Here is a 111,179-nt window from a genome sequence, read left to right on the forward strand (position 1 = left end):
GATGGAACAGCGCAAACGAAAGGCTGTGCAGGCCTGCCAGCTGGATCAACAGTTCAGGCGTCACGTCGCGGGTGGTCCGTGGTCCGCAGTACTCAGCGCGTTTCGCGCGCGGGCTTCGGAGACACCCACATGCTGATGCGTGCGCGGAACACAGGCTCGCCCTGCGGATCGCTGACCACCACGTCCATCGGCAGGTCGTAGCCTTCCGCCGATTCGCGGGGTTCGAACGCCGGCGTGGCGACGGCGGACAGAGTGCCCACCGCCTTCTTCAGGTATTCCACCGTCATGCCCTTGGGAATCCAGCGCATCGACCGCGGAATGCTGACGTCGGTGGTCAGCCCGCCGACGAATTCGGCCAGGTTGCACATCGCGATGGCGTGCACGGTGCCCAGGTGGTTGGTGACGGCGCGCCGATGGCGCAGGGTCGCTTCACCGCGGCCGGGTTCCAGCCGCACCATGCGCGGGCCGATGCTGCCGAAGTACGGCGCCTTGAAGCAGATCAGGCGCGAGAACAGCCAGTTGCCCAGCGGTTTCCGGCTCAGGTTGCGGTAGATCTTCAGGACATCCGCGCTCATCGTGGGCTCCTCTCGCGACGACGGCGGGACATGCCCGCCGTCGTCGTGTCAGCTGGTGTGGGCGTCAGGCCGCTTCGCGCGGCTGGCGCTGGTTCTGCGGCAGGTCGTAGTAGCTGGCCGCACGCAACTCGTGCACGTCGAAGTCGTCCACGGTGATGGTCTCCAACGTGATGGCGCGCAGTTCTTCCAGCTGCTTGCGCTCCTCCACGGTGATCCAGCCTTCGCGCACGCCTTCATCCAGCTGCGATGCGTAGTCCAGCGCCTCGATGCCCTTGGTCTTCAAGGCCTTCTGGAACTTTCGCTCCACCGGCTCGGCGGCAATGGCCGCAGCCAGGTAACTGTCGATGCGGCCACCGGGGTTGTTCGCGCACGGGGTGAGGAATACACCCTGCGCCAGGCGGTCGCGCGCTTCGTTGGGCGCCATCAGCAGCGCAGCGACGCGGTGCCCCAGGCGATCGCCAGGCGCTTCGGCACGACGGCCCCACGGGAAGATCAGCGCCCACATCAACCAGCCCACCGGACGGATCGGGAAGTTGCGCAGCGCGGCCGACAGCGCCAGTTCGATCTGGTGCACGCTGTCGTGGAAGGCCCACGCCAGCAGCGGCTGGTCGGCCTGCGGCGCACCTTCGTCGTGGTAGCGCTTGAGCATGGCGCTGGTCATGTAGATATGGCTCAGCACGTCGCCCAGGCGGCCGGACAGCGATTCCTTGAACTTCAGCTTGCCGCCCAGCATCAGCATGGACACGTCGGCCATCAGCGCCAGGTTGGCGGAATAGCGGTCCAGCTTGCGGAAGTAGCGGCGCGTGTAGTCGTCGCCCGGTGCCGCACCGATCTTCGCGCCGGTCAGGCCGAACCAGAACGAACGCACCGCGTTGGAAATCGCGAAGCCGACGTGGCCGAACAGGTTGCGGTCGAACTCTTCCACGCCCGCGTTGAAGTCCGGGTTCTGCGCGGCCTTCATTTCCTTCATCACCCACGGGTGGCAGAGGATCGCGCCCTGGCCGAAGATCAGCAGGCTGCGGGTCATGATGTTGGCGCCTTCCACCGTGATGGCGATGGGCGCGGCCTGCCAGCTGCGGCCGGCGAAGTTGCGCGGCCCCAGGATGATGCCCTTGCCACCCACCACGTCCATCACGTCGCGGATGACTTCGCGGCTCATGTTGGTGCAGTGGTACTTGGCGATAGCCGACGGCACCGAGGGCACGTCGCCGCGGTCGACGGCGGCCGCGGTGGCCTGCGACAGCGCGCTGATGGCATAGGCCTTGCCGCCGATGCGGGCCAGGGCTTCCTCAACGCCTTCGAAGCGGCCGACCGACAGGCCGAACTGCTTGCGGATGCGCGCATACGCACCGGTGACCACGGCGCCGGCCTTGGCACCGCCGCTGGCGGTGGAGGGCAGGGTGATGGAGCGGCCCACGGCCAGGCACTCGTTGAGCATGTTCCAGCCCTTGCCGGCCATTTCCACGCCACCGATCAGCTGGCTCAGCGGGATGAACACCTCGCGGCCATGGATGGGGCCGTTCTGGAACGGCGAGTTGAGCGGGAAGTGGCGACGGCCGATCTCCACGCCGGGCGTGTCGCGCGGCAGCAGCGCCAGCGAGATGCCGATGTCGTTGGTGTCGCCGATCAGGCCGTCCGGGTCGTACATGCGGAAGGCCAGGCCCACCAGCGAGGCGACGGGCGCCAGCGTGATGTAGCGCTTGTCGAACGTCAGCTTCACGCCCAGCACGTTGGCGCCATTCCATTCGCCCTTGCAGACGATGCCGTAGTCCGGGATGGAGGTGGCATCGGAGCCGGCGAACGGACCGGTCAGGCCGAAGCAGGGTACTTCCTGGCCGATGGCCAGCCGCGGCAGGTAGTAGTCCTTCTGTTCCTGCGTGCCGTAATGGTTGAGCAGTTCACCCGGGCCCAGCGAGTTGGGCACGCCGACCGTGGAGCTGACCACGCTGCTGACCGACGCCAGCTTCTGGATCACCTTGTGGTGCGCCAGCGCGCTGAAGCCCAGGCCGCCGTACTGCTTGGGGATGATCATGCCGAAGAACTTGTTCTTCTTGATGTAGTCCCACAGTTCCGGCGGCAGGTCGGCGTGGACGTGGGTGATCTCCCAGTCGTTGACCATCTTGCACAGCTCTTCGACCGGGCCATCAAGGAAGGCCTGCTCTTCCGCGGTCAGCTGCGGCTTGGGGTAGTTGAGCAGCGTGTTCCAGTCCGGGTCGCCGGTGAACAGTTCGCCCTCGAAACCCACCGAGCCGGTCTCCAGCGCGATGCGCTCGGTCTGCGACAGCGGCGGCAATACCTTGCGGAAGAACTTCAGCATCGGCGCGGTGATCAGCGGCTTGCGGATGGCGGGGATCAGCAGCGGCACCGCGATGGCCGCGACGAGCAGCGCCGCGATGATCGTGGCCGTCGGGTTGGCGCCCAGCAGCCAGCACGCGACCAGCACGCTGGCGGTGATGGCGGCCCAGTAGGCGAGCCGCAGGCGGTGATAGGCGGCAAAGGCACCCACCAGCAGGAAGGCGAGGAAGGGGATGGCGATGCTCATGGGGCGGCTCCGGGAACGGATTCGGTTGTTTCGGGTTCGGCGGTGCCTGGCGCGGCGGACAGGCCGGCCAGGTATTCCAGCACGGTGGCGGTAAACGCGTCGTTGTCGTCGCCGGCCACCATGTGCGTGGCCTGCGGCAGATGGACATGACGCGCATGCGGTACCAGTTGCTTGAATTCTTCGACGGTCTTTTCCGAGACCAGGTCGCTGCGCCCGCCGCTGATCAGCAGCACCGGGCACTGCACGCGGCGCGCGGCCTCGGCGATGGCGTCCTGGTGCTGTGCGCTGTCGCGCGCCAGCTCGTCGACCAGGCGCGGGTCCCAGTGCCAGCGCCAGCGACCGTCGTCGCCTTCGCGCAGCAGTTCGCGCAGGTCGTCGGGCGTCTTGCGGGTGCGACGCTGCGGCTGGTAGGCCGCGATCACGTCGGCGGCATGCTCGAGCGACGCGAAGCCGTCCGGGAACGCGGTCATGAAGCCCAGGATGCGCTGCAGCCCCGCCGATTCCCAGCGCGGGGTGATGTCCACCAGCACCATGGCGCGGAACAGCCCGGGCCAGCGCGATTCGGCGATCAGGCCGAACAGCCCGCCCATCGACGCGCCCACCAGCACGGGTGGCTCCGGCTGTTCGCCCGCCACCACGATCAGGTCATCGGCGAACTGGTCGCCCGCATAGGCGATGTCCGCCGGATTGCGATCCGATTCGCCATGGCCGCGCGCGTCGTATGCCAGCCCGCCATACCCGTGTTCGGCCATCCGCTGCGCGGTGCGCGTCCACGCACCGCGCGTCTGGCCGAAGCCATGCGCGTAGATCAGGGCGGGGTCGGCCTGCAGCGTGGCCGGTGAGGCGAAGCGGCTTACCGCCAGCGCGAAATCCGCCTGCCCCGCATAGATGCGGTCGACGGCACGGTCATCCCGTCCGGCGCGCGTGGAAGTGGCAAGGGGGAGGGGGTTCACCATACGGGCTAGTATGGGTTTTCACTTTTAGAGTAGTCAATCGGTTTGACCGTCATTCCTGTCAATGCAAGCGATTGATTTCACTTTATTTCTTGTGCGGCGCAGCAAACGTACCGCAACACACCACGGCGTATGGTTAAATGCGGCACATGACGACGCCCAGCCCTGACGCCCCGCCCGCCGCTCCCGCCCGCAATGCGCGCCTGAGCGCCGACGACTGGGCGCAGGCCGCGCTGGACCTGATCGCCGAGCAGGGCGTGTCCGCGGTCGCGGTGGAGCCCCTGGCCCGCCGGCTGGGCGTGACCAAGGGGAGCTTCTACTGGCATTTCCCGTCGCGCGATGCGCTGCTGCAGGCCGCGCTGGAGCGTTGGGAGGTGGTGGAGCAGGAAAGCGTGTTCGGCAATCTGGAAAAGGTCCCCGATCCGCGTGAACGCCTGCGCGCGCTGTTCCAGCTGGTCGGCCATGAAGTGAAGCCGCACATCATCTACAGCGAGTTGCTGAAGGCGCTGGACCATCCCTCCGTGCAGCCGGTGATCGACCGCGTCTCGCAGCGTCGCCTGGAGTACCTGGTGGCGTCATTCCGCCAGGCCGGGCTGGCGCGCCAGGATGCCCTGCACCGCGCGCGCCTCACTTACGCGGCCTATGTCGGCTTCCTGCAGCTGTCGCTGCAACTGCAGCAGCCACGCATGACCCACGAAGAGTTCGAGGCTTACCTCGAGCACGTCATCTCGACGCTGATCCCGGAGTAAGGGTTCGCGCAGTAGGTTACGACCCGGTCTGCGTGGATGTGGGCGGGGCGGCGCGTTTCAGTTCCGAAAGTCGCACCACCACATACGCCAGCAAGGCCACCGCGAAGAACGCCAGCAGCATCCAGGCGATGCCCTGCAGTGTCTCGATGACGGTGCGGTACACCTCTAGCACCCAGCGCTCGGTCGTCAGCGCGATGATCTCCGTCTTGCCCTTCTCTATCCATTGCGGCGCGGTGATGTAGCGCTCCAGGGCATGGATGCGCACGCCGGAAGACACGCCGACGACGAGGATCGCGAACTTCATGTAGCGCAGCCATGCCTGGCTGATGTCATCGGCGATGATCCGGGTCAGGATCCGCTCGATGGGCTTGGAGAACATCCACGTCACGCCCCAGGCGACGGCGGCGGACAGCAGCAGGGTGATGACAAGCAGGGTCAGGAACATGTCGCTCTCCTCGGAAGATGTCAGGCCGGCCCCATCGCCGCCTGCAGCACGCCACTACGCCACTCCCGCTGCTCGCGCACATGACCGCCGCGTTCCAGCCAGCGGAAGATCGCGCGCACGGTGACCACCGGATAGTGGCCTGACAGTCGCGTGCCGACGGGATGGTCGGTGAAGTCGGTATTGGCGGAAAACAGGCCGCCCAGCACGCGCTTGGAATAGGCGACGTGCACCGTGTCCGGCACGAAGCCGTCGCCCCGCGCGAACGCGTAGGCGCTGCGGCGGTCGTAAATGCCACGGTCGGCCAGCGCCGCCGCCATCACCTCCACGATCCACGCGGTGGAGTTCTGGTAATCCTCGCTGCCGGGTCGTGCGATCAGGTTGTAGCGCGGGTGGTGCAGGCTGTGGCGCGGCATCTGTTGCAGGCGCGCGGCAAGCCGGTTGGCGACGTCGGGGGTGAACCACACGATGCGCAGGTCCTGGTTCACCAGGTCGTCGGCGAAGAAGTTCACCAATCCCTGCGCGTACAGGCCGGAGCGGTCGCTGCCGCATTCATTGAGCAGGTGCACCACCGTCCAGCGGCCGTGCGCGTGGTCGCGCACGGCGAAACCGGCGTGGCTGTAGACCAGGCCCTGCTTGGACAGGTCGGTACCGACGCGTGCCAGCAGCGCCACCGGCGCATCCACTTCGTCGAGTTGCTCCGCGGCCAGCAGCGCGGTGCGGGCTGCTTCCGCCACCTTGTGCGGCGGCATCTCCATTTGCCTGCAGGCATCGCCCGCGCGCGCCGTCCCTGGCAGCGCGAGGACGAAGACGAAACCCAGAATCGCGAGCGCGCGCACCACGCGATCACCCGCCGTAGCGATGGCTGTGGATGTGCGGGCGCGCGGCGTCGTTTGCGATGAAGCACAGCGCTTCACCTGCGGCGCTGAGGATCCATCCCGTCGCCACCACGGTGACGCTGATCGCCGTGCCCACCGCGATGCCCAGGCGCCGGATCGCCTCCACGCTCAGGTAGACCACGAACGACGCCCCCGCCACCACGCCCGCCGCGGCCACGGAGACCGTCACCGCCACGCTGCCGGCGATCACCGCCACGCCGGTGACCACCGCGGACGCGCCATGGCCCAGCGCATGGATCACCGCCACCGGCACCTCGATGGACGCCTCCAGGCTGGCCTGCGACATTCGGCTGGCGCCGTCGGATTGCGGTGCGGCGTGGGTGGGAAGCGCGACGCCGCCGGAAAGCGCGGTGGCCAGGGCCAGGGTCAGTGAGCGGACGATCAGGCGGCGCATGCGGGGTTCCTCCGGGGACGCCGGAGGGTGGGCGCAGGCTTCGCAGGGATTCAAGGATCATCGACAAGGTAAGCTCTGGCGGAACGACAGGTATAGGAATCCGCTACCCATGGCCGTCTCGGTGGACCTGATTGATGCACTGAAGCGTTGCCTGCGCGCGCAGGACATGACCTACCGCGACCTGGCGGCGCGCATCCGCATGAGCGAAGCGGCGGTGAAGCGCATGTTCTCCCGCCGCGCGATGAGCCTGCAGCGGCTGGAGCAGGTCTGCGACGTGCTGGACGTGGGCCTGGCCGAACTCAGCGCCGAAGCCTCGCGCGGGCGCAAGGCGATGGCGCAGTTGAGCGAGGCACAGGAGCAGGCGCTGGTGGACGATCCGCCGCTGCTGATGGCGCTGTTCCTCACCCTCAACCGCTGGCGCGAGGATGACGTGATGGGGCACTTCGGCTTCACCCCCGCGCAGTGGACCGGCCTGCTGGTGAAGCTGGACCGGCTGGGCATCATCGAACTGATGCCCGGCAACCGCGGTCGCGCACTCACCGCGCGCAACTTCCGCTGGCGCGCCGACGGCCCGATGGAACGCTACTTCCGGCTGACCCTGCTGACCGACTACTTCGCCGATCCGTTCGATGGCGAGCAGGACGCGCTGCTCCTGCTCAGCGGCAGTCTGAGCATCGACGGGGTGAAGCAGGTGCGGCAGCGGCTGGAAGAAGTCGCGCGCGAGTTCGATGCGCTGCTGGCGCGTGACGCCACGCTGCCGGCGGAGGATCGCGTCGGCGTCAGCCTGGTGCTGGCGCAGAAGCCCTGGCTGCTGCAGCTGTTCAATCCCTACCGGCGTTCGCGCGAGGGGTGAGCGTCGGCGCGCGGAGGGGGCGCTGACCTGTCGATCGCGCTCTGGACACCGTCGATGGCTTTCCCAGGGCGATCGATGGCTTTCCGGACCCCAGCGATGGCATTCCAGAAGCGATCGATGGCTTTCCGCACCCCGTCGATGGGATTCCGGAAGCGATCGATGGCTTTCCGAGCCCCATCGATGGGATTCCGGGAGCGATCGATGGCTCTCCGGACCCCATCGCCGGCGTTCCAGAAGCGATCCATGGCTCTCCAAGCCCCATCTACAAGGCTCCAAGCCCCGCTCTCCGCTGTTCTCTTGGCTGCGTGAGACTGCGCACCCTTTCCTGCACCGTGGACTGCTCCCTCGCCGTTTACCTGCCGCGGGCTGACCGTCGGGCGGCCCCGGCCGCGTTCTTCTCGTCACGGGGACAGGACATTGGTATCATTTTGGTCTCACTTTTCGAGGGCAGGGCATGAACGCAGCGGTCGATGTTTTCAAACGCAACGATTTTCCGGGCAGTTCGCTGCACGCATTGAATGCCTGGGTTGCCGAGGTCGCCGCGCTCACCCAACCCGACCATATCCACTGGTGCGACGGCAGCGATGCCGAGAACGCGCTGCTGACCAAGCAGATGCTGGCCGACGGCACCCTGCTGCCGCTGAACCCCGAAACCCATCCGCATAGCTGGCTGCACCGCTCCAGCCCGAGCGACGTCGCACGCGTGGAGCACCTGACCTTCGTCTGCACCCCGCAGCAGGAAGACGCCGGTCCCAACAACCACTGGATGGCCCCGGCCGAGGCGCACGCGAAGATGGATGCGCTGTTCGCCGGCTGCATGCGCGGGCGCACGCTGTACGTGATCCCCTACTGCATGGGCCCGATCGATTCGCCGCTGTCGCGCTGCGGCGTGGAGATCACCGATTCGCCGTACGTGGTGGCCAACATGCGCATCATGACCCGCATGGGCGCGCCGGCGCTGGCGCGCATCGAGCGCGAAGGGACGTTCGTGAAGGGCCTGCACTCCACCGGCGAGCTGGATCCGGACCGCCGCTTCATCATGCATTTCCCGGACGAGCTGACCATCAAGAGCTTCGGCTCCGGCTACGGCGGCAACGCGCTGCTGGGCAAGAAGTGCCACGCGCTCCGCATCGCCTCGCACCAGGCGCGCCACGAAGGCTGGCTGGCCGAGCACATGCTGATCGTCGGCATCGAGAACCCGCAGGGCGAAACGCACTACATCGCCGCGGCGTTCCCGTCGGCGTGCGGCAAGACCAACCTGGCCATGCTGATTCCGCCGGAGGGCTACCGCCAGGCCGGCTGGAAGGTGTGGACGGTCGGCGACGACATCTGCTGGATGCGCCCCGGCGCCGACGGCCGCCTGTATGCGATCAACCCGGAAGCCGGCTTCTTCGGCGTGGCGCCGGGCACCTCGGACAGTTCCAACCCGAATGCGCTGGCCACCATCAGCCACCACACCATCTTCACCAATGTCGCCGTCACCGACGACCAGGAGCCGTGGTGGGAAGGCCTGGACAAGCGCACGCCGGCGCTGGACTGGCAGGGCCGTCCGTACGATCCGGCGAATGGCCCGGCCGCGCATCCCAATTCGCGGTTCACCGTGTCCGCGCGCCAGTGCCCCAGCTACTCGGCCAAGGCGGAAGACCCGCAGGGCGTGCCGATTTCCGCCATCGTCTTCGGCGGCCGCCGTGCCTCGCTGGTGCCGCTGGTGTTCGAAGCGCGCGACTGGACGCACGGCGTGCTGGTCGGCGCGGCGATGGGTTCCGAGACCACCGCCGCCGCGACCGGTGCGGTGGGCGTGATGCGTCGCGACCCGATGGCGATGAAGCCGTTCTGCGGCTACAACTTCGCCGACTACTTCGCCCACTGGCTGTCGTTCGGCGAGGCCAGCGCTAAGCTTCCCAAGATCTTCCACGTCAACTGGTTCCGCAAGGGCGGCGACGGCACGTTCCTGTGGCCCGGCTTCGGCGAGAACCTGCGCGTGCTGGAGTGGATGATCCAGCGCGTCGAGGGCAAGGCCGACGCGGTGGAAACGCCGATCGGCCACCTGCCGCGTGCGGAAGACCTCAACCTGGACGGCGTCGCGCTGAGCGACGAGGCCCATGAGCTGCTGTTCGGCTTCGACCGCGCCGGCTGGCAGGCCGAGTTCGCCAGCATCGGCGAGTACCTGGAGGAGTTCGGCGCCCGCACCCCGCAGGCGCTGAAGGACGAGCAGCAGCGCATCGCCGCCCGCCTGGCAGGCTGAAGAACCCCGCCTCGCGCACGGCATTCCTGCGCAGCCCCGCGTGTGTCATCCGCGGGGCTTTTTTATGGGCGGTGTTTTCCGGTGGCGAACAGCATCCAGGGGGTAACCCGGGTGGGGACGGGGTCGTCAGAAATTTTCCCGTCCCTCTAAACCTCCGTGCCCGTCCCGGCATCCTAGTCAGTATGCTGAATGCCGTGATCGAACCCATCGCCGACAGCGTCGCCCCGGAGGCGGCCGCCGCCCAGGACACCGCGCTGGCCCGTTCGGCCGCGGGTGGCGACATGCGGGCCTTCGAGGCGCTGTACCGCCGCCATGCGGGCCGCGTGCATGGCGTCATCCAGCGGCTGGTGGGCGCGCAAGGCGTGCGGGCGGAAGACCTGACGCAGGAAGCGTTCGTGCGAGCCTGGCAGGCGTTGCCGGCGTTCCGCTTCGAAAGCGCCTTCTCCACCTGGCTGCACCGCCTGGCGGTGACCACCGCGCTGATGGAACTGCGCAGCCGTCGCAGCGGTCCGCGTTTCGACGATGACGAGGATGCGCTGGACGACCTGGGCATGGCAGACAGCGCGGGCCATGGCACGGCGCTGTCGCTGGACCTGGAGCGCGCCGTCGCCACGTTGCCGCCACGCGCGCGTGCCGTGCTGGTGCTGTACGACGTGGAAGGCTGGAAGCACGAGGAGATCGCCACCGAGCTGGGCATGGCGGTCGGAAGTTCGAAAGCACAGTTGCACCGTGCGCGGCACCTGCTGCGCGAGCGTTTAGGAGGACACGCATGACCCCCCATGATCCCACCCCCATTTCCGACGACGCACTGCGCTGGCAGCTGCGCGCGCTGCGGCAGGACACGCCGCCGTCGCGAGACCTGTGGCCGGACCTGGCCGCGCGCCTGGCCGCCACGCCGCAGCAGGCCGTGGCACCGCCACGCCGCCGCATGGCGCCGTTCGCCCTGGCCGCCTCCGTGCTGCTCGCGGTCACCGTGACCTGGCAGCTGCAGAAAGCGCCGCAAGGCGATGCGCTGATCCAGCGCGAAGCCGCCGCGCTGACCCGCGACTACACCGGCACGCTGGCGCAACTGGATACGCAGGTGCAGACCGCACCCGAGATCGCCCCGGCGCTGCATGCGCTGGATGAAAGCGCCGCCCAGATCCGCCACGCCATCGCCACCGAACCCAACGCGCACTTCCTGCTGAACCAGTTGCGCCGCACCTATGCACGACGCCTCGCGCTGACCCAGCGCGCGGCCATGACCTGAGGAGCTTCCCCATGCGTACCACCTTCGTTTTCCCGCTGCTGCTGGGCAGCGCACTGCTGGCGCCCACGGCGCTGGCGCAGACCGCCATCAACGAAACCCGGCCACTGGATGCCCGGGGCCGGGTGGACATCAGCAACCTCAAGGGCCGCATCGAAGTGCGCGGCTGGGAGCGCGACGAGGTCAAGATCACCGGCACGCTGGGCAAGGGCGTGGAGCGCCTGGAGGTGGACGGCGGCGGCCCGCACCTGAGCGTGGAAGTCCGCTACCCGAAGAGTAGCGGCTGGGGTGGCAACAAGACCGGACCGACCGACCTGGTGTTGATGGTGCCGCTGCGTGCCGACCTGGACATCGAGTCGGTGGCGGCCGATGTCGACGTCAACGGCGTCGCCCCGTCCGAACTGTCCATCGCCACCGTCAGCGGCAGCGTGGTGGCAGCTGCCGCACCGCGGAAGGCCGGCATCGAAACGGTCAGTGGCAGCGCCAACCTGACGTTGAACAGCGAGGACGTGGACGTGCAGACGGTCAGCGGCGGCATCGTGCTGCGCGGTCGGCTGAACGGCGACATCAGCACCGAGACCGTCTCCGGCCGCATCGAAGTCACCGTCACCGGCGAGCAGGTGCGCGACCTCAGCGCCAGCACCGTCAGCGGCACCGCCAGCGTCAACACCGCGCTGGCGCCCGGTGGCGAGATCAGCATGGAATCGGTCAGCGGCGACCTGCTGCTGCGCCTGCCGAAGGGCGTCTCCGCGCAGGTCAGCGGCGAGAGCTTCAGCGGCGACCTGAAGGCCACCGGCGTCACCATCGAGAAGCAGCGCGGACCCGGTTCCAGTTTCACCACCCGCTACGGCAGCGGCAGCGGCCGGGTGACGGTGGAGACGTTCTCGGGCAGTGCGGAAGTGCGGGTGGAGTAAGCATGCCGACGGCCTGGGCTATGATGACGATGCCCTCCCGGGTCCTGTAAGCACCGTTTTTTCCATGGCGGCGAAGGGTACGCGGGGCAGGGTACGCGCCCTTCCCCGGAAACCTCCATGTCGGTATCGCACCCTGCCTTGTCCGCTGTTTCGCCTGCCACGCTGCGCCAGCTGGACGGACAACTGACTGCAGGGCGCGTCGACGAGGTGATCGTCGCCTGCAGGGACCTGCTGCACGGGCATCCCGATCATGCACCGGTCCTGTTGCTGCTTTCGCGCGCCCTTTCGCGTGGGGGACGGCATCGCCAGGCGCGTGACGCCACATTGCAGGCCTGGGCGACGCGGCCGCGGGACCCTGCCGTGCTGTTCGAGACCGGTCGGCGCCTGCGTTACTTCAACGAGTACGAAGCGGTGGCCACCTGTTATGGCATGCCCGACTTTACGGATCGCGCCCCCGCGCAGGCCCTGACAGAGGCCGCGTTGTCGCTCAGTTCCATCGGCTTGAACGAGCAGGCGCTGGCGCTGTTGGAAAAGGCGATCTCCTCTACCCCCAAGCTGGCCGTCGCGTACTACATGCGCGGCAACATCCGCTCGTTCATGGGGGACTTCGAGGCAGCCGATGCCGACTACGAGCGCAGTCTTGCCGAAGACCCGCGCCTGTTCCAGGCCGCCTGGATGCAGTCGGGCCTGAGGACGCAGACACCCGAGTCCAACCACGTCGAGCGACTGGTCAGGCAATTGCAGGCAGCTACGCCTGGCGGCAAGGGCGAGGTGTACCTGGAATTCGCGCTGCACAAGGAACTGCACGACCTGGGTCGGCACGATGACGCCTGGCGGCACCTGGCGGCGGGTTGCCGCAAGAAGCGTGCGCAGCTCACCTATCGTGCCGATGCCGCAAGGCACCTGTTCTCCCGGTTGAAGAAGGTCTGCACGGCGCGATTCGTCTCCGAATCCGCCTCACCTGTGTCGATGCCCGTGCCGATCTTCGTGGTGGGCATGCATCGCAGCGGCACCACGCTGATCGAGCGCGTACTGGGGGGCCATTCGCAGGTGCGGGATGCGGGCGAGACATATGCCTTCGCGGAAGAAATGAAGCTGGCCACCAACCAGGCCAACAGCCTGGTGCTCGACGCCGCGCTGGTGGATGCCGCCGCCGGGGTGGACTATGCCAAGGTGGCGGCGGGCTACGCAGCGCGCGCCAGATGGCTGGCCCAGGGCAAAGCGTTCTTCACCGAGAAGCTACCCAGCAATTTCCTGCATGCCGGATTCATCGCCAAGGCGTTGCCGGACGCGAAGATCATCCATCTCGCGCGCAATCCGATGGACACCGCATTCTCCAACCTGCGCACCCTGTTCTCCGAGGCGGCTCCGTATTCCTACGATCAAGCCGAACTGGCCGACTACATCGCCGAAAGCCACCGCTTGATGACGTGGTGGCAGGAAGTGGTGGGCGACCGTCTGCTGGTGGTGGACTACGCTCGCCTGGTCGCCGATTTCGACACCGAGGTGCGCCGCATCGCCGCCTTCTGCGGCCTGCCGTTCGAGCCCGCCATGCTGGATGTGGGTCGCGGTGGCGGTGCGGTCACTACGGCCAGCGCCGTGCAGTTGCGTGACGGCCTGCGCAAGGACCGTGGCGCGGCATGGCTGCCTTATGCCGAACCCTTGGCGCCCTTGCGCACGGCGCTGCAGGCCCAGCATGTCCTCCCCGATTGGCTGCATCGAGACCACGTACATGAGCGCTGACATCACCGGAGCATTGCCCCACCATCGGGAAGTGCTGGTGGAAGGAAGGCGCGTCCGCGTCTTCGACGGTTACCTGCCCAATGCCGCGGAGTACGTGGCCGAACTGGCGAAGATGCCCTTTACCCGCACCGAAGTGGCACGTCCTGAGACAGCGGGGTACAAGCACTGGGTCAGTGAACTGCGCATCGAGGCGCTGTTGCGCCAACCCATCATGGCGCTCACCCACCGCGCGGTGAAGGGTTTCGCCGCGCCGGGCACGGCGTACCGTCCGTACCGCGCGTACACCAACGTCGCCGGCTACGGCGACATGCTGTTCACCCACGTGGACTGCCTGCCGGGACAGGGCGAACTGACCGCGCTCTGGTACCTGTGCGATCGCTGGGACCTGGAGTGGGGCGGCGAGACCATGTTCTTCGATGCGCAGGGTGATGCCGTATGCGCGGTGACTCCCAGGCCGGGACGTCTGGTCGTGTTCGACGGCGACATCGTGCATGTCGGGCGACCGCCCAACCGCATCTGCTATGTGCCGCGCTATACCTTCGCGATCAAGCTTGAGCGCATGGCCGCCGCGTGAGCGATCGCGGCCGGCAGCGGTCTCAGCCCTTCCGTCCAAACCAGCAGTTGAACGCGATGGTGATGCGTTCGTCATCGCCGTAGAACGGCAGCACGTCGTGCGACAGCCATGACGGGAAAAGCACCAGCTGGCCCGGCTGCAGCAGCAGGTTCCAGGTGCCGTGGTGGTAGGGGGCCTGCGGGCGCAGGTTGCCCGGATCCAGGAACATGTTGCTGTAGTAATGCGGGTTGTGGAAACGCAATGCGCCCGAATCGGGCCGTTCGGGAACGCTCTGCCCAGGCGACACGCAGTACACGCCCGACCACGACGCCATGGGATGGGTGTGCGCGATGGTGAAACCGCCGCGACGGGTAACGTGGTACCAGGTGTGCGAATAGATCTGCAGTGCCTGCATGTCCTGCGGGCTGTAGCGATTGAGTTCCTGCACAGTGCGCCACAACGAGGCCCAGCAGAACTGCTTCAGTCGCTGGATGCAGTCCTCTTTCCATGAGAACAGTTCGAAATCGCTCTCGAAGACTTCCTTCTGCTGTGTCAGCGACGGGGTGGGATTCGCATGCCGTGCGCCCTCGGCTTCGCGCGCCAGCAGCAGCGCTTTCAGGTCGCGGTTCAGTGCGTCGGGTTCGGGGAAGAAATCCTGTGCCATGGGCACGGCGAACGCCGGATAGATCGCGTACTGACGGGGGTCGTTGTCGGTGGTCATGCCGCCGATTCTGCGGGCTATTCCCGCAAAAAACTACGGCCCCGAAAGGGGCCGTAGCAAGGTTCCAGGGTTCCGGATGGATCAGAACTTCTGGTTGTACTGCAGGTACATGAAGCGACCCGGCACGTCGTACTGCGGATCGAAGCTGTTGGCGAACGTGCTGTAGGACACCGGCGGATCCTTGTCCAGGATGTTGTTCACACCCAGGGTGATCTTGGCGTTCCACGGAGCCTTCCAGTACACGCTGGCGTCGTGATAGGTCGCACCGCCCAAACGGTTCTGGGCAGCGTTGACCGGGCCTTCCGGTGTATCGATGTAGCGGTCCGGATCCGAGCAGAGGTCGGCGTAGCCGTAGTCCACCATGGTCTGGCAGTTCTCGTCCTGCTTGGAGTAGAAGCGAGCGGCCCAGGTAGCGCCCCAGTCGCCCATTTCCCAACGGGTCAGCAGGTTGGAACGGATGCGCCAGTTGTTGGCGGTGTTGGCATCGTCGTATTCGCCAACCTGGTTGTTGCCATCGCCGTTCTCTTCGTAGCTGGCGTAGTACGTGGTATCCCACGAGAACGAGAAGCTGCCCCACGCGGTTTCCGGCAGACGGTAGTTGACCGTCAGGTCATAGCCTTCCGCCTCGATCACATCCAGGTTCAGGCCGGCCGCCAGCAGGGTGTCGATGTTGCCGCCACCGCTGCGGTTGTACAGGCCGCAAGCCTGGGTGTTGTTGTTGCGGATGCAGTCATCCAAGATTTCCTGGCCGGAGAACGCCGTGATGGCGCCTTCGATTTCGATGTTCCACCAGTCCAGCGAGATGTCGAAGCCGCTCAGGAACGTCGGGCTCCACACCATGCCGAAGGTCTTGCTGGTCGAGGTTTCCGGCAGCAGGTTCGGGTTGCCGCCGACGCTGATGCGGATCTGCGAGTTACCCTGGTCGTAGCCGCCGACCGGCACGCCCTGGCCATGGCAGCGGGCGCGCTGATCCGGGGTCAAACCGTTGTAGCCGCCACCGAAGGTGGTGGAGCAGGGATCGGCGATCTGCTGGAACGAATCAGCGACGCCCGAGTACAGCTCGGAGATCGACGGCGCGCGGAAGCCTTCCGCCCAGCTACCACGGACCAACAGCTGATCGAACGGCTTCCACTTGAAGCCGAACTTGCTGTTCAACGTGTCGCCGAAGGTGTCGTAGTCGGAGTAACGGGTGGCGACGCTCAGTTCCAGCTCGCGGGCCAGGAACACGTCACGCAGCAGCGGGGCCGACAGTTCCAGGTAGGCTTCATCCAGCGAGTACTGGCCGCTGGTCGGCGTGCGCGAGTTGCCCGTGGTGTTGCCCGAAGCGATCAGGGCGTCCGGGGAGTCGTAGCCCGATTCCGTGCGGTGTTCCAGGCCGGCCGCGAAGGCCAGCATGCCGCCGGGCAGCTCGAACAGTTCGCCGGACACATTGGCGAACCACTGCTTCATCTCGTACTGGAATTCGTCGTGCGCGACGAAGGTGGAGTACGCCAGCATTTCCGGGGTGATCGAGCCGACGCCACCCAGCAGGTTCAGCGGGACGCAGCCTTCGATGATCGCGCCGGCCGTGCCGCAGCGGGCCACGCCGCCGCCGTCAATGAACGACGGACCGAGGGCATTGCGCAGGGCCAGGATGTTGAATAGGCCGTTGGTGGTGTCGTTCTGGTCGTTGCGGCCGTAGCTGTAGCCCACGTCCCACGAGAAGTAACGGTCGGCGATTTCGAAGTTGCCTTCCAACGCGCCCACGAAGCCGAAGGTATCGACATTCTGGTTAAAGCTGCGGCCACCGGTTTCAACCGCGCGGCGCTGGATGCGAGACACGGTTTGGCCGAACGGGTTGTACACGCTGTTCGGGCTGATGGAGATGGTACGGGCCTGCACGCCAGCGCCCGGGCCGGTACCCAGCACGATCGGCATGGCAGCCAGCAGCTGTTCCGAACGACGGTTGTTGTAGGTGCCGGTGGCGGTGAAGCGCACGTTGTCGGTGATGTCGAACGAAGCTTGGCCGAAGATCGACTTGCGCTCCTGCGGCGTCAGCAAGTAGTTGTCCGGCGCGAAGTTGTAGACGTCGTTGACGCCGGCACCCCACGGGCGCCACTGGGCCGGGGTCTGGCCTTCGTCGTATCCGAACTGGCCGACGACACCGTTGGGACGGGTCTGGTCCACGGAGCAGGCGCCGGAGGTGAAGACACCCGAGCAGAGGGCGAAGCGGCCATTGGGGCTGGTGGTGCTGCCGAAATCCGAACCGGTGTTGAAGATCGGCACCGCGGAAATTTCGCGGTCACCGGCCATGACCGGGTTTTCCTTCACGTAGGCCGCACCGAACATCGCGCTGAAGCGCTCGCCGCTGCTGCCGATGGTGATGTCATAGGACTCACGCGAGCCGTCGCCCTGGCTGAACTGGCCGTAGTAGGCATTCAGTTCGGCACCGTCGAAGTCGGTACGCAGGATCACGTTGACCACACCGGCGATGGCGTCGGAGCCGTAGATCGCCGAGGCGCCGTCCTTCAGCACTTCGATGCGCTCGACCGCGGCGGTCGGGATGGTGTTCAGGTCGGTCGCACCGCCCAGACCGGTACCGGCCACCCAGCGACGGCCATTCACCAGCACCAGGGTGCGGTTGGCGCCGAGGTTGCGCAGGCTGACGCGGGTTTCGCCGTTGCCGCCGTTGTTGAATGTGGCGTTGAGGGTGGAGCCGTTGGCCGTCAGGTTCTGGATGACGTCACCAATGGAGGTCAAGCCCTGTGCCTGGATGTCTTCACGGCTCAGGCTGAACACCGGCTGGGAAGTTTCAACGTCGGTGCGCTTGATGCGCGAACCGGTGACTTCCACCTTGTCCAGCGTGGTGGCTTCCTGTGCGAAAGCGGCGCCGGTGGCAGAGGCACTTACAACGAGCGCGAGGCTAATCGCGTCGCGAAGCTTGCTGGTTTTGCAATTCATTCTCTCTCTCTCCAAAGTGAGGTCGATTCAAGCCCTAGGGACCCTGCTGGCAGACCAAAGGACGGCCACCAAAAAGCGGGGGTAGCCCGATCATAGACGGGCTATCCAAAGAATTAAAGTGTTGTTAAGTCGCAAATCGGGGCAAATCCGTCCGTTCCCATCGGCACAGGCTCCGGACAGGGTCGGCAAGGTCAAGCTGAACAGGGGTGGCCCCCAGGAGGCAGCACGGACAGCCGGTCGGCGGGGGTCGCCCAAAAGAACACGGCCCCTTTCGGGGCCGTGTGTGGTTACTGCCTTCTGACCGTGCGATCAGAACTTCTGCTGGTACTTCATGTACAGGAAGCGGCCCACATCGTACTGGCCGTGGTAGGACACGTTGGCGCTGGGCTGGCTGTAGAACTGGGCACCTTCGCGGTCGAACACGTTGTTCGCACCGATCGCGACGGTGGCATTCCACGGCGAGCTCCAACGCAGCTCGAGGTCGTTGAACGTGATGGAGCCCATCTTGTTGATCGGACGGGTCTGAGCCGGATTGGCAGCAACGAAGCCCGGATCCGTGCACTCCTGCGGGAACAACGAGGCGGACAGGCAGGTTTCCTTCTGCGAGGAGTAGTAACGCGCACCCCACGTCAGGCCCCAGGCGCCCATGTTCCAGGTCACGTTCGCGTTGGAGCGGATGCGATGCGTGCCCAGGAAGCCCGGCGACGTGGCGTAACCGACCAGCTGCTGAGGCAGGGAGGTCGGGCTGGTGTCGGTCTTGATCTCGTCCTTGCTGGTGTAGGTGGTCTGCCAGGTCAGGTTGAACGTGCCGAAACCTTCCGTCGCCAGACGGTAGCTCAGGTCCAGGTCGAAGCCTTCCGTCTCGCGGAAGCCGGCGTTGATGCCGGTGAAGGTCAGGCTGTTGACGTAGCCCTGTGCCGCATCACGCGTGAAGTTCGCGCAGCGGGCAGCGACGCCCAGGATGTAGCAGTCGTTCAGCATCTGGGTCGGGCTGTCGGCCACGATCGTGTCTTCGATACGGATGTTCCACCAGTCCAGGCTCACGTTCAGGCCTTCCAGGAAGCCCGGGCTCCACACCACGCCCAGCGTCTTGGATTCCGAGGTTTCCGGGATCAGGTTTTCGTTGGCGCCCGAGAAGAACGCCACCGGGGTCTGGGCGTTGCCCGAACCCACTGGCGTCAGACCCTGGCCCAACTGGCGGTACGTGTTGGCGATGGCACCCATCGCGGCCACGCAGTTCGCACGCGTGGTCGCATTGGTACGCGAGCTGCCGAAGTTGGTGTCGCAGGGATCGGTGAAGAACGAGAACGTCTGCGAACCGCCGCCGTACAGGTCGGCGATGGTCGGCGCACGGAAGCCCTCGGCGTAGGTGCCGCGGAACAGCAGCGACTCGATCGGGCGCCACTTGAAGCCGAACTTGCTGTTCAGCGTATCGCCGAAGGTGTCGTAGTCCGAGTAACGCGTGGCGACACTGAAGCTCAGTTCCTGCGCGCCCGGCAGGTCGGCCAGCACGGGGATCGCCAACTCGGCGAAGATTTCATCCACCTTGTAGCTGCCATCGGTCGGACCGGCCGACAGCGTGGTGGAATTGCCGGTGACGGCCATGGCGTCGGGGATGAACTCGCCCGATTCCTTGCGGCTTTCCACGCCCACGGCGAAGCCCAGGTCACCACCCGGCAGGGCAAACAGGCTGCCCGACAGGTTGGCGCTGAAGACTTCGGTTTCGGTCTCACCCGAGGAGTTCAGGGTCTGGAACAGGAAATCCTGCAGCGCCTGGTTGCCGGTCAGGCCACCATCGCCCACGCGGCCGAACGGGATGAACGGATTCCACGGCACGCAGCTGGCCAGCGGGATCGGATTGGCAGCCGTGCCGCACTGGACCACGCCCTGCGCATTGAGGAACGACGGACCCACGGCCTGGCCAACGCGCGCGATGTTGAGGTTGCCGTAGTTTTCCTGCGTGACCTTGTTGTTGTTGTACAGGTAGCCCACGTCCCAGTCGAAGATGCGCTCGCCCACGTCGAAGCTGCCTTCCAGACCGGCCGAGAAGCGCCAGTTGGTGGTCGTCGGGCGGTCGACGCGCGGGACTTCCCAGGTGCGACGCCAGTAGTTGACGGCCTGCGGCGTGGCGAAGCCGTGATACGTACCGACCGGGTTGTAGTAGCTGTTGACCGCCATCGTGGTGCCCGGGAAGGCAGTGCTCTGGAACGGATAGCCGGCGACCTGACGCTCGGCATCGCGCTGGCTGTACATCATGTTGCTGCGGAAGCGCACCGAATCGTTGATGTCGAACACGCCATCGACGAACAGCGAGCGGCTTTCCAGCGGCGTACGCAGGTGTGTCTGCTGGTTGGTGTTGCTCTTGTCGACGGTGGAGCCGTTGGGGTCCGCCGCGGTCGTGCCGGTGTTGGTGTTGAGCGCGTGGAAGTTGGTGATGCTGCGCCAGTCAGCGCCCGTGTTGAGCACGCGGTTGCCGCCGAGCGCGGCGGGCAGGTTGATCACGCCCCACTGGCTGACGGTGGTCCAGCCGCGGGTCGGGTGCCACTGGCCCTGCGGGTACGCGGAGTACTCGCGGTCGCCGGACATCACTTCCTCTTCCTTGCGGTATTCCACGGCGGCGGTCACCGAACCCCGGTCACCGGTGAAGCCCATGACGAAATCGGCGCGGGTGGTCTCGCCGTCGCCTTCGTCGTACTGGCCGTAATAGACCTGTGCGGACGCACCTTCGAAGTTGGAGCGGGTGATGATGTTGACCACGCCGGCGATGGCGTCGGAGCCGTAGATCGACGACGCGCCGTCCTTCAGCACTTCGATGCGTTCGACAGCGGCGGTCGGGATCAGCGAGATGTCCTGCAGGCCGCTGGTGCTGATGCCCAGGCGCTTGCCGTTGACGAGGATCAGGGTGCGCGTGGCACCCAGGTTGCGCATGCTGATGAACTGGCCACCGACGTTTTCACCGGCCGACAGCGGCTGTGCGCGGCTGATGGCGGGTGCGCCGACGGCAGAGATGTTCTGCAGGATGTCGGCGACCGACTGGAAGCCCTGCTTCTCGATGTCGGCCCGGGTGATGGTCAGCACCGGGGCGGCGTTCTCGACGTCGACCTGGCGGATGCGCGAACCGGTGACTTCGATGCGGTCCAGCGTGGTGGTTTCAGCTTCCTGGGCAAAGGCAACGCCGGTGCCCAGGGTCGAAATGGTGCCGGCCGCGAGTGCGAAGGTGATCGCGTCGCGCAGCTTGTTCGTCTTGCGGTTCATAAGCTCTCTCTCTCCCATGAGGGGGTGATCCAAGGTGTCCCTCAGCACGATCAAAAATGAAGTGATCGAAAAATAAGGGTGCCCGGATACTAGTCCGCTTCTGACTTGAATTAAACCCATGTCAAAAGTATGGAAAAGAAAAGTAAAGAAAATTACAGGTGCGCACCCGCCTGAACGGGGCGAATTACGTGCGCTGCGTCCCAAAAAAAGTTCACGCCCCGCATGCGGTGCGCCGTTTGTCGGCAGACAAGTGGTGCTCGTCGGTGGGACTCGCGCGCGTCGCGCGCCGTTGCAGGTTAGAGATCCTGCTCGTACCGGACGTAGGGCACGGTGCCCTCGTCTGCGTTTTCGTTGGTCAACGAAAACGGATTCTTGCCGCGGGTGATGACGTTCTCGGCACCCACGGTGAGCTGGCCGCTCCAGGGTGTGCGCCATGTCAGGCCCAGACCCAGGCCTTCCCATTTGCCCGGCTGGCCGGGTACGTCGACCACGCGGCCGACAATGTTGGCGCTGAACGGGCCAAAGCCCCCGCCCACCGTCAGGCTCTTGCTGTTCCAGCGGTCCGCCAGTGCGGGAAGGTCCGACGCGGGCACCAGGCGCGCCTTGGCCACCGCGCCGCCGATGGAAACGAAACCTTCGCGGCCGATGTTCTTTTGGCCGAACACCGCCAGGTCATTCTGTTCGATGCGGCCGCTGGCCGCCTTGCCGCCCGACAGCCACGCGGGCAGGGTGTCGCGGCCGGTACCGGCCGACAGTCCCAGCTTGCCGCCCGGGCGGCTGAGCGCCGCACCTGCCGTGAGGCGCTGGCTGTCGTTGTCGTTCTCGTCGCCGAGGGTGGCCAGCATGCAGTGGCTGGCGAGGTTGCCGATGTTGCCGACGATGCCACTGTTGCGGTTGCAGACCAGGCCCAGGGAGTCCTCGGCATCCAGCCCGAAAGCAGCACTCAGGGTGTTGCGGCCCATGCGCCAGCGGGCGCCGGCGGTGGCTTCGCCCGTGGGCTCCAGCAGCAGCAGGGCTTCGACCTTGCCGTCGTTGTTCCAGATGGGCAGGGCCGTGGCCCGGGATTCTGCGGCAGGCTTGCGCTGCGGCTTGCCCTGCGCATGCGCGTCCGTCGCCACGCCGGACACGGCGAGCAGAAGGGCGAATGACAGTGGCAGGCAACGCAGGTTCATGGCTCGCTTCAGACTCCGTTGGACCGATGGAGTTCCCCTCCCGAAGGGGAACTGATGCTATGCCGTTTATGTTTCTTTAACAAGTCCCCGGGGCGCCCAAGCCCTCGATTTCAGCCTACTGAAGCCTTGCCGGTGCCTCCACTCCGACCGGCGGCAGGACGAAAAGTTCCGCGATCTCTGCCGGCGTGAAGCGGTAGCGCTGGCCACAGAATTCACAACGCACCTCGGCCACCCCATCGGCCAGGGCTGCGGTGGCTTCTTCCTCCCCCAGCGACTGCAGCATGCTCGCAACCCGCTCGTGGGAACAAGAGCAGCCGAAGCGAACTGGGCGCTCTGTCAGGATTTGCGGGGTTTCCTCGTGGAACAGGCGGTGCAGCAGCACCGGGACCGGGGTGGACAGCAGCTCCGCTTCGCCCAGGGTGTCGAACAGGGCGCCGGCGCGGGTCCAGCCGTCGGCATCGCCTTCGTCGCCCGGCAGTTTCTGCAGCATCAGCCCGGCCGCGCGCTGGCCGTCGGCAGCCAGCAGCAGGCGGGTGGGCAGCTGCTCGGACTGACGGAAGTAGTCCTCGAAGGCCTCCGCCAGCCGGCTGGCCTGCAGGCCGACCAGGCTCTGGTAGCGCTGCGGTTCGCGCGGGTCCAGGCCGGGGTTCTCGATGGTGATGGCCAGCAAGGCGTCCTCGCCGAGCTCACGCAGGTCGCGCGGTGCGTCTTCACCTTCGCTGAGCTGGGCGATGCCGCGCACGGTGCCCGCTGCGGTGCATTCGGCGAACAGCGTGCGCAGCGCGCCCTGACTGCGCAGTTGGATGGACAGCCGTCCGTCCACCTTGGTGTGGCCAGTGAACAGCACCGTGGCCGCAGAGGCTTCACCCAGAAGCTCGCGCGCGGAGGGCGGGTACTCGGCGCGCCCCGCCACGGTCTGCCAGGTATCGTCGAGCTGCACGCCGATGCCACGCACGCCGGCGGCGGGCAACAGGAAGCGGGTCAGCGTGTCGTGGGAGGGGTCGTGGCTCACGTGGGTTCCAGGGAATGGGTGCGGGGCGACGCGTCCGCTCGGCATAATGCGGACACGTCAGTCAAGGAAACATCACGATGGGGGCACCGAAGGCCATCCTCAAGACAGGGATGGCGACATGAGCCAGCCTGCCGCCGCGCCGCGCGGACGCTTCCGGCGCTGGTTCCGATGGCTGCTGGCGCTGCCGTTCCTGTTCGCCGCCGCCAGCATCCTGCAGGTGGCGGTGCTGCGCTTCGTCGACCCTCCTTTCAGCGCCTTCATGGTGGCGCGTCAGTTGGAGGGCTTGAGCCAGGGTGACTGGCGCTTCGGCGTGTCCTACGACTGGCGTGACCTGGACCGGATCGCGCCCACGCTTCCGCTGTCGATGGTGGCGGCGGAAGACCAGAACTTCGCCAGCCACCACGGCTTCGACCTGCGCGCCATCGAGAAGGCCCGGGTGCACAACGCCAAGGGCCGCAAGGTGCGGGGTGCGAGCACCATCAGCCAGCAGGTCGCCAAGAACCTCTTCCTGTGGCAGGGGCAGAGTCGCCCGTCCCGTTGGCTCCGCAAGGGCTTCGAGGTCTGGTACACGCTGCTGATCGAGGTGATGTGGCCGAAGGCGCGCATTCTGGAGGTCTACGCCAACGTGGCCGAACTGGGCGACGGCGTCTACGGTGCGCAGGCGGCAGCCCGGCGCTTCTGGGGCAAGGATGCGTCGCGCCTCACCGCGAGCGAGAGCGCCCGCCTGGCGGCGGTGCTGCCGGCCCCCCGCCGTTACAGCGCGCGCAATCCGGGCCCCTACGTGCAGCGCCGTGCACGCTGGATACAGCGCCAGGTCAACCAGATCGGCGGCGCCTCCTACCTGACGACGCTGGACTGAGCGCCGCGATGACAAGACCTGTCCTGACCGTCGTCGTGGCGGCCTTCAACGAAGCTGAGGCCCTGCCGCTGATGCATCCGCGCATCGCTTCGGCCCTGGATGCGCTGGCCGACGTGGAAGGCCGCATCCTGTATGTGGACGATGGCAGTACCGATGCCACGTGGGCGGTGCTGCGCGTGCTGGCGGCATCCGATTCCCGCGTCGCGCTGCTGCGCCTGTCGCGCAACTTCGGCAAGGAAGCGGCGCTGACGGCCGGGCTGGACCGGGTGGACACCGGTGCCGCGCTGATCCTGGATGCGGATGGGCAGGATCCGCCGGAGCTGATCGGGGAATTCGTCCGGCAATGGCAGGCGGGCTACGACAACGTGCATGGCACCCGCATCCAGCGCGAAGGCGAAAGCTGGTTGAAGCGATCCACCGCGCATGCGTTCTACCGCGTGATCGGTCGCCTGTCGAAGACACCGATTCCTGCCGACACCGGCGACTTCCGCCTGCTGTCGCCGCGTGCGCTGGCCGCGTTGCGCGAACTGCGCGAGCGCCATCGTTTCATGAAGGGCCTGTTCGGCTGGGTGGGCTTCAACCAGGTCGCCGTGCCTTACCACCGCGAACCGCGCCTGGCGGGGGAGAGCAACTTCGGTTTCTGGCGGTTGTGGAACTTCGCGCTGGAAGGCATCACCAGTTTCTCCACCGCGCCCCTGCGCGCCGCCACCTACCTGGGTGTGCTGACGGCGCTGCTGGCGTTCGCCTTCGCCATCTGGGTGATGCTGAAGGCGATGCTGTGGGGCGATCCGGTGGCCGGCTGGCCGACCATGATGACGGTCATCCTGTTCCTGGGCGGGGTGCAGCTGATGGCGCTGGGGTTGATCGGCGAGTACCTGGGGCGCCTGTACGAGGAATCCAAGCAGCGTCCGCTCTACCTGATCGATGCGTGGCAACCGGGCGGGGCAGGAGTATCCTTGCCCCAGCCCGATCGACCCTCTCTCCCATCCGGAGGCCGCCATGCGCACGGTTCGTCAGTTGCTGGGGTCCAAGACCCCTGAAGTCTTTTCGGTATCCCCTGATTCCTCGGTCCTCGATGCGATCAAGCTGATGGCGGAGAAAGGCGTGGGTGCGGTCCTGGCCATGCAGGGGCCACGCCTCGCCGGCATCGTGTCCGAGCGCGACTACGCCCGCAAGGTGGTCCTGCAGGGGCGCTCCTCGGCGAATACGCCGGTGCGCGACATCATGACCGCGAAGGTGGTGACGGTGCGGCTGGACGATTCGGTCGACCACTGCATGCAGGTGGTCACCGAGCACCGCATCCGCCACCTGCCGGTCGTGGAGGGCGACAGCGTGGTGGGCGTGGTGTCCATCGGCGACCTGGTCAAGGCGGTCATCGAAGACCAGCAGGTGGAACTGGACCAGTTGCAGCGGTACATCGCCAGCTGATCGCGCATCGCGGTCACTTCGCGTACTGGCCGCCGCAATTGCTGTCTTCGCCCGGGCCGACTTCGATCGTGGCCAGCAGTGCCGCGGGCGGCGCGATGCTTCCCAGTGCAAGGGCGGTCGCGCCACGCAGGCCCAAGCGTTTGAAATCCGGGCGGAAAGACGGGTCCTTGAACGTCCCGCCGACCACCAGGGGTGAACGCAGCGCCAGGATGCTGCGGTCCTTGGGGCGCGGACGCAGCTCCAGATCCAGCGCCTCATCCTTCAGATTGATGGTGCCCTTGCCGACGATGAGCGTGTCGCTGGAATCGAACGCCAGTGCGCGTGCCTGCATCATCCCGTCCTTGACCGCGAAATCGCCGAAGGCGCAACGGATCGGTACCGTGCGGTCCTTCGTCACCAGGAATTTCAGGGCTTCGGCGATATCCAGGCCGGCCAGTTCCATCAACAGGTTGCTGATGCGTCCCTGGCCCATGCCCAGCGCGATGTCGCCATCGGCGCTTCCCAGGATGCCGGCGATGGAGTTGCCGGTACCGGTGATGGTGATGTCGCCGCCCACGCGCCCGACCGCATCGCGCGTCAGCGCCACGTTCGGGAACAACTTGCCCAGGTCCAGCCTGCGGGCAGTGATCCTCGCGCGTGTACGGATGGTGTCTTCCCGCGCGTCCATCTGGATGGTTGAGCGGATGTCGCCATCGGCCACGCCGAAGTTGAGGGGTTCCAGTCGCAGCAGTCCGGCATCCAGCAACAGGTGGGCGTCCATGTCTTCGATCGGCAGCCCCGGCGCATTGATGCGTTGCGCTTTCAGGCGCACGTCCGCATCCATGGCGCGCAGTTTGGTCAGGTCGTAGGGCGTATCCGGCAGCAGCCGCGCATCGGCGGCGAGTTGGGCCGATTCGGCCTTCTGCTCCGGATTGCTGGCTTCCTTCCCACCGGTTTCGGGCGGTGCGCCGATGAAGCCGGACAGGTCATCCAGGTCCAGCCGCTTGGACACCAGGTTCGCCTTCAGCAGGGGTCGCGCGCGCCCCATGGTGACACTGGCCGAACCGCCCAGGTCGCTGTCGCCGACGACGCCAGTGAAGTCGTTGTAGTGCCAGGTGGCGCCATCGCGGCTGAAGCGTCCATCCAGCTTGTAAGGAGGCGTCGACGGGGTTGCCACCCCGATCAGCGGGAAAAGGTCCTCCAGGTCCTGGCCCGCCAGCATCAGGCGCAGGTCGAAGTCGCGCAGTCGGAACGGGTCAAGCAAGGTGCCGCGTGCGTGGGCCCGAGTACGGCCGGCGGTGGCGCGCACGTCGATCCGGTACGGTCGCTCGGTGTCGCGCAGCGCCAGCGGGGTTTCCGCCTGACCGGCCAGCGTGAACGCATTGCCGGCCCAGCGCCCTTTTCCTTTCACGTCCACCACCGGCGTATCGGTCGCGCGCGCAGGGGTGGCGCTGTCCAGTTGCAGGTCGATGTCGGTCTTCCGGCGCGGATCGAGATAGAGCAGCCTGCCGTCTTCTATCCATAGCCGGCGTAGCAGGAGCTTGCCGTCTCCCCCGTCGCCGAACACCCAGTTGCCCACTCCGTCGGGACCGGTTTCCAGCCGCAGACGCGGTTTGTCCAACCGGATCTCGGGGATGCGCGTTTCGCGTTTGAAGAAGAAGGGGAACACTTCCACGCGCAGCTCGGCGCGGTCCGCCGATGCCATGGTGGCCACTTTCGACCACGGGGCATTGCCGAATTCCAGCGCATCGGCACGGATGGTCGTGGTGCGCCCAAGGTCCACGTCCAGGTTGCCGCCGATATGGAACGTGCGACCGGTCTGCGCCTTCACCACGTATTCCACCGGGCGGCGCAGCCAGTTCCATTCGAACAGCAATACGAAGGCCACGATCACCGCCACCACGATGCCCAACACGATGGACGTGGTGCGCGAGAGCGGGCGCAGGGTGAAGCGCGGACGGAGCTTGGCCTGGCTCATGGCGCCCATGGTTGGGAACCACGTGTTCAGGGAATGCGAAGCAAGGCGTCAGGGGTTCATGTTCCGGACATGAACGATTCAGCGCCGGGCCGTGTCAGCCGCCCATGCGTGGCATCAGCACTTGTTCGGTCACCGCGATGAAATGGCACACGCTGCCGGCGATCACGAACAGGTGCCAGATGGCGTGCGAATAGCGAATCGATTCGCGGTGGTAGAAGAACGTGCCCAACGTGTAGAAAACGCCACCGGCCAGCAGCCAGCCCAGCGTCCACGCATCCAGCGACTGCAGCAGCGGCTTGATGGCGACGATCACCAGCCAGCCCATCGCGATGTAGATGATCGTCGACAGCAGCTTGAAGCGGCCCGTGTAGAACAGCTTGAACACCACGCCCGCCACCGCCAGTGTCCAGATCGCGGCGAACAGGCCCCAGCCCCATGGGCCGCGCAGGCCGATCAGCGTGAAGGGCGTGTAGGTACCGGCGATCAGCAGGTAGATGGCACAGTGATCGAATACCTTCAGCCGGCCCTTTGCGACCGGGTGCTGAATGGCGTGGTAAAGCGTGGACGCCGTGTACAGCAGCAACAGCGTGATCCCGAACACGATGGATGCGCCCAGTTGCCACGCATCGCCATGGATCGCCGCCAGCGTGATCAGCACGGCGCCACCGGCCAGCGCGGCGACGGCGCCCAGGCCATGGGTCAGTGCACTGGCGATCTCGTCGCGCATGTCGGCCAGATGGTCGGCGCGCTTGCGCTCGCGCAATGTCCGGAAAGGTGTCGGGTCACTCATGTGCGCACGTTACCGCAACGCAGCATGGCTTGCATCAGGCGCCAGCGGCCCGGTCGAGGCGGGGGCGACCGCCGTGCGCGGATGCCCTCGCATGCATCAACGGCTCAGACCGCGCCGACGCCCGAAAGCGCGGCCATGTCGGGACGGAACACGATGCAGAGCGCCACGCCGACCAGGAACAGGATGAGCGGCACCTTGTTCTCGGCGAAGTTCTTGATGCCGTAATAGATCGTGTAGAAGCGGCAGATGAAGCACAGGATCGCCGCCACTGCGCCATCCTTCTTGGCGGCGTTGACGGTCATCCAGATGGCGCCGACCAGTGCGGCGATCGCTCCCAGAAAATACATGCCCCATTTCCCCATGAGTGGCCGCGAATGCGGCAGGGCAAGCCCAGCCGACGGGTCGCCACGCCGGGAATGGGTGGGTCTGGTCGCCCGGGACGAACGTAACCCGGGAAACGCCGCGCGGGCGCGCGGCGTCGTCAGCCCAGGTCGACGCTGTGCGCGTGCTCGCGCGTGGCCAGGAAGGTCACGCCGGGCGCGCGCTCCTGCGCCAGTTGCAGGTTCACCCGCGTGGGTGCCAGGTAGACCAGCTGGCCGGCCGCGTCCAGCGCCAGGTTCATGGCGTTCTTGTCGCGGAACTCCTCCAGCTTCTTCGCATCGTCGCAGCGGATCCAGCGGGCCGTGGCCACGCTGACGTTCTCGAACGAGGCGTCAACGCCGTACTCGTCCTTCAGCCGGTAGGCAACCACGTCGAACTGCAGCACGCCCACTGCGCCCAGGATCAGGTCGTTGCTCATCAAGGGGCGGAAGAACTGGGTGGCGCCTTCCTCCGACAGCTGGGCCAGGCCCTTCTGCAACTGCTTGAGCTTCAGCGGGTCGCGCAGGCGCGCGCGGCGGAACAGTTCCGGCGCGAAGTTGGGGATGCCGGTGAAGCTGATCGCTTCGCCTTCGCTGAACGTGTCGCCGATGGAAATGGTGCCGTGGTTGTGGATGCCGATGACATCGCCCGGCCACGCTTCGGCGGCGATCTCGCGGTCGCTGGCCATGAAGGTCAGTGCGTTGGCCAGTTTCATTTCCTTGCCGGTGCGCACGTGGAAGGTCTTCATGCCCGCCTCGAAGCGGCCCGAGCACACGCGCATGAAGGCCACGCGGTCGCGGTGCTGCGGATCCATGTTGGCCTGGATCTTGAACACGAAGCCGGTCAGCTTGTTTTCGTCCGGCTGCACTTGGCGGCCGGTGGTGGCGCGCGGCTGCGGCGACGGGGCGTGTTCGACGAAGAAATCCAGCAGCGGCTGCACGCCGAAGTTGTTGACCGCCGAGCCGAAGAACACCGGCGTCTGCCGGCCCTCGCGATAGGCCTGCAGGTCGAACGGATGGCTGGCGCCCTGCACCAGTTCCAGTTCGTCGCGCAGGCCGGACAGCATGTCGGCGCCGATCTTCGCCTCCAGCCCCGGGTCGTCGAGCGACGCGAAGATGGTGGAGTCCTGGCGGGTGAAGTTGCGGCCCGGTTCGTACAGGTGCACCTCGCCGCTGACCAGGTGCACGACGCCCTTCAGGCGGCTGCCCATGCCGATCGGCCACGTCACCGGCGCGCACTGGATGCCCAGCACGCTCTCCACTTCGTCGAGCAGTTCGATGGGCTCGCGGCCCTCGCGGTCCAGCTTGTTGATGAAGGTCATGATGGGCGTGTCGCGCAGGCGGCAGACTTCCATCAGCTTGATCGTGCGTTCTTCCACGCCCTTGGCCACGTCGATGACCATCAGTGCGGAATCGACCGCGGTCAGCACGCGGTAGGTGTCTTCGCCGAAGTCGGCGTGGCCGGGCGTGTCCAGCAGGTTGACGATCTTGTCGTCGTAGGGGAACTGCATCACCGACGAGGTGACCGAGATGCCGCGCTCCTTTTCCAGCGCCATCCAGTCGGACGTCGCGTGGCGCGCGGCCTTGCGGCCCTTCACCGAGCCGGCCATCTGGATCGCGCCGCCGAACAGCAGCAGCTTTTCGGTCAGCGTGGTCTTGCCGGCGTCGGGGTGGGAAATGATGGCGAAGGTGCGGCGGCGCGCGGCTTCACGGGAAACATCGGGCATGGAAACGACGCCCGCGGGGGCGCTGGTCGGCTGGGGAGGGCGGCATTATAGCGGCTGCGGGCAGGGCGGCCGCCTGCGGTGTCAGCGGCTGGAGGGGAACTGCAGCTGCCCCAGCGGCCCGAACATCCTGAACGGCACCGATTCCAGCCGCATGCCACGGTTGGCCTGCACCACGAAGTGCAGGTGCGGCGCAGTGGAGAAGCCGGTATTGCCCGACAGCCCGATGTATTGGCCCTTGCGTACGTACTGGCCCACCCGCACCTGCGCGCCTTCCGGCTGCAGGTGCGCGTACAGCGCCATGCTGCCGTCGCTGTGCAGGATGCGGATGAAATTGGCGCGGCCGCCGTACTTTTCGCGGTTCAGCCCGGCTTTCTCGAAATCCGATTCCACCTGCATCACCAGGCCCTCGCGCGAGGCCACGATCCGCGTGCCTTCGGGCACGGCGAAATCCACCGCATGCAGGTTCTGCGCATCGCTGTGGCTGAAGCGTCCGCCCGGGCCTTGGTCCACGCGCACGCGGCCGTACTCGAACGGCAGGCGGTAGTCGTAGTCCTGCGGCTGGCTGGACGGATCGCCCGGCATGCCATCCAGCGACAGCTCGAAATCGCCGCCGCGCAAGGGGTCGGTCACGCTGATCTCGGCCACCAGCACGCTGCTGCGCGCCGGCACCACCGCGCGTGCGGGCAGGCCGGGCGCGCTGCGGACGTCACGCTGGCGGCGGAAGCCCAGCAGCACTTCCACCGGCCCATGCATCAGATTGTCGGCCCAGGCCTGGTAACGCAGCCCTGCACGCTCCAGGCGCAGGCGGACCAGCGCGCTGGGCGGGTTGCGGAAGCGCATCACGTCCAGGTCGCCGCCGGCCACCTGGTCGGGTTGCGGCGGCTGGTCACCGTATTGCGTGTAGCCCTGCTTGTCCTTCCACCGGTACAGGCGCGCCGCATCGGCAGGCGACGCCACGCACAGCACGAGCAGTGCCATGCAGCCCGCCCGCGCGGCACGCCATGCGTTCACCGGCGGCAGTCTTCCCGTAGGTCCAGCGCGTTGGCGATGTCGCGCAGGTCGAACGCCGCCAGCGACACGTCGTTGTGCAGGGCAAACAGCGCGCCCGCCGGGAAGCGCGGGGTGGGCATGGCGTAGAGGGTTTCGCCATCCGTGTTGGCGGTGACCCGCCCGGAGAACACGCCGCGGGGCGCGAGCGTTTCGCGGTCGAACACGCGGAAGCGCGTCGGCGTCAGCTGGTCCACCGCGACCCAGTAACCGTCGTCGGCGTTGCAGGCCCACAGCGCGATGCCTTCCGCGTCGGCGTCGAACACCGGCAGGCTGTAGCCACGGTAGCCACCGTCCAGACCGTAGTCGCGCAGGGTGGAGCCCACGCGCCGGTCCTCTTCGGCGATCAGCAGGCGCCGATGCGTGGGGTCGCCGGCGATCGATTCCACCATGCGCAGCGCGCCGGCCTCGTCGGTATCGCCGAAGGTGCCGGCCAGTTCCGCCTGCAGCCTGCCCGCGGCATCCAGCTGGACGCGGAAGCGCTTCACCCGGCGGTCCAGTTCGGCCATCGGCGGCAGCTTGCCGGTGCGGAAGTCCGCCATGAAGCTGTCGGTGACGAACACGTCCAGCTGCCCCGGGCCGGTTTCCTGCAGCCACAGGCCATACGGCGCACCCAGCACGTCATCGCCGAACGTGCCGAGCGGGGTGAAGTCGGGCAGCCGGAACGCCTGCACGCGATGGTTGTCGCGCTCTGCCACGAACAGCAGGTCACCGAACACGGCGATGCCGTTGGGGCGGTTGAACTGGCCCGGCGCGGTGCCCTGGCTCCCGACGGTACGCAGGCGCGTGCCGGTGTCGGCGTCGTACAGCGCCAGGTGGTGGGTGGCCTTGGCGGTGGCGATCAGCCAGACCGGACCTTCTTCTGTTGGCCAGGCCACCAGCGAGTCCAGCTCGTCCCCGGCCACCGGCTCGGAGACCCATGCCTCGGCGATCACCGCGTCGGCGGGCGTCTTCGGCGCAGGGGCCGGCGGGGTGGAGGTACGCAGGGGGGCGGCGCTGCAGGCGGCCAGCAGGGCGGCGCAAAGCCCGCCCATCAGGAAATTTCGTGTCATGTGAGGAATTATGCGGCATCGCCGCAGGCGGCGGCGAGGCGGATCCGGTTATTCCATCGCTCTATCCGAATAAAGCGATTGACAAGTGCGGAAACCGGCGGCAGAGTAGCGTCACCATCGAGACCGGCAGAGGGACAGGCCCGAAGAAGCCGGGGCAGCCAGCGACGCGCAAGCGCCGTGTAGGTGCCAAATCCTGCGGGGACCTCAGCGTCTGCCGGAAGATGGTTCGTACCGTGTCCTCGCACGGCGAACGCGAGCTCCGCGAAGCTCGGTGGTGCAGTCCCGTCCCGCAAGGGATCACGCCCACCGGATGCCGCCATGAGCTTCGTCAGTCCTTCGCTCCATCGCCTTGCCGAGCCTTCGTCGCTCGAGGGCCTCCCGCTGTCTTCCACGCAGGACGATGCGCCCCGCGCCCTTCGCGGCGAAGTGGTGGTGGAACTGGCCATGCGCCATGCCGGCACGCGTGCGGTGACGCTGCGTTACGAACTGCAGGGGCCAGTGGGCGCACCGGTGGTCTTCGTGGCCGGCGGCATTTCCGCGCACCGCCACCTGACCGCCAGCCACGTATTCCCTGAAAGTGGCTGGCTGAACGAGCTGGTCGCTGCTGGCCGCGCGCTGGATCCGGCGCAGCGGCAGCTGCTGGCATTCGACTTCATCGGCGCCGACGGCCGCCTCGACGCGCCAATCGACTCCGCCGACCAGGCCGATGCCATCGCCAAGCTGCTGGGCGCACTGGGCATCGCGCGCCTGGAAACCTTCGTCGGTTATTCGTATGGCGCGCTGGTGGGCCTGCAGTTCGCCGCCCGCCATCCCGAACGCGTGAAGAAGCTGGTCGCCGTCAGTGGTGCCCATCGCGCGCATCCGTATGCGGCCGCCTGGCGTGCCCTGCAACGGCGTGCCGTCACGCTGGGCCAGTTGCAGTGCGCCGACGCGCAGGGGCTGTCGCTGGCGCGGCAGTTCGCGATGCTCAGCTACCGCACGCCGGAGGAATTCGGCGAGCGCTTCGACAGCGCGCCCGAGATCGTCAACGGCCGCGTGCGCGTGGCCGCCGAAGACTACCTGGACGCCGCCGGCGCGCAGTACGTCGCGCGCACGCCGGTCATTGCCTACGTGCGCCTGTCCGAGTCCATCGACCTGCACCGCGTCGACCCCGCCGACATCCGCGTGCCCACGCTGGTGGTCGCGGTGGAAGGCGACCGCCTGGTGCCGCTGTCCGATTCCGTGGCGCTGGTGGAAGGCCTCGGCACGCTGGGCCAGCTGCGCGTGCTGCGCTCGCCCTACGGCCATGACGCCTTCCTGAAAGAAACCGACCGCATCGATTCCATCCTCACCTCGGCCCTGCGCGCCGCCGGAGACCTCGCATGAGCAGCTTCATCCCCACCGACGCCGACACCGCCTGTCGTCCCGCCACCGCCGCCGTGCGCGCCGGCATCGACCGCGATAACCGCCTACGGTGCCGTCACGCCGCCCATCGTGCTCTCGTCCAACTTCAGCTTCGCCGGCTTCGCGCAGAAGCGCGAATACGACTACACGCGCAGCGGCAACCCCACGCGCGACCTGCTGGCCGAGGCGCTGTCCGAACTGGAAGGCGGCGCAGGCGCCGTCATCACCGCGACCGGCATGGGTGCGATCACGCTGGTGCTCAACGCGCTGCTGGAGCCGGGCGACCGCCTGGTGGTGCCGCATGACGCGTACGGCGGCAGCTGGCGCCTGTTCAACGCGCTGGCGAAGAAGGGCCACTTCGAACTGATCACCGCCGACCTGACCGATCCGCGCTCGCTGGCCGATGCGCTGGCACAGTCGCCCAAGCTGGTGCTGATCGAAACCCCGTCCAATCCGCTGCTGCGCATCACCGACCTGCGCTTCGTCATCGAAGCCGCACACAAGGCCGGCGCGCGCACGGTGGTGGACAACACCTTCCTGTCGCCCGCGCTGCAGACGCCGATCGAATTCGGCGCCGATGTCGTGCTGCATTCCACCACCAAGTACATCAACGGCCACAGCGACGTGGTCGGTGGCGCGGTGGTGGCGCGCGATGCGGAAACCCACCAGCAGCTGGTCTGGTGGGCGAATGCGCTGGGCCTGACCGGATCGCCGTTCGACAGCTTCCTGACGCTGCGCGGGCTGCGCACGCTGGATGCGCGCCTGCGCGTGCACCAGGAGAATGCCGATGCCATCGCGGCCTTGCTGGATGGGCATCCGGTGGTGTCGAAGGTGTACTTCCCGGGCCTGGCGACGCATCCGGGGCATGCGGTCGCCGCGCGTCAGCAGAAGGGTTTCGGCGCCATGCTGAGCGTCGAGCTGGAGGGCGGCGAAGAAGCCGTGCGCGCCTTCGTCGAAGGCCTGCGTTACTTCACGCTGGCCGAGTCGCTGGGCGGGGTGGAAAGCCTGGTCGCGCATCCGGCGACGATGACGCATGCGGCGATGACCCCGGAAGCGCGCGCCAAGGCCGGCATCTCCGACGGCCTGCTGCGCCTGTCGGTGGGCATCGAATCCACCGATGACCTGCTGGCCGACATCGGTGCCGCCCTGGCGCGCGCCGAAGCCGTGGTGGCGGACTCCAAACGCAGGCTCGCCGACGCATGAGCACCGTCGTCCGGCTGGCGACCGCGCCGCGTGCCGCACCGAAACTGGCGCTGTTGGGCACGGGCGTGGTGGGCAGTGCGTTCGTCGCGCGCTACCAGCGCCTGCAGGAGCGCGCATTGCCGGTGCCCACGCTGGCGTGGCTGGCCAACTCGCGCGCCTTGCAGCCCTGCGACGTATCCGCACGTCAGGCGCTGGACGACGCCAACCAGGCTGCCGCCCGTACAGACGATCTGCCCCCGTGGGCCGAAGGCGAAGCGTTGCGTGCAGGCGATATCGTGGTCGACGCCACCGCCAGCGAAACGGTCGCCGACTGGCATGCGGAGTGGCTGTCGCGGGGCGTGCATGTGGTGACGGCCAACAAGCTGGGAAGCGGCAGCTCGCTGCCGCGCGCGCAGGCCATCGCGCGGGCACGCGCGGATTCCGGCGCGCGCTACGGCGATGCCGCCACCGTCGGCGCGGGACTGCCGCTGCTGCGCAGCCTGCGTGCGCTGGTGGCCGGTGGCGACCGCATCCATCGCGTCGAAGGCGTGCTTTCGGGTTCACTGGCGTGGCTGTTCAACCATTACGACGGCATGCGCGCGTTCTCCGGTTTCGTCCGGCAGGCGCGACAGGCGGGTTTCACGGAGCCCGACCCGCGGCTGGACCTGTCCGGCGAGGACGTGCGGCGCAAGTTGCTGATCCTGGCGCGTGCGGCGGGGTTCCCGTTGCACGCCGAAGATGTGCGCGTGGAATCGCTGGTGCCGGCGGAACTTGCCGCACTGCCGCTAGCGGAACTGGACGCCGCGCTGCCCCAGCTGGATGCGCCGCTGGCGACGCGTTTCAAGGACGCATACCGGAACGGTGCGCGCCTGCGTTTCCTCGGCCGCTTCGATGCCGAACGCGCCAGCGTCGGCCTGCAGGCATTGCCGGCCGATCATCCGCTGTGCGGCGGTGGCGGCACCGACAACCGCGTGGCGATCTACAGCGACCGCTACCCCGAACAGCCGCTGGTGGTGCAGGGTCCGGGCGCCGGCGCGGACGTCACCGCGGCGGCGCTGCTGGATGACGTGCTGGCCATCTCGCGGGCGTAGTCGCTGCGGGACGTGTCAGGGTTTCAAGCCCGCCAGCAACGCCGTGTTAAACCGCTCCGGGGCCTCCACCTGCGGTGAATGCCCCAGATCATCGAATTCGACCAGCGCCGCGCCGGGAATCGCCGTGGCGGCACGCCTGCCAAGCGCAGGGTAGTCGCCCAGCCGCTTCGCCAGCTCGGGCGGCGCCAGATCCTTGCCGATGGCGGTGCGGTCCTTCTGGCCGATGAAGAGGGTCGTCGGTACGTTGATCCGCGGAAATTCGTGGACGACGGGCTGGTTGAACACCATGTCGGACGTCAGTGCCTGGCTCCAGGCCACCGCCGCCTTGCCTTCACCCGCGTACATGCCGCCGAGCATCCGCACCCAGCGCTCGTACTCCGGCTTCCATTCACCGCCGTAATACACGGTGCGCTGGTAATCGCGGATGGTGTCGAACGAGGTCTTCAGTTCGCGCGCGTACCAGGCGTCGATGCTCCGCCATGGCACGCCGCTGGCCTTCCAGTCTTCCAGCCCGATCGGATTGACCAGCACCAACTGCTGCGTGGCCTGCGGATACTGCAACGCGTAGCGGGTGGCCAGCATGCCGCCCATCGAATGTCCGACGATCACCGCGCGCTCGATGCCGAGCCCCGTGAGCAGCGCATGCGTGTTGGCGGCCAGCTGGTCGAACGAGTACTGGTAGCGCGGCGGCTTGGCTGACTTGCAGAACCCGATCTGGTCCGGCGCTATCACGCGATAGCCCGCCGCCGTCAACGCGGTGATCGCCGATGCCCAGGTGGCGGCGCAGAAGTTCTTGCCGTGCAGCAGCACCACGGTCCGGCCGTTGGGGGTTGCCGGTGCGACATCCAGGTAGGCCATCTGCAGCGCCTGGTCCTGCGACGCGAAGTCGAAGTACCGCACCGGATGCGGATAGTCGAATCCTTCCAGTCGTGCGCCGTAGGTCGTGGTGGTGGGCGTCTGTGCGGAGGCGGTGGCCGCCAGCAGCATCAGCGCGATGGCAGGGATCTTCATCGTGGGGTAGACCTGTTGCGGGAAGCCGGCAAGCCTAGCGTGCATGCCGCCCGCGCGTGTCAATACGGCGTTGCCTGGGCGGACGCTGTCTATTGGCCCGGGTGATGCGGCCCGTGCAGTTGCAGGCAGCCCGCGCGCACCAGTTCCGCCGGATCGCGGCGCAGCGTGTCTTCGCCCAGGTCGGGCAGGGGTGCCGTACCGAGGGCGTAGTGCGCCCAACCGTTCCTGCCATCGGCCTTGACCTGGTACAGCGCGCGATCGGCCAAGGAAACCAACTGCTCCCAGCCGAGCAGGTCGGGTGCCTGCGGAAAGGGGGGATAGCCGATCAGTCCCAGCGACGCGGTGACCTTGAGGGTTTCCTGGCCGGTTTCCACCGGGGTGCACGCGATGGTGGTGCAGATGCGCCGCCCCATTGCATGCAGTTCATGGCGCGGCATCGGGCGGAACACCAGCAGGAATTCCTCGCCGCCCCAGCGGATGACGTAATCGCCCTCGCGCGCCAGCGTGCGCAGGCGATGCGCGATGGCCTGCAGGACGCGATCGCCGGCCTGATGGCCGTGGCTGTCGTTGATGGATTTGAAGTGGTCGATGTCCAGCAGCGCGAATGCCAGCACGTCCGCGCCGGCAGCAAAACCGCGGTGCCGCTGGTAGTAGGCGATGTCGATGGGCAACTGCTGGGCCAGGTAGCGCCGGTTGTGCAGCCCGGTCAGCGGATCGGTCAGGCTGATCGCCTGCAGCCGCTGGTTGGCCTGCTGAAGATCCACCGTGCGCTGCTGGACCAGTTTCTCCAGCACCGTGCGCTGCCGCGTATGCCGGCGCAGCAGCCAGCGGTTCCACAGCATCACCAGCCCCGCCAGCACCAGCCCGAGCAGGGCATAGAACCAGGCGCTCTCGAAGAAGCGCGGTGCGATGCTGAAGGGCAGTCTTGCCGATACGCGGCTGGACAGGCCGCTGTTGTTCGTCCCGATGACTTCGAAGACGTACTCGCCCGCCGGCAGGTTGGTGTAGGTCGCGCTGCGCTGATGCGGGTCGTCGAGCAGTTTCCAGTCGGTGTCGTAACCATCCAGGCGGTAGCGGATGTCGATGTGGTCGGCCGCCTGGAAGCTGAGCGTGGTGAACTCGAAACGCAGGTCGCGCGTGGTGCTGGGCAGCGACCAGTCGGCCGCGGTATCGGCCGCCCGCCACTGGCCGGAGACCTGCACGCGTTCGATCACCGATTCCGGCAGGTAGTCGTTGGCCAGGTCCTGGTCGGTCTCCATCACCACCACGCCATCGCGCGTGGGCAGCCACAGGGCGTGGTCGACGAGGAAGCCGCGACTGTTGCCCGCGCCGTTGCAGCAGTCGCCCTTCTGCCCGCCGTGGCGGTCGCCGCGTTCGTTCAACAGGGTCCTGGCCTCGATCCGGAAGGCGGGATCCTCGGCGGCCATCAGCACGTCGGCCACGGCAACCCGGTAGATGCCCCGCAATCCGCCGACCCACAGGAAGCCGTCGTCCTCTTCAGCGAAGAAGAACGGCGCATTGGCGGGAATGCCGCGGCGCTTGTCCAGCCGCGTCCAGCGCTGTCCGTTGAACAGCAGCATCACTTCTTCCGACAGCGCGCCGGCCACCCATTGGCCACCGGCGAGTTCGTGCAGCGCGACGATATGCGGCGCTTCAAGGCCCGATCCGGTCAATGGAATGCGTTGCAGCCGCTCGTCGATGAATTCGTACAGGCCGCTCTGCGTGCCGACCAGCAGCCGTCCATCCCGCGTCTCCATCAGCACGCGCACGCGGATGTCCTGCAGTCCGGCCTCGCCGGCGTAGTGGCGCAGGCGTTCGCCGCCGTCCCAGCGGAACAGGCCCTTGCTGGTGGCGAACCACAACCGTTTCTGCTGGTCGCGCAGCATGCCGTTGATCTGGGCGGCATCCATGGGTGCCAGGAAACCAGGCCGCTGCACGCGGCCGTCGCGGTAGAGCGCGGCACCATCGCGCGTGCCGATCCAGGTCTGGTCCTGTTCGGCCAGCAGCGTGTAGGCGGCAGGGTGGGGCAGGTCCTTGCCCTGCGCCACGCTGCGGAAGCGCCCGCCCTCGAACACACTGACGCCATCGTCGCTGCCCACCCAGGTGCGTCCCTGCGGGTCCTGGGCGATGGACCAGAGCAACGGTTGGGCGAGGCCTTCGGCGCGGCTGAAGCGCCGGGTCCACCCGTTCCACACCCGGCTGGCGCCTTCACTGTTGCTGCCCAGCCAGAGGTTGGATTCGCGGTCCTCGTAGAACACGCGGATCTCGGCGAGTGCACCGCTGGCGCCGATGCGTTCCATCAGTCGCCCACCGCGCATGCGATACAGGGTGTCCTTGGTGCTCGCCCACAGGATGCCGTCGCGGTCCTCGTGCAGGGCCTGCACGCCGCCATTGGTGGCCGGCACGTCGGCCTGGGGCCGCCAATGGTCGCCTTCAAGCACGTAAAGGCCGGTATCGCCGCCGGCCCACCAACGGCCGTCATGCCGGGCCAGCGAAGTGACCGTCGCCGCCTCGGCACCGGCGGGCAGGCGCAGGGCGCGCGCCTCGCGACCTCCGAAGACGTGCACGCGGCCACGCCCGCCCACCCAGAGCTGCTCCGCCTCGTCCACCCGCAACGACAGCGCGCCACCCTCGTCCATGGCATGCAGGGTGCGCAGCGCATCGGCTTCCACGATCATCACGCCGCGGTCGGTGGCCGCCAGCACCCGTCCCTGGGCGTCCAGCTGCAACGCGCGGACGTCGACCACGCCGGCGGCCTCTCCCGCTGCCAGCGGCACGGCCGTGACCTGGTTGCCGCGGCGCACGGCCAACCCCTGCGGCGTGCCGATCCACAGGCGCCCCTGCCGGTCCGACTGCAGCGCCTGGATCCACGTGCTGGGCAGTCCGGGCGTGTTGTCCAGGTCGAAATTGGTGAAGCGCACGCCGTCGAAGCGGCTCAGGCCGGCCTGGGTGCCGAACCACAGGTAGCCGGGCCGGTCCTGCGCAATGGCGATGACGCTCAGCTGGGGCAGGCCCTGTTCCAGGTTCCAGCTGTTGCGCACGTAGTGGTGGAACGATTTCGACGGGTCCAGCGCGTGCGCCGTCGGGCAAAGCGCGGCCATCCCGCCCAGCAGGGGCAGGCACCAGACCGCCAGCCTGCGCCGCCAGGAAGGCCGGTCGAGGCTGGCCTCGTCCGCGTGGCTGGACAGGGCCGTTCTCCGGTAAGCGTGTTTACCAATCTACGGTATCGGCGCGTGCACGCCACGCTAAAGGGGGCGGGCGCTCTTGTGCCACGGTCGGGCACCGCTCACGGGAGGTCGTGCAGGGCGCCGGGGCTGCGCCTCGGTCCTGGGTCTTCGCCGATCTGTCTACCGGGCCGGTGGGGAGGTGTCCCGGCGGGCGCCGGCCCACGGCCCGCCTCGTATCGCCATCGGCGGAGGCCGGAGCCGGCCCGTCAGCACTCGATGACGTTCACCGCCAGTCCGCCGCGACTGGTTTCCTTGTACTTGTCCTGCATGTCGCGGCCGGTGTCGCGCATGGTCTTGATGACCTTGTCCAGGCTCACCTTGTGCTTGCCGTCGCCGCGCATGGCCATGCGGCTGGCGTTGATCGCCTTCACCGCGCCCATCGCGTTGCGCTCGATGCACGGGATCTGCACCAGCCCGCCGATTGGGTCGCAGGTCAGGCCCAGGTTGTGTTCCATGCCGATCTCGGCGGCGTTCTCGATCTGGCTGGGGGTGCCGCCGAGCGCGGCGACCAGGCCGCCGGCAGCCATCGAGCACGCCACGCCTACTTCGCCCTGGCAGCCGACTTCGGCACCGCTGATGCTGGCGTTCTCCTTGTAGAGAATGCCGATGGCGGCGGCGGTCAGCAGGAAGTCGAACACGCGCTGCTCGCTGGCGCCGGGGCAGAAGCGGTCGAAGTAGTGCAGCACCGAGGGAATGATGCCGGCCGCGCCGTTGGTGGGCGCGGTGACCACGCGGCCACCCGCGGCGTTTTCCTCGTTCACCGCCAAGGCGTACAGGTTGACCCAGTCCAGCACCGTCAGCGGGTCGCGCATCGCCGCTTCCGGCTTGCTGGACAGTTCGCGGTGCAGCGCCGGTGCGCGCCTCGACACGTGCAGGCCGCCGGGCAGGGTGCCTTCCTCGCGGATGCCGCGTGCCACGCATGACTGCATGGCGATCCAGATGGCGCGCAGGCCGTCGCGGATCTCTTCCTCGCTGCGCCAGCAGGTTTCGTTCTCGAACATCATCTGGGCGATGCTCAACCCGCTGCGCTGGCACTGGGCCAGCAGTTCGTCGCCGCTCTTGAACGGATAGGGCAGCGGCGTCTCGTCGGCAACGATGCGGTCCGAGGCGGCATCATCCTGGTTCACCACGAAGCCGCCGCCCACCGAGTAGTAGTCGCGCGTGGCGATCACCTCATCCTGCGCGTCGTAGGCGGTGAACCGCATGCCGTTGGTGTGGTAGGGCAGCTTCTGCCGCTTGTTCATCAGCAGGTCGCGCTTCTCGTCGAAGGCGATCGCATGCGTGCCGCCCAGCTGCAGCTGCTTCGCACCGCGGATGCGTTCCAGCGCGGGCGGAATGATGTCGGGGTCGATCTCGTTCGGGTAATGGCCCTCCAGCCCCATCAGCACGGCCTTGTCTGTGCCGTGGCCGCGGCCGGTCAGCGCCAGCGAGCCGAAGACTTCGGCGCGGATGCGGACCACGTCGTGCAGGCGGCCGGGTTCGGCCAGCCAGCGGGCGACAAAACGCGCGGCGGCCCGCATGGGGCCGACCGTGTGGGAGGAACTGGGACCGATGCCGATCTTGAAAAGGTCGAAAGTGCTGACTGCCATGCGGCGTATTCTATGCTGCCGGCGCGGACAACCCTTCCCGCGTCGCAGCAGATGGCCTGGACCGATGACGCCGATGCCCCTGATCCTCTACCAGCGCGACGATTGCCATCTCTGCGACCTCGCGCTGGAAGTACTGGCGCAGGCCCGGGTACCCGAGTTCGACAGCGTGTTCATCGACGGCGATGACGCCCTGGAGGCGCGGTATGGCGTGCGGGTTCCCGTGGTGCGTCGGAGCGACACGGGCATGGAACTCGACTGGCCGTTCGATGCCGATACCGTGCGTGCATTGCTGTAGGGCGAAGCTGTCCCCCCGCGGAACTTGCGACCAGGAGCGTGCCGTGTCGTCCGGCCGTCAGGGTAGGCTCCACCATTTCTGTACCGAGGGTGTCCCCATGCCGAGGATGCGGTGGCGGCTGCTGGCGTTCGTGGTCGTCGTGGCGACCGCACCGGCTGCGATCAGGAGCAATGCGAATGAAGGCAACGCGGCCCTGCTCCGGATGCACGGCGAATTCGTCGATGCCTTTGTGGACAGCCAGGGCTTCGGGATGCGGCGCGTCACGCCGATGATGGCACGCATGCGCCATTATCAGTTCGAAGGGTTTGGCGAGGCCGCCCAATGTGTCTTCGACGTGGAACTGGTGGGCGTTGCGCGGCACGATCCTCCCGTCGTCCATGCTGCGACGTTCATGGGTTTCCAGCACAGTGACGGCGATGCCGGCGCGATGGCGCCATCCCCTTCGGTCCGCGGCTTTCAGGCGTGGGAGCGGAATGGGTTGTCCCGGCTCATGGCCGGCGGAGACATCGTCGTGCAGGCCACCCCCCGTGGTGAGCGCATGATGGGTCCCATCCGCGCACGCCCAGACTGCTTGTCCTGCCACCGCGGCCACCGTGAGGGCGACGTACTGGGTGCCCTCAGCTACGGCCTTGGGCACATCGTGGCATCGCCGGACGATCCTGGCCGGCGTTCCTGTCGCCCGTGAAGGATCAACGTGGCTTGAACACGACCTTCGTGCTGATCGCCACGTCATTCGGCAGGGTCGCGGTGTCGGCCCATTCGCCACCGCCAACGCCGAAATCGAGGCGCTTGACCGTGGCCTTGCCACTGAGCACCGGCTGGGCGCCGGGGGTCCAGGTGAAGGTCAGCGTGACCGGCTTGCTGACGCCGCGTAGGGTCAGCGTGCCGTCGGCGGCGTACTGGTTGCCGCCCAGCGCGCGGAACTTGCTGGCCGTGTAGCGCGCCTGCGCGAACTTGGCGACATTGAAGAAATCGGCGGTCGACAACGTTTCGTCGCGGTCACCGTTGCCGGTCTTGGTGCCGGCAAGCTGGATCACCACATCCAGTCGCGAGGCCGCCAGCTGCTTGGGGTCGAAGTTCGTCGTGGTGGCGAAACTGCCGAACCTGCCGGTGAACGTCTCGCCCTGGTAGTTGCTGGCGAACACCAGCGAAGAGCCGGGCGCCTGCACGTAATCGGCGGCGATCGCCGGCGCGCTGGCCAGCAGCAGGAAGGCAAGCGCGACGCGCGCGCGGTCAGACAGTTTCATCGGGAGCATCCTGGGAGGGGGAAGGAGAAGCCGGTGCCGGCGTGGCCACCGTGCGTCGGGCGGGCAGCATGCGCCGTAGCGTGGCGTCGTTCTGGAACAGGTGGTGGTAGAGCGCGGCCGCGGCATGCGCAAGTACCAGGGCAACCAGCACCCAGAACAGGAATTCGTGCGCACCTTCCGCGGCCTCGTGCACGGCCTCGCTGCGGCCGGTGATCGCCGGCAGGTTGAACAGCTTGAACCACTGCAGCGGATAGCCCGCGGCAGAGTTCAGCACCCAGCCGGACACCGGGATCGCGAACAGCAGCGCGTACAGCAGCCCGTGCGTCACCGACGCGATGCGCTGCTGCCAGGTCGGCGTGCCGGGCACCGGCGCCGGCGCACCTGCATACAGGCGCCACGCCACGCGCAGTGCGACCAGCGCCAGGATGGTCAGTCCGATGGACTTGTGCAGCGCATAGATGTTGATCTTGCGCGGGCCGTTGGGCAGGTCACCCATGGTCAGGCCCAGGTACGCCATCACCAGGATCAACACTACGATCAGCCAATGGAATGCCTGGCTGATCGCGCCCCAGCGCTCGTCGGTGTTCTTGAGGGTCATGGCGTCGGCTCCGGGGTGGCGGGTGGAATGTCTTCGTTGCCGGTCGCGGTTTCTTCCCGGTCGGCCTTGCCGCCGTAGGTGGCTTCGGCTTCGATGCGCAGTTCGACGTCGTCGCCGATCACCGATTTCCAGGCGGTGATGCCGAAGTCCGCGCGGCTGATGCGGGTGGTGGCGGAAAAACCTGCCGTGCGCCGGAAGGGCGGCATCGGGTGGCGCTTGACGGCATTCAGGGTGACGTCGAGCTTCACTTCACGGGACACGCCACGCAGGGTCAACGTGCCATACACCGTGGCGCGGCGCGCATCGACCGGTTCCACACGCGTGGACACGAAGCGCGCAGTGGGGTGTTCTTCCGCGTCCAGCAGCGAACGCGCCAGCGTGGCTTCATTCCATTTGGCATCGCCCAGGTCCACGCGCGCCATCGGTACGGTGGCTTCCAGGCGCGCATGCGTCCAGTCCGCCTCGTCGAACACCAGCGTGCCCGTACTACCTGAGACGGTGCCGAGGGCGCGCGAAAAACCGGCATGCTCCACCGCGAACATCACCCGCGTATGCACCGGGTCCAGCTGGTACTCGGCGGCGCCTTCCGTGCGGGCCAGTGCAGGCAGCGACGAAAACGCCAGCACCAGGCCGCACAGCAGTCGGGCAGCGAAGCCGGTGCGTGGACGAGCGCGACGGGGGGCGGGGAGGGCGAACATGGCGCAGATTCTAGGGGCCGGACCATGAAGATACCCCGCTTGCACATGCAACGGTCCGTTGCGACGATGCCCGAGGGGCGAAGGCCGGGATGGAAGGCGGGGCGGGATGACGATGCGTGCGTGGTGGTTGGTCCTGTGCCTGCTGTGTGCACCGGCATGGGCCACGGTGCCCGAGATCCCGCGGTTCCGCCTGCTGGGTGCGGCCGATGGATTGCCGTCCACGACCATCCCTGCGCTGGCGCGCGACCGTTCCGGCTATCTGTGGATCGCGACCTGGGATGGCCTGGCCCGCTACGACGGCCTGCAGTTCAAGGTGTGGCGCCACGATCCCGCGGACCCCGCTTCGCTGCCGGGCAACGTGGTGCAGGCATTGCACATCGACGCCGCCGATCACGTCTGGGTGGCAACCGAGAATGGCGGCCTCAGCGTGATGGAAAAGGATCGCAAGGGTTTCCGCCACTACCGCCAGGCCGCTCATCCGGAGATGGGCAGCGATGACGTGTTCGCCATCACCAGCCGCGGCACCGACATCTGGTTCGGCACGTTCGGTGGCGGCCTGCACAAGCTCTCGGCCGGGGGGCGCATCACCCGGTTCGCGGCCACGGAAGGGTCCGGCGACGGCCTGCCGTCGGACAACGTGCTGTCGCTGGCGTTCGACGCGCGCGGCGTGTTGTGGATCGGCACGATGGCCGGTCTGGCCCGCCTTGAAGCGGGCGCCGTGCATCGCCATCCGCTGCCGGGTGGTGATGATCTGATCATCTATTCGGTCACCGCCGACGGTAGTGCGCTGTGGGTCGGTGCTTCCGATGGCATGCATCGCTGGCTGCCGGAGGGACGCTGGGTGACGCCAGCGTGGTCGTCGATGTTCGCGCGCCCCAACGCCGTCATCGCGATGGTCAGCGACGGGCGCGGCGAATACTGGCTCGCGAGCCAGGGCGGGTTGTGGCGTACCGAAGGCGAAGGCGCGCCGGCGCCGGTCAACTACGACCAGCAGGGCGTCGGCATCGGTCGTGTGCTGCAGACGGTGCTGATGCTGCCCGACGGCGGATTGTGGGTGCCGGTGCCTACCCGGGGCCTGGCCTATCTGCGCCCGGACTGGCGGCGCATCGCGGCGTTCTCGCCAGCGCAGGGTCTGGGCGGCGGCCTCTACCGCGGCCTGTCGCAGGCGGGGGACCATGCGCTGTGGCTGGCCAGCAGCACCGGCAAGGTGGAGCGGCTGGATACGCGCACCGGTGAGATTTCCCCGTTGGGGCACCACGAAGCGTTGCTGGGCGAAATGCGCCTCACCTCGGCCCTGCAGGACAGCCAGGGCAAACTCTGGATCGGCCATCGCACCGGTCTGCTGCGCATCGATCCTGCCAGCGGCGCATTGCAGCAGTGGTCGCAGCAGGGTGCGGACGCCACGCCCGATGGCACGTCGGTGGACTGGCTGGTCGAAGGGCAGGACGGCAGCCTCTGGCTGGTGACCCAGATGGGCAGCGTGCAGCGCCGCGACCTGCGCACGGGTGCCGTGCTGGACACGTTGCTGCGCGACCCCGAGGACGGCACATCGCTGCCGGCCACCGAGGCCATCGTGCGTGCACCCGATGGCAGCGTGTGGCTGGCGGGCGAAGCCGGCCTGCTGCGCTGGGACAGTGCGACGCACCGCTTCGCCGCGGTACCGGCGATGGGCCGCGAGCGGGTGTTTTCGTTCGCGTTCGAACATGCCGACCGCCTGTGGCTGCATCGCCTGACCGGCGTGGAAGCGTGGCGACGCGATGGCGTGCGCGGCTGGGTGCGCGAACGCCGCATCGGCGTGGACGAGGGACTGCCCGCGGTGGAGTCGACAGGCCTGCAGGTGGATCCGCAGCGCAGGGTCTGGCTGGGTACGCGCCGCGGCGTCTTCCGCATCGATCCCAACCTGCGGGGGTCGCGCGCGCTGCTGCGCAACTTCAGCGTGCGCGACGGCATGATCAGTCAGGAGCTCAACGACCGCGGCCTGCTGATGACGCGCGACGGCCTGCTGGCCGGTACGGCCGCCGACGGCTCGGTGATGCTGATCGATACGCACCTGCCCGATCCCGCCCCGGTCACGCCCAGCCTGGTGCTGGACAACCTGCAGGTGAGCCGCGGCGACGAGGTGATGCACTTCCCCGGCCAAGATGGACTGGAACTGACGCCGCAGGACCACGAACTGCAGGTCAGCATGCGCCTGCTGAGCTACGAAGACCCGCTGGCCAACCGCTACCGCTCGCTGCTGGAAGGCTTCGATTCCGGCTGGGTGGACCAGGGCGCCAGCGGCGAGCGCGTGTTCTCGGCACTCGCGCCAGGTCGTTATCTGCTACGCCTGCAGGCGTTCGACGCGGCCGGCAATGCCTCGCGCGAGATCCACCTGCGCTTCCGCGTGTTGCCGCCCTGGTGGCGCAGCCCGTGGGGCATCGCCCTGTTCTCGCTGCTGGGCGTGCTGCTGCTGCTGGCGCTGGGTGCGGCGTACCGCCGGCGCGTACGCCGTCGCAGCGCGTGGCAGCTGGCGGAACACAAGCGCGAAGTGGCCGAACAGGCTTCGCTGGCGAAGACGCGCTTCCTTGCCACGCTCGGCCACGAGATCCGCACGCCGATGACCGGCGTGCTGGGCATGACCGAACTGCTGCAGTCCACGTCGCTGAACACCCGGCAGCGTGGCTATGCCGACTCCATCCAGCGCGCGGGCACCCACCTGCTGAGGCTGGTCAACGACGCGCTGGACCTGGCGAGGATCGAGGCCGGCAAGCTGGAGTTGCAGCAGATCGACTTCGACCTGCACGTGCTGCTGCATGACGTGGTCGCACTGATGGCACCGGTGGCGGCCAAGCGGGGCCTGGCCTTCCACGACGCCATCGCCGCGGACGTGCCGCAGCGGGTGATCGGGGATCCGTTGCGCGTGCGACAGATCCTGCTGAACCTGCTGGGCAATGCCATCAAGTTCACCGAAGCCGGGCACGTGTCGATGCGGGTGTTCCCGCTGGCGCCTCAGGGCCTGCGCATCGAAGTGGGCGACACTGGGCCGGGCATCAACGCCGAGCAGCAGGCGCGGCTGTTCCAGCGTTTCGAACAGGCCGAAGGCGCGCGCACCACGGCGCGCTACGGCGGCAGCGGCCTGGGGCTGGCGATCTGCCAGGAACTGGCGCTGGCGATGGGGGGGCGCATCAGCGTGGAAAGCGTGCCGGGCAAGGGCACGCGCTTCTTCGTCGACCTGCCGGGACTGGTCGACGTGAAGGGGTCTGCGACCGTGATGCCCAAGGCGGTGCCTGTCGTCGCCTCGCAGCAGGCGCTGCATATCCTGCTGGTGGAAGACGACCCCACGGTCGCCGAGGTCGTCGCGGGTCTGTTGCGCGGACGCGGGCATGCGGTGACGCATGTGCCGCACGGCCTGGCCGCGTTGACCGAAGTGGACCAGGCGAGATTCGATCTGGCGTTCCTCGATCTGGACCTGCCCGGGCTGGATGGCATCGCGCTGGCGGCGCAGTTGCGACAGCGCGGCTTCACCGCGCCGCTGGTGGCGTTGACCGCCCGCACCGATGCCGATGCCGAGCCGCAGGCGCTGAAGGCGGGGTTCGACAGTTTCGTGCGCAAGCCCGTCACCGGCGACATGCTGGTCGAAGCGATCGCGGCGGTGCTGGGCCAATCCCCGTTTCCGTCGCCGCCCGGTGAGGATGCGCGCGGGCGGGAGACGGAGGCCTGACGATGTGGCGGGCATGCGCATTGATGCTATTGGGCGGGTTCGCCACCGCGGCAGCGGCACAGCCGGCGGATACCGATCGCAACCGCAAGCCGGAGTCGGAATCGGCATCGACGAGCACCGACGACGGAGGGGTGCCGTTTCTCGGCGGCTTCCTGACCGAGACACGCATCCTGTATCCGCTGCGCCTGGGTGATTGGCAGGCGCGCGGTGAGCACCGTTACGAGCAGGCCGAACTGGGAGTGTCGGTGCGCTACCAGCACCGCCGCCACCCTGATCGCTGGGTGGACGTGTACTTCTATCCCGGCGGTGTCCTCGAGGACGGGCGGTTGCTGCGCGAAACGCAGGGCACGCTGGAAAGCATCCGGGCGCATGGCGGTTACACCGGCGTCGAGGTCACGCCTCCACACGACTACCGCCTCGGCATCGGCAACGGCAAGCAACGCCGGCAGCTTCCCGCCTATGCCGTGGCGATGTCGCTGCGGCGCGAGGGCAAGGACTACAGTTCGGCCATGGTGCTGCTGGCCAAGGACCTTTATTTCATCAAGGGCCGCTTCAGTGCCGAGGCCGATGTCATGAAGCCGGCGCGGGTCCAGTCGCAGCTGCAGGCGCTGATGGAACAGCTGGTGCGCGAGACCACCGTGCTCAGCACCGGCGCCTGCTGGATGCCGCCGCCGATCGTGCAGGTCGCATCGCTGGATGACAAGGCAGTCGGGGCGCTCATGAGCACGCGGCGCGATGGCGAGTTGCGCGTGGTGGCGCATGCGGATCGCATCGATGCGCTGGAGCCCGACTCACCCGAGGCCAGGGTGATGCAGTTCATGTCGATGACGGCCAGCGGCCGCTGGATACAGGGCTGCAATCCGCCCGAGGACATGACACCCGACGTGCCGCCCACGCACCGGGAAATACGCTTCGAATACCGCGCGCCCGACGGGCGCAGCGACGGCCGCACGCCCCGCCTGCGGGGCAGGCGCCTGGGCGTGGGCTGACCGATCACGGCAGCGGGTGTACTTCCATCACGCCGAACATCGGGTCGTAGTAGAACCAGTCGCTGCCGTTGGTGGAAAGCCAGTCGATCTGCGCGCGGTGCGCCGCAGGCACGTGGCACAGCACGGCATTGCCGTAGTCGTCGCCGGCCGGGGCCGGGGAGGGCGGCGAATCATCGAGGAAGTCCGCGAGCGATGCCGGCTTCTCGCCCCAGGTCAGGCAGTCGGCCTCTGATGCCGTGGCGGCGGGCCACGTCATCCTGTCCCAGAAGCCCGCGCGTCCTTTCGCGTTCAGTCGATGCGCGTCCGCCACCTCGCCGTTGGCCGCCAGGCGCACCTGCCATGCCTCCTGCCGGCGCTCGACGATCCACACCGTGTCATCCTCCAACGCCGTGGCGCCATGTCCGTAGCGACCGGCGAACCGGTCCGCGTCCTGCGCCGCCACACAAGGCAATGCAAGCAGCAGGAGAGTGGCGAGCGTGCCGCGGGCCGCGCGGCGTGTCATGCACTGCATCGGCTCAATCCGCCCACGCTTCGGCATAGAGCGTGCGCTGTGCGTCGTCGGGATCGGGATGGATCCAGATGCCGCTGATGTCATCGGTGGGAAGGAAAAGTCCGGTGCCGGTCACGCTCATCTTGCAGGCGGACGGCGTAGAAGCCGTTTCTTCGCGCAGCCGGCGTTCGCGGCAGGCACCTTCCACGTGCGCCTGCAGTGCCGTCGCGGCCGCGTCGTAGGGGGCCTCGATCACGTACTGGTGGTCGCCCCAGCGCTCGGAATCCATCAGCCGCACTTCCGCCACCGGCAGACCGGCCAGGCGGACGCGTTCGGGCTTCAGCAGGGCGCGCGACGTGATGGCCAGGGTCTCCTCGCCCGCATCGTCCACCGTGGCCGCATCGCAATCCAGCTGCACGCTGGTGACATGCTGGCGCCAGGGCAGCGGCAGCTCATCCAGTCGGCGCGCACGCACCCGGCTGCAATCCGGTGCGGGCGGACGGCCATCCTCGGCATACGCCACATCGGGGGCCAGCGTCAGCACCAGCGCGGGAAAATCGCCGCCCCGGACATGCAGCGCAGGGGGCGGCGTCAGGTCTTCGGCCCGGGCGCGCGCCGCGGCTGCCATCAGCAGGCCGGCGGCGGCAGGGGCAAGCAGGCAGCGGCAATCCATTGCATCACTCCAAGGTGGAAAAACGGATCTGCCGCGCTCAGTCGGCGACAGGCCTCATCTTGCGCTGAATTCGTGCACCGCATCGACCAGCACGCCGACATGATCGGGATTCATGTCGGGCGACATGCCATGGCCCAGGTTGAAGACATGGCCATCGCGATTGCCGTCCGCGCCGGCGGCGTAACTGTCCAGCGTGTGCTTGACCTGGGTGCGTATCGCCTCGGGAGAACCGTAGAGGACAGCCGGGTCCAGGTTGCCCTGCAGCGCGACCTTGCCGCCCGTGCGGCGGCGCGCTTCGGACAGTTCCACCAGCCAGTCCACGCCGACGCCTTCGGCGCCGCTGCCCGCCAGGTCTTCCAGGTAGGCGGCGTTGCCCTTGCCGAACAGGATCAGCGGCGTGCGTTCGTCACCCTCGCCGCGCTCCAGCTCGCGCGCGATGCGCTGCAGGTAGGGCAGGGAGAACTCGCGGTACATCGCCGGGCTCAGCACGCCGCCCCAGGTGTCGAACACCTGCAGCGCCTGCGCGCCGGCCGCGCGCTGCGCGGACAGGTAGGCGATCACGGCATCGGTGTTCAGCGACAGCAGGCGGTGCAGCGTGGCGGGGTCGTTCAGCGCCATCGCCTTGATGCGCGCGAAGTCCTTGCTGCCGCCGCCCTCCACCATGTAGCAGGCCAGCGTCCACGGACTGCCGGAAAAGCCGATCAGCGGCACCTTGCCGTCCAGCTCGCGACGGATCACGCGCACCGCGTCCATCACGTAGCGCAGTTCGGTTTCCATGTCCGGCACGCCCAGCTTGTCGGCGTCGGCGGCGGTGCGCACGGTGCGTTCGAACTTGGGGCCTTCGCCTTCCACGAAGTACAGGCCCAGCCCCATCGCATCCGGGATGGTCAGGATGTCGGAGAACAGGATGGCCGCGTCCAGGTCGAAGCGGCGCAACGGCTGCAGGGTGACTTCGCAGGCCACCTCGGGATTCTTCGCCATGCCCAGGAAGCTGCCGGCTTCCTTGCGGGTGGCGCGGTACTCGGGCAGGTAGCGGCCGGCCTGGCGCATCAGCCACACGGGCGTGCAGTCGACGGGTTGGCGGCGCAGCGCGCGCAGGAGGCGGTCGTTCTTCAGGGCAGTCATGGCAATCCGGGTGAAGGGTTACTTGGGGGCTTCGGCGCCACGCACGAACGTCACCTGGAAGCCGCGCTTCACGTGGCTGTCGCGGGCCTTTTCGAAAGCGGCGGTGGCTTCGTCCTGCAGCAGGTACTGCTCGCGCTTCAGCTGCGCGCGCCCGCCGATCTGGCCGGTTTCGCGCAGCAGCTCCCAGCCACCGAACAGGTCGGGCTGCAGGGTCAGCTGGACGTAGCGGGGCGCTTCGCCCGCGGTGGGGCGTTGCTGGAGGAGGACGCGCATGGCGGCATTTTAGCCGGATGGGCTGTTAGGCGGACAGCACGGCCAGTACGCGCCCCTCGTCCACGTCCGGCACCACCTCGGCCAGGCCGATCCCCCGCCACAGCACCAGCCGCAGGCGGCCGGCCAGGTTCTTCTTGTCCAGGCGCATGCGGCCCAGCAGCGCCTCCGGGGCCAGCCCGGCGGGGATGCGCGTGGGCAGGCCGTACGCCTGCAGCAGGGTTTCCAGTCGCGCCGTGTCGGCGGCGGGCGCCATGCCCAGGTCCGCCGACAGCCGTGCGGCCAGCACCATGCCCACCGCCACCGCTTCGCCGTGGTTGAGGTTGTCGTTGCCCAGGCCGCCGTAGCCCTGCTCGGTCTCGATGGCGTGGCCGAAGGTATGGCCCAGGTTGAGCAGGGCACGCTCGCCTTTTTCCAGCGGGTCGCGCTCGACGATCTCGGCCTTGTGCTCGCAGCTGGCGGCGATGGCCAGCGCCAGCGTGTCCGCATCACCGGCAAGCAGGGCGCCGCGCTCCTGTTCCAGCCACTGGAAGAAGCGCGCGTCGCGGATGGCACCGTACTTGATCACTTCCGCCAGCCCCGCGCGCAGCTCCCGCGCCGGCAGCGTCGCCAGCGTCGTGGTGTCGGCGAACACCGCGCGCGGCGGGTGGAACGCACCCACCAGGTTCTTGCCCTGCGGGATGTCCACCGCCGTCTTGCCGCCCACCGACGAATCCACCATCGACAACAAGGTGGTCGGCAGCTGCACGCAATCCACGCCGCGCATCCAGCACGCAGCGGCAAAGCCGGCCAGGTCGCCGACCACGCCGCCGCCCAGCGCGAACACGCAGGCATCGCGGGTCGCGCCCAGCGTCGCCAGCGCATCGATCGCGCTGCCGAAGTGCGCCAGCGTCTTGGATTCCTCGCCCGCCGGCAGCACGAACGTGCCGATGGCCAGCTCCGGGCGCGCCGCATGCAGGGCTTCGCGCACGGCGGCGGCGTACAGCGGCGCCACCTGCGAATCGCTGACGAGCAGCACGTGGCGGCCGCGCACGTGCCGCGCCAGCGCATCGCCGTCCGCGATCAGGGCCGGGCCGATGGTGATGGTGTAGGGGTGTCCGCCGCCGACTTCGACGGTGCGTGGCTGGGTCATGCGTCTTCTTCGATGGGGCGCCAGCGATGGGCCAGCGACTGGATCAGGCGGGCGGTGGCTTCCGGCGGCGTCAGGCCGTCGGTGTCCAGGGTCAGGTCGGCCACGTCGCGGTAGAGCGGTTCGCGCAGCACGGCCATTTCGTGCAGCACCTGTTCGCGATCCGGCCGCTGCAGCAGCGGGCGATTGGTGCAACGGCCCAGGCGGCGCAGTTGCGCCTCCACGCCGACGCGCAGGTACACCACGTAACCGCGCTGGCGCATGCGGTCGCGGTTGTCCGCATCCAGCACGGACCCGCCGCCGGTCGACAGCAGTTGGCCGGCGCCGGACAACAGGTCGCCCAGCACGGATTTCTCGCGTTCGCGGAAACCGGCTTCGCCCACGTGCTCGAACAGGGCCGGGATGCTTGCGCCCGCGCGGTCCACGATCACCTGGTCCACATCGACGAACACCAGGCCGAAACGCTCGGCCACGCGCTTGCCGATGGAGGTCTTGCCGGCGCCCATCGGGCCGACGAGGATCAGGTTGGGGGCCGGATTCATGGGAAAGGATGCTAGCACTGCGCCCGCGTGGCGTGGCCTTAACGCTGGCGGGACTACGGTGGTCGTCCGGCGCCCTGCCGGGACAACCGAAGAGGAAGGCACCATGTCCGTCGCCAAGATCATCGAGGTCAACGCGTCATCCAAGACCAGCATGGAAGACGCCGTGAAAGTGGGCCTGAAGAAGACCTCCGAGACCGTCAAGAACATCAAGGGCGCCTGGGTCAACGAGATCAAGGTGGTCACCGACGATGGCGGCAACGTCACCGAATGGCGGGTCAACCTGCGGATCAGCTTCGTGGTGGAGTGACGCTTCCCGAGCGCAGCTCCTTGTAGGAGCGAGGTGGGTCGCGACCGCACGCCGCCGGGTCACCAGGCTTTCGAAACCCGGATTGGTACTGCTATACGACACACTTAGGTGTGTCCGTTCCGCGGTCGCGACTGACGTCGCTCCTACAGAAGGGGGGTGCGGGCCTCGTCCAGCACAATGGTCCGCTCGGCAACGGCCGGCAGCGTCGCCAGCAGGTGCCGGCTGGTGCGCTCGTAATGCTGGATGAAGCGGTCCAGCTGCGCGCGATCCATGCCGGTGCGCGACGGATCGCGCGCAACCAGCGCCTGCTCCTGTTGCCAGCGCCAGGTCCGCACGATGTCGAAGCCCGGTGGCTGCAGGAACCACAACGCATCGATGCGTGACCACAAGGCCGGATAGTCGCGGCGCAGCGCCTCGTTGCAATGCCGGCGCCAGGTGCTGTCGGGGTCCTCGTCGCGCTCCAGCGCATTGAGCGGTGCCGACAGCGCGCTGTCGTCTTCCGGCGCGGCTTTCAGGCACCAGCCTTCGAACAGCACCAGGTCCACGCGAGGCCCGGGGTTGAGCCATCCGGTCTCCGGCAGGCGGTCGTCGGCCAGCTTGTCGAACCGGGGCAATGCAACGTCTTCCCCGGCACGCAGCGCATCCAGCACGCGGCAGCCGAGCGCCACGTCATGCGTGCCCGGCGGCCCGCGCGTGGCCAGCAGGGGGTGGACCGTCCCGGCCAGGTGGTGCCGTTGCGCGCGGGTCAGGTACAGGTCATCCAGCGACAGTACCGCGACGCGCAGGCCTTCTGTTTCGGCGCGCGCCGCCACCTGCGCCGCCAGCGTCGATTTGCCACTGCCCTGCAGGCCGGCGATGGCGAACACGGGCGTGCGCACCGGCAGTGCGCGCGCCGCCGCCAGCGCTTCGCTGACGAGAACGTCGGGAAAGCCGTCGGGGTGCGTTGCCTGCCTCATCGCGCGACAATAGCGCATGCCCGCCGGACGGCGGCCCCTGCCGAGTGCCCCATGACCGACCTGTACGCTGAAGCCCTGTCCACCTTCGCCACGCTGTTCGAAGAAGCAAAGGCGGCCGGCACCGAAGCAGAACCCAATGCGATGACGCTGGCCACGGCCACCGCGGATGGACGCCCCTCCGCGCGCACGGTGCTGCTGAAGGCGTTCGATGCCGAAGGCTTCGTGTTCTACACCCACACGCACAGCCAGAAGGGCCGGGAACTCGAGGAGAATCCGCGTGCCGCGCTGCTGTTCCTGTGGCGCACCCTGCGCGATGCCGGCATCCAGGTGCGGGTGGAAGGCGCGGTGCAGCCCGTCAGCGGGGCCGAGGCCGACGCCTACTTCGCCTCGCGTCCGCGCCAGAGCCAGCTGGGTGCCTGGGCGTCCATCCAGTCCGAGACACTCGCTTCCCGCGAGGCCTTCGAGACGCGCATGGCCGAGGTCGAAGCCGAGTTCGCCGGAAGGGACGTGCCACGCCCGGCCGGCTGGAGCGGTTACCGGGTGCGGCCGGAGGCGATCGAGTTCTGGTACGGCGCGCAGTTCCGCCTGCACGAGCGCTGGCGCTACGAAGGCGATGCCGCCGGCACGTGGAGCAAGCGGATGCTGTTCCCTTGAGCGATATCCGTATCGCCAGCGCCACGTCGCACGACGTGATGGCCTGGGCCGACCTGCGCCAGGCGCTGTGGCCGGATGCCGACCTCGCCGGGTTGCGCGAGGAAGCGCGCGCGTGGAATCGCGCCTCGGCCGTCGCGCTGCTGGCGTTCGATGCCAACGGCGGCGCGATCGGCCTTGCCGAGGCCAGCCTGCGCCATGATTACGTCAACGGCACCGACAGCTCGCCGGTAGGCTTCCTGGAAGGCTGGTATGTCGATCCAGCGTGGCGTGGCCGTGGCATCGGGCGCGCGCTGGTCGCCGCGGTCGAAGCCTGGACGCGGGCGCAGGGCTGCACCGAACTGGCATCCGATGCCTTGCTCGACAACACCGGAAGCCATGCCGCGCATGCGGCCTGCGGCTTCGAGGAGACCGAGCGCGTGGTCTACTTCCGCAAGCGGCTGGATGACTGAACCATGGGGCCGCAACGCATCGTCTGCCTCACCGAGGAACCCACCGAGACGCTGTACGCGCTGGGCGAACAGCACCGCATCGTCGGCATCAGCGGTTTCACCGTGCGCCCGCCGCAGGCGCGCAAGGAAAAGCCGAAGGTCAGCGCGTTCACCAGCGCGAAGATCGACGAGATCCTGAAGCTCAAGCCGGACCTGGCCATCGGCTTTTCCGACATCCAGGCCGACATCGCGGCCGAACTGGTGCGTCAGGGCATCGAGGTCTGGATCAGCAACCACCGCAGCGTGGACGGCATCGTCGACTACGTGCGCCGGCTGGGCGCGCTGGTCGGCGCCGCATCGCGCGCCAACGACTACGCCGACGCACTGCAGCGCGGACTGGACGAGGTCCGTGCGCAGGCGGCGCGGCTGCCGCGCCGGCCGACGGTCTACTTCGAGGAATGGGACGAGCCGCAGATCACCGGCATCCGCTGGGTGTCGGAGCTGGTCGGCATCGCCGGCGGCGACGATGTGTTCCCCGAACTGGCGCAGGAATCGCTGGCGAAGCACCGCATCCTGGCCGATGGCGGCGACGTGGTGCGGCGTGCGCCGGACATCATCCTGGGCTCGTGGTGCGGCAAGAAATTCCGCCCCGACAAGGTCGCGGCGCGTCCGGGCTGGGATGCGATCCCCGCCGTGCGCGACGGCGAACTGCACGAGATCAAGTCGCCGCTGATCCTGCAGCCGGGGCCGGCCGCGCTGACGGAGGGCTTGCGCGCGATCGCGGCCATCGTGCAGGCGTGGGCGGTGAGGCGCGGCTGAGCGCTGGATACGCTGTAGGAGCGACGTAAGTCGCGACCGTGAAACGGGCTCCACGTCATCGCTCGAAGGGCGCGGCTCGGCACCATCACCGGATTCGCCACCGGTCAGCTTGATCGGGACGCATGCGGTCGCGACTTACGTCGCTCCTACACCGGTTCCCGGACGCCTCAGAAGTTCCGCTGGAACTTCACCGTCTCGGTGCGCCCGCCGGAGGTCACGACCACCTCGAAGCGATAGGTGTTGCGCGGCGAGATGCGCGCGGTGCCGATATGGTCGGTGTAGTCGCCGGTATCGACGCTGCGCAGGCCGATGGCCTGCCGCGTGCCGGACAGGTCCAGCGCGCTGGCTTTCAGCGTGCCGTCGGCATCGCGTTCTTCCCCGTTCTCCACCTGGCGCAGCGCCACCAGCACCAGCGCGGTGCCGGCATCGCGTTCCACCCCGTACTGCCGGGCGACCTCGGCGCTCAGCGACAGCGTGGGGATCGCGTTGTAGCGCACGCGCAGCGTGCCGAAGTCGCTTTCCGCCGGCGTGGGCGGCACGAACTCCGCCGCCCGTGGCGCTTCGTTGCCGGAGCACGCGGCCAGCAGCAACGGCAACAGCAGGGGCAGGAAGGGACGAAGCAGGCGGTTCTTCACGGCAGCACCAGCGGCAAGGGCGACTGCATCACGATACGCGGAAGCAACCGGCATGGATGCGCGTTCAATCGTTGGCGGCCGACAGTTCGCCGCCACGCACCGTGGCGGCATGGATCGCGCGGGCAACCAGGGCTTCTAAGCCACCGGCCTGGAACGTCTCGATCGCCGCCTGCGTGGTGCCGTTGGGCGAGGTGACGCGGCGACGCAGTTCGTCCGGCGCTTCGCCGGCCTCGGTCAGCATGCGGGCCGCACCCAGCAGCGTCTGGCGTACCAGCGTGGCGGCGGCGTCGGCGGACAGGCCCTCCTCGCGCGCGGCGCGTTCCATCGCTTCGGCCAGCAGGAAGACGTAGGCCGGGCCACTGCCCGACACGCCGGTCACCGCGTCCATCCGCGCTTCGTCCTCGATCCACACGGTGGGGCCGGCACTGGCCAGCACGCTGTCGGCGCGCGTGCGCCCGTCGGCATCCACTTCGCGGCTGGCGCACAGGCCGGTGACGCCGGCGCCCAGCAGGGCCGGGGTGTTGGGCATGCTGCGCACCACCGCCAGGCCACCGCCCAGCCAGCGCTGCATCTGCGCCTGGGTGATGCCCGCGGCGATCGAGATCACCAGCGGACGCTGTGCCTGCGCCATCGCGGACAGGGATTCGCATACCTGGCGCATCACCTGCGGCTTGACCGCGAACAGCCAGGTCTCCGCGCCATGGGTGGCCTCACGCGGTTCGGCGAAGACCTGTACGCCGAACTCCGCCGCCAGCGCGGCGCGCACGGCTTCCACCGGCTCGGCCACGCGGATGCGCGACGGCTCGGCGCCGCGCTTGATCAGGCCGCCGATGAGGCTGCGGGCCATGTTGCCGCCGCCGATGAAGGCGATCGGATGGGCGAGCGTGCTGCGCGTGGACGTCATGGTGGAAAGCCTGGTTCGTGGGTGGGTTGCGCCTCAGCCGGCGGCCGGTGGTGCCGGGCGCGCACCGAACAGCGCCGTGCCGATGCGCACCAGGGTGGCGCCGTGCGCGATGGCCTGCGCGTAGTCGTCGCTCATGCCCATCGACAGCGTGTCGACCTGCGGGTATCTCGCGGCCAGCGCATCGTACAGCGCCTTCATGCGGCTGAATGCGGCGGCGCGCAACGCGATGTCCGGGTGGGGCGCGGGAATGGCCATCAGCCCGCGCAGGCACAGGCGCGGTTCGGCGGCGATGGCGTCGGCCAGCGCCGGCACGTCATCGGGTGCACAGCCATGCTTGCTGGCTTCGTCGTCGATGTTCACCTGAATCAGCACGTTGAGCGGCGGCTGCGTCGCGGCCCGATACCGTGACAGCGCGCCCACTAATTTGTGACGGTCTACCGTTTGCACCCAGTCGAACACGCGTGCCGCCACGTCCGCCTTGTTGGATTGAAGATGGCCGATCAGGTGCCATTCCAGCGACAACGCGCCCAGTTCGGCGATCTTGGCCTGCGCTTCCTGCACGTAGTTCTCGCCGAAGGCGCGCTGTCCGGCCGCGGCCAGTTCGGCGATGGCCGCGACCGGCTGCAGCTTGGACACGGCCAGCAGGGCGGGCGCTGGCCGATGCGCCGCATCCGCTGCGTTTTCAAGACGTTGCAGGGTCTCGCTGAGGGCGTCGGCGAGCATGTGGGTCCCACCATTGGCGAAAGCGGCAAGATCGCTATACTGCCCTCCGGGGAATCAACGTTCCAGTTTTGCAGCCACTTTGGGGAAGCCGCGTCATGGATATCGCCGAACTCTTGGCGTTCTCGGTAAAGAACAAGGCATCGGACCTGCACCTGTCGGCAGGCCTGCCGCCGATGATCCGCGTGGATGGCGATGTACGCCGCATCAACATCCCGGCGCTGGACCACAAGCAGGTGCATGCGCTGGTGTACGACATCATGTCGGACAAGCAGCGCCGCGACTTCGAAGAATTCCTCGAAGTCGACTTCTCGTTCGAGATCCCGTCGCTGGCGCGCTTCCGCGTCAACGCGTTCAACCAGAACCGCGGCGCGGGTGCGGTGTTCCGTACCATTCCGTCGGAAGTGCTGACGCTGGAAGACCTGGGCTGCCCGCCGCTGTTCCGCGAGCTGATCAACCAGCCGCAGGGCCTGATCCTGGTCACCGGCCCGACCGGCTCGGGCAAGTCGACCACGCTGGCGGCGATGATCGACCACATCAACAAGAACGAATACGGCCACATCCTCAGCGTCGAGGACCCGATCGAATTCGTCCACACCTCGCAGAAGTGCCTGATCAACCAGCGCGAAGTGCACCGCGACACGCACGGCTTCAACGAAGCGCTGCGTTCGGCGCTGCGTGAGGATCCCGACTACATCCTGGTCGGCGAGTTGCGCGACCTGGAAACCATCCGCCTGGCGCTGACCGCCGCGGAAACCGGCCACCTGGTGTTCGCCACCCTGCACACCAGCTCGGCGGCCAAGACCATCGACCGCGTGATCGACGTGTTCCCCGCCGGCGAAAAGCCGATGGTGCGCTCGATGCTGTCCGAATCGCTGCGCGCGGTGATCTCGCAGGCGCTGCTGAAGAAGATCGGCGGTGGCCGCACGGCCGCGTGGGAAATCATGGTGGGCACGCCCGCCATCCGCAACCTGATCCGCGAGGACAAGGTGGCGCAGATGTATTCCGCCATCCAGACCGGCCAGCAGAACGGCATGATGACCCTGGACCAGCACCTGCAGGACCTGGTGAAGCGTGCCCTGATCACCCGCCAGCAGGCCAAGGAATACGCGAAGGACAAGCGGTTGTTCGAATAAGCGTGTGCGTGGTGATTCGTGATTAGTGATTCGTGATTTTTCAAACGCCGGGATTCTGATGAAGTGATGGAGTGAATGCGCGGTCGGGACATGCCGTTCCTGCGAATCACTGCTCACGAATCACGAATCACGGCTCCTCCAGGAGCCACCCATGAGCACCATCGACTTCACCTCCTTCCTCAAGCTGATGGCGCACCAGAAGGCGTCGGACCTGTTCATCACCTCCGGCATGCCGCCGTCCATCAAGGTGCACGGCAAGATCTCGCCGATCACGCAGACGCCGTTGACCAGCCAGCAGTCGCGCGACCTGGTGCTGAACGTGATGACGCCGTCGCAGCGCGAGGAGTTCGAAAAGACCCACGAGTGCAACTTCGCCATCGGCGTGGCCGGCGTGGGCCGCTTCCGCGTGAGCTGCTTCTACCAGCGCAACCAGGTGGGCATGGTGCTGCGTCGCATCGAGACGCGCATCCCCACCATCGAAGAGCTGAACCTGCCGCCGGTCATCAAGACGCTGGCCATGACCAAGCGCGGCATCATCATCTTCGTCGGTGCCACGGGTACGGGTAAGTCCACCTCGCTGGCGGCGATGATCGGCTACCGCAACCAGAATTCCACCGGCCACATCATCACCATCGAAGACCCCATCGAGTTCGTGCACAAGCACGAGGGCTGCATCATCACGCAGCGCGAAGTGGGCATCGACACCGACAGCTGGGACGCGGCGCTGAAGAACACCCTGCGCCAGGCGCCCGACGTCATCATGATCGGCGAAGTGCGCACGCGCGAAGGCATGGACCACGCCATCGCCTTCGCCGAAACCGGCCACCTGGTGCTGTGCACGCTGCACGCCAACAACGCCAACCAGGCGATGGACCGCATCATCAACTTCTTCCCGGAAGACCGCCGCACCCAGCTGCTGATGGACCTGTCGCTGAACCTGAAGGGCGTGGTGGCGCAGCAGCTGATCCCCACGCCGGACGGCAAGGCGCGCCGCGTGGCGATGGAAATCCTGCTGGGCACGCCGCTGGTGCAGGACTACATCCGCGACGGCGAAGTGCACAAGCTGAAGGAAGTGATGAAGGAGTCCACCAACCTGGGCATGAAGACTTTCGACCAGGCGCTGTTCGAGCTGTACCAGGCCGGCGAGATCAGCTACGAGGACGCGCTGCGCTTCGCCGACTCGCAGAACGAAGTGCGCCTGCGCATCAAGCTGGCCCAGGGCGGCGACGCCCGCACGCTGGCGCAGGGCCTGGACGGCGTGGAGATCGCGGAAGTCCGCTGACGTCCCGCGCCAGGCATCCTCCGGAAAGGGGCGGGCGACCACCCCTTTTTCGTGGGCGGCTGTCCGCCTTGTCGCCGTGAAGTGCCGGAAGGCGGTGCTGCCGGAGAAATTTTCTCCGTCGGCCGGGAAACTTTCCTCGCCGTCGCACCAGAAAGGTCCGTCGTCGGAGAAATTTTCCTCGTCATCTCACCTTCAAGCCTGGGCGTCGGAGAAATTTTCCTCGTCATCTCACCTTCAAGCCTCGACGTCGAAGAAATTTTCCTCGTCGTCTCACCTTGGAGCCTCGGCGTCGGCGTAGTTTTCTTCGTCATGGCACATGAAAGCCTTGGCGCCGAGGAAAATTTCCTCGTCATGGCACATCAACGCCTCGGCATCGAGGAAAATGGCTTCGTCATCTCACCTCGACGCCCTGCCGCCGCCCCTGGAAGGTGTGTTGCCTGGGTCATGTTCCTCGCTGTCACACGGGGGAGCCACGCGGGCCGGGTGGGCGCAATGCGCCGGAGGGCCGTGCCTGTCATCACCCCGGATCCCGACTGTGGCTCTGGGCCCGGGCGCTACGACCGCGGACTACGCCTGCCTGCGCATCCACGCCGGCTTGTGCCGGGCGGCGCGCTTGAACGCGGGGCAGCCTTCGTGGTGTGCGCCGGGCAGGTAGCCCAGGCTCATCAGGAACTCGTTGGTGATCTCGCCGCCGGTGAAGCGGAAGGTCTTCTTGAACAGCTTGACCCACGCCGCCTTGTCCAGCGGGTGGTGCGCGTCGAGCCATTCCGCGAAGCCGCCGTGGCTCTTCCGCAACTCCCTGATGACCTGTGCGTTGTGGATGGCGGCGTCCACCTTCAAGCGGTTGCGGATGATGCCGGCGTCGGCCATCAGGCGGGCGCGGTCCTTGTCGCCGTAGCGGGCCACCTTGTCCACGTCGAATCCGCTGTAGGCCGCACGGAAGCCATCGCGCTTCCTCAGCATGGTTTCCCAGCTGAGGCCGGCCTGGTTGATTTCCAGCAGCAGGCGTTCGAACAGCACCGACTCCTCGCGCTGCGGGAAGCCGTACTCGTGGTCGTGGTAGGGGCCGTGCAGGGGATGCCCGGGGGCGATATCGCAGTAGGTCGGCATGCGGCGGCGGTGCTCCGGGAAGGCGGCGGCGACGCCGGGCGTCGCATCGAACGCCCAGTGTAGGCCGTGAACGCGGGCAGGTGCTGTCCGCGAGGCCCGGTCCGCGACGGACGTCGGCGGGCTAGAATGGCCGCATGCAAGACGCCCCCACACCCCTTGCCAACCAGCTGTTGATCGCGTCCCCGGCGCTGTCGGACCCCAATTTCGCGCGCAGCGTCACCCTGATCTGCCAGCACGACGACGAGGGGGCGATGGGCGTGGTGGTGAACCGCGCCTCCGAGTACACGCTGGGCGAGGTGCTGCGGCAGATGAACCTGGAAAGCCACGATCCCGGACTGGGTTCCCAGCGGGTGCTCAGTGGCGGCCCGGTGCACCCGGAGCGCGGCTTCGTGCTGCATGACGGCGGCCGCGCCTGGGAATCGACGCTGGAAGTGGCCGACGGCCTCTACCTGACCACCTCGCGCGACATCCTGGAAGCCATGGCCGTGGGCGATGGCCCCACCAACGCGGTGGTCGCGCTGGGCTGCGCCGGCTGGGGTGCCGGGCAGCTGGAATACGAACTGGGCGAGAACAGCTGGCTGACCGCACCGGCCGACGCCGAGCTGCTGTTCGCGCTGCCGCTGGAGCAGCGCTGGCAGGCGGCCGGCCACCGCATCGGCGTGGACATGACCCTGTTGACCGATTACAGCGGCCACGCATGACGCCAACCCCGCCCGGCCTGGATACGCGCCCTGCACGCCGACCGGTGCAGGATCGCGGTGTTCGCCGCGGGAGGCGCTGCGCATGAAGCTGGATGGCACCGTGCTGGGGTTCGACGTGGGCGCGCGCCGCATCGGCGTGGCGGTGGGCAGTGCCTTCGGTACCGGCGCGCGGGCGCTGGCGGTCATCGACGTGCACGCCAACGGGCCGGACTGGCTGGCCATCGACCGGCTGCACGCCGAATGGAAGCCCGACGGCCTGGTGGTCGGCGACCCGATGACGCTGGAAGGCGGCGACCAGCCCATCCGCAAGCGCGCGCATGCCTTCGCCCGCGAACTTCGCACCCGCTACGGCCTGCCGGTGGTGCTGGTGGACGAGCGCACCAGTTCCGTCGAGGCCTCGCAGCGCTTCGCCCTGGACCGCGCCGAAGGCCGCAAGCGCCGTCGCGACGCCGCGGCACTGGACGCGGTGGCCGCGGCCGTCATCATCGAACGCTGGCTGGCCGCGCCGCACGACGCGACCCAGGTCACCTGATTCTTCTCCCTGTGATAGCACATGACCCAACAACTTGATTCGGATGGACGCCTGCAGCACCTGCTGACCTTGGAAGGCCTGCCCCGCGAAACCCTCTGCCGCCTGCTGGACCGGGCCGGGCAGATCCGCGACGCGGCGCTGGGCCGCACGCCACGCCGGCAGGTGCTGGACGGCACCACCGTGTGCACGCTGTTCTTCGAGCCTTCCACCCGCACGCGCAGTTCGTTCCATATCGCGGCCCACCGGCTGGGTGCGGACGTGCTGAACGTGGATGCCTCCACCTCGTCCACGCGCAAGGGCGAAACCGCGCGCGACACGCTGCGCAACCTGGAAGCGATGGGCGTGCGCGGCTTCATCGTGCGCCATGCCGAGGACGGCGCGGTCGCCGCGCTGGCGCGGGAAGCGGGCGAGGGCACCACGCTGATCAATGCCGGCGATGGCCGCAGCGCGCATCCCACCCAGGGATTGCTGGACGTGCTGACCATCCGCCAGGCCAAGGGCGCGGACTTCTCGCGACTGAAGATCCTGATCGTCGGCGACGTGAAGCATTCACGCGTGGCGCGCTCGGACCTGCACGCGCTGCACACGCTGGGCGCGGGCGAGATCCGCGTCTGCGGGCCGCGATCGCTGCTGCCCGACGACGGCACGCTGGCGGGCTGCCAGGTCGGCCAGGACGTCGACGCCATGCTGGAAGGCGTGGATGCGGTGATGATGCTGCGGCTGCAGCGCGAGCGCATGGAAGAAGGGCTGGTGGCGTCGCTGGAGGATTACCACCGCGACTACGGCCTGACCGCGACGCGGCTGGCGCGTGCGGCGAAGGATGCGGTGGTGCTGCATCCCGGCCCGATCAACCGCGGCGTGGAGATCACCGACGACGTCGCCGACGGCCCGCAGTCGCTGGTGCTGCGCCAGGTCAGCAACGGCGTGGCCATCCGCATGGCGGTGCTGGAAACGCTGCTGACCTGAGGCCAGCTTGCGGCGGGCGCTCAGTCTTCCGCCGCCACCACGCGGTTCTTGCCGTCCTGCTTGGCGCGGTACATGGTGCGGTCGGCGCGCGCGAGCAGGTCTTCCTGGGATTCGCCGGGCCGCCAGCGCGCGACGCCGGCGCTGAAGCTCACCGCCAAGGTCTGCCCCTGGTGCTGCAGCGGCCGCTGCACCAGCCGCGTGCGCAGGCGTTCCAGCGTGCCCATCGCTTCCAGGAACGGCGTGTCGGGCAGCAGCAGCACGAACTCCTCGCCCCCGAAACGCGCCACCGCATCGCTGCCGCGCAGGGTGGCGCGGGCGACGGCGACCACGTGGCACAGCGCTGCGTCGCCGCCCTGGTGGCCATGGGTGGCGTTGATCTGGCGGAAGTCGTCCAGGTCCAGCATGGCCAGGCACATGGTCTGGCCGCTGCGCAGCGCACGCACCGATTCGCGCTTGAACAGTTCGTCGAAGCCGCGCCGGTTCAGCGCTTCGGTCAGCTGGTCCACGCGGACCAGGGTGGATACCGACTGCAGTTCTTCTTCCAGGTCGGCGACGCGCTGTTCGGCTTCCTCGGCCTCGCGGCGCGCGGCCAGCAGGTTGTCGCGCGTCTTCAGCGCCTGCGCCTGCAGCTGCTCGGTGTCGTGCAGGATGTCCTCCATGCGCTTGCCCAGCTCGGCGATGCTGCGGCTGTCGCGGATGGCCTGCACGTGGAAGGTGATGCGGTCGTGGAATTCGCCGGTGCTGCTGGCCATGCCATCCAGCCGTTCGACGAAGGTCACCATCATGTCCTTCATCGCCGTCTTCGAATCGGCGATGCCCTGCTTCAGCAGGCCCTGCTTGTAGATCACCTCGCGCAGGCCGGCGCGCGTCTGCTCCAGCGCGGTGCGGTCCAGCGGGCCGGACAGCAGTTCGCGCACGGCGGCGATCTGGTCCTGCAGCCAGCTGCCGTCCTCCAGCAGCTCGCCGACGTTTTCCAGCAGCAGGTCGAACAGGCTGCGCATCAGATCCTGCGCATCGGTGACCTCGTGCGTGCGCAGGCCCACCTGGTGGCACAGGTCGCGCAGGTCGGTGGACAGCGTTTCAAGGGACTGCGTGGGCTGCCACTGCTTCACGCGGCCGACCATCGCATGCGTTTGCGGCAGCAGCGCGGCGTCGTCGCGCAGCAGCGATTCCATCGCCACCGCCAGCGTGTGGTGCAGCAGGTCGCGCAGCTGTTCGGCTTCGCCGGCGACCGGCTCGTCCTGGATGGTGCGGATGTACTTGTCCACCAGCTGCCGGAGGGCGCGGCCATAGCGGGCCCAGTCGCCGTCGGCATGCGCCGACTGCAGGCGCTGGCCCATGCCGCGCAGTTCGCCCGGCAGGCCGGCCACGCCGTCGGCGAAGGCCGACAGCAGGCTGGCGGGCTCCAGCGCGTGGGCAAACAGGGCGTGCAGCTGGGCCGGGCTGATGCTGGGCAAGGACATGCCGACGGGGGACGGGACCGTCGCCAGGTCGGTGGAGGTACTGGCCGGCTTCTCCTGGCGGCGCGGCCACAGGCGGCGCAGGCCGCTGGTCAGGCCGGGGGAGGCATCAGCGGAGTCGGGCAGGGCGCGGGGGGGCTTGGCCACGGGCACACGGCCACGTCGGCCGCCGGAAAGGGGATGCCGGTTTATCGGCCGCGAACGCGGTCAGTTGAGGCCCGGCGCGACCGGGAAGCGCGGCCGTGACGAATTCGTGATCGCGGTGCGGTCGAAACGGCGTCAGGGGGCCGGATCGTGGCCGGCGGGGAACCGCTGCAGCGCGTCCTGGATGATGGCGAGCTGTTCGATCGCCTCCGGGTGGCCCTCGGCGGCGGCCTGGCGCACGTCGTCCAGGCTGGGGTGCGGCACGATCATCAGCAGGTTGCCGCACTGCGGGCAGGCGTAGTCGGTCACCTGGTCGTGCAGCTCCATCGCCATGGCGCGGCTGTCGCCTTCCCACCCGCAGGGGCAGGCCAGGCGGCGGGTGCGCCAATCGGCGGTGAAATAGCTGGGGATGAGTTCGGACATGCGATGCGTCCGCGTCAGCGGCGTTGCGAGAACAGCCAGTCCCACATCGGCGCATGCGCGTAGGTGGCATCCCAGCTGTTGTGGTTCGCGTCGGGGAATTCCGTGTAGCGTGCATCGCGCGCGCCTGCGGCTTCCAGCGCGGCCGCCATGCGGCGCGACTGTGCCGGCGGCACGGCTTCGTCCTTGCCGCCGTGGAAGATCCACACGGGGACGTCCTTCAGCCGTTGCGCGGCGGCTGCGAAAGGATCGGCGGCACCGGCCACGCTGTGCGCGTTCATGCCGGGGCGCTGGTCGGTCCAGTCCACGGTGATGCCGCCGCAGACCGGCACCAGCGCGGCGAAGCGCGTCGGCTGCTGCAGGGCGAGTTCCCACGTACCGTAACCGCCCATCGAGATGCCGGTGAGATAGGCGCGGTCGGGGTCGCCGTTGAACTCGCGCGTCGCCGCCTCCAGCGCCGCGAAGGCGATGGGGCCGGCCGTCTGCGTCCACTCGGTGTCGTCCGGCGCCTGCGGGAACACGACGAGGGCGGGGAAGTCCGCCGCATGCTGCCGCACGTACGGGCCCAGTCCGGCCATCGTCTGCCTGGCTCCGTCGCTGCCACGCTCACCCGAGCCGTTGAGGAACAGCACCACCGGCAGCGTGTCGTGGCGGAAGCGCGCGGCGGGCACGAACACCTGGTAGCGGTGGGTCTGGCCGTCCAGCGTGAGCTCTCGCGAAACGAATTCGCCGGTCGGATTCAGGGGAGGCGTGGTGGTGCAGGCAGTCATCAGGATCAGCAGCATGCCCAGGCAGGCAGTGGCAAGGAAGCGCATGGCAGTCGCGATGGGAGGGGATACGTGCAGCATACCCCGTCGAGGGCGGCCGGGCCTGCGTTTCAACGCTTCGCATCGGGCGGCGGCATGTCGTCGCGCACCCGCACGAAGCGCGCGAAACGCGGCAATCCCTTCGAGGTGAAGCCGTTGTAGCGGTAGGTCACCCATGCCCCCGGTGGCGGCGGCGCGGCACGCTGCGCATCGGTGAAGCCGGTGCCGATACGGAAGCTGCGTCCCTCGGGCGTGCGCACCTGCAGCGCCCCCATCATGCCCTGGTACTTGCCCTTGCCGGGCAGGTGCGCGACCACCTGCGCCTCGGCATCCTCATGGGTCTTGTACTTCAGCAGATCCTCGCTGCGCCCGGCGCGGTAGAAGGCGTTGCGCCGATGCAGCATCAGGCCCTCGCCCCCGGCGGCCACCACGCGCGCCAGTTCGGCATCCAGTGCGGCGACCGTGTCGAAGCGCTGCTGCGGGATCATCGCCAGGTGTGCGTTGCCGGCCGCCGAGACTAGGGCGCGCATGCGCACGACCCGGTCCGCGAACGGCCGCGGGCAGGTCGGCAGATCGAACGCCATGAAGCGCACATTCCGCCAGGCCCGCGGATCGGTTGCGACGCGACGGACAAGGGCGCTGACCTCGTCGAAACGACCACGCGCGATCCACAGTTCGCCATCCAGGGGTACGGCGGGCCAGTTCCGTGTGAACACCGCCGGTGTCGCGATACGCTGGCCGCCGCGCGTCCACAGCGCGCGACCATCCCAGCGCGCACGCACGCCGTCCAGCTTCTCGCTGACCAGGAAGGCGCTGACCGGCACACCTTCGCGATACGCGGTGGCCAGCATCGGCGCGGGAGGCGGTGCCGGAAGCACAGGCCAGGGCAGCAGGCACAGCAGGGCGGTGAGAAGCAGGCGCATGGCGGCGAGCCGGGATGAGGAAGCGCCAGCGTCGCGGGCAGGGGGGATGTTCGGGATCAGCGCACATCGCGGCGGTCTGTAGGAAAGCGCCTCGCGAGCTGATCGCCTACGCCGCCAGGATCAGCGTGGCCAGGCTGCAGGAGGAAACGGCCATGGCGCGGGATTCACGCCCTCGTCCAGCACCGCCCGATCAACGCGATGCCATGCAGGACCACCATCGTCCAGAACGCGAGGCGATAGCCCGGCTTGCGCGACTTGTGCCGCAGCGTCTGTTGCGCGATCCACGCGCCGGGCCAGCCACCGGCGAGTTCGAGCAGGTGCAGGGTGGCTTCGGGCGTGCGCCAGCCGCCTGTCTGGGCTGCATGCTTGTCGAGGGCGTAGGCGACGAAGGTGATCGCCGACAGGACCAGCGGCACGAACACCGCTTCGAAAGGAAGTCGGCCAGCGCGGATGGCCCACGCAATGAAAAAGACATAGGCCGCGGTGGCGAGCGCGCCGGGCAGGGCGGATGCGGGCCGCTGCACGACAGCGCGCGCGGCGGCCGTCGGTCTTCTGGCCGAGCGCGCGGCAGGTACCGTGCGGCGCACGGCCTGCGCGCGCCATCTGCCGTCGGCCTGGCGTTGCGCGCTGAACTTCACCAGTTCACCCACTTCGGGACGACGACCGTCCAGCCGGTAGTCCCGCACATGGAAGAACACCCGCGGCGGTTCGCCATCGAGCGTCGCGATGAAGCCGAAGCCGCGGTCGTCGTTCCATTCACTGACTTTGCCGAGCCGTTCCATCGACGGTGAAGCCTCAGTGCAGCAGGATCAGCGTGGCCAGGCCGAGGAAGCAGAAGAAGCCCATCACGTCGGTGACCGCAGTGACCACGACCGTACCCGCGACGGCCGGGTCGATGTTCATGCGCTTCAGCAGCAACGGCAGCAGTACGCCGGCGGTGGCGGCCGCGCAGAAATTGATGATCAGCGCCAGCGCGATGACCAGCGACAGCAATGGGCTGCGGAACCACACGAAGGCGATCACGCCGACGATGCCGCCGATCAGCACGCCGTTGATCAACGCGACGCGGATCTCCTTCCACAGCAGGATGCGCGCGTTGCTGGAGCCCACCTGGCCCAGCGCCAGGCCGCGCACCATCAGCGTCAGCACCTGCACGGCGGCATTGCCGCCGATGCCGGCCACGATGGGCATCAGCACGGCCAGCGCGACGATCTTCTCCAGCGTCACTTCGAACTGGCCGATCACACTGGCGGCCATGAACGCCGTGAACAGATTGATGCCCAGCCAGACCACACGGCCGCGCACGGCGCGCTTGACCGGCGAGAACAGGTCCTCGTCCTCGTCCAGACCGGCGGCGCCCAGCGCCTGGTGCTCGGCCTGCTCGCGGATGATGTCCACCACGTCATCGATGGTGATGCGACCCAGCAGGATGTTGTTGTCGTCCACCACGGGCGCGGACACCCAGTCATGGTCGGAGAACTGGCGGGCGACTTCCTGTGCGCTTTCGCCCACGTCGATGGCCGGCTGTTCGTCGTCGATCAGCCGGTTGATGGGCGTGCTGTCCTCGTGGGTGACCAGCGAGGCCAGCGACACGCGGCCCAGGTACTGGTGGCGGCGGCTGACCACGTACAGGTGGTCGGTGTGGTCGGGCAGTTCGCCGCGCAGACGCAGGTAGCGCAGCACCACGTCGACATTGACGTCGGCGCGCACGGTGACCACGTCGGGGTTCATCAGGCGGCCGGCGGTGTCCTCCGCGTACGACAGCACCTGCTCCAAGCGCTCGCGGTTCTCGCGGTCCATCGACTTGAGCACTTCGTCGATGACGGTGTCCGGCAGGTCCTCGACCAGGTCGGCCAGGTCGTCGATGTCCAGGTCTTCGACCGCGGCGATGATCTCGTCCGGGTCCATGTCGGCCAGCAGGCTCTCGCGCACCTCGTCACCGACGTGCACCAGCACCTCGCCGTCGTCCTCGGCATCGACCAGTCCCCACACGACCTCGCGCTTGCCCGGCGGCAGCGATTCCAGCAGGTTGCCGATCTCCGCCGGCGACAGCGTGTTGACCAGGCGGCGCACAGGCCCCAGCCGGCCGCTGTCGAGCGCGTCGGAGAGCAGGCGCAACTGGCGCGCGGTCTTGTCGTGGCGGATGGCTTCGACCATTCGGTACTCCGGAATGGGGCCGATCCGCGTGACGGATGCGACCGGGGCATCAGGTGTTCATTCCCGCATTATCGCCCGCGCGACGGAATATGGACACCCTTCCGGGTCCAAGGACTGTGCGTCGGATGTGGGAGCGATGCCCGTCGCGATGGAGCTTTGCCCGGGGATCATCGCGACTGGCGTCGCTCCCACGCCGGCAGCTCAGCCGCCTGTCGCCGCCTTGAGCCAGCGTTCGATGCCGGCGCGGTCGCGTGCCTGCAGCAGTTTGCTGGCGCGTGCCTGCAAGTGGCCGAGGTTGCATTCGCGGATGGCGCGGCGCAGCTCCAGCATGGTGGCCGGATGCAGGCTGAACTCGTTGAGTCCCAGCGCCAGCAGCATCGGTGCCATCTTCGCGTCGCCGGCGATCTCGCCGCACATCGCCACCGGCACCTTGTGCTCGGCCCCGATGCTGATGACGTGGCGCAGCAGCCGCAGTACGCCCGGATGCAGGGGCGAATACAGTTCGCCCAGCGCGTCGTTGTTGCGATCAGCGGCCAGCAGGTACTGCACCAGGTCGTTGGTGCCGATGGAGAGGAAGTCGACCACGTCCACGAAGCTGTGCAGCGCGATGGCGGCGGCCGGCACTTCGATCATGGCACCCAGTGCGATGTGGTCGGCGACCTCGTGGCCCTGCTTGCGCAGCGCGGTGGTGATCCGCTTCATGTGCCGCCTGACCAGCAGGATCTCCTCGCGGCTGCTGACCATCGGCACCAGCACGCGCACCGGGCCATAGCCGGACGCACGCAGGATGGCGCGCAACTGGGTGTCGAACACGCCCTGGTGCGCCAGCGACAGACGCACGCCGCGCAGCCCCAAGGCAGGGTTGTCCTCGTCGCTGACGGTCAGCCCGGTGCGGTCGGCCTTGTCCGCGCCCAGGTCGAGCGTGCGGATGGTTACCGGCCGGCCGCTCATGCCCAGCACCACGTCGCGGTAGGTGCGGAACTGTTCGTCTTCGTCCGGCAGTTCGTTGCGCTGCAGGAACAGGAACTCGGTGCGGTACAGCCCCAGCCCGGCGGCGCCCAGCGCATGCGCGTGCGCCACGTCGTCGAGCGACTCGGCGTTGGCCCACAACGCGATGTCCACGCCGTCGAGGGTGCGGCTGGGCTTGGAGCGCAGGCGCCCGAGTTCGCGTTCCTCCTTCGCGGCCTCGCGCAGGCGGACGCGGTAATGGCGGAGGTCCTCGGCGTCGGGATTGACGATGACCGAGCCGGTGTTGCCGTCCACCAGCAGGATGTCGCCGTCATTGATGCGTTGCAGGGCCTGCGTGTTGCCCACCACCAGCGGCAGGTGCAGGCTGCGGGCCAGGATGGCGCTGTGCGACAACGGGCTGCCGGCCGCGGTGACGATGGCCACCACGCCCTGCGTCTGCAGCTGGGCCAGTTCGGACGGGGCCACGTTGTCGCTGACCAGGATTTCGCCGGCCACGCCACTGGTGTCGGTGGCACGCTGGTGCAGGTGGGCATGGATGCGGCCGATCACATGGTCCAGATCGTCCATGCGGCTCTTGAGGTAGGCATCGTCCATGCCGTCGAACACGGCGGCCAGCCGGTCACGCTGCAGGCGCAGCGCGTAGTCGGCGGAATAGCGGCCGGTGCGGATCAGTTCGTCCAGGCCGTGCAGCAGCTCCGGATCATCCAGCAGCAACGCATGCAGGTCGAGGAACTCGCCGACCTCCTTGGCCAGCGCACCGTGCAGGCGCTGGCGCAGGCTGTGCATTTCGCGCCGGGTGGCATCGACGGCATCGTGCAGGCGGGCGAGCTCGACATCCACCTGGTCCTGGCGGATGCGCTGCTCGGCCACCTCCAGCACATGCGGCAGCCGGACCCGGGCCCGTCCCAGCGCACTGCCGCGCGAAGCCCCATGGCCCGGCAGCAGCGCCCTCATTCAGGACTCCTCGTCGAATCGTCGCTCGAACAAGCCGATCACCGCCTCCAGGGCGGCGGCTTCGTCCTCGCCATCGATGCGCACGGTCACCGGGGTGCCCTGGCCGGCGGCCAGCAGCATCACGCCCATGATGCTCTTCGCGTTCACTTCGCGACCCTTGGCCGCCAGCGTGGCGTTGCAGCGGAAGCCGGACAGCGTCTGCACCAGCTTGGCGGTGGCACGCGCATGCAGGCCGAGGCGGTTGGAAACGGTGAGTTCGCGTTCAAGCATCGTCGTGTAAGACTCCATTGCGTGCGCCGGCGGCGGCAGTCGCCGGCAGTTCGTCCAGTCCCTGTTCCGAATAGTTCATCACCCGCATCAGCATGGGCAGGCTGAGTGCGGATACCCGCCGTACCGGCGTGCCCAACCGTGCCAGCCGGCCCGCCAGGTTGCTGGGGCTGGCACCGTACAGGTCGGTCAGCACCAGCACCCCGTCACCGCTGTCCACCCGCCGCAGCGCGGCCGACGCCAGCGGCAGCAGGGCGTCCAGATCCGCGTCCAGCGGCACCTCGAAGGCTTCCGCCTTCAAGGGAAGTTGTCGCAGCAGCGCGGTGGCGACCGCAAGGATCGCCGCGCCCACGCCGGGATGAGTCACCAGAAGAATGCCACAGGCCATGCTGGAACGTTAACAGACGTGCATGACGGGCTGGAAGCGGCGCCGATGGAACGGAGCGGGTGGGGACGGGGAGTTGCCCCGCGCCCGGTCAACTCACTCCAGTTCGCGGTGGAAGGTGGCCACTTCTTCCCAGCCCAGCTCGCGGGCGTGGCGGGCCAGGGTTTCGGCCAGGTAGACGGAGCGGTGCTTGCCGCCGGTGCAGCCGAACGCGATGGTCACGTAACTACGGGTCTCGCCACGCAGGCGCGGCAGCCAGGTATCCAGGAAGCCGCTGACCTGGCCGACGTATTCGGCCACGTCGGGCTGGGCTTCCAGGTACTCGCGGACCTTGGGGTCGCGCCCGGAATAGGGCCGCAGGTCGGGGTTCCAGTGCGGATTGGGCAGCACGCGCGCGTCGAACACGAAGTCGGCATCACCGGGCACGCCTCGCTTGTAGGCGAAGGATTCGAACAGCAGCGAAAGCGAAGTGCCCTTGTTGAACGCGAACTCCGCGATGATGCGGCGGCGCAGCTGGTGCACGTTCAGATGGCTGGTGTCGATGATCACGTCGGCTTCGGCCAGCAGGGGCTGCACGATGGCGCGCTCCTGGCGGATCGCCTCGCTCAGCGTCCGGCCGCCATGCCCCAGCGGATGCCGGCGACGGGTATCCGAATAGCGCCGCAGCAGCACGTCGTCGCTGGCGTCGAAGAAGATCAGCCTGCCTTCCAGGCCGAGCTGCGCGAGCGCCGCACGCCACTGGGCAAGCTTGGACAGGTCGCTGTGGCGGCTGCGCACGTCGATGCCGACCGCGATCTTCGGCGGCACTTCGTCGTCGCGCATCAGGCTGCGCACGAACGACGGCAGCAATTCGACGGGGAGATTGTCGACGCAGTAGTAGTCCAGGTCCTCGAAGGTCTTCAGCGCCACCGACTTGCCGGAACCGGACAGCCCGCTGACGATCACCACCGTGGGCGCGGTGGCTGGCGGCGCACCGTTTTCCTCCAGTGCGTCGTGCGCGTGCGGCGTTCCGGTCTCGATCATGTTCACGGCGTGCTGCGCTCCAGCAGGTTGCTGTGGCGGGCGATGAACATGGCGGCCGGGTCGATGCCTTTGGTGCGCAGGATGTGCAGGCGGGTCGCGGCTTCGGTGAGCACGGCCAGGTTGCGGCCGGGCATCACCGGCAGGGTGATCAGCGGCACGTCCAGGTCCAGTACGTGGCGCGTGCCGGAGTCGCCGGTCAGGCGCTCGTAGCCGTGCGGGTTGGGCTCGGTCATCGGCCGGGTAAGGTGCACGATCAGGCGCAGGTACTTGTTCTTCTTCACCGCCGTGTCGCCGAACATCTCGCGCACGTTGAGCACGCCCAGCCCGCGCACCTCCAGCAGGTCCTGCAGCAGTTCGGGGCAGGTGCCGTCCAGCACGTCCGGGGCGATCTGGGTGAACTCGGGCGCGTCGTCGGCCACCAGCCGGTGGCCGCGGCTCAACAGTTCCAGTGCCAGCTCGCTCTTGCCGGACCCGGCTTCGCCGGTGATCAGCACCCCGATGGAATAGATCTCCATGAACACGCCATGCAGCGTGACGCGCGGGGCCAGCGTCCGCGCCAGATGGTAGGACAGGTGGTTGAGCAGTTCATGGCCGCGCTTGGGCGATACCCACAACGGCGTATCGGTTTCGTTGGCGGCTTCGCGCAGGTCTTCGGGGCAGGACTGGTTCTTGCTGATCACCAGCGCCAGCGGCCGGAAATGCACGATCTTCTCGATGATCTCCCAGCGCTGGCGAGAATCGAGGGAGTCCAGCCAGCCCAGCTCCTCCGTGCCGAGGATCTGCACCTTGTTGGGATACACGGCATTGAGATAGCCGGCCAGGGAGGGACGCCGCGACACGGTATCGCCGGCCTCCAGCACGCGCTTCTCGCCTTTCTGCCCGGCCAGCCAGCGCAGGGCCAGCTTGTCCTTCTGTTGATCGAACAGTTCACGGGCGGTGATGCTGGTGTTCATCATGCGGCGGCGACTCATGGACGCGGCCAGGGGCCGGGTGCCGGTCAGTGTAATGCGCGGCCATGACCACCGCGACACCGGGGAGGACGTTCGCCGGGAGGATGGGACGAGGCGGGGAATGGGTGGGGCGTATCTGGCGGGCGCGTGGACAGCGCTGTGCGCATGTCCACGCGCCGGTACAGCGGGGGAAAAACTATTCGGCGAGCTCGGTGCGGACGCTGCTGCGTTGCACGTCACTGCGTTTTTCCTTGTGCTTGACGATCAGGCGGTCGAGCTTGTCGGCCAGGATGTCGATGGCGGCGTACATCGTCTGTGCGCCGGCGTCGGCGTGCAGGGTGCGGCCAGCCAGGTTGACGGTGGCTTCGGCCAGGTAATCGGGCTTGCGGGTCCCCAATTGCGTACGGACTTCGAAGGGTTGATCGAAGTGGCGCTCCAGCCGCTTCAGCTTGGTCTCGACGTATTCGCGCAGGGCGGGAGTGACTTCGATTTCATGGCCGTAAGTCTCGATACGCATCGTGCTACCTCCTTCAGGTCAGTAAGCCGCACCGTTGTGTGCGGAAGAGCGTGTCACATGCAGTGACAACGCAAACAGGCTTGGGGTTCCGGCAATCTCCTTTTTTATTTGGCGGGTTTTATCTGACGGGGTGCGGAAGGTTTGTCCCCTCCACGGCATTAAAGATGGACCCGATCCGGCCAACTATCAACGGTTGGCCGGATATTTTTCGCAGGTGTTAGAAAAACGTGTAAATGCCGTTCCCGATGCACTGTCGAAGGGTGCGGTCTGTCCGTATTCAGGCGATGCGGACGCGCTCGTGTGACGAGAGGATGTTCATCGCTTCGCGGTATTTGGCCACGGTGCGGCGTGCCACGGGCACGCCGGAGGCCTTCAGCAGATCCGCCAGTTTGGCGTCGGACAACGGCTTGCGTGGGTTCTCGTTTTCCACCAGCCGGCGGATCATCGCCTGGATCGCCGTGCTGGATGCTTCACCACCCCCGTCGGTGTCGATGCCGGAGGCAAAGAACGCGCGCAACGGCAACGTGCCGCGTGGCGTGCGCACGTACTTGCGTGCGATCGCGCGCGACACGGTGGATTCGTGCAGGCCGACTTCCTCGGCCACGTCGCGCAGGGTGAGCGGGCGAAGCGCCTGCTCGCCGAATTCCAGGAAGCCGGACTGCTGGCGCAGCAGGCAGCGCGTGACCTTGAGCAGGGTTTCGCCACGGGCTTCGAGGCTTTTCAGCAGCCAGCGCGCTTCCTGCAGCTGGCCTTTCAGGTAGCCGGCATCGCTTTCGCCGCACTGCCGGATCATCTGTTCGTAGCCGCGATGGATGGTGATGCGCGGCAGCGTGTTGCCGGCGAGTGCGGCGCGCCAGACGCCGCGATGCCGCCAGACCACGCAGTCGGGCACGACATAGGTGTCATGCGACAGGTCACCGACCTGGGCCCCTGGCTTGGGATCCAGCGTACGCAGCAGCTGCACGGCCTCTTCCACGTCGGCGACGGGCAGCCTGAGCTCCTGTGCCAGCCCTGCCACGCCGCTGCGCGGCAGGCGCTCGAGCGCGGTATCGGCGATCTTCAGCGCCAGGGCCTTGCCGGGCGTATCGTCGCTGAGGACCGACAGTTGCAGGTGGAGGCATTCGCCCAGCGTGCGTGCGGCCACGCCGACCGGATCGAAGCGCTGCAGTTGGTGGAGCACCACGAGGATCTCGTCTTCGCCGGCCTCGATCTCGGGGCGCAGTGTCTGGGCGATGTCGGCCAGTGGCTCGCGCAGGTAACCGTCGTCGCCGAGTGCGTCGATCAGCGCCGCGCCGATGCGGCGGTCGCGTACGGACAGCTGCGACAGATGCAGCTGCCACAACAGGTGGTCGTGCAGCGTGTCGACTTCGGCCACGCGTTCGGCGGGGCTGCCACCTTCGTCGTCATCGAACGAGCCGCCGCTGCCGGAGGTCGTCCATGGCCCTTCATCGGGCGACCAGGTCTCGTCATCGCGCTCATCGCGTGCCAGCGTGTCCCGGTCGTCGTCCGGTGCGCTTTCCTGGCCGTCGCGTTCCTTGCCGGCTTCCAGCGGTGGCGCCGGTGCCTCTTCGTTCTCGTCCCAGTCCAGCAGGGGGTTGGTTTCCACCGCTTCGGTCAGTTCGACTTCCAGCTCGGCGGTGGACATCTGCAGCAGACGGATGGCCTGACGCAGCTGCGGCGTCATGACCAACTGTTGTCCCAGCGATGTCTGCAGGCGTGGCTTCATTCCCGACCCATGAAACGCGATGGACCCCTCGGGCCCGTGCCGCGGATCACAGGCGGAATGCATCCCCCAGGTAGACCCGACGCACGTCCGGATTGGCCAGCAACGCGTCCGGCGCCCCCTGCGCCAGTACGCTCCCGGCATTGAGGATATACGCCCTGTCACAGATTCCCAAGGTTTCGCGGACATTGTGGTCGGTGATCAGCACACCGATGCCGCGGTTCTTGAGGTGTTTGACGATGCGCTGGATCTCGCCGACCGAGATGGGGTCGACGCCGGCGAAGGGCTCATCCAGCAGCATCAGGCGGGGCTTGGCGGCCAGCGCGCGGGCGATCTCGCAGCGGCGTCGCTCGCCGCCGGACAGGCTGGCGCCCAGCTGGTCGGCCACGTGGCTGATCTGGAGTTCATCCAGCAGGGAGGCCAGTTCGCGGTCGATGCCGGCGGCGTCCAGGTCCTCGCGCAGTTCCAGCACCAGACGGATGTTGTCCGACACGCTGAGCTTGCGGAATACCGACGGTTCCTGCGGCAGGTAACCCACGCCCAGCTTGGCGCGTCGGTACATCGGTTCGGCGGTGATGTCCTGGCCGTCCAGCTCGATGCTGCCGGCGTCGGCGGCCACCAGGCCGACGATCATGTAGAAGCAGGTCGTCTTGCCGGCGCCATTGGGGCCCAGCAGGCCGACCACTTCGCCAGCCTCGAGGGTCAGCCCGAAGTCGCCGACGACTTCGCGTTGCTTGTAGCGCTTGCGCAGGCCCTTGGCGGTCAGCATCACTTCTTGCCCTGTGCCGCCGGCGCCGACTTCGGCTGGATGACGGTGCGCACGCGGCTGCCGTCGCCACCGCTCTGGATGTTGCCGGTGACCGTGTTGTAGACCATGCGCTGGCCACTGTTGGCGCCGCGGTCGGATTTCACCGTGTAGTTGCCGATGAAGGTGATGGTCTCGTTGGTCATGTCGTATTCCACGCGGTCGGCCTGCGCATCCATCCAGCTGCCGTCGTCCAGCTGCTGCCGCATCTTGACCTGCTTGCCGGTGAAGATGGCTTTGGACAATTCACCGTTCCGGCGGATGATTTCCGCGCGTGCGGCATTGATCGCCAGGCTGCCCTGGCTGAGCGCCACGTTGCCACCGAGGACCGTCGTGCCGTCCCCGTTGACGATGCCCGACTGGGAGTCGGATTCGATGTTCATGGCCTGGTTGCGGTCGGACGACTTGGCCACCCCTTCTGCGGCAGGCAGCAGTAGCAGCAGCGCGGCACTAGCGAGCAGAACGCGGTTCATAGATAGATTTCACCTGGGATTTGAGTTCGTATGCCTTGGTCTTGAGGTTCATCTCAAAACCACGCCCGCTCAGTCTAGAGCCTGGCTGGGTAAGGGTCACGAGATCGTCGCTGGTCGCGAGGTCCCGATTCGGGAAGACGTTGAGTTGCTCGGTACGGAATTCGGCGGTCTGGGCGCTGCCCTTCGGCGGCGTGCCATGCACGTCGCCGCGCAGGCGCAGCTCCTCGCCCTTGGCGGCCAGCCAGCCGGTCTTGGCGCGCAGTTCCCAGGAGCGGCCTTCCTCTTCCGGCAGCAGGAACAGCGGCGTGGTGATGGAGAACGTCTGGTCGACCGGATTGCGCGCCATCTCCGGCGCACGCACCGCGACGGCTTCCACGCCTTCGCTGTTGAGGGCGATCATCTCGAAATCGCGCATGACGTAATCCGAGCGGTCGGCGACCACGCGGTCCGGTTCGGGTATGTCGCGATTCTTCCACGCCGACCAGCCGCTGACGATGGCGGCCAGCAGCAGCACCAGACCCAGGGTGGTACGCCAGCTCATGCGGTCACGCCTTCGAACGAGGGGGCATGCCCTTGCGACGCCAGGATCAGGTCGCAGGCTTCGCGCGCCGCGCCCTCGCCGCCAGTACTGCGGGTGCGCCAGTGCGCATGGGCCGCCGTCCACGCATGTGCATTGGCCGGCACGATGCCCAGCCCCACCGCCTGCAGCGGCGGTACGTCGGGCAGGTCGTCGCCCATGAAGGCGACCTCGTCGAGCGAGATGCCCAGGCCGGCGCACAACGTCTTCACCTGCGCCAGCTTGTCCTTGACCCCCGTGAAGACCTGCACCCCCAGCTCGCGTCCGCGCGCCACGGCCACGGTGCCGCCGCGGGCGGTGATGAAGGCGACCTCGATGCCGGCGCGCTTCAGCAGCACCAGGCCCTGGCCATCCTGCACATGGAACGCTTTCTGTTCGCGTCCGTCGCCGTCCAGGTACAGGCGGCCGTCGGTCAGGGTGCCGTCCACGTCGAAACAGGCCAGCCGGACGCGCGAGGCGCGGGCGATCAGGTCTTCGTCAAGGGCGTGCAGATGGGAGAGGGGCATCAAGGGGTTTCGAGAGGAGAAGTCGGACGGGGGAAATGAACGCGCGAATGCGGTTACACCACGCGGGCCCGCAACAGGTCATGAATATTGAGGGCGCCGACCGGGCGCTGTTCAGCGTCCACCACGATCAGGCCGCTGATCTGGTGGGCCTCCATGAGTTGCGCCGCTTCCACGGCCAGCTGGTCGGCGCCGATGGTCTTCGGCTGCCGCGTCATGACCTCGCCGATGCGGGTGCCGCGGAGGTCCAGCGACGGGTTGTCGAGCGTGCGGCGCAGGTCGCCGTCGGTGAACAGGCCCACCAACCGGCCAGCGTCATCGACCACCGCGGTCATGCCCAGGCGCTTGCGGCTCATCTCCACCAGCGCTTCGCTCAGGGTCGCGCCCTGGTCGATGCGGGGTACATCGTCGCCCGCGTGCATCACGTCGGTGATGTGCAGCAGCAGGCGGCGCCCCAGGCTGCCGGCGGGATGCGAGCGGGCGAAGTCGTCGGCCGTGAAGCCGCGGGCATCCAGCAGGGCCACCGCCAGTGCATCGCCCATCGCCAGCGAGGCGGTCGTGCTGCTGGTGGGTGCCAGATCCAGCGGACAGGCCTCGGCCGGCACGCTGACGTCCAGATGCAGGTCGGCCTCGCGGGCCAGGGTGGACTGCGGGCGGCCGGTCATGGCGATGACCGTGTTGCCCTGGCGCTTCAGCACCGGCAGCAGCATCAGCACTTCGTCCGATTCGCCGGAGTACGAGAGCGCCAGCACCACGTCGGCATCGGTGATCATGCCCAGGTCGCCGTGGCCGGCTTCGCCGGGGTGCACGTAGAAGGCCGGGGTACCGGTGGAGGCTAGGGTCGCGGCGATCTTGCGCGCGATGTGGCCCGACTTGCCCATGCCGGTGCAGACCACGCGGCCATGGCTGTCTAGGATGGCCTGGCACACCGCCGAGAATCCGCCATCGATGCGGGCCGCCAGCGCGTCCAGCGCGCGGGCCTCGATCTGGATCACGCGGCGGCCGCTTTCGGCCAGGCTGGTGGCGGAAACGGTCTCGGTCCGGGGAAGCGTCTGGGGCATGCGGAGGCCGGCGCCAAGGGTAGAATGGACCCGTATTTTATTAGGAAAGCCCGTTGGACGCCGAAACCATCCGTAAATTGATCGAATCCGGCCTGCCGGGCGCCCGTGCCGACGTGCGGGGCGACGATGGTGTCCACTTCGAGGCGACAGTCGTGTCAGAGGCCTTCCGCGGCAAGCTGCCGCTGGTCCGGCACCGGCTGGTCTACGCCACCCTGGGCGACCTGATGGGTGGCGCCATCCATGCGCTGGCCCTGAAAACGGTGACGCCCGAAGAAGTCGCCTGACCGGCGGCGTCGTGTCCATGCTCCATCCACTCCGGGGGGAAGAGGTCATGCGGAAGCACGCGGCTGCGCTGGGCATGGTGTGCGCGATGGTGGTGACTCCCTTGCTGGCGGCCACGACGCCGGAGCAGCGGCCCCCCTCGACCGCCGCACGCGAGGCCCCATTCCACGATGCGCCCCCCGCCTGGCGGGCCTACTTCGATGCGGTGCTGGCGGCACGGAAGCTGACGGACCCCCTGCAACGCTGCCTGGCCTATCCCGACCTGCCCGGCAACCAGTGGCCGGCCCGGCACGCCGAGGTCCACTGCCGCAACCATTTCGAACGCCTGCTGCTGACGGTCGACGAGATCCAGGCCGCGCTGGCGAAGGGCGACGTGGCGGCGCTGGAGGCCCGCCTGGATACCTTGCTGGCGCGTCACTTCGACCCCCAGGATCCACGGGAGGACATCCACTACGTCTTCGATGCCCTGCGCGAAGCCACGCCGGCACAGGACGCGCTCACCAAGCAGTGGCTACGGCTGTCGCCGGAAAGCGCCTACGCCCACCTTGCCCGGGGCGCGTACCTGGACGGCGCCGCCTGGAATGCCCGCGGGGAGAAGTACGCGTCCGAGACGCCGCGCGAGAACATGCAGCGCATGTCCCAGATCGCCAGCCAGGCGGTCGTGATGTTCGAGCAGGCCGTGGCACTGGAGCCCCGCCTGCTGCCCGCCTACGAGGGACTGCTGCGGATGTCGGTGGTCGCTTCACTCGATGACGTCGGCGAGCACGCCATCGAACAGGCCGAGCGGGTCGATGCTGGTTGCGTCTCCATGGCCTACGAGCACATGCGCGCGCTGCAACCCCGATGGGGTGGCTCGTACCCGGCGATGTTCCAGTACGCCGAATCCCTGCGCTTGCTGCAGGCCAGCCGGCCCCACTTGGCCATGTACGTGGGCGCGCCGCTGGCCGACCATGCAGATCGCCTGGTGGCCGATGACCAGTACGTGGGCACGACCCTCCAGGGGTTCGAACAGGCCGTCTCGCTGGGCTCCAACGAGGAGTACATGAAGGACGTTGCCAACGTCGCCCTCAATGCCACCGATGGCGCACGCGACCCCTGGAAAGGCTATGCACATCTGATCCAGGCCGAGCGGTTTTCCCCGCAGAACGCCTGGGCGCAACGCACGCTGGCGCGCTTCCTGATGCGGCGCGATCCCGAATGGGCCCTGCATCACGTCAAGCGGGCCCTCGAGCTGGAGCCGGCCGATGCGGCAGGCCATTACCTCGCAGGCGTGGCCTACTACACTATGCGCCGGTTCGATGCGGCGCAGGCCGAGTACCTGATCGCCATCGATGATGCCGACCAGCGCCAGGCTTCGTTGCGGGAACTGTCCAGCATGTGGCTTTACGCCAGTGGCCTGCCGTCAAGGCAGCGGGCCACCCGGGCGGCACCGTACATCGCGCGCCTGATGAAGGAATATCCCGACGATGGCCAAGGCTGGATCATGCACCTCCACGAGCGGACCATGGTGGACAACCATGTCGATGCGTCGCTACTGAAGACGGTGCTGCAGAAGGCCGACCGCAGCGATCCCTGGCAGGCGCGTGCCATCCAGCCTTTCGAAGATATCCGCGCCGGCAGGCCCGCCGCGCCCCCTACCCAAGAGTAAGCACATACCCATGCAGAAAATCATCGTCACCGGCGGCAACGCCCTCAACGGCGAAGTCACCATTTCCGGCGCCAAGAACGCCGTGTTGCCGATCCTGTGCGCCACGCTGCTCGCCGATGGCCCGGTCGAGATCACCAACGTGCCGCACCTGCACGACGTGGTCACCACCGTGAAGCTGCTGGGCGAACTGGGCGCGGGCATCAGCATCGACGAAGGCACGCTGTCCAGGGGCAGTGCGATCACGGTCGACCCGCGCAGCGTCAATCAGCATGTCGCTCCGTACGAACTGGTCAAGACCATGCGCGCCTCGATCCTGGTGCTGGGTCCGCTGCTGGCCAAGTACGGCGCCGCCGAAGTGTCGCTGCCCGGTGGCTGCGCGATCGGTTCGCGCCCGGTGGATCAGCACATCAAGGGCCTGCAGGCGCTTGGTGCGGACATCACCGTCGAGAACGGCTTCGTGAAGGCCAAGGCCAGGCGCCTGAAGGGCGCGCGCTACGTCTTCGACATGGTCACCGTCACCGGCACCGAGAACGTGCTGATGGCCGCCACGCTGGCCGAAGGCACCACCGTGCTGGAAAACGCCGCGATGGAACCCGAGATCACCGACCTGGCCGACTGCCTGGTCGCGCTGGGCGCGAAGATCGAGGGCGCGGGGACTTCTCGCATCGTCGTGCACGGTGTCGAGCGCCTCAGCGGCGGTCGTCATGCCGTGGTGCCGGACCGCATCGAAACCGGCACCTTCCTAGTCGCGGCCGCGATGACCGGTGGCCGGATCACCGCACGTCGCGCGCGTGGCGACACGCTGGATGCCGTTCTCGACAAGCTGACCGAAGCCGGCGCGCACATCGAGACCACCGCCGACACGATCACGCTGGACATGCAGGGCAAGCGCCCCAAGGCCGTCAGCCTGACCACCGCGCCGTACCCGGCATTCCCCACCGACATGCAGGCGCAGTTCATGGCGCTCAACTGCATTGCCGAGGGCGTGGGCGTCATCAACGAAACGATCTTCGAAAACCGCTTCATGCACGTCAACGAACTGCTGCGCCTGGGCGCCGACATCCGCGTGGAAGGCCACACCGCCATCGTGCGGGGCGTGCCCCGGCTGAGCGGTGCGCCGGTGATGGCGACGGACCTGCGTGCCTCCGCTTCGCTGATCCTGGCAGGCCTGGTGGCCGATGGCGACACCACCATCGACCGCATCTACCACCTGGACCGTGGCTACGAGAACATCGAGGAAAAACTCGGTGCGTTGGGCGCGAAGATCCGGCGCGTGTCATGAGCACGCCCATCGTCAAGGCGCCCGCGTCGCGCTCGCGCTTTCCGCTGCGCCGCAAGATCCTGCTCGGCTTCGTCGCGCTGTTGCTGGCGGCGGTCGCGTGGCTGCATTTCACCGGTGCGGCCGGCACGCACGGCATTCCCAGCCAGGACATGGACTGGAACGGTGACGGCACGGTCACGGAAACCGAAATCGCGGAAGCGTTCTATGCGGTCGTCGTCACCCAGACCGAAGAAGGACCCCGCCACTGCAACAGCTTCGCCTGGCGCAAGAACGGCCAGACCATCCGCCTGGACTGCAAGACGGTGTTCCAGCCAGCGCAGGCCGGCGACAAGGACTGAAAGAAAAAGCCCGGCATTGCCGGGCTTTTTTTCGGGTGAGGCGTGCGTGTCACCGCCATGATGTCAGCTGCAGCCGAAAGGTTTCGCTGCCGCCCTCGCGTTGCACGATGCGTACGGGTGTGGGCACGCCTGCGGCGACCCAGACCGTCGTCTGCTTGTCACCCGCCACCTGCACTGCCCGTGAGGTGTCCAGCGTACGGCCCGCGACGACCAGCTTTTCACGGCCGACCACACGATAACTGAGGGGCTTGGCGCGGCCGTTCTCGACCAGCCGGTAGCTCACGGCGTTGCGACCGGCCCCCACGTCGCGTACCAGCGCAAGATTGACCAGCAGCGCATCCATGTCCCCCGGTCGCAGGGGGATAGGGCCGGCGCGGTGGGGTTTCACGTCGCCACTCCAGCGCGCCTGCAGTGCCTTCCAGTTGTAGTGGGTGATGATCGACCGGGTCTTCATCAGGTAGGTGGAGCGGTCGCTGCCACCGACGGGACGGTAGCGGCCCGCGGCGTCTTCGAACACCGTGGCTTGGCTGAGGTTGGCGGCGGCGTTGCGGATGCCCATGGCGTACGTCCAGCGGTTGCCCTGTCGGGTCAGCGTCATGGAACCACCCGCGGAAATGCCCTTGTAGGAGGCGGCGTACTCGGCGCTGAACGGTTTGAGTGCGTGCGCGGGCAGTGCCAGCACCGATGTCCATGCCAGCAGGGCAAGCATGGTGAGCCGTGGCTTTCTGATCATGCGGACATCCTTGTCGTGGTGGCGAAGTGAGAACGCTTGGACGGAGCCGTCAGCGCCAGGACTTCAGCTGCAGGTCGATGGCGTCCTGGCCGTTCTCGCGCTGCAGGATGCGCGCGGGCACCGGCATGTCCGGCACGATCCAGACGATGGTCTGCTTGTCGCCATCGGTGCGGATGACCTTGGTGGCGCTTTGCGGCTTGCCGCCGACGGTGATGTTTTCCTTGCCGGCGACCTGATAGGTCATCGGCTTGGCACGCCCGTTCTCGACCATGCGGTAGTTCAGCGGCTTGCCCGCGGCGACATCGCGCACGATGGCCAGGTTGACCAGCAGCGCGTCCATGTCGCCGGCCTGCAGCTTCACCGGTCCGGCGCGATCGGGCTTGACGTCACCCGACCAGGTGGCCTGTGCCTTGGACCAGTCGTAGACGGTGTTGACGTTCTTCTTCTTGATCAGCAGGCGCGACGCGTCGGTGCTGGACAGCGGGCGCAGGCGGCCGTCCTGTTCGTCGAACACGGTGCGCTGGCTCAGGTCCACGGCCTGGTTGCGCACGGTGAGCGTATACAGCCAGCGGTTGTTGGCCTGCGGCGCGACCACCATCTGGCCTTCGCCCACCATGCCCAGCGCACTGGCCTGGTACTGTGCGGTGAACGCTTCCACGGCCAGCGCGGGCGCACTGGTGGCGCCCAGCAATGCGGCGACGCCCAGCAGGCGGACGGAACGAAGAGTAGGGATGTTCATGCTCATGGCACTCCTTGGTATTCGACCAGGCGCAGGTCGATGGTGTCCTGGCCGTTTTCCCGCTGCAGGATGCGCACGGGGGTGGGCACGCCGTCGGCGACCCAGAAAATCGTTTCGTCATTGCCGCCGTTGGTGCGGTTGACGCGCAACGCACTGTAACTCAGCTCTTCCACCGCGATGGTCTCGGGCTCGGCGGCGACCACGTACTGGTAATCGCGCACGCGGCCGTTGTCCACCACGCGGTAGTTCAGGGCGCGCCCCGGCGCCGCGTCGCGGATGACGGCCAGGTTCATCAACAGCGCGCTCATGTCGCCCGGCTGCAGCGGCAGCGGCGCGCGGCGGTTCTTCTTGATGTCACCCTGCCACTGCGCGGTCTTTGCACGCCAGTCGTAGGTGCCAACCATCTTCTTGCCCATCAGCAGCGCGTGGCGGACGGTGGCCTGGCTGAGCGGGCGGAAGTCCTCGCCCACCGTGTCGAACACCGTGCTCTGCTCGATGTTCAAGCCGGCCAGCCGCGCGAAACCGCGCGTGCCCTTCACGCCCAGGTCGATCTGCCACTGGTCACCGCTTCGCGGCGCCACCTTCATGCTGGCGCTGCCTGCCAGCTTGCCCTCGTTGTAGGCCTGATAGCTGGCCACGAACGGCTCCAGCGCCCGGGCGGGCGCAGCGAGTCCGGCCAGTGACAGGCCAAGCAACAGGGCAGGCAACGGTGAGGGCATCCAGGGGGTCACGGATTCAAACGGTCGGTTGAATCTAGGAGGAGGGGATTTAATAGCGGCTGACCGTGACAGAGCGTGATGTCGCCCTGTTCAGCCAGCGCGCCGGTCGCCGCCAGCCGCAGCACCGCGACCAGCAGTGCGTGTTCACGCGGAAGCAGGCGCGCCGCCAGCGTTTCGGGCGTGTCGTCGGCCAGGATGGGTACCCGAACCTGGGCAATGACGGCGCCGGCGTCCAGTTCAGGTATGACGAAGTGGACGCTGGCGCCGTGGTCGGCATCGCGCGCCTCCAGCGCGCGCGCGTGGGTGTGCAGCCCGCGGTAGCGGGGCAGCAGCGAGGGGTGGATGTTCAGCAGTCGGCCGCGGAACCGGGCGATGAGCGCATCACCCAGGATGCGCATGTAGCCGGCACACACCACCCAGTCCGGCCGCACCGCGTCGATGGCCTGCGCCAGCGCGTCCTCGTAGGCGGTCTTGTCCGGGAAGCCCGAGGGCCGGCGGCTCCAGCGCAGGGGCTCCGGCACCTGCTGCAACGCCGGCGCAGCGGGCCTGTCGGAGAACACGCCCACGACCTCGGCATCCAGCGTGCCCCGCCGGATCGCTTCGAGGATGGCCTGCAGGTTGCTGCCCCGGCCGGAGGCCAGCACCGCGATGCGGGCGGTCATCGACGTGTCTTCCCGCGCTCGCCGCGGGCCAGCGGCCACACCAGCAGCGCGCCCAGGGTGGCCAGCAGCATGTCGGCATGCGCGTCCCAGCTGTCGCCCTGTTGCCCGTTGTAGGACTCGGCGGCCTCGGGTGACAGGGTCAGGGCGATGCCCCATTCCAGCCACTCGTAGATCAGGCTGCTGCACATGATCAGCATCACCGCCAGCGTGAAGGCGTGACCCGCCGACAGGCGTGGCCAGCGCTGGCGCAGCCAATGCCAGAGGGCCGGCGTGAAGCAGACCCCGTACATCAGGTGGATGAAGCGGTCGAAGTGGTTGCGCTGCCAGCCGAAGGCCTGTGCCGGCGACCAGCCGGTGAGCGAATGCAACCAGGCATCGTAGGGAACGTAGGAATACAGCCAGCGCGCCCCGATGCAGTGCGCGACGATGAAGGCGCAGATCAGGACGAAGTGGGACGGACGCAGCGGCCAGCGCCGGTCATGCCACCACAGCCAGGCCAGGCCCAACACGGTCAGGCTGCTGTGCATGCCCTGTTCCAGCGGCCAGCGCGGCGCGATCCAGCTGGCGATGAACACCGCCAGCGTCACTCCGAAGGCGAGTCCCTTGCTGCGCGGCATGCCGCGCTCAGCCGATCCGGACGCGTTCGCCACTCGTGGCCGCCACCACCTGGCCGATCTGCCAGTGCGCCAGCTGCAGGCGGGCCAGGTCGGCCTGGACGGCCGGCAGCTGGTCGGGCGCCACCACCAGCACGAACCCGATGCCGCAGTTGAAGGTGCGCCACATCTCGGTGTTCTCCACCGCGCCTTCGCGCTGCAGCCAGTCGAACACCGGCGGCAGGGCCCAGGCGCCCGCGTCGATCTCCAGGCCGAGGCCGTCAGGGATCACGCGGATGATGTTCTCGGTCAGGCCGCCGCCGGTGATGTGGGCCATGGCGTGCAGGTCATGGGCCTTCAGCAGCTCGAGGATGGGCTTCACGTACAGGGTGGTCGGCGCCATCAGTGCATCGGCCAGCTTCACGCCGCCCACGTCGATGTCGGCCGGGCGGCCCGCGCGGTCATAGATGCGGCGCACCAGCGAATAGCCATTCGAATGCGGCCCGCTGGACGCGATGCCCACCAGCACGTCGCCGCTACGCACCTTGCTGCCATCGAGCAGTTGCGATTTCTCCACCGCGGCCACGCAGAAGCCGGCCAGGTCGTATTCGCCAGGGCCGTACATGTCGGGCATTTCCGCCGTCTCGCCGCCGATCAGCGCGCAGCCGGACAGTTCGCAGCCGCGGGCGATGCCGCCGACCACGGCCACCGTGGTGTCCACGTCGAGCTTGCCGGTGGCGAAGTAGTCCAGGAAGAACAGCGGCTCGGCGCCCTGTACCAGCACATCGTTGACGCACATCGCCACCAGGTCGATGCCGATGGTGTCGTGGCGGCCCAGCTGCTGGGCCAGCTTCAGCTTGGTGCCCACGCCGTCGGTGCCGGAGACCAGCACCGGCTCGCGGTACTTGCCCGACAGGTCGAACAGCGCGCCGAAGCCGCCCAGGCCGCCCATCACCTCCGGCCGGAAGCTGCGCTTGACCAGCGGCTTGATGCGTTCGACCAGCTCGTTGCCGGCGTCGATGTCGACACCCGCGTCTCGATAGGTCATCGGGGTGGGGGCAGGCGGCGTAGGCTGGGTCACGGGCGGTCGTCGGTGGGGCGGGAGAGGCGTGATTTTAAAGGAATCGGCAGGCGAATCGGTCCTCCTGAACGGGCGACGTTGGCGATGGCCGTCCATTCGGGCAACAATTCACACGATCTGCTGAGCACAAGGACGCTCGATGCGCCGTATTCCAGGTATCGCCCTCGTTGCCACCCTGCTGGCGCTGACACTGTTCGCCAGCCCCTTCGCGCAGGCCCAGTCCGGCCTGCGGACCGAAGGCGATGCGGCCGCGGCGCGCGGCCTCTACCAGGCCGAGGTGTCGGTGAACGGACAGGGCGAAGCCGAGCGCCAGGGTGGTTTCGCGCGCGCGCTGGGCACCGTGCTGGGCAAGCTGTCCGGCGACCGTGGGGCGATGTCGCGCCCGGGCGTGGGCGCCGAACTGCGCAATGCCCGGAATTACGTGGCCAGTTACGACTACCGCCAAGACCAGGGCACGTCGCCGACGGGCGCACCCACCTTCCGCACCATGCTGGTCGTGCGCTTCGAACCCGATGAAGTCGATGCACTTGCCGGTGCGCTGGGCCTGCCGGTCTGGCCGCAGCCGCGTCCCAAGCCGGTCGTCTGGCTGGCCATCAACGACGGCAGCGGACCGCGCCTGGTCGGCCTGCCGCAATCAAATGCCGCCCGTCCGCTGTTGAACCGTGCCATCGAGCGCGGCTACACCCTGGGCCTCCCTGCCGGAACGGCGGCCGAGCAGGCGCTGGTCGGCGCGATCTGGCGCCAGGATACGGCGGCCGTGGCGCGTGCCTCGTCGCGTTACAGCCCGCCGATGCAACTGGTGGGCAAGCTGTACCGCGACAAGGGCGGCTGGACAGCGGACTGGGTGTTCGTGGATGCAGGCAAGGTGCTGGCGAAGTGGTCGGTGAGCGATCCCGATGCCCGCCGCGCCATGTCCGCCGGTGCCGACGGCGCCGCCGATGCGCTGGTGAAACGCTACGGCAAGCGCGGCAGCGCCGGTCCTGCGGGCACCTATCGCGTCGTCTTCACCGGCATCGCCAGCACCGACGATTACCTGCGCCTGATGGGGCATCTGCAGAAGATGGCCGTGGTGCGCCGGATCACGCCGGTGCGTGCCAGCGGGGACCTGCTGGAACTGGACCTGGAGCTGGTCTCCGGCATGTCGGGTTTCCGCCGGATGCTGGGCGATGATGCACCCTTCACCGGTGGCGAAGGTGAGCCCCCGACCTACCGACTCCGCTGACCCGGCACAGGACTGCTCATGGATCTTTCCCCTACCCCCGTCGGCACGCTGGCGCGTCGCTGGCAGTGGCTGATCATCGCGATGATTTCCGGCTGGCTGATCTGGCTGCTGGCGCCGGTGCTGACGCCGTTCGTGCTGGCCGCGCTGCTGGGCTGGCTGGGCGATCCGCTGGTGGACCGGCTGGAGCGCTCGGGGCGCTCGCGCACCGTCGCGGTGGTGCTGGTGTTCACGCTGATGCTGCTGTTGCTGGTCCTGGCGCTGGTGATCCTGGTGCCGATGATCGAGGAGCAGGTGGTGACGCTGGTCGAATCGCTGCCGCAATACCGCGACTGGTTCATGCAGACCGCGCTGCCCTGGGTGGAACGGCGTACCGGCCTGCAGCTGGTGGCCTGGCTGGAACCGGACCGGTTGATGGAATGGGTGCGCGGGCACTGGCAGCAGGCCGGCGGCGTGGCGGCGACGATGTTCGGCTACTTCTCGCGCTCGGGCTTCGCGGTGATGGCCTGGATCGCCAACCTGGTGCTGCTGCCGATCCTGACGTTCTACTTCCTGCGCGACTGGGACACGCTGGTCGAACGCATCGCCGCGCTGGTGCCGCGCGACCACATCGCCACGGTCAATCGCCTGGCGCTCGAGTCCAACGACGTGCTGGGAGCGTTCCTGCGCGGGCAGTTCCTGGTGATGCTGGCACTGGGTGCGATCTATGCGATCGGCCTGTCCGTGGTCGGCCTGAAGGTGGGCCTGCTGATCGGCATCATCGCCGGCCTGATCAGTTTCGTGCCGTACCTGGGCACGGCGACGGGCATCGTGCTGGGCGTGATCGCCGCGCTGGTGCAGTCCAGCGGCGACTGGTCGCTGGTGACGCTGGTGCTGGGCGTGTTCGTGGCCGGCCAGATGCTGGAAGGCTACGTACTGACCCCGCGCATCGTCGGCGACCGCATCGGCCTGCATCCGGTGGCGGTGATCTTCTCGATCATGGCCGGCGGCCAGCTGTTCGGTTTCCTCGGCATGCTGCTGGCATTGCCGGTGGCGGCGATCGCCAACGTGCTGCTGCGCTACGCGCACGAACGCTACAAGCAGAGCCCGCTGTATGCGGGCGACCGGCCTGTGATCGTGCTGGATTCCTACATCGACAAGGGCAGCGTGGAGCAGGCCCAGGCACGCGATCCGGACCCGAAGTGAGCAATGCCGGCATGACCGAGCCGACCCTGGTCCCGCAGATCCCGCTGGCGCTGCGTTACCCGCCGGATCAGCGCTTCGACAGCTTCATCGCGCCGCCACCGGGCCTGTTGCCGCAGTTGCAGGCACTTGCGGGCGCGCAGGGCGCGGACTGGCTGTACTTGGCGGGCGCGCCGAAGACCGGCAAGACGCACCTGGCGCTGGCGCTGTGCGCGGCCGCGGAGCAGGCAGGGCGCCGCGCCGCGTTCCTGCCGATGACCGCGGCGGCGGGGCGCGTGCGGGATGCGCTGTCGTCGCTGGAAGGCAACGACGTGATCGCACTGGATGGGCTGGACGCCATCGGTGGCACGCGCGATGACGAAGTCGCGCTGTTCGATTTCCACAATCGCGCGCGCGCGGCCGGACTCAACGTGCTCTACACCGCGCGCGGCATCCCGACCGGCATCGGTCTTGAACTCCCCGACCTGCGTTCGCGCCTGCAGCAGTGCACCCGCGTCATGCTGGATCCGCTGGACGACGCCGGGCGCCGGGAGGTGCTGCGTGACCGCGCGCACCGGCGGGGCCTGGTACTGGAAGACGCGGCCATCGACTGGCTGCTGACGCATACCGAGCGCGACCTGGGCACGCTGGTGGCGCTGCTGGAGAAGCTGGACCGTGCATCGCTGGCCGCGCAGCGGCGGGTGACGGTGCCGTTCCTGCGCAGCGTGCTCTGAGCAAGCGCGGCGCCGGCCATCAGCGGCCCGGCAACCTCACCGTGCCAGCAGCTCCCGGTCGAGCTGCGCCAGGCGTTCGGGTGTTCCCACATCGGTCCAGCGGCCGCGATGGTGCTCGCCTGCAATGGCATCGCCCTCCATGAAGGCGCGAAGAACGGGTGCCAGCCGGAAGCGCGGCTTGCCATTCGGCGCCCGTCCGGCGTCGGCGTCGGCATGCGCCTGCCATTCCGCCAGCAAGGCAGGGCGGTAGACGCCGATGCCCGCATAGGTCAGCCGGTGCGCACCATCGCGACGGACATGGCCGGCGTCATCCAGCGCGAAATCGCCATGCGTCGCGTAACCGGGCGGGTCCACCATCACCAGGTGCGCCATTCCCTCGGGTTCCCGAGGCAGGCGGGCGAAGTCGTAGTCGCTCCAGATGTCGCCATTGACCAGCAGGAAGGGCGCATCGCCCAGCCGCGGCAATGCGTTCAACATCCCGCCGCCGGTTTCCAGCGGCGTCTCGCCTTCGTAGATGTAGTCGATGGCCAGGCCCCAGCGTTCGCCGTTGCCCAGCGCCTGCGGGAAGCGGTCGGCCAGCCAGCTGGTGTTGATGACGACCTGGCGCACGCCGATGGCGGCAAGCTTTTCCAGATGCCAGACGATCAACGCTTTTCCGCCGACATGCAGCAGGGGCTTGGGCGTGTGGTTAGTCAAAGGCCGCATGCGTTCGCCCAGCCCGGCCGCGAAAATCAGCGCCTTCATGGGGCCGCCTTCGATCGCATCGCCGGCCTGATGCGGCCATCGAGCAGACGCTGTAGAGCCGCCAGTTGCGGATAACGCGGCAACACCTCGTCCAGGTAGTCGATGAAGCGCGGCACATCGGGCAGGTATTTCGACTTGCCATCGCGGTAGTGCAGGCGAGCGAAGATGCCCAGGATCTTCAGGTGGCGCTGGATACCCATCCAGTCCGCATCGCGCAGGAACGTTTCCCAGGACGGCACCGGCAGTCCCGCGTCCTGCGCGCGCTGGTGATAGCGCGACAGCCATTCGTCCACGCGGGCCAACGGCCAACTGAGGAAAGCATCCTTGAACAGGCTGACCGCGTCGTAGGCGATCGGGCCGCGCACGCAGTCCTGGAAATCGAGGACCGCCGGGCCGGGGGTGGTCGGCATCAGGTTGCGTGGCATGAAGTCGCGGTGGGTCAGCACGCGCGCCTGCGACAGCGCGTTGTCCATCAGGCGCCGTTGCGCCAGTTCAAGTTCATCCGACTCGCCACAGTCGAGCGTGATGCCCAGATGGCGCTGCAGGAACCATTCGTCGAACAGTCCCGCATCCCGCTGCAGCAGGGCCTCGCCGAACTCCCCCATGCCCGCCGGTGGCGCGATGGCCTGCAATCGCAGCAGCTGGCCGATGGCGGCATCGAACCAGGCATCCGCATTTTCCGCGTCCATCATCTGCGCCAGCGTCGGCCCACCCAGGTCCTCCAGCACCAGGAATCCGTTGTCCACGTCGCGCGCCAGCACCTGCGGAACACGCACGCCACCGGATTCCAGCAGGTCGCGCATCGCCAGCCACGGGCCGACGTCCTCCAGCGCGGGCGGCGAATCCATCACGATGCGGCTGCCGCCATGGCCCCGGCTGCGCCAGTAGCTGCGGAACCCGGCGTCCACCGATGCGCGCTCCAGCGTGGCATGGGGATCGCCCAGCGCGCCGCGCGCCCAGTCCAGACGCTGGGCATCCCGCCCGGAAGAGTCCTGAATCGAATCGATCATGCGGTTCCGGCCGGCAAAGGGCTCTAATGCCGTAAAGGGTAAACTGACCTACTACCGACTTGCGAGGGCTGCATGGCCAATCTCCAACCTGTCCTGCTCTCCGGCGGCTCCGGCACGCGCCTGTGGCCGTTGTCGCGCGAAGCCTACCCGAAGCAGTTCCTGCCGCTGGCGGGCGACGACACCATGGTGCAGGCAACCTGGCGCCGCGTCGCGACGCTGGCAGACCGCGCGCCCATCGTGGTCGCGAATGAAGACCACCGCTTCCTGGTGGCCGAGCAGCTCCGGCAGGTGGACGCGCCGGTGCCCGCCATCATCCTGGAGCCGGTGGGTCGCAACACCGCCCCGGCGATCGCGGCTGCCGCGTTGCAGGCCATGGCCAAGGGGGAGGATCCGCTGCTGCTGGTGCTGCCATCGGATCACGTGGTGCGCGATGTCGCAGGCTTCCAGCATGCCGTGCGCGACGCGATGCCGGCCGCCGAACAGGGCGCGCTGGTCACTTTCGGCATCATTCCGGACGCACCGGAGACCGGTTTCGGCTACATCCAGGCCGATGCCGGTGAAGGCCTTCGCAAGGTCCTGCGCTTCGTCGAGAAGCCCGATGCCGACACCGCCCAAGCCTATCTGCAGGAGGGCGGGTACTACTGGAACAGTGGCATGTTCCTGTTCCGCGCCAGCCGCTTCCTGGAGGAACTCGCGCAGTTCCGGCCGGACATCGTTGCCGCCGTGCGCGCCGCGCACGCGGGGGCCAGGCACGATGGCGACTTCATCCGGCTGGACAAGGATGCCTTCGCGTCGAGCCCCTCCGATTCCATCGACTACGCGGTGATGGAGAAGACCTCGCATGCGATGGTGCTGCCGGTCGACATCGGCTGGAACGATGTCGGCAGCTGGTCCGCGCTGTGGGACGTGGCGGATCGCGACGGCGAAGGCAACGCATACCATGGCGATGTCATCGCCGTGGACACCCGCAACAGCTATGCGTATGCGCAGCGACTGGTCGCGCTGGTGGGCGTGGACGACATCGTGGTGGTCGAAACCGACGACGCGGTGCTGGTCGCGCGCAAGGACCGTGTGCAGGACGTCAAGCTGGTCGTTGCCCAGCTGAAGAAGGAACAGCGCAGCCAGGCGGTCCTGCACCGCGAGGTGCATCGCCCATGGGGCAGTTACGATTCGGTCGACAACGGTGCGCGCCACCAGGTCAAACGCATCAAGGTCAAGCCGGGTGCGGCGCTCAGCCTACAGATGCATCATCACCGCGCCGAGCACTGGATCGTGGTCTGCGGTACCGCGAAGGTGACGCGTGGCGAGGAAACGCTGCTGCTGTCGGAGAACGAGAGCACCTACATTCCGCTCGGTGTGAAGCACCGCCTGGAGAATCCCGGCAAGGTGCCGCTCGAACTGATCGAAGTGCAGTCCGGCAGTTATCTGGGTGAAGACGACATCGTCCGCTTCGAGGATGTCTACGGTCGCAGTGAGTAATGGCGTGAGCTCCACGCGCTACCGCCTGGACGATCTGGTGATCGATCTGGAGCGGCAGCGCGTCGACCGCGACGGCGAGCTCCTCAACGTGGCGGGCCTCAGCTTCCAGCTGCTGCGCTACCTGGTGGAGCAGGGTGACCGCGTCGTGGGCTTCGACGAGCTCATCCAGCGCGTGTGGGCGCCGGCGGTCGTCAACGAGGAGACCGTCACCCAGCGGGTGAAACTTCTGCGCCAGGCATTGGGAGATGACGGACGCCGTCCGCGTTACCTGCGGTCCGTGCGTGGGCAGGGTTACCAGTTGTGTGTGCGGCCGGAACCGATGCCTGCCTTCGAGCCCGCGAACATGCCGGAACCCGGGTCGCATCGATCACGCCGTGTGGTCATGGCCATGGCAGGCGTCGTGGTGTTCGCAGCGTGTGCGGGACTGTGGGCGTGGAAGCAGCATGTCGATGGCAACGACGCCCGTGCAAAGGCCACGGCGACCGCCCCGCCCTCGTTGCTGCAGCGCGCCGCCTACTACGCCAGCATCGGTCAGCGCGACGACAACGAACGCGCCATCGAACTCTTCGGCCAGGCCCTGGAACAAACCCCCGGCAACGTGGATGCACTGGTCGGATTGAGCCGCGCCTACAGTGCCCGCGTCTGCCTGTTCAATTTCCCGCCGGAATGGGCGGCGCGTGCGCAGGTGCTGGCAGAGCAGGCCATCCGCGCCGAGCCCGGGCGCGCGGCTGCCCACGCCGCGTTGGGGTATTCGCATGACTGTCGCGGTCGTATCGACGATGCGCTTGCCGGATACGAACGTGCCGTCGCGCTGGACCCCGCCGCCGACAACAGCCGCGCGTCCGCGGCCTACCTGTATGACCGCAAGGGGCTGCTCGCGCAGGCGCTGCTCGCCAACACATCATTGCGCGGCGATCCCGCGCGCGTGCGCTACCTGCAGGTGCAGATCGCCGGCATCCTGGATCTGCTGGGCTATCCGCAGGCGGCGGAAGCGCGTTATCGCCAGAGCTTCGCGTTGTATCCCGACAACGTCTTCTCCAACATCGCCTGGCCGCGTTTCCTGTTCCGCCACGGCCGCGCGACGGAAGCGCAGGCTGCGCTGGACCAGGCCATGCGGCGCGGCACGGAACATGCCGACCTGTTCCAGCTGGCAGCCGAACTGGCGCAACTGCGCGGCGATCCCGCGGCTGCCTTGGCGGCCTACCGGCAGGCGGAAGCCTTGCGTCCCGGTGCCAGCCTGCCGAAGACGCTGGCCCGCCTCCATGCGGGGCCCGTCGACCCGGCGTGGGCCAGTACGCGTGCCGACGGCCTTGCCCGCGAGTTGGAGAGCGGTGCGGGCTATCCCTCCGACTGGCTTGAAGTCGTGGTGCTGCGTGAGGCCGCCGGCGACCGTGCGGCGGCGCTCGTATCGCTGCATCGCGCGGTGGATGCGGGCTACAGCGATGCGGCGTACCTTCGCGTGTCGCCGTTGTTCCGGACGATGGCGGCCGAGCCAGGCTTCGCCCGCAGCGTGGATGCGCTGAACCGGCGCGTCGCGCTCGAGCACCGCAAGGTGCCGAGCGCGTTACTGGAACGCCTTACGGCATCGCCTTGAGCACGTAGTCGCCAAACATCTGCTGCGACTGCGGGTGGACGTTGCGCTGGTTGAACGAGGTCCGCGTGATCACCGCCACCAGCTGCCGGTCGGGCGCGATGAAGACGTAGTTGCCGCCGTTGCCCGACATCGCCCACGCTACCTGCTCTCCTTCTTTTCCCGGAAACCGGAACCGCCAGAACTGGTAGCCGTAGTCCGCATCCTCGCGCGCCTGCGCATGCACCGTCAGTGCCGCGTTGATCCAGGGCTCGGAGATGACCTGCCGGCCCTGCCAGCGGCCGCCATCCGCCACCAGTTGCCCCAGCTTGGCCAGGTCGCGACTGCGGTAGCGCGTGCCACCCCCGCCCATGCCCACACCCTCTGACGACCTGTTCCACTGCACCTGCCGGATGCCGAGTGGGTGTTCCAGTGCTTCGGCAGCGAACGTCGCCAACGGCTTGCCCGTTGCCCGCTCAATCACCGCGCCCAGCAGGAAGCTGCCCGCGGTGCAGTATGAAAACGCGCGGCCATGCGGGCTGTCCTCGGGTCGCGTCATCCACGGCGCGAAGCCACGCATCGGCAGGTCCAGCGCGAACCGGGTCCAGTCCTCGCTCAGATACATGCGCTCCTCGTTGCCGGCGGAGAACTGGTTTTCGTCGTCGCACTCCCAGGCCGAGCTCATCGTCAGCAGGTCTTCCAGCGTCATCTGCTGCTTGCGCGGACTGGGGTGCTGCCACGGTTGCCTGTCGGCGAAGTAGGCATACACCGGCGCCTGCGCACCGGGAATGTGCCCGCGATCAATCGCCGCTCCCAGCAGCAGGGCGGTGACGCTCTTGGTAGCCGAACGCGTGTCGTTGAGCACGTCCGGGCCGCCGCCGTTGAAGTAGCGCTCGTACACCAGCTTGCCCTGGTGGGCGATGACGACGCTGGTGACGCCCGGGAAATCCCCCTTCGCGATGGCCGCTTCCAGCGCCTGCAGGCGATCCACCCGCCAGCCGCCGCGACGGGCATCGGCGGTCTGCCAGCCATCCTGCATCGGCATGGGTGGCCGATAGGCTTCCGGCACGACTGGGGCGCTGGCAGATGGCTCCGCCGCGTGTGCAACGGGGGACATGACGAGGAAGAGCAACAGCAGGGAACGATACATGGCATGACTCCTTGGAAGGGAGCGTCATTCCATCGCGGGCCTCGATGAAGCGCCTGACAGCCGAATGAAGAATTATGAAAGCGGTCGTGCGCGCCGCACGGGGACAAGAAAAAGCCCCGCGTGGCGGGGCTTTTCGTGGCACTCGGCCGTCCGGTTGTCGCCGGAGGCTCAGGCCTTCTTCTTCACCATGGCGTAGATGAAGAGCAGGACGATGGCACCCACCACCGAAGCAATGAAGCCGGCCGGCTCGCCCGGGCCGTACCAGCCCAGTGCGCCGCCGATGAAGCGGGCCAGCAACGCACCGGCGATGCCGAGCAGGATGGTCATGAAGAAGCCCAGCTTGTCGTTGCCGGGCTTGAGGGCCCGTGCCAGCAAGCCGGCGAGGAAGCCGATCAACAAGGTCCAGAGGATGCCGCCGCCAAAGATCTGTTCCATCGAGTCGCTCCAGTTGGGAATGCGGGGGTGTCCGGAGCGTAACCCAGGACTCCCCCGTGAACCATCCGGCTCAGCAGCAGCCGTGGTCGCCGTGCTGCTCGCCACCGGCCGCCACGCCCACGCCCGTGGTTTCGCCACGCACGCTGGCCGCATGGTGCTCGGCGATCACGCGCGCGACGCAGGCGGTGACCTTCTTGCCCATCGGGATATGCAGGAACTCGTTCGGCCCATGCGCGTTGGAGTGGGGGCCCAGCACGCCCGTGATCATGAACTGCGCACCGGGGAACTTCTCGCCCAGCATGCCCATGAAAGGAATGGTGCCGCCTTCACCCATGTACATCGCCGGCGCGCCGAAGAACTCGCGGCTGGAGGCGTCGATGGCCTTCTCCAGCCACGGCGACATGGCGGGCGCATTCCAGCCGGTGCTGGCCTTCTCCAGGTCCAGGCTGACCTGCGCACCGTTGGGCGCATCCTTCTCCAGCAGGTTCTTCAGCAACTGGCCGGCCTGTTTTCCATCCAGCGTGGGCGGCAGGCGCAGCGACAGCTTCACCGACGTGTGCGGCCGCAACACGTTGCCGGCTGACGACAACGGCGGCATGCCGTCCACGCCGGTCACCGACAGCGCCGGGCGCCAGGTGCGGTTGAGCACCAGCTGGGCAAGGTCGTCCGCCATCGGGGTCATGCCGGGAAGGAACGGGAACTTGTCGAATACCGCCGTATCCAGCACGCGCGCGGCTTCCTGCGCCTGTGCAAGGCGGTCCGCGGGGATCTCGACCTGCAAGCCCTCCGGCAGGATGCGGCCGGTCTGTTCGTCCTCCAGCCGCGACAGCAGCTGGCGCAGCAGGCGGAAGCTGGACGGCACCACGCCGGAAGCATCGCCCGAGTGCACGCCTTCCTCCAGCACCTTGACGGTGAAGTTGCCGCCGGCCAGGCCGCGCAATGAGGTGGTGCACCAGAGCTGGTCGTAGTTGCCGCAGCCAGAATCCAGGCACACGACCAGCGACGGCATGCCGATGCGGTCGGCGAGGTGATCCACATAGGCGGGCAGGTCGTAGCTGCCCGACTCCTCACAGGCCTCGATCAGCACCACGCACCGTGCATGCGGTACGCCCTGCTGCTGCAGCGCCTGGATGGCGGCCAGCGAACCGAAGATCGCATAACCATCGTCGGCGCCGCCGCGGCCGTACAGCTTGTCGCCCTTGATCACCGGCACCCACGGGCCCAGGTCGTCGTCCCAGCCTGTCATTTCCGGCTGTTTGTCCAGGTGGCCATACAGCAGCACGGTATCGGCGCCGGTTTCCGGGCCGCTGGCAGGAATCTCGATGAAGATCAGCGGCGTGCGGCCCTCCAGGCGCACCACCTCCACCTGCATGCCCGGAACGGACTGCGCCTTCGCCCAGCGCTCCATCAGCTGGACCGCCTGTTCCATGTACCCGTTGGCCACCCAGTCCTTGTCGAACATCGGTGACTTGTTGGGGATGCGGATGTACTCGACCAGCTGCGGGACGATGTCGTCATCCCATTTCTCGGCTACGTAGCGGTCGACTTTGGCGGTATCCATGGCAACTCCGGGTACTGAAAACGGTAGGTGCACATTCTACGCTCCCATCCCGGGTAGGACTTTTCCTACAGAGTGAAGCGGCATTCCCCGGCAGTTTTCCCGGCGCGCGGACGATACCTTGGCGCCCATGTGGCATGGAGACTGTCCACGTCGGATGCGAAGGCCAAGCGCCCGCTCCGGCAGTCGGCCAGTCCCCAGGACGGCCTTACGGAAAAGTCCAGCCACAAGGAGAGTTGCCATGAAGTCGTTGATCCGGATTGCCCAAGCCACTGCGTTGTCGTTGCTGATGGCCTTCAGCGCGCTTGCCGCGGAGAAGGTCAATATCAATACAGCCGATGCCGCCACGCTTGACCGCGTGCTCGTGGGGGTGGGGCCATCCAAGGCTGTCGCCATCGTCGATTACCGCAAGACCAATGGGCCGTTCAAGAGCGCCGAGGAGTTGGCGATGGTGAAAGGCATCGGCTTGCGGACCGTCGAGTTGAACCGCGACCGCATCGAACTGCGCGCCGGCACCGTGCCGGCCCGCAAGCCGGCCACGGCCGCAGGTGCGGAAAAGCCGAAGCAGGCGGCAAGGCGCTGATTCGTTCCCGCGCCGGGGCATGCGGACAGGACGTGCGCGCCACGGCGGCAGGGGCAGGAAGCCAAGGGGGAAAAGGCGGGATGCCGACAAGGACGTACCTATCGCAGCGCAGGATGCGCATGGGCCTGGAGCAGGCAAGAGGCCTGGAACCGGCAGGACGCTGACAAGGATGTAATCATCGCCCGGGTGCACACCGCTGTGCCCGGGCGATGTGCTTTGCGGGGCATGCGAAAGCGGGGTGACGCCACCGTATGCCGCATCGTCCTTCGCGCCTAGAATCGGCTCCAGGCTTTCACGGCACCGGATTCCACATGCACGACGCGGCATATGTCATTCCCGCCAACGAGTACCGGCGCGAACGCTGGAAGAACGGCCTGGGATGGACGCGCGAGATCCTGCGGGTGCCCGATAGCGGCGATTGGGCCTGGCGGCTTTCGATCGCCGAGATCGAGCGCGACGCGGCATTCTCCACGTTCCCCGGTATCGAACGGGAGCTGGTCCTCATCCGCGGCAACGGATTGCGCCTGCGGTTCGATCAAGGTGAAACCATCGAACTCGCGCCGCCCCACGGGCGGCTGCGCTTCAGCGGCGAACGGAAAGTATCGGGGGAACTGGTCGACGGGCTCACCCACGATTTCAACCTGATGTGGCGGCGGGATGCCGTTGACGCCGAGCTGTTCCACCGGCCCTTGGTCGGGCCCATGCTGTTCTTCACGGAACCGGGGGTCAGCTGGGCCATCCATCTGCTTGCGGGGCAGGCGGAATTCGATGCGGCCTCCGGATTGCCCCGGCTGTGGGCGGGTGACACGGCCATCCTTGTCGCAGGCGATGGTCGTGCACGCTATGCGTTGCAGGGTGGGGGCGAACTCCTTGCCATCCGCGTCCAGCAGAAGGACCGGTCGACGGGCGCCGATGGCTGAGGGCGAAGGACTTGCACCGGCACGGTCAGTACACGTCGCGCCGGTAGCGACCCTCGGCAAGCAACTGCTCCACCTTCCCGTCCCCCAGGGCGTCGCGTAGCGCGGCATCCACGCCGGGCGCCATGCCCGCAAGACTGCCGCACACGTAGATCGCGGCGCCGTCGTGTACCCATTCGCGCAGCAGGTCCGCCTGCGCTGCCAGGAGATGCTGCACATAGCGCCGCTCGGCGCCATCACGCGAGAAGGCCAGGTCCACGCGCGACAGGAAACCTTCTGCTTCCCACTGTTCAAGCTCCTGCCGATAATGGAGATCCCGGTCTGACTGGCGCTCGCCGAACAGCAGCCAGTTGCGTCGGGCACCGGCCGCGATGCGGGCCTTGAGGTGCGCGCGCAGGCCGGCGATGCCGGTGCCGTTGCCGACCAGGATCAACGGCGTGGTCGGGAGCGGGGGATGGAAGTTCGGGTTGCTGCGTACGCGCAGTGCGATCGATCCGCCCACAGGGGCGTGCACGCCCAGCCAGCCACTGCCGAGGCCGCAGGCTCCATCCGGTCGATGCATCAGCCGAACGAGCAGCTGCAGGCTGCCGTCGGCGGGCAGGGATGCGATGGAGTATTCCCGATGGGGCAGCGCGACCAGGCCATCGGCGATGGTCTGCGCGGAGTGGCCGCGCACAGCGTCCGGCGATGGAAGCTGGGAGCGCGCCAGCACGTCGCCCAGCCGCTCCGTGGTATCCGCATGCACGACCGTGGCATCGGCGGGCGCGCCGGCATCGCTCACGAACGCCGCCACGGTCGCCGCCGAATGACGGGGGCCGATCTCCGCGATGTCGCCCGGCAGCCAAGCCAGGGACGTTTCAGCAGGCGGCGTGAGTGCGATCCGGAATGCGGGACCTCCCACGCTACCGGGATTGCTCTCCACGCGCTCGGCAAGCGTCCATGTCTCGTACCGGGGCGGCGACCAGTCCGGCATGTCGGTGCTGCCACTCAATTGCCCAAGGTGGTGCTGCCAATGGCGCAATGCACTCTGGTCGGCATTGTCCACTTCCACCAGATCGAACAGTGGCTGCGCGCCTTGTCGACGCAGCCAGTCATCAAGCCGATGGCCGAATGCGCAGAACTGGCCGTACTGCCGGTCGCCAAGGGCCAGCACCGCGTAATGCAGCGACGCCAGCGGCAACGACTGCGTCATCACTTGGTTGACGAACGCGATCGCGGGGTCCGGTGGATCGCCTTCACCGGTGGTGCTGACAATGAACAGCACACGACGTGCCTTCACCAGGTGGTCGGTCGTCAGCCGTCCGAGATCGACCAGCTGCACGGCCGCACCCGCGCGCTCCAGCGAGGTGAGGGAAAGCCGAGCGACTTCTGCCGCGAAGCCGGTCTGGCTGGCATGGACCACCCATAACGTGTCGTCGTTGATGACCGATGTCGCGACGACGCGATCCCGCAGATTCGCGCGCCTGACCAGCCAGCCGCAGATGCCCGCATACGCGATCAGGGAAAATCCCGCTGCAAACCATCGTGCGGAACGAGGCGACGCCATCCACCAGTCGCCTGCATTCCACCGGGCCAGTGCAACCGCCACCAGTGCAAGCAGTGCGAGTGCGATGCCATTGCCAAGCAAGGCTCGATCCAAGGCAGGCATGGCGCGTACGCTGCTCATGCCGCCAGATGGCGCTGGAACGCCGGCGTCACGGTTTCGCGCAATCCCGTTGTATTGCGGACGAGGAAGCGTGCCGCCAGTCCCTGCCGCAGCGCGAACGCATGGCCTTGCTCGGCGCCCATCACGGTCAGTGCGGTCGCCCAGGCATCGGCGTGCATCGCATCGCTGGCCACCACGGTGACGGCAGCGGCGGCGTGCGCAACCGGCTCGCCGGTGCGGGGATCGATCGTGTGCGAATAGCGACGGCCATCCTGCTCGAAACCATGCCAGCGGTCGCCTGAGGTCGCGACCGCAATCCCGTCCAGCAGCAGTACGCGGGGTTCGAGTTCCCGGCTGTCGGCTTCCTCTTCCGGCGACGATTCCACCAGCACGCGCCACGGTTGCCCGTCCGGCTTGGTGCCGTAGCCGTACAACTCGCCGCCGACCTCGACCAGCGCAGCGGCTATGCCGCGCCGGCGCAACAAGTTCGCCACCACGTCCACGCCATAACCCTTCGCGATCGCGGACAGGTCAAGCGCGACATCGCCCGGCTGCCGCAGGCGCCGAATGTCCGCATCAAGGCAGACACGTTGCCAGCCTACGCGGGCGCGCGCTGCTTGCAGCGCAGCCTGCCCGGGTACCGCACGGGTTGCCGCATGGGCGCCGAATCCCCAGGCCGCGACCAGGGGCGACACCGTGGGGTCGTACGCGCCGTCGCTGGCGGCGGCCACCTCCAGCGCGGCGGCCAGCACGTGATGGAACTCGTCCGCCAACGGAAACCATTCGCCGGCGCCACTGCGGTTGTAGCGGCTGATGTCGGACGCCGCTTCCCACGTACTCATCTGCGCGACCACCCGATCCAGGCATGCCTGCACGGCATCGTGCAATGCATGCAGGTCGATGCGTGTTTCCGGGTGGAACTGCACCGACCATGTCGTGCCCATGGTCTGCCCATGCAGCGCCTGCACCGGCATGCGCCGGGAAGAGGTTGAGGGGACGGGTGTGCTCATCGGGGCAGTGCATCGCCGGCGTGCACCGGCGATGCAGCATGGATCACTGCGGAAGCACTTCCAGCGTGGCCACGTAGCTCAGTCGACGCTGCTTGGCTTGCGGCAGCGAGGTCTTCGCATCCTGCGTGCCTGTCTCCAGCCAGTACATGCCGGCCTCCGGCCACGTCACGCTGAACTCGCCCTGCGCATTGGTGGTGACCTTGATCTCTTCCTGCGCGTTGCGGTAACGCGTGCCGCCACGCGTGATCTCGAACTCCAGCCCCGCGGCGGGCTTGCCGTCCACCAGCAGTTTGAATTTCGCTTCCTCGCCTGCGAACAGGTCGTTCGGGTGCGTCACCGGTACCAGCTCCAGGCCTTCGCCCGTGGTCTTGAGCGCGGTGTCGTTGGGAGAGCCGTTGGTGACGAAGGTTTCGATGCGGCCGATGGATTGCGACACCTGCAGGTTCTTCGCATCCTTCGGTACTTCGGTCGCGAACGATGCCGGCGTACCGCGCCAGCGCTTCGGCTTGCCGTCTTCCTCCCAGCTGCCCGACAGGCCACTGTTGACGGTGGCGATGCGGTACGTGCCCTGCTGCGTCAGTTCGACATCAAAAACAGTGCGGTACTTGCCGGTGGCGAGGTTCTGCGCCTCCACCTTGCTGCCGTCGGGCGCGGTGATGACCAGGCCTTCGGTGCGCAGCGGCACGTGGTTGAAGTAGAAAAGATCGTTCGAGACCGCGGCATCCACGGTGATCCAGGGGTTGGTGCCGGCGATGACGGTCTGCGACGGCATCATCCATGCCTTGTGCGCCAGGGCGGTAGCGGGGATGACGGTGGCCAGGGCAATGGCGACGGCAAGGGAACGCTTCATGGGAGTCTCCAGCAAGGAAAGGGGAACGACGATCAGGGCTTGACGGTCAGGCTGACGGCACCGAGTTCGGTGCTGCCTTGGGCCTTGCCGGACTGCGGGGCTTTCTTCGCCGGCCAGCTGAAGGGGATCTTCAGCAGCTCGCGACCACCGACCTCGCGCGCGGCCTCGACGACCAGCGTGTAGTCGCCCGGTGCCAGCTTTGCGAGCTGGGGCTGCTTGTCGGTGAAGCTCAACGCGTGCTTGCCGACCGGCTTGGTGGGGCCGGTCACGCCGTCCACCGGCACCTTCAGGCTGCGCCCCGACTTGCGCCACCACTGGCGCATGTCGGGCAGCCACTTGGTGCCATGACCTTCCGAATTGCTCGTCTGCTGATACCAGACCGACAGGTTGGCGGCGACCTTCTGGTCCGCGCCTTCGATCCAGATCGCCACGTAGGGGCGGTGGTACTCGGCCACGTTCAACTTGGGCACTTCCACGTTGATGTCCAGCGTGGCGGCGTAGGCAGGGGTGGCGAGCAGGCCACTGAGTGCGATGGTCAGCGTGGTGTGGACGGCGATCTTCGACATGCGGGGTGCCCGTGGGTTCGTGGAAGGGGATCAGTGGATGAAGAGCAGGGCGAGCAGCAGCGGCACCAGCAAGCCCAGGCCGACCATCGGCCAGGTCATGCGGCGCTGGCGCCCGTGCAGATAGAGAAGGAACAGGCCGGTGATGCAGAACACCAGGCAGGCAACCGCGAAGACATCGAGGAACCAGCCCCATGCCGGGCCCGCGTTGCGTCCCTTGTGCAGATCGTTGAAGTAGGAAATCCAGCCGCGCTGCGTACGTTCGTATTCCACCGCGCCGGTTTCGCGATCAATGCTGAGCCAGGCATCCGCGCCGGGGCTCGGCATCGACAGATAGACCTCGGCATCGGACCACTCTGCGGTGCGCGCGCCGATGCTGACCGAGAACTGGTCGCCCAACCAGGCCGCGGCGGCGTCAGGCAGGGGCGCATTTCTTTCTTGGCGATTTCCCAGGCTGGTAAGCAAAGGCGCCGGCAACGTGGCGGTGCGGTTGGTCACTTCCGGCGTTGCCTCGATGCTGGAAGCGTGGTTCAGCGTGATGCCGGTAATGGCGAACAGCAGCATGCCGACCAAGCACACCGCCGAACTGATCCAGTGCCACTGGTGCAGCGTGCGCAACCAGAAGCCACGCCGTTGCTGGTGGTGCGCGATGTCAGGTTGGAGGGCAGGTCGCGCCAAGGCGGCAGCCAGGAAAAGGAAGGGGGCCATTACATCACAAATGAGAATTGATCTCAATTGAGAAGTCCTCCCGTTTGGGGTTGGGAGGCGCGGGCAGTCACCGTGCAGGTGGTCGATCAGGTTTGCGCTCGTTGGCGTGTCATTGGCGCGAGTCTTCGCGCCTTGCGCTGGATGCGATGCCGCGCGGGACTACACTTCGACCCACTGCCTCAGCAGGTTGTGATAGACGCCGGTCAGCTGGACCAGCGCCGCATGGTCGGGCACATCCTGCGTGAGCCGTCGGATGGAGAGATCCAGTTCGAACATCAGTCGCCGGTGGCCGTCATCGCGCACCATGCTCTGCATCCAGAAGAACGATGCCACGCGGGCGCCCCGGGTCACCGGGGTGACCTTGTGCAGGCTGGTGCCCGGATAGAGCACCATGTGGCCGGCCGGCAGTTTCACGCTGTGCGTGCCGAAGGTGTCTTCGATGATGAGTTCTCCGCCGTCATAGTCCTCCGGGGCGCTGAGGAACAGCGTTGCCGAGAGATCCGTCCGCACCGCCTCGGCACCGCCGCGGCTGCGGTCGTAACGCACGGCATTGTCCACATGGAAGCCGAACGACTGGCCACCGCTGTAGCGGTTGAAAAGCGGCGGATAGATACGCTTCGGCAGGGCGGCCGAAAAGAACGTGCTGTTGCGCGACAGCGCGTCGAGCACCATGGCGCCGACGTCGCGAGCGGCCGGCGAATCCTCCGGCAGTTGCGCATTGTCCTTGGCCTTGGCCGACTGGTAGCCGGCCGTGATGCGGCCATCGGCCCAGTCCGCCGCGTCGAGCATCGCGCGGGCCTGGGCGACCTGGGCCGGTGTCAGCACATCGGGAATGGGCAGCAGCATGTCAGGCGCCTATGAACGGAAAACCCCGCCCATTCTGCATGGGCGGGGCGGGAAGGGACATTGGCAAGGTCGGTTCAGAACTTGAACGTCGCCGTCAGCACCGCCGAGCGGCCTTCGCCGGGATTCGCCCACCCATTGCCGGCGGTGACCACGCCCGCGGCGTTGACGGTCAGGTTGTTGCGGATGCCGGTGTAGTACTCCTCGTCGAACAGGTTGCTGACGTTGAGCTGCAGGCCGATCCGCTCGTTGACCTGGTAGCCGACCATCGCGCGGTGCACCCAGTAGGCGTCCGTCTTCAGATAGGCGGTGGGCGAGGAATTGTTCGGATAGAACGAGCCTTGGTAGGTAGCGCCGTAACCGAAGGTCCAGTCGCCCAGCTCATAGGTGCTCCACAGGCTGGCGGAGTGTCGCGGGGTCTGGGTCAGTTCGCGGCCCTTGACCGGGTCGCTCGTGGCTTCGTCGGCCGCGTTCTGCAGCACTTCGCTGTCCAGGAAGGTGTAGTTGGCGAACACCGCCCACTCACGCGTGATGTTGCCCGCCACGCCGAGCGCGACGCCATCCACACGTGCCTTGCCGTCGAGCACCTGTTCCGGCTGCAGCGGGTCGGCACTGGTCACCTTGTAGTTCTGGCGTTCGTTGCGGAACAGCGCGGCGGTCACGGCCAGACGGTTCTCCAGCACGTCCCACTTGGTGCCGAGCTCGATGTTGACCGCGGTTTCCGGGTCGACGTTGCAGGTGGCGGCACTGCACGCACCGTTGACCGATGTCTTGGAGGGCGTCTTGCTGTTGGCGTACGACAGGTAGACGCTGGCGTTGTCGACCGGCTTGTAGACAAGGCCGGCACGGTAGGAGAACAGGTCATCCTCGTTCTCGAAGACGCTGCTCACGCCGGTGACCTGGCCGGTGCTCGACACGGCATAGTTCACCGTATCGCCCTCATTGTGCTCGTAACGCGCGCCGAGGTTGAGCAACCACTGGTCACCGAACTTGAGCGTATCGAACACATAGACGGCCTGGTTGTTCAGACTGCCCTCGGTGCGTCCGGTACGGAAGTAGTTCTGCGGCCCGGTCCAGATGTTGTAGGGATTGTCGAACGACTGCAGCGGATAGTTGCTGTTGTTGTCGAGCAGCGCGCTGCCGTTTGCATTGCGGAAAGCGTTGCCGCTGTCAAGCTCGAACTCCTCCTTGCTGAAGGAAACGCCGGCGACGAGATGATGTTCGACCGAGCCGGTGTTGAACGAAGCGGTCAGGTCGGTCTGGCTGTGGGCGATGAAGTTCTCGGTGTCACGCACCAGGCCACGCGGGCCGCCGGTAGGCGACCATGTGCCCGGCGGCTGGAGGGTGCCGGCCGGAACCCCTGAGCCAACGGGCAAGGCCGAACACGGGCCACCGGTATACGGGTTGGTGCCGTTCTCCAGGCACCATGAGCCCTGCAGCGCCGTGGCGTTGGCGAACTGCTCGACCCGCTGCAGGCGACCCAGGCTGCGCAGCTTCAGATTGTTGCTGAAGTCCATCTCGAACACGCCGGTCAGCATGTCCACGTCGATTTCCTGGCGCGAGGTGTTCCGGTAGCCGAAATAGGTTTCACGGTCCACGCCCGGCAATGGGCCGTCGTTGAAAGGACTCAGCGCGAACGGCACGCCGTACTGCGGCATGTTGTTGTCATGCTGGTGCAGGTAGCTCAGCGTGAAGCGGGTGTCGGAACCCAGGCCGAAGGCGATCGAGGGTGCGAAACCCCAGCGGTGCTTGAATTCTTCGTCGCGGCCCGGGACATCCTGCGTGTGGCCCATCGCGTTGAGGCGGACTGCAACGCCGTTCTCGAAGTCGAAATTGCTGTCGGCGGTCACGCGAGCGTACTTGTCGCTGCCGGCGCCGACGGTGAAGGTGCTCGCGTCGCCTTCGCGCGCCACCTTGCTGACCAGGTTGATGTTGCCGCCGACGGAGCCGGCGCCCGACATGGCCGAGTTGGCGCCATTGATCAGTTCGATGGCTTCCAGGTTGAACGTATCGCTGCGCGTGTACTGGGCGCTGTCGCGCACGCCGTCGGTGGTGATGTCGCTGCTGGCGGTGAAGCCGCGCAGGTTGATGCTGTCACCGTAGCCGCCGCCGCCTTCGCCCGCGCCGAAGGTGATGCCGGGCAAGGTGCTCAGCACGTCGCGCAGGCCAAGCAGGTTCTGCTGGTCCATGACCGCCTTGGTGACCACGGTGATCGTCTGCGGCGTGTCCACCAGCGCCTCGGTGTACTTGCCGGAACTGGCCTTCTGGACGTGTTCGCCATGGACTTCGACGGTGTCGAGTTCCTTGGCCTGCATGCCGGCGTCGGCAGGGGCGTCGCCCGTCGGGGCCGCATGGGCGGCAAAGACGGACAGCGAGAGGGACAGGGCCGCGGCCAGCGGCGACAGGGCGGGGGTCTTGGACATCATGGTCTCGAGGGTCTAGGCAGTGCGGCAGCTGGAAATGGCAGCCGCGAAGATGCGCATGTTAATGAGAACGATTTGCGATTACAACAAATCGTTCACATTTACCTCGGAACCTGTGGATTCCCGATCCGCCGCCGCCCTGATGCCTGGGGAGAACTTCGAAATACCTGGTTCGGCCCGGCAGGGCTTGAAGCGGGCCTCTGGCAGCCGGTCGGCCAGGTGTCAGTCGCGGTCGTCGCGGGTCCAGATGCCGCCATGTTCCAGACGGGTCGGGAATTTGGGGACGGGCGAGTAGGCGGGGGCGCACAACGCACGTCCGTCGCGCACGTCGAAACGCGCCCCGTGAAGGACGCATTCGATGCTGGCTTCCTGCGCGTTGAACTCGCCGGAGGAAAGTTCGAACTCTTCGTGGCTGCAACGGTCTTCCAGTGCGTAGAGCTCGCCATCGTGGTTGAAGATGACGATGGGCGTGCCCGTGACCTCGTCGAACACGGTCTTCATCTCCCCGGGCAGCAGTTCACCGGCGGCGCAGACGAAGGTCCAGGTCCCGCTCACGCGACGGCCCCCGTCAGGGGCTTCTGCAGGACTTCGAAACGCAGGTCGTCGCGCTTGGGGATGCCGTAGCGTTCGTCGCCGTAAGGAAAGGGCTTCTTGGTCCCGGTGCGGGCGTAGCCGCGGCGCTCGTAGAAGGCGATCAGCTCATCGCGGATGTCGATCACCGTCATGCGCATGGCGGCCAGATGCCAGTCCTCGCGTGCGACACGCTCGGCTTCGGCCAGCAGGGCCTTGCCCACGCCACCGCCCTGCAGGTCGGGACGAACCGAGAACATGCCGAAATAGCCGGCGCCCTCTTCTTCCGCCACGTGGGCGCAGGCGAGCAGCACGCCGCGGCGCTCGGCAATGATGATGCGGCTGCGTGGCCGCTCGATGTCCCGCTGCAGCACGTCGGCGTCGATGCGCTGCCCTTCCAGCATGTCGGCTTCGGTAGTCCAGCCCTGCTTGCTGACATCGCCGCGGTAGGCGGACGTGACCAGGGCGACCAGGGCGGGGATGTCGGCGCCGGTGGCGGCGCGGAAGGTGAGGGTATCCATGGCCGGATTTTACGGAAATCCGGCAACCTGTAGGAGCGACGTCAGTCGCGACGGCGATCCCGCCATGCCCGGACAGGTTCTGCAGCAGAAGAAGTCGCGATCGCGATCGGCACCGCCCCTGCAGAAAGGCGTCGTTATGCCAGCAGGCTCCGCGCCTTTTTCAGGGCGGCAATGAAGCGCTCCACTTCCTCGTGCGTGTTGTAGAACGCGAACGAGGCCCGCAGCGTGGCCGCCACGCCGTAGAACTGCAGCAGCGGATGGGCGCAATGCTGGCCTGAACGCACGGCGACGCCCTCCAGGTCCAGCAGCGTAGCCAGGTCGTGTGCGTGGGCGCCTTCGATCAGGAACGAGATGACGGCTGCCTTTTCCGGGGCGCGGCCGAAGATGCGTAGGCCTTCGATCCTGTCCAGTTCTTCGGTGGCATGCGCCAGCAGTCCGGCCTCGCGGGCTTCCACGTTCGCCATGCCCAGCGCGTC

110 protein-coding genes, 2 pseudogenes and 1 riboswitch (2 of these 113 cut by a window edge) are annotated in these 111,179 nt (G+C 67.6%); of the genes and pseudogenes, 38 read left to right on the plus strand and 74 right to left on the minus strand.

Annotated features, from left to right (window positions below; all coding sequences use genetic code 11):
• The 4 genes from OVA13_RS17420 to OVA13_RS17435 form a co-directional block, all read right to left on the minus strand.
• On the minus strand, positions 1-64 hold the 5' portion of the coding sequence (locus OVA13_RS17420; protein WP_267791707.1) for a hypothetical protein. The gene continues 317 nt to the left of window position 1, outside the view; 64 of the gene's 381 nt are visible here — the first part of the coding sequence; its start codon is at positions 62-64; the stop codon falls past the left edge of the window.
• 28 nt (positions 65-92) lie between these two features.
• Positions 93-575 (minus strand): hotdog fold domain-containing protein, encoded by a 483-nt coding sequence (locus OVA13_RS17425; protein ID WP_267791708.1) that lies wholly within the window; start codon positions 573-575, stop codon positions 93-95.
• A 64-nt stretch (positions 576-639) separates the two neighbouring features.
• Complete coding sequence (locus OVA13_RS17430; protein WP_267791709.1) at positions 640-3,117, minus strand: acyl-CoA dehydrogenase; 2,478 nt, start codon at positions 3,115-3,117, stop codon at positions 640-642.
• Entirely contained in the window at positions 3,114-3,980 is an 867-nt protein-coding gene (locus OVA13_RS17435) for an alpha/beta fold hydrolase (RefSeq protein ID WP_267793571.1), read from the minus strand. The genes OVA13_RS17430 and OVA13_RS17435 overlap by 4 nt, the downstream gene beginning before the upstream one ends.
• A gap of 239 nt (positions 3,981-4,219) precedes the next feature.
• Here OVA13_RS17435 and OVA13_RS17440 point away from each other — a divergent pair, with 239 nt between their 5' ends.
• Positions 4,220-4,819 (plus strand): TetR/AcrR family transcriptional regulator, encoded by a 600-nt coding sequence (locus OVA13_RS17440; protein WP_267791710.1) that lies wholly within the window; start codon positions 4,220-4,222, stop codon positions 4,817-4,819.
• A 16-nt stretch (positions 4,820-4,835) separates the two neighbouring features.
• Here the strand turns inward: OVA13_RS17440 and OVA13_RS17445 are convergent, their stop codons facing one another.
• From OVA13_RS17445 to OVA13_RS17455, 3 genes are all read right to left on the minus strand, one after another.
• Positions 4,836-5,264: a hypothetical protein gene (locus OVA13_RS17445; protein WP_267791711.1), complete on the minus strand. Its 429-nt coding sequence runs from the start codon at positions 5,262-5,264 to the stop codon at positions 4,836-4,838.
• 20 nt (positions 5,265-5,284) lie between these two features.
• Positions 5,285-6,013, minus strand: a complete 729-nt coding sequence (locus OVA13_RS17450) for a DUF2145 domain-containing protein (protein WP_267791712.1) — start codon at positions 6,011-6,013, stop codon at positions 5,285-5,287.
• Positions 6,014-6,107: 94 nt separating this feature from the next.
• Positions 6,108-6,554 carry a hypothetical protein gene (locus OVA13_RS17455; RefSeq protein ID WP_267791713.1) on the minus strand — a complete coding sequence of 149 codons (447 nt, stop codon included), beginning with the start codon at positions 6,552-6,554 and terminating at the stop codon, positions 6,108-6,110.
• A gap of 109 nt (positions 6,555-6,663) precedes the next feature.
• Between OVA13_RS17455 and OVA13_RS17460 the strand changes: the two genes are divergently transcribed.
• The 7 genes from OVA13_RS17460 (at position 6,664) to OVA13_RS17490 (ending at position 14,129) form a co-directional block, all read left to right on the plus strand.
• On the plus strand, positions 6,664-7,407 hold the full coding sequence (locus OVA13_RS17460) for a helix-turn-helix domain-containing protein (RefSeq protein WP_267791714.1): 744 nt from the start codon (positions 6,664-6,666) through the stop codon (positions 7,405-7,407).
• A gap of 454 nt (positions 7,408-7,861) precedes the next feature.
• Complete coding sequence (locus OVA13_RS17465; protein ID WP_267791715.1) at positions 7,862-9,652, plus strand: phosphoenolpyruvate carboxykinase (GTP); 1,791 nt, start codon at positions 7,862-7,864, stop codon at positions 9,650-9,652.
• A 182-nt stretch (positions 9,653-9,834) separates the two neighbouring features.
• Positions 9,835-10,425 (plus strand): RNA polymerase sigma factor, encoded by a 591-nt coding sequence (locus OVA13_RS17470; RefSeq protein WP_267791716.1) that lies wholly within the window; start codon positions 9,835-9,837, stop codon positions 10,423-10,425.
• Positions 10,422-10,901, plus strand: coding sequence for a hypothetical protein (locus OVA13_RS17475; RefSeq protein WP_267791717.1), 480 nt, complete (start codon positions 10,422-10,424; stop codon positions 10,899-10,901). The genes OVA13_RS17470 and OVA13_RS17475 overlap by 4 nt, the downstream gene beginning before the upstream one ends.
• An 11-nt stretch (positions 10,902-10,912) precedes the next feature.
• Positions 10,913-11,812, plus strand: coding sequence for a DUF4097 family beta strand repeat-containing protein (locus tag OVA13_RS17480; RefSeq protein ID WP_267791718.1), 900 nt, complete (start codon positions 10,913-10,915; stop codon positions 11,810-11,812).
• Positions 11,813-11,929: 117 nt separating this feature from the next.
• A complete protein-coding gene (locus tag OVA13_RS17485) occupies positions 11,930-13,555 on the plus strand; it encodes a tetratricopeptide repeat-containing sulfotransferase family protein (protein WP_267791719.1) in 1,626 nt (541 codons plus the stop codon).
• A complete protein-coding gene (locus OVA13_RS17490; protein WP_267791720.1) occupies positions 13,545-14,129 on the plus strand; it encodes a 2OG-Fe(II) oxygenase in 585 nt (194 codons plus the stop codon). Before OVA13_RS17485 ends, OVA13_RS17490 begins: the two co-directional genes overlap by 11 nt.
• Positions 14,130-14,151: 22 nt before the next feature.
• On the opposite strand, the gene OVA13_RS17495 is transcribed toward OVA13_RS17490, so the two are convergent.
• From OVA13_RS17495 to OVA13_RS17515, 5 genes and pseudogenes are all read right to left on the minus strand, one after another.
• Positions 14,152-14,829 (minus strand): TIGR02466 family protein, encoded by a 678-nt coding sequence (locus tag OVA13_RS17495; RefSeq protein WP_267791721.1) that lies wholly within the window; start codon positions 14,827-14,829, stop codon positions 14,152-14,154.
• 81 nt (positions 14,830-14,910) lie between these two features.
• Complete coding sequence (locus OVA13_RS17500; RefSeq protein ID WP_267791722.1) at positions 14,911-17,769, minus strand: TonB-dependent receptor; 2,859 nt, start codon at positions 17,767-17,769, stop codon at positions 14,911-14,913.
• Between the two features lie 309 nt (positions 17,770-18,078).
• Entirely contained in the window at positions 18,079-21,024 is a 2,946-nt protein-coding gene (locus OVA13_RS17505) for a TonB-dependent receptor domain-containing protein (RefSeq protein ID WP_267791723.1), read from the minus strand.
• Between the two features lie 296 nt (positions 21,025-21,320).
• Positions 21,321-22,196: an XOO1806 family protein gene (locus OVA13_RS17510; protein WP_267791724.1), complete on the minus strand. Its 876-nt coding sequence runs from the start codon at positions 22,194-22,196 to the stop codon at positions 21,321-21,323.
• A 187-nt stretch (positions 22,197-22,383) separates the two neighbouring features.
• A pseudogene (locus tag OVA13_RS17515) lies at positions 22,384-23,253 on the minus strand (Hsp33 family molecular chaperone HslO); the annotation flags it as partial.
• A 73-nt stretch (positions 23,254-23,326) separates the two neighbouring features.
• On the opposite strand from OVA13_RS17515, the gene mtgA reads away from it, so the two are divergent.
• Genes mtgA through OVA13_RS17530 form a run of 3 tightly spaced genes read left to right on the plus strand, consistent with a single transcriptional unit; the run spans position 23,327 to position 25,495 of the window.
• Entirely contained in the window at positions 23,327-24,067 is a 741-nt protein-coding gene (gene mtgA / locus OVA13_RS17520; protein ID WP_267791725.1) for a monofunctional biosynthetic peptidoglycan transglycosylase, read from the plus strand.
• Between the two features lie 8 nt (positions 24,068-24,075).
• On the plus strand, positions 24,076-25,107 hold the full coding sequence (locus OVA13_RS17525; RefSeq protein ID WP_267791726.1) for a glycosyltransferase family 2 protein: 1,032 nt from the start codon (positions 24,076-24,078) through the stop codon (positions 25,105-25,107).
• Complete coding sequence (locus OVA13_RS17530; protein WP_267791727.1) at positions 25,067-25,495, plus strand: CBS domain-containing protein; 429 nt, start codon at positions 25,067-25,069, stop codon at positions 25,493-25,495. The genes OVA13_RS17525 and OVA13_RS17530 overlap by 41 nt, the downstream gene beginning before the upstream one ends.
• Before the next feature lie 13 nt (positions 25,496-25,508).
• Here the strand turns inward: OVA13_RS17530 and OVA13_RS17535 are convergent, their stop codons facing one another.
• The 6 genes from OVA13_RS17535 to OVA13_RS17560 form a co-directional block, all read right to left on the minus strand.
• Complete coding sequence (locus OVA13_RS17535) at positions 25,509-27,452, minus strand: AsmA family protein (protein ID WP_267791728.1); 1,944 nt, start codon at positions 27,450-27,452, stop codon at positions 25,509-25,511.
• Between the two features lie 94 nt (positions 27,453-27,546).
• The gene (locus tag OVA13_RS17540; RefSeq protein WP_267793572.1) at positions 27,547-28,179 is read right to left on the minus strand and encodes a PAQR family membrane homeostasis protein TrhA; all 633 of its coding nucleotides are present in this window, start codon (positions 28,177-28,179) and stop codon (positions 27,547-27,549) included.
• Between the two features lie 167 nt (positions 28,180-28,346).
• Complete coding sequence (locus OVA13_RS17545) at positions 28,347-28,589, minus strand: hypothetical protein (RefSeq protein WP_267791729.1); 243 nt, start codon at positions 28,587-28,589, stop codon at positions 28,347-28,349.
• A gap of 134 nt (positions 28,590-28,723) precedes the next feature.
• On the minus strand, positions 28,724-30,328 hold the full coding sequence (locus OVA13_RS17550; protein WP_267791730.1) for a peptide chain release factor 3: 1,605 nt from the start codon (positions 30,326-30,328) through the stop codon (positions 28,724-28,726).
• A gap of 81 nt (positions 30,329-30,409) precedes the next feature.
• Positions 30,410-31,306, minus strand: a complete 897-nt coding sequence (locus OVA13_RS17555; protein ID WP_267791731.1) for a M23 family metallopeptidase — start codon at positions 31,304-31,306, stop codon at positions 30,410-30,412.
• Between the two features lie 29 nt (positions 31,307-31,335).
• A complete protein-coding gene (locus OVA13_RS17560; protein ID WP_267791732.1) occupies positions 31,336-32,427 on the minus strand; it encodes an NHL repeat-containing protein in 1,092 nt (363 codons plus the stop codon).
• Between the two features lie 111 nt (positions 32,428-32,538).
• Positions 32,539-32,655: riboswitch (SAM riboswitch) on the plus strand.
• A gap of 90 nt (positions 32,656-32,745) precedes the next feature.
• Between OVA13_RS17560 and OVA13_RS17565 the strand changes: the two genes are divergently transcribed.
• The 3 genes and pseudogenes from OVA13_RS17565 (at position 32,746) to OVA13_RS17575 (ending at position 36,083) form a co-directional block, all read left to right on the plus strand.
• Positions 32,746-33,792, plus strand: coding sequence for a homoserine O-succinyltransferase MetX (locus OVA13_RS17565; RefSeq protein ID WP_267791733.1), 1,047 nt, complete (start codon positions 32,746-32,748; stop codon positions 33,790-33,792).
• Positions 33,789-35,013: pseudogene (locus tag OVA13_RS17570) on the plus strand (O-succinylhomoserine (thiol)-lyase). Before OVA13_RS17565 ends, OVA13_RS17570 begins: the two are co-directional and overlap by 4 nt.
• A complete protein-coding gene (locus OVA13_RS17575) occupies positions 35,010-36,083 on the plus strand; it encodes a homoserine dehydrogenase family protein (protein WP_267791734.1) in 1,074 nt (357 codons plus the stop codon). Before OVA13_RS17570 ends, OVA13_RS17575 begins: the two are co-directional and overlap by 4 nt.
• Before the next feature lie 15 nt (positions 36,084-36,098).
• Here the strand turns inward: OVA13_RS17575 and OVA13_RS17580 are convergent, their stop codons facing one another.
• The 3 genes from OVA13_RS17580 to OVA13_RS17590 all read right to left on the minus strand — a co-directional run bounded on the left by OVA13_RS17580 (position 36,099) and on the right by OVA13_RS17590 (position 41,910).
• Entirely contained in the window at positions 36,099-37,070 is a 972-nt protein-coding gene (locus OVA13_RS17580) for an alpha/beta fold hydrolase (RefSeq protein ID WP_267793573.1), read from the minus strand.
• A gap of 113 nt (positions 37,071-37,183) precedes the next feature.
• A complete protein-coding gene (locus tag OVA13_RS17585; protein ID WP_267791735.1) occupies positions 37,184-40,195 on the minus strand; it encodes a ligand-binding sensor domain-containing diguanylate cyclase in 3,012 nt (1,003 codons plus the stop codon).
• A gap of 332 nt (positions 40,196-40,527) precedes the next feature.
• A complete protein-coding gene (locus OVA13_RS17590) occupies positions 40,528-41,910 on the minus strand; it encodes an L-serine ammonia-lyase (RefSeq protein WP_267791736.1) in 1,383 nt (460 codons plus the stop codon).
• A gap of 73 nt (positions 41,911-41,983) precedes the next feature.
• Between OVA13_RS17590 and OVA13_RS17595 the strand changes: the two genes are divergently transcribed.
• Positions 41,984-42,205 carry a glutaredoxin family protein gene (locus OVA13_RS17595; protein ID WP_267791737.1) on the plus strand — a complete coding sequence of 74 codons (222 nt, stop codon included), beginning with the start codon at positions 41,984-41,986 and terminating at the stop codon, positions 42,203-42,205.
• A 97-nt stretch (positions 42,206-42,302) separates the two neighbouring features.
• A complete protein-coding gene (locus OVA13_RS17600; protein WP_267791738.1) occupies positions 42,303-42,890 on the plus strand; it encodes a hypothetical protein in 588 nt (195 codons plus the stop codon).
• Positions 42,891-42,894: 4 nt separating this feature from the next.
• Here OVA13_RS17600 and OVA13_RS17605 read toward each other — a convergent pair whose 3' ends face one another.
• From OVA13_RS17605 to OVA13_RS17615, 3 genes are read right to left on the minus strand one after another with little or no spacing between them, the layout of a single operon-like run.
• Positions 42,895-43,461, minus strand: coding sequence for a YceI family protein (locus OVA13_RS17605; RefSeq protein WP_267791739.1), 567 nt, complete (start codon positions 43,459-43,461; stop codon positions 42,895-42,897).
• Entirely contained in the window at positions 43,439-44,050 is a 612-nt protein-coding gene (locus tag OVA13_RS17610; RefSeq protein ID WP_267791740.1) for a cytochrome b, read from the minus strand. Before OVA13_RS17610 ends, OVA13_RS17605 begins: the two co-directional genes overlap by 23 nt.
• On the minus strand, positions 44,047-44,748 hold the full coding sequence (locus OVA13_RS17615) for a YceI family protein (RefSeq protein WP_267791741.1): 702 nt from the start codon (positions 44,746-44,748) through the stop codon (positions 44,047-44,049). Before OVA13_RS17615 ends, OVA13_RS17610 begins: the two co-directional genes overlap by 4 nt.
• A 106-nt stretch (positions 44,749-44,854) precedes the next feature.
• On the opposite strand from OVA13_RS17615, the gene OVA13_RS17620 reads away from it, so the two are divergent.
• The gene (locus tag OVA13_RS17620; protein ID WP_324288228.1) at positions 44,855-48,448 is read left to right on the plus strand and encodes a hybrid sensor histidine kinase/response regulator; all 3,594 of its coding nucleotides are present in this window, start codon (positions 44,855-44,857) and stop codon (positions 48,446-48,448) included.
• Positions 48,449-48,471: 23 nt separating this feature from the next.
• Positions 48,472-49,437, plus strand: a complete 966-nt coding sequence (locus tag OVA13_RS17625; RefSeq protein WP_267791742.1) for a hypothetical protein — start codon at positions 48,472-48,474, stop codon at positions 49,435-49,437.
• Between the two features lie 4 nt (positions 49,438-49,441).
• On the opposite strand, the gene OVA13_RS17630 is transcribed toward OVA13_RS17625, so the two are convergent.
• From OVA13_RS17630 to OVA13_RS17655, 6 genes are read right to left on the minus strand one after another with little or no spacing between them, the layout of a single operon-like run.
• A complete protein-coding gene (locus OVA13_RS17630) occupies positions 49,442-49,939 on the minus strand; it encodes a hypothetical protein (RefSeq protein ID WP_267791743.1) in 498 nt (165 codons plus the stop codon).
• A gap of 13 nt (positions 49,940-49,952) precedes the next feature.
• Positions 49,953-50,600 (minus strand): hypothetical protein, encoded by a 648-nt coding sequence (locus OVA13_RS17635; protein WP_267791744.1) that lies wholly within the window; start codon positions 50,598-50,600, stop codon positions 49,953-49,955.
• Positions 50,601-50,654: 54 nt separating this feature from the next.
• Positions 50,655-51,725 carry a uroporphyrinogen decarboxylase gene (gene hemE, locus OVA13_RS17640; protein WP_267791745.1) on the minus strand — a complete coding sequence of 357 codons (1,071 nt, stop codon included), beginning with the start codon at positions 51,723-51,725 and terminating at the stop codon, positions 50,655-50,657.
• Positions 51,726-51,743: 18 nt separating this feature from the next.
• A complete protein-coding gene (locus tag OVA13_RS17645; RefSeq protein WP_267791746.1) occupies positions 51,744-51,998 on the minus strand; it encodes a WGR domain-containing protein in 255 nt (84 codons plus the stop codon).
• 25 nt (positions 51,999-52,023) lie between these two features.
• Positions 52,024-53,127, minus strand: coding sequence for a 3-dehydroquinate synthase (aroB, locus tag OVA13_RS17650; protein ID WP_267791747.1), 1,104 nt, complete (start codon positions 53,125-53,127; stop codon positions 52,024-52,026).
• Positions 53,124-53,666, minus strand: a complete 543-nt coding sequence (locus OVA13_RS17655) for a shikimate kinase (RefSeq protein ID WP_267791748.1) — start codon at positions 53,664-53,666, stop codon at positions 53,124-53,126. The genes aroB and OVA13_RS17655 overlap by 4 nt, the downstream gene beginning before the upstream one ends.
• 103 nt (positions 53,667-53,769) lie before the next feature.
• Here OVA13_RS17655 and OVA13_RS17660 point away from each other — a divergent pair, with 103 nt between their 5' ends.
• A complete protein-coding gene (locus OVA13_RS17660) occupies positions 53,770-53,973 on the plus strand; it encodes a dodecin family protein (protein ID WP_267791749.1) in 204 nt (67 codons plus the stop codon).
• A gap of 143 nt (positions 53,974-54,116) precedes the next feature.
• Here OVA13_RS17660 and OVA13_RS17665 read toward each other — a convergent pair whose 3' ends face one another.
• Entirely contained in the window at positions 54,117-54,947 is an 831-nt protein-coding gene (locus tag OVA13_RS17665) for a kinase (RefSeq protein ID WP_267791750.1), read from the minus strand.
• A 33-nt stretch (positions 54,948-54,980) separates the two neighbouring features.
• Here OVA13_RS17665 and pdxH point away from each other — a divergent pair, with 33 nt between their 5' ends.
• The 3 genes from pdxH to OVA13_RS17680 are packed head-to-tail and all read left to right on the plus strand — an operon-like array spanning position 54,981 to position 56,830.
• Entirely contained in the window at positions 54,981-55,583 is a 603-nt protein-coding gene (gene pdxH, locus OVA13_RS17670; RefSeq protein ID WP_267791751.1) for a pyridoxamine 5'-phosphate oxidase, read from the plus strand.
• The gene (aac(6'), locus tag OVA13_RS17675; protein ID WP_267791752.1) at positions 55,580-56,032 is read left to right on the plus strand and encodes an aminoglycoside 6'-N-acetyltransferase; all 453 of its coding nucleotides are present in this window, start codon (positions 55,580-55,582) and stop codon (positions 56,030-56,032) included. Before pdxH ends, aac(6') begins: the two co-directional genes overlap by 4 nt.
• 3 nt (positions 56,033-56,035) lie before the next feature.
• Positions 56,036-56,830 (plus strand): cobalamin-binding protein, encoded by a 795-nt coding sequence (locus OVA13_RS17680; RefSeq protein ID WP_267791753.1) that lies wholly within the window; start codon positions 56,036-56,038, stop codon positions 56,828-56,830.
• Between the two features lie 167 nt (positions 56,831-56,997).
• On the opposite strand, the gene OVA13_RS17685 is transcribed toward OVA13_RS17680, so the two are convergent.
• The 3 genes from OVA13_RS17685 to OVA13_RS17695 all read right to left on the minus strand — a co-directional run bounded on the left by OVA13_RS17685 (position 56,998) and on the right by OVA13_RS17695 (position 59,092).
• Positions 56,998-57,465, minus strand: coding sequence for a DUF4426 domain-containing protein (locus OVA13_RS17685; protein WP_267791754.1), 468 nt, complete (start codon positions 57,463-57,465; stop codon positions 56,998-57,000).
• Positions 57,466-57,529: 64 nt separating this feature from the next.
• Positions 57,530-58,369, minus strand: coding sequence for a pyrroline-5-carboxylate reductase (gene proC, locus OVA13_RS17690; RefSeq protein ID WP_267791755.1), 840 nt, complete (start codon positions 58,367-58,369; stop codon positions 57,530-57,532).
• 33 nt (positions 58,370-58,402) lie between these two features.
• A complete protein-coding gene (locus OVA13_RS17695; RefSeq protein ID WP_267791756.1) occupies positions 58,403-59,092 on the minus strand; it encodes a YggS family pyridoxal phosphate-dependent enzyme in 690 nt (229 codons plus the stop codon).
• Between the two features lie 95 nt (positions 59,093-59,187).
• On the opposite strand from OVA13_RS17695, the gene OVA13_RS17700 reads away from it, so the two are divergent.
• Together OVA13_RS17700 and OVA13_RS17705 are read left to right on the plus strand one after the other, a co-directional pair.
• Positions 59,188-60,225, plus strand: a complete 1,038-nt coding sequence (locus OVA13_RS17700) for a type IV pilus twitching motility protein PilT (RefSeq protein ID WP_267791757.1) — start codon at positions 59,188-59,190, stop codon at positions 60,223-60,225.
• A gap of 151 nt (positions 60,226-60,376) precedes the next feature.
• On the plus strand, positions 60,377-61,507 hold the full coding sequence (locus OVA13_RS17705; RefSeq protein ID WP_267791758.1) for a PilT/PilU family type 4a pilus ATPase: 1,131 nt from the start codon (positions 60,377-60,379) through the stop codon (positions 61,505-61,507).
• Positions 61,508-62,074: 567 nt separating this feature from the next.
• Here the strand turns inward: OVA13_RS17705 and OVA13_RS17710 are convergent.
• Entirely contained in the window at positions 62,075-62,617 is a 543-nt protein-coding gene (locus tag OVA13_RS17710; RefSeq protein ID WP_267791759.1) for a DNA-3-methyladenine glycosylase I, read from the minus strand.
• 134 nt (positions 62,618-62,751) lie between these two features.
• On the opposite strand from OVA13_RS17710, the gene OVA13_RS17715 reads away from it, so the two are divergent.
• From OVA13_RS17715 to OVA13_RS17725, 3 genes are all read left to right on the plus strand, one after another.
• On the plus strand, positions 62,752-63,318 hold the full coding sequence (locus OVA13_RS17715; RefSeq protein ID WP_267791760.1) for a YqgE/AlgH family protein: 567 nt from the start codon (positions 62,752-62,754) through the stop codon (positions 63,316-63,318).
• Positions 63,319-63,400: 82 nt separating this feature from the next.
• A complete protein-coding gene (gene ruvX / locus OVA13_RS17720) occupies positions 63,401-63,850 on the plus strand; it encodes a Holliday junction resolvase RuvX (RefSeq protein ID WP_267791761.1) in 450 nt (149 codons plus the stop codon).
• Between the two features lie 21 nt (positions 63,851-63,871).
• On the plus strand, positions 63,872-64,816 hold the full coding sequence (locus OVA13_RS17725; RefSeq protein ID WP_267791762.1) for an aspartate carbamoyltransferase catalytic subunit: 945 nt from the start codon (positions 63,872-63,874) through the stop codon (positions 64,814-64,816).
• Positions 64,817-64,836: 20 nt separating this feature from the next.
• Here the strand turns inward: OVA13_RS17725 and OVA13_RS17730 are convergent, their stop codons facing one another.
• From OVA13_RS17730 to OVA13_RS17815, 18 genes are all read right to left on the minus strand, one after another.
• Positions 64,837-66,423, minus strand: coding sequence for a GGDEF domain-containing protein (locus OVA13_RS17730; RefSeq protein ID WP_267791763.1), 1,587 nt, complete (start codon positions 66,421-66,423; stop codon positions 64,837-64,839).
• Between the two features lie 132 nt (positions 66,424-66,555).
• On the minus strand, positions 66,556-66,843 hold the full coding sequence (locus OVA13_RS17735; RefSeq protein WP_267791764.1) for a cytochrome c oxidase subunit Vb family protein: 288 nt from the start codon (positions 66,841-66,843) through the stop codon (positions 66,556-66,558).
• A gap of 14 nt (positions 66,844-66,857) precedes the next feature.
• Positions 66,858-67,655 carry a carboxylesterase family protein gene (locus tag OVA13_RS17740; RefSeq protein ID WP_267791765.1) on the minus strand — a complete coding sequence of 266 codons (798 nt, stop codon included), beginning with the start codon at positions 67,653-67,655 and terminating at the stop codon, positions 66,858-66,860.
• A gap of 62 nt (positions 67,656-67,717) precedes the next feature.
• A complete protein-coding gene (locus tag OVA13_RS17745) occupies positions 67,718-68,569 on the minus strand; it encodes a DNA ligase (protein ID WP_267791766.1) in 852 nt (283 codons plus the stop codon).
• 164 nt (positions 68,570-68,733) lie between these two features.
• Complete coding sequence (locus OVA13_RS17750) at positions 68,734-69,351, minus strand: DUF1294 domain-containing protein (protein WP_267791767.1); 618 nt, start codon at positions 69,349-69,351, stop codon at positions 68,734-68,736.
• A 13-nt stretch (positions 69,352-69,364) separates the two neighbouring features.
• Positions 69,365-70,726, minus strand: a complete 1,362-nt coding sequence (gene mgtE, locus OVA13_RS17755) for a magnesium transporter (protein ID WP_267791768.1) — start codon at positions 70,724-70,726, stop codon at positions 69,365-69,367.
• Positions 70,727-70,927: 201 nt separating this feature from the next.
• Positions 70,928-72,649, minus strand: coding sequence for a phosphoenolpyruvate--protein phosphotransferase (ptsP, locus tag OVA13_RS17760; RefSeq protein WP_267791769.1), 1,722 nt, complete (start codon positions 72,647-72,649; stop codon positions 70,928-70,930).
• Entirely contained in the window at positions 72,650-72,919 is a 270-nt protein-coding gene (locus OVA13_RS17765; protein ID WP_267791770.1) for an HPr family phosphocarrier protein, read from the minus strand.
• Entirely contained in the window at positions 72,912-73,304 is a 393-nt protein-coding gene (locus OVA13_RS17770; RefSeq protein ID WP_267791771.1) for a PTS sugar transporter subunit IIA, read from the minus strand. Before OVA13_RS17770 ends, OVA13_RS17765 begins: the two co-directional genes overlap by 8 nt.
• Before the next feature lie 93 nt (positions 73,305-73,397).
• Positions 73,398-74,324: an RNase adapter RapZ gene (gene rapZ / locus OVA13_RS17775; protein ID WP_267791772.1), complete on the minus strand. Its 927-nt coding sequence runs from the start codon at positions 74,322-74,324 to the stop codon at positions 73,398-73,400.
• A 2-nt stretch (positions 74,325-74,326) separates the two neighbouring features.
• The gene (hprK, locus tag OVA13_RS17780; protein WP_267793575.1) at positions 74,327-75,277 is read right to left on the minus strand and encodes an HPr(Ser) kinase/phosphatase; all 951 of its coding nucleotides are present in this window, start codon (positions 75,275-75,277) and stop codon (positions 74,327-74,329) included.
• A gap of 193 nt (positions 75,278-75,470) precedes the next feature.
• Complete coding sequence (gene raiA / locus OVA13_RS17785; RefSeq protein ID WP_267791773.1) at positions 75,471-75,791, minus strand: ribosome hibernation-promoting factor, HPF/YfiA family; 321 nt, start codon at positions 75,789-75,791, stop codon at positions 75,471-75,473.
• 277 nt (positions 75,792-76,068) lie between these two features.
• On the minus strand, positions 76,069-77,517 hold the full coding sequence (locus OVA13_RS17790; protein ID WP_267791774.1) for an RNA polymerase factor sigma-54: 1,449 nt from the start codon (positions 77,515-77,517) through the stop codon (positions 76,069-76,071).
• A gap of 46 nt (positions 77,518-77,563) precedes the next feature.
• The gene (gene lptB / locus OVA13_RS17795; RefSeq protein ID WP_267791775.1) at positions 77,564-78,283 is read right to left on the minus strand and encodes an LPS export ABC transporter ATP-binding protein; all 720 of its coding nucleotides are present in this window, start codon (positions 78,281-78,283) and stop codon (positions 77,564-77,566) included.
• Positions 78,283-78,792: a lipopolysaccharide transport periplasmic protein LptA gene (gene lptA, locus OVA13_RS17800; protein ID WP_267791776.1), complete on the minus strand. Its 510-nt coding sequence runs from the start codon at positions 78,790-78,792 to the stop codon at positions 78,283-78,285. The genes lptB and lptA overlap by 1 nt, the downstream gene beginning before the upstream one ends.
• The gene (lptC, locus tag OVA13_RS17805; RefSeq protein WP_267791777.1) at positions 78,770-79,333 is read right to left on the minus strand and encodes an LPS export ABC transporter periplasmic protein LptC; all 564 of its coding nucleotides are present in this window, start codon (positions 79,331-79,333) and stop codon (positions 78,770-78,772) included. Before lptC ends, lptA begins: the two co-directional genes overlap by 23 nt.
• Entirely contained in the window at positions 79,330-79,875 is a 546-nt protein-coding gene (locus OVA13_RS17810) for a KdsC family phosphatase (RefSeq protein WP_267791778.1), read from the minus strand. The genes lptC and OVA13_RS17810 overlap by 4 nt, the downstream gene beginning before the upstream one ends.
• Positions 79,876-79,928: 53 nt before the next feature.
• Positions 79,929-80,933: a KpsF/GutQ family sugar-phosphate isomerase gene (locus OVA13_RS17815; RefSeq protein WP_267791779.1), complete on the minus strand. Its 1,005-nt coding sequence runs from the start codon at positions 80,931-80,933 to the stop codon at positions 79,929-79,931.
• Between the two features lie 53 nt (positions 80,934-80,986).
• On the opposite strand from OVA13_RS17815, the gene OVA13_RS17820 reads away from it, so the two are divergent.
• The 4 genes from OVA13_RS17820 to OVA13_RS17835 are packed head-to-tail and all read left to right on the plus strand — an operon-like array spanning position 80,987 to position 84,483.
• A complete protein-coding gene (locus OVA13_RS17820; protein ID WP_267791780.1) occupies positions 80,987-81,217 on the plus strand; it encodes a BolA family protein in 231 nt (76 codons plus the stop codon).
• A 47-nt stretch (positions 81,218-81,264) separates the two neighbouring features.
• Positions 81,265-82,863 (plus strand): DUF4034 domain-containing protein, encoded by a 1,599-nt coding sequence (locus tag OVA13_RS17825; RefSeq protein ID WP_267791781.1) that lies wholly within the window; start codon positions 81,265-81,267, stop codon positions 82,861-82,863.
• Positions 82,864-82,873: 10 nt separating this feature from the next.
• Entirely contained in the window at positions 82,874-84,145 is a 1,272-nt protein-coding gene (murA, locus tag OVA13_RS17830; RefSeq protein ID WP_267791782.1) for a UDP-N-acetylglucosamine 1-carboxyvinyltransferase, read from the plus strand.
• Positions 84,142-84,483 (plus strand): EF-hand domain-containing protein, encoded by a 342-nt coding sequence (locus OVA13_RS17835; RefSeq protein ID WP_267791783.1) that lies wholly within the window; start codon positions 84,142-84,144, stop codon positions 84,481-84,483. The genes murA and OVA13_RS17835 overlap by 4 nt, the downstream gene beginning before the upstream one ends.
• A 49-nt stretch (positions 84,484-84,532) precedes the next feature.
• Here the strand turns inward: OVA13_RS17835 and OVA13_RS17840 are convergent, their stop codons facing one another.
• The 6 genes from OVA13_RS17840 to purM are packed head-to-tail and all read right to left on the minus strand — an operon-like array spanning position 84,533 to position 89,010.
• Complete coding sequence (locus tag OVA13_RS17840; RefSeq protein WP_267791784.1) at positions 84,533-85,216, minus strand: DUF3108 domain-containing protein; 684 nt, start codon at positions 85,214-85,216, stop codon at positions 84,533-84,535.
• Between the two features lie 49 nt (positions 85,217-85,265).
• On the minus strand, positions 85,266-85,955 hold the full coding sequence (locus tag OVA13_RS17845; RefSeq protein ID WP_267791785.1) for a DUF3108 domain-containing protein: 690 nt from the start codon (positions 85,953-85,955) through the stop codon (positions 85,266-85,268).
• Positions 85,956-85,957: 2 nt separating this feature from the next.
• The gene (locus OVA13_RS17850; protein WP_267791786.1) at positions 85,958-86,674 is read right to left on the minus strand and encodes a DUF3108 domain-containing protein; all 717 of its coding nucleotides are present in this window, start codon (positions 86,672-86,674) and stop codon (positions 85,958-85,960) included.
• An 8-nt stretch (positions 86,675-86,682) separates the two neighbouring features.
• Positions 86,683-87,336: a phosphoribosylglycinamide formyltransferase gene (gene purN, locus OVA13_RS17855; protein ID WP_267791787.1), complete on the minus strand. Its 654-nt coding sequence runs from the start codon at positions 87,334-87,336 to the stop codon at positions 86,683-86,685.
• Positions 87,333-87,953, minus strand: a complete 621-nt coding sequence (locus OVA13_RS17860; RefSeq protein ID WP_267791788.1) for a DUF2238 domain-containing protein — start codon at positions 87,951-87,953, stop codon at positions 87,333-87,335. Before OVA13_RS17860 ends, purN begins: the two co-directional genes overlap by 4 nt.
• Positions 87,954-87,960: 7 nt before the next feature.
• Positions 87,961-89,010, minus strand: coding sequence for a phosphoribosylformylglycinamidine cyclo-ligase (purM, locus tag OVA13_RS17865; protein WP_324288229.1), 1,050 nt, complete (start codon positions 89,008-89,010; stop codon positions 87,961-87,963).
• 139 nt (positions 89,011-89,149) lie between these two features.
• Between purM and OVA13_RS17870 the strand changes: the two genes are divergently transcribed.
• The 3 genes from OVA13_RS17870 to hda are packed head-to-tail and all read left to right on the plus strand — an operon-like array spanning position 89,150 to position 92,124.
• A complete protein-coding gene (locus OVA13_RS17870) occupies positions 89,150-90,232 on the plus strand; it encodes a DUF2066 domain-containing protein (RefSeq protein WP_324288230.1) in 1,083 nt (360 codons plus the stop codon).
• An 18-nt stretch (positions 90,233-90,250) separates the two neighbouring features.
• On the plus strand, positions 90,251-91,414 hold the full coding sequence (locus OVA13_RS17875; RefSeq protein ID WP_267791789.1) for an AI-2E family transporter: 1,164 nt from the start codon (positions 90,251-90,253) through the stop codon (positions 91,412-91,414).
• 11 nt (positions 91,415-91,425) lie between these two features.
• Positions 91,426-92,124, plus strand: coding sequence for a DnaA regulatory inactivator Hda (hda, locus tag OVA13_RS17880; protein ID WP_267791790.1), 699 nt, complete (start codon positions 91,426-91,428; stop codon positions 92,122-92,124).
• Positions 92,125-92,160: 36 nt separating this feature from the next.
• On the opposite strand, the gene murU is transcribed toward hda, so the two are convergent.
• Together murU and OVA13_RS17890 are read right to left on the minus strand one after the other, a co-directional pair.
• Complete coding sequence (gene murU / locus OVA13_RS17885) at positions 92,161-92,868, minus strand: N-acetylmuramate alpha-1-phosphate uridylyltransferase MurU (protein WP_267791791.1); 708 nt, start codon at positions 92,866-92,868, stop codon at positions 92,161-92,163.
• Positions 92,865-93,878, minus strand: a complete 1,014-nt coding sequence (locus tag OVA13_RS17890; protein WP_267791792.1) for an aminoglycoside phosphotransferase family protein — start codon at positions 93,876-93,878, stop codon at positions 92,865-92,867. Before OVA13_RS17890 ends, murU begins: the two co-directional genes overlap by 4 nt.
• A 72-nt stretch (positions 93,879-93,950) precedes the next feature.
• Between OVA13_RS17890 and OVA13_RS17895 the strand changes: the two genes are divergently transcribed.
• Both OVA13_RS17895 and OVA13_RS17900 read left to right on the plus strand, forming a co-directional pair.
• Positions 93,951-95,357: a mannose-1-phosphate guanylyltransferase/mannose-6-phosphate isomerase gene (locus tag OVA13_RS17895; RefSeq protein ID WP_267791793.1), complete on the plus strand. Its 1,407-nt coding sequence runs from the start codon at positions 93,951-93,953 to the stop codon at positions 95,355-95,357.
• A gap of 4 nt (positions 95,358-95,361) precedes the next feature.
• The gene (locus tag OVA13_RS17900; protein ID WP_267791794.1) at positions 95,362-96,951 is read left to right on the plus strand and encodes a winged helix-turn-helix domain-containing protein; all 1,590 of its coding nucleotides are present in this window, start codon (positions 95,362-95,364) and stop codon (positions 96,949-96,951) included.
• On the opposite strand, the gene OVA13_RS17905 is transcribed toward OVA13_RS17900, so the two are convergent.
• The 3 genes from OVA13_RS17905 to OVA13_RS17915 form a co-directional block, all read right to left on the minus strand.
• On the minus strand, positions 96,935-98,077 hold the full coding sequence (locus OVA13_RS17905; RefSeq protein WP_267791795.1) for a serine hydrolase domain-containing protein: 1,143 nt from the start codon (positions 98,075-98,077) through the stop codon (positions 96,935-96,937). The genes OVA13_RS17900 and OVA13_RS17905 overlap by 17 nt on opposite strands.
• Before the next feature lie 168 nt (positions 98,078-98,245).
• Positions 98,246-98,512: a GlsB/YeaQ/YmgE family stress response membrane protein gene (locus tag OVA13_RS17910; protein ID WP_267791796.1), complete on the minus strand. Its 267-nt coding sequence runs from the start codon at positions 98,510-98,512 to the stop codon at positions 98,246-98,248.
• Between the two features lie 70 nt (positions 98,513-98,582).
• Positions 98,583-100,073 carry a M20 family metallopeptidase gene (locus tag OVA13_RS17915; RefSeq protein ID WP_267791797.1) on the minus strand — a complete coding sequence of 497 codons (1,491 nt, stop codon included), beginning with the start codon at positions 100,071-100,073 and terminating at the stop codon, positions 98,583-98,585.
• Positions 100,074-100,311: 238 nt separating this feature from the next.
• On the opposite strand from OVA13_RS17915, the gene OVA13_RS17920 reads away from it, so the two are divergent.
• Positions 100,312-100,653, plus strand: a complete 342-nt coding sequence (locus OVA13_RS17920; protein WP_267791798.1) for a ComEA family DNA-binding protein — start codon at positions 100,312-100,314, stop codon at positions 100,651-100,653.
• Between the two features lie 311 nt (positions 100,654-100,964).
• The gene (locus tag OVA13_RS17925) at positions 100,965-101,573 is read left to right on the plus strand and encodes a HutD/Ves family protein (protein WP_267791799.1); all 609 of its coding nucleotides are present in this window, start codon (positions 100,965-100,967) and stop codon (positions 101,571-101,573) included.
• A 25-nt stretch (positions 101,574-101,598) separates the two neighbouring features.
• Here OVA13_RS17925 and OVA13_RS17930 read toward each other — a convergent pair whose 3' ends face one another.
• The 10 genes from OVA13_RS17930 to OVA13_RS17975 all read right to left on the minus strand — a co-directional run.
• Positions 101,599-103,236 (minus strand): sulfite reductase subunit alpha, encoded by a 1,638-nt coding sequence (locus OVA13_RS17930; protein ID WP_267791800.1) that lies wholly within the window; start codon positions 103,234-103,236, stop codon positions 101,599-101,601.
• Entirely contained in the window at positions 103,233-104,225 is a 993-nt protein-coding gene (locus OVA13_RS17935; protein WP_267791801.1) for an FAD:protein FMN transferase, read from the minus strand. Before OVA13_RS17935 ends, OVA13_RS17930 begins: the two co-directional genes overlap by 4 nt.
• 43 nt (positions 104,226-104,268) lie before the next feature.
• Entirely contained in the window at positions 104,269-105,075 is an 807-nt protein-coding gene (locus OVA13_RS17940; protein ID WP_267791802.1) for a DUF4198 domain-containing protein, read from the minus strand.
• 32 nt (positions 105,076-105,107) lie between these two features.
• A complete protein-coding gene (locus OVA13_RS17945; protein ID WP_267791803.1) occupies positions 105,108-105,641 on the minus strand; it encodes a DUF2271 domain-containing protein in 534 nt (177 codons plus the stop codon).
• A 30-nt stretch (positions 105,642-105,671) separates the two neighbouring features.
• Positions 105,672-106,346 (minus strand): PepSY-associated TM helix domain-containing protein, encoded by a 675-nt coding sequence (locus tag OVA13_RS17950; protein WP_324288231.1) that lies wholly within the window; start codon positions 106,344-106,346, stop codon positions 105,672-105,674.
• Between the two features lie 159 nt (positions 106,347-106,505).
• The gene (locus OVA13_RS17955) at positions 106,506-107,192 is read right to left on the minus strand and encodes a Fe2+-dependent dioxygenase (RefSeq protein WP_267791804.1); all 687 of its coding nucleotides are present in this window, start codon (positions 107,190-107,192) and stop codon (positions 106,506-106,508) included.
• Positions 107,193-107,266: 74 nt separating this feature from the next.
• On the minus strand, positions 107,267-109,612 hold the full coding sequence (locus OVA13_RS17960) for a TonB-dependent receptor (RefSeq protein WP_267791805.1): 2,346 nt from the start codon (positions 109,610-109,612) through the stop codon (positions 107,267-107,269).
• 222 nt (positions 109,613-109,834) lie between these two features.
• Positions 109,835-110,167, minus strand: a complete 333-nt coding sequence (locus tag OVA13_RS17965) for a non-heme iron oxygenase ferredoxin subunit (protein WP_267791806.1) — start codon at positions 110,165-110,167, stop codon at positions 109,835-109,837.
• Complete coding sequence (locus tag OVA13_RS17970; protein ID WP_267791807.1) at positions 110,164-110,703, minus strand: GNAT family N-acetyltransferase; 540 nt, start codon at positions 110,701-110,703, stop codon at positions 110,164-110,166. The genes OVA13_RS17965 and OVA13_RS17970 overlap by 4 nt, the downstream gene beginning before the upstream one ends.
• Before the next feature lie 134 nt (positions 110,704-110,837).
• Positions 110,838-111,179 carry the 3' portion of a cysteine desulfurase gene (locus OVA13_RS17975; RefSeq protein WP_267791808.1) on the minus strand. The gene runs 912 nt beyond the window's last position, so only the last 342 of its 1,254 coding nucleotides appear in the window; its start codon lies beyond the right edge, outside the window; the stop codon is at positions 110,838-110,840.

This window comes from Pseudoxanthomonas sp. SL93 (assembly GCF_026625825.1).
Lineage (GTDB): Bacteria > Pseudomonadota > Gammaproteobacteria > Xanthomonadales > Xanthomonadaceae > Pseudoxanthomonas_A.

Coding starts and splice junctions, on each gene's coding strand:
- OVA13_RS17425 (WP_267791708.1), bottom strand. CDS start 575: ATGAGCGCGGATGTCCTGAAGATCTACCGCAACCTGAGCCGGAAACCG.
- OVA13_RS17430 (WP_267791709.1), bottom strand. CDS start 3,117: ATGAGCATCGCCATCCCCTTCCTCGCCTTCCTGCTGGTGGGTGCCTTT.
- OVA13_RS17440 (WP_267791710.1), top strand. CDS start 4,220: ATGACGACGCCCAGCCCTGACGCCCCGCCCGCCGCTCCCGCCCGCAAT.
- OVA13_RS17445 (WP_267791711.1), bottom strand. CDS start 5,264: ATGTTCCTGACCCTGCTTGTCATCACCCTGCTGCTGTCCGCCGCCGTC.
- OVA13_RS17450 (WP_267791712.1), bottom strand. CDS start 6,013: ATGCCGCCGCACAAGGTGGCGGAAGCAGCCCGCACCGCGCTGCTGGCC.
- OVA13_RS17455 (WP_267791713.1), bottom strand. CDS start 6,554: ATGCGCCGCCTGATCGTCCGCTCACTGACCCTGGCCCTGGCCACCGCG.
- OVA13_RS17460 (WP_267791714.1), top strand. CDS start 6,664: ATGGCCGTCTCGGTGGACCTGATTGATGCACTGAAGCGTTGCCTGCGC.
- OVA13_RS17465 (WP_267791715.1), top strand. CDS start 7,862: ATGAACGCAGCGGTCGATGTTTTCAAACGCAACGATTTTCCGGGCAGT.
- OVA13_RS17470 (WP_267791716.1), top strand. CDS start 9,835: ATGCTGAATGCCGTGATCGAACCCATCGCCGACAGCGTCGCCCCGGAG.
- OVA13_RS17475 (WP_267791717.1), top strand. CDS start 10,422: ATGACCCCCCATGATCCCACCCCCATTTCCGACGACGCACTGCGCTGG.
- OVA13_RS17480 (WP_267791718.1), top strand. CDS start 10,913: ATGCGTACCACCTTCGTTTTCCCGCTGCTGCTGGGCAGCGCACTGCTG.
- OVA13_RS17485 (WP_267791719.1), top strand. CDS start 11,930: ATGTCGGTATCGCACCCTGCCTTGTCCGCTGTTTCGCCTGCCACGCTG.
- OVA13_RS17490 (WP_267791720.1), top strand. CDS start 13,545: ATGAGCGCTGACATCACCGGAGCATTGCCCCACCATCGGGAAGTGCTG.
- OVA13_RS17495 (WP_267791721.1), bottom strand. CDS start 14,829: ATGACCACCGACAACGACCCCCGTCAGTACGCGATCTATCCGGCGTTC.
- OVA13_RS17500 (WP_267791722.1), bottom strand. CDS start 17,769: ATGAATTGCAAAACCAGCAAGCTTCGCGACGCGATTAGCCTCGCGCTC.
- OVA13_RS17505 (WP_267791723.1), bottom strand. CDS start 21,024: ATGAACCGCAAGACGAACAAGCTGCGCGACGCGATCACCTTCGCACTC.
- OVA13_RS17510 (WP_267791724.1), bottom strand. CDS start 22,196: ATGAACCTGCGTTGCCTGCCACTGTCATTCGCCCTTCTGCTCGCCGTG.
- mtgA (WP_267791725.1), top strand. CDS start 23,327: ATGAGCCAGCCTGCCGCCGCGCCGCGCGGACGCTTCCGGCGCTGGTTC.
- OVA13_RS17525 (WP_267791726.1), top strand. CDS start 24,076: ATGACAAGACCTGTCCTGACCGTCGTCGTGGCGGCCTTCAACGAAGCT.
- OVA13_RS17530 (WP_267791727.1), top strand. CDS start 25,067: ATGCGCACGGTTCGTCAGTTGCTGGGGTCCAAGACCCCTGAAGTCTTT.
- OVA13_RS17535 (WP_267791728.1), bottom strand. CDS start 27,452: ATGAGCCAGGCCAAGCTCCGTCCGCGCTTCACCCTGCGCCCGCTCTCG.
- OVA13_RS17540 (WP_267793572.1), bottom strand. CDS start 28,179: ATGCGCGACGAGATCGCCAGTGCACTGACCCATGGCCTGGGCGCCGTC.
- OVA13_RS17545 (WP_267791729.1), bottom strand. CDS start 28,589: ATGTATTTTCTGGGAGCGATCGCCGCACTGGTCGGCGCCATCTGGATG.
- OVA13_RS17550 (WP_267791730.1), bottom strand. CDS start 30,328: ATGCCCGATGTTTCCCGTGAAGCCGCGCGCCGCCGCACCTTCGCCATC.
- OVA13_RS17555 (WP_267791731.1), bottom strand. CDS start 31,306: ATGGCACTGCTCGTGCTGTGCGTGGCGTCGCCTGCCGATGCGGCGCGC.
- OVA13_RS17560 (WP_267791732.1), bottom strand. CDS start 32,427: ATGACACGAAATTTCCTGATGGGCGGGCTTTGCGCCGCCCTGCTGGCC.
- OVA13_RS17565 (WP_267791733.1), top strand. CDS start 32,746: ATGAGCTTCGTCAGTCCTTCGCTCCATCGCCTTGCCGAGCCTTCGTCG.
- OVA13_RS17575 (WP_267791734.1), top strand. CDS start 35,010: ATGAGCACCGTCGTCCGGCTGGCGACCGCGCCGCGTGCCGCACCGAAA.
- OVA13_RS17580 (WP_267793573.1), bottom strand. CDS start 37,070: ATGCTGCTGGCGGCCACCGCCTCCGCACAGACGCCCACCACCACGACC.
- OVA13_RS17585 (WP_267791735.1), bottom strand. CDS start 40,195: ATGGCCGCGCTTTGCCCGACGGCGCACGCGCTGGACCCGTCGAAATCG.
- OVA13_RS17590 (WP_267791736.1), bottom strand. CDS start 41,910: ATGGCAGTCAGCACTTTCGACCTTTTCAAGATCGGCATCGGTCCCAGT.
- OVA13_RS17595 (WP_267791737.1), top strand. CDS start 41,984: ATGCCCCTGATCCTCTACCAGCGCGACGATTGCCATCTCTGCGACCTC.
- OVA13_RS17600 (WP_267791738.1), top strand. CDS start 42,303: ATGCCGAGGATGCGGTGGCGGCTGCTGGCGTTCGTGGTCGTCGTGGCG.
- OVA13_RS17605 (WP_267791739.1), bottom strand. CDS start 43,461: ATGCTCCCGATGAAACTGTCTGACCGCGCGCGCGTCGCGCTTGCCTTC.
- OVA13_RS17610 (WP_267791740.1), bottom strand. CDS start 44,050: ATGACCCTCAAGAACACCGACGAGCGCTGGGGCGCGATCAGCCAGGCA.
- OVA13_RS17615 (WP_267791741.1), bottom strand. CDS start 44,748: ATGTTCGCCCTCCCCGCCCCCCGTCGCGCTCGTCCACGCACCGGCTTC.
- OVA13_RS17620 (WP_324288228.1), top strand. CDS start 44,855: ATGACGATGCGTGCGTGGTGGTTGGTCCTGTGCCTGCTGTGTGCACCG.
- OVA13_RS17625 (WP_267791742.1), top strand. CDS start 48,472: ATGCTATTGGGCGGGTTCGCCACCGCGGCAGCGGCACAGCCGGCGGAT.
- OVA13_RS17630 (WP_267791743.1), bottom strand. CDS start 49,939: ATGACACGCCGCGCGGCCCGCGGCACGCTCGCCACTCTCCTGCTGCTT.
- OVA13_RS17635 (WP_267791744.1), bottom strand. CDS start 50,600: ATGGATTGCCGCTGCCTGCTTGCCCCTGCCGCCGCCGGCCTGCTGATG.
- hemE (WP_267791745.1), bottom strand. CDS start 51,725: ATGACTGCCCTGAAGAACGACCGCCTCCTGCGCGCGCTGCGCCGCCAA.
- OVA13_RS17645 (WP_267791746.1), bottom strand. CDS start 51,998: ATGCGCGTCCTCCTCCAGCAACGCCCCACCGCGGGCGAAGCGCCCCGC.
- aroB (WP_267791747.1), bottom strand. CDS start 53,127: ATGACCCAGCCACGCACCGTCGAAGTCGGCGGCGGACACCCCTACACC.
- OVA13_RS17655 (WP_267791748.1), bottom strand. CDS start 53,666: ATGAATCCGGCCCCCAACCTGATCCTCGTCGGCCCGATGGGCGCCGGC.
- OVA13_RS17660 (WP_267791749.1), top strand. CDS start 53,770: ATGTCCGTCGCCAAGATCATCGAGGTCAACGCGTCATCCAAGACCAGC.
- OVA13_RS17665 (WP_267791750.1), bottom strand. CDS start 54,947: ATGCGCTATTGTCGCGCGATGAGGCAGGCAACGCACCCCGACGGCTTT.
- pdxH (WP_267791751.1), top strand. CDS start 54,981: ATGACCGACCTGTACGCTGAAGCCCTGTCCACCTTCGCCACGCTGTTC.
- OVA13_RS17680 (WP_267791753.1), top strand. CDS start 56,036: ATGGGGCCGCAACGCATCGTCTGCCTCACCGAGGAACCCACCGAGACG.
- proC (WP_267791755.1), bottom strand. CDS start 58,369: ATGACGTCCACGCGCAGCACGCTCGCCCATCCGATCGCCTTCATCGGC.
- OVA13_RS17695 (WP_267791756.1), bottom strand. CDS start 59,092: ATGCTCGCCGACGCCCTCAGCGAGACCCTGCAACGTCTTGAAAACGCA.
- OVA13_RS17700 (WP_267791757.1), top strand. CDS start 59,188: ATGGATATCGCCGAACTCTTGGCGTTCTCGGTAAAGAACAAGGCATCG.
- OVA13_RS17705 (WP_267791758.1), top strand. CDS start 60,377: ATGAGCACCATCGACTTCACCTCCTTCCTCAAGCTGATGGCGCACCAG.
- OVA13_RS17710 (WP_267791759.1), bottom strand. CDS start 62,617: ATGCCGACCTACTGCGATATCGCCCCCGGGCATCCCCTGCACGGCCCC.
- OVA13_RS17715 (WP_267791760.1), top strand. CDS start 62,752: ATGCAAGACGCCCCCACACCCCTTGCCAACCAGCTGTTGATCGCGTCC.
- ruvX (WP_267791761.1), top strand. CDS start 63,401: ATGAAGCTGGATGGCACCGTGCTGGGGTTCGACGTGGGCGCGCGCCGC.
- OVA13_RS17725 (WP_267791762.1), top strand. CDS start 63,872: ATGACCCAACAACTTGATTCGGATGGACGCCTGCAGCACCTGCTGACC.
- OVA13_RS17735 (WP_267791764.1), bottom strand. CDS start 66,843: ATGTCCGAACTCATCCCCAGCTATTTCACCGCCGATTGGCGCACCCGC.
- OVA13_RS17740 (WP_267791765.1), bottom strand. CDS start 67,655: ATGCGCTTCCTTGCCACTGCCTGCCTGGGCATGCTGCTGATCCTGATG.
- OVA13_RS17745 (WP_267791766.1), bottom strand. CDS start 68,569: ATGCGCCTGCTTCTCACCGCCCTGCTGTGCCTGCTGCCCTGGCCTGTG.
- OVA13_RS17750 (WP_267791767.1), bottom strand. CDS start 69,351: ATGGAACGGCTCGGCAAAGTCAGTGAATGGAACGACGACCGCGGCTTC.
- mgtE (WP_267791768.1), bottom strand. CDS start 70,726: ATGGTCGAAGCCATCCGCCACGACAAGACCGCGCGCCAGTTGCGCCTG.
- ptsP (WP_267791769.1), bottom strand. CDS start 72,649: ATGAGGGCGCTGCTGCCGGGCCATGGGGCTTCGCGCGGCAGTGCGCTG.
- OVA13_RS17765 (WP_267791770.1), bottom strand. CDS start 72,919: ATGCTTGAACGCGAACTCACCGTTTCCAACCGCCTCGGCCTGCATGCG.
- OVA13_RS17770 (WP_267791771.1), bottom strand. CDS start 73,304: ATGGCCTGTGGCATTCTTCTGGTGACTCATCCCGGCGTGGGCGCGGCG.
- rapZ (WP_267791772.1), bottom strand. CDS start 74,324: ATGATCGAGACCGGAACGCCGCACGCGCACGACGCACTGGAGGAAAAC.
- hprK (WP_267793575.1), bottom strand. CDS start 75,277: ATGAACACCAGCATCACCGCCCGTGAACTGTTCGATCAACAGAAGGAC.
- raiA (WP_267791773.1), bottom strand. CDS start 75,791: ATGCGTATCGAGACTTACGGCCATGAAATCGAAGTCACTCCCGCCCTG.
- OVA13_RS17790 (WP_267791774.1), bottom strand. CDS start 77,517: ATGAAGCCACGCCTGCAGACATCGCTGGGACAACAGTTGGTCATGACG.
- lptB (WP_267791775.1), bottom strand. CDS start 78,283: ATGCTGACCGCCAAGGGCCTGCGCAAGCGCTACAAGCAACGCGAAGTC.
- lptA (WP_267791776.1), bottom strand. CDS start 78,792: ATGAACCGCGTTCTGCTCGCTAGTGCCGCGCTGCTGCTACTGCTGCCT.
- lptC (WP_267791777.1), bottom strand. CDS start 79,333: ATGAGCTGGCGTACCACCCTGGGTCTGGTGCTGCTGCTGGCCGCCATC.
- OVA13_RS17810 (WP_267791778.1), bottom strand. CDS start 79,875: ATGCCCCTCTCCCATCTGCACGCCCTTGACGAAGACCTGATCGCCCGC.
- OVA13_RS17815 (WP_267791779.1), bottom strand. CDS start 80,933: ATGCCCCAGACGCTTCCCCGGACCGAGACCGTTTCCGCCACCAGCCTG.
- OVA13_RS17825 (WP_267791781.1), top strand. CDS start 81,265: ATGCGGAAGCACGCGGCTGCGCTGGGCATGGTGTGCGCGATGGTGGTG.
- murA (WP_267791782.1), top strand. CDS start 82,874: ATGCAGAAAATCATCGTCACCGGCGGCAACGCCCTCAACGGCGAAGTC.
- OVA13_RS17835 (WP_267791783.1), top strand. CDS start 84,142: ATGAGCACGCCCATCGTCAAGGCGCCCGCGTCGCGCTCGCGCTTTCCG.
- OVA13_RS17840 (WP_267791784.1), bottom strand. CDS start 85,216: ATGATCAGAAAGCCACGGCTCACCATGCTTGCCCTGCTGGCATGGACA.
- OVA13_RS17845 (WP_267791785.1), bottom strand. CDS start 85,955: ATGAACATCCCTACTCTTCGTTCCGTCCGCCTGCTGGGCGTCGCCGCA.
- OVA13_RS17850 (WP_267791786.1), bottom strand. CDS start 86,674: ATGCCCTCACCGTTGCCTGCCCTGTTGCTTGGCCTGTCACTGGCCGGA.
- purN (WP_267791787.1), bottom strand. CDS start 87,336: ATGACCGCCCGCATCGCGGTGCTGGCCTCCGGCCGGGGCAGCAACCTG.
- OVA13_RS17860 (WP_267791788.1), bottom strand. CDS start 87,953: ATGCCGCGCAGCAAGGGACTCGCCTTCGGAGTGACGCTGGCGGTGTTC.
- OVA13_RS17870 (WP_324288230.1), top strand. CDS start 89,150: ATGCGCCGTATTCCAGGTATCGCCCTCGTTGCCACCCTGCTGGCGCTG.
- OVA13_RS17875 (WP_267791789.1), top strand. CDS start 90,251: ATGGATCTTTCCCCTACCCCCGTCGGCACGCTGGCGCGTCGCTGGCAG.
- hda (WP_267791790.1), top strand. CDS start 91,426: ATGACCGAGCCGACCCTGGTCCCGCAGATCCCGCTGGCGCTGCGTTAC.
- murU (WP_267791791.1), bottom strand. CDS start 92,868: ATGAAGGCGCTGATTTTCGCGGCCGGGCTGGGCGAACGCATGCGGCCT.
- OVA13_RS17890 (WP_267791792.1), bottom strand. CDS start 93,878: ATGATCGATTCGATTCAGGACTCTTCCGGGCGGGATGCCCAGCGTCTG.
- OVA13_RS17895 (WP_267791793.1), top strand. CDS start 93,951: ATGGCCAATCTCCAACCTGTCCTGCTCTCCGGCGGCTCCGGCACGCGC.
- OVA13_RS17905 (WP_267791795.1), bottom strand. CDS start 98,077: ATGTATCGTTCCCTGCTGTTGCTCTTCCTCGTCATGTCCCCCGTTGCA.
- OVA13_RS17910 (WP_267791796.1), bottom strand. CDS start 98,512: ATGGAACAGATCTTTGGCGGCGGCATCCTCTGGACCTTGTTGATCGGC.
- OVA13_RS17915 (WP_267791797.1), bottom strand. CDS start 100,073: ATGGATACCGCCAAAGTCGACCGCTACGTAGCCGAGAAATGGGATGAC.
- OVA13_RS17920 (WP_267791798.1), top strand. CDS start 100,312: ATGAAGTCGTTGATCCGGATTGCCCAAGCCACTGCGTTGTCGTTGCTG.
- OVA13_RS17925 (WP_267791799.1), top strand. CDS start 100,965: ATGCACGACGCGGCATATGTCATTCCCGCCAACGAGTACCGGCGCGAA.
- OVA13_RS17930 (WP_267791800.1), bottom strand. CDS start 103,236: ATGAGCAGCGTACGCGCCATGCCTGCCTTGGATCGAGCCTTGCTTGGC.
- OVA13_RS17935 (WP_267791801.1), bottom strand. CDS start 104,225: ATGAGCACACCCGTCCCCTCAACCTCTTCCCGGCGCATGCCGGTGCAG.
- OVA13_RS17940 (WP_267791802.1), bottom strand. CDS start 105,075: ATGAAGCGTTCCCTTGCCGTCGCCATTGCCCTGGCCACCGTCATCCCC.
- OVA13_RS17945 (WP_267791803.1), bottom strand. CDS start 105,641: ATGTCGAAGATCGCCGTCCACACCACGCTGACCATCGCACTCAGTGGC.
- OVA13_RS17950 (WP_324288231.1), bottom strand. CDS start 106,346: ATGGCCCCCTTCCTTTTCCTGGCTGCCGCCTTGGCGCGACCTGCCCTC.
- OVA13_RS17955 (WP_267791804.1), bottom strand. CDS start 107,192: ATGCTGCTGCCCATTCCCGATGTGCTGACACCGGCCCAGGTCGCCCAG.
- OVA13_RS17960 (WP_267791805.1), bottom strand. CDS start 109,612: ATGTCCAAGACCCCCGCCCTGTCGCCGCTGGCCGCGGCCCTGTCCCTC.
- OVA13_RS17970 (WP_267791807.1), bottom strand. CDS start 110,703: ATGGATACCCTCACCTTCCGCGCCGCCACCGGCGCCGACATCCCCGCC.